Source organism: Pseudomonas sp. LFM046, from assembly GCF_000949385.2.
Lineage (GTDB): Bacteria > Pseudomonadota > Gammaproteobacteria > Pseudomonadales > Pseudomonadaceae > Metapseudomonas.
In genome coordinates, this window is sequence record NZ_JYKO02000001.1 from 220,663 (window position 1) to 334,583 (window position 113,921).

Genomic DNA, 113,921 nt, shown 5'->3' on the forward strand with positions numbered 1-113,921 from the left:
CGGCAGGGCTTAGAGGCCAGCGGCGATGCGCAGGGCTTCGGCCTTGTCGGTCTTTTCCCAGGTGAACGCGGTGAAGGTGTCGTCACCGTAGGACATTTCATAGGGAGTGCGGCCGAAGTGGCCGTAGGCCGCGGTCGGCTGGTACATCGGGTGCAGCAGGTCGAGCATCTTGGTGATCGCGTACGGACGCAGGTCGAAGTGCTCGCGGACCAGTTGGACGATCTTGTCGTCGCTGATCTTGCCGGTGCCGAAGGTGTTGATCGAGATGGAGGTCGGCAGGGCCACGCCGATGGCGTAGGACACCTGGATCTCGCAACGCTCGGCCAGGCCAGCGGCAACGATGTTCTTGGCAACGTAGCGGCCAGCGTAGGCAGCGGAACGGTCAACCTTGGACGGGTCCTTGCCGGAGAAGGCGCCGCCGCCGTGACGGGCCATGCCGCCGTAGGAGTCGACGATGATCTTGCGTCCGGTCAGGCCGCAGTCGCCCACCGGGCCGCCGATCACGAAGTTACCGGTCGGGTTGATGTGGAACTGGGTGTCCTTGTGCAGCAGTTCGGCCGGCAGCACATGCTTGACGATCAGCTCCATCACGCCTTCGCGCAGGTCGGAGTACTTCACGTCGGGGTTGTGCTGGGTGGACAGCACGATGGCGTCGATGCCGACCACTTTGCCGTTCTCGTAGCGGCAGGTGACCTGGCTCTTGGCGTCCGGACGCAGCCACGGCAGCAGGCCGGACTTGCGGGCCTCGGCCTGGCGCTCCACCAGACGGTGGGAGAAGCAGATCGGGGCGGGCATCAGCACGTCGGTTTCGTTGCTGGCGTAGCCGAACATCAGGCCCTGGTCGCCAGCGCCCTGGTCTTCCGGCTTGGAGCGGTCCACACCCTGGTTGATGTCGGGGGACTGCTTGCCAATGATGTTCAGGATGCCGCAGGTAGCGCCGTCGAAGCCGACATCGGAGCTGTTGTAGCCGATGTCGATGATGACCTTGCGCACCAGCTCTTCCAGGTCGACCCAGGCAGAGGTGGTCACTTCACCGGCGATGATGGCGACACCGGTCTTGACCAGGGTTTCGCAGGCGACGCGGGCGTGCTTGTCCTGGGCGATGATGGCGTCGAGGACGGCATCGGAAATCTGGTCGGCGATCTTGTCCGGATGGCCTTCGGACACGGATTCGGAGGTAAACAGGGAGTATTCGCTCATCTATCGGTTTTCCTATTAGTTACCGGTGGGTGAGTTCGCTTCGTGAGTCCGGTTTGGCGAAGTGCCTCACCTGAATCTGAAAGCCGTTTCGCAAGCCAATGTAGAGGCTCTCGCCGGGCGTGAGCCCCGCGGCATTGGCCCAACGGGCCAGGTCGTCCTGTTCGAAGCCCAACCATAGATCGCCGCAGGCCTCCCTGGCCCAACTCTGGTTGTGGCTGCACAACTCGGTCACCAGCAGGCTGCCTCCCGGCTGCACCCGATGGGCCAATTGTTTCATCGCATCGGCCGGCGCGGCGAAATGGTGCAGGACCATGTTCAGTACCACGCAGTCGGCGACCGCCTGCTCGTCATTCAGGGCATCGGCGAGTCGAAGATCGACATTGCCGAGGCCTTCCGCGTGACAGCGCATCCGCGCCAGCTCCAGCATGGCCGGGCTGTTATCCAGCGCGGTGACGCGAGCGAAGCGCCGGGCCAGGTCGGGCAGGAAACCGCCGTCACCGGGGCCGACTTCCAGTGCCGTGGCACCCGCCTCGAAGCCCAGGGCGTCGAGCACTGCCAACACGCTGTCACGGTATTGCGGCAATCCTGCGATCAGGTCTTGCTGCGCCTGGAATTTTTCCGCCGCGCGGGTGAAGAAGTCGCGGCTGACCGCTTCGCGCTGGGCATGCACTTCGGCGATGCGGGCGCTGATCTCGGTCGGCAGTTCCAGTTCGTCCACCTCGGCCAGCAGGGCCGTGTGCAACATGCCGCCGACCCGCTCATTCTGCGCCAGGGCGCGCCGGTAGAAGATCGCGTTGCCTTCGCGTCGGGTGGCCACCAGGCCCGCCTGGGCCAGCACTTTCAGGTGATGGCTGATGCCCGACTGGCCGGTGGCGAAGATCTGCGCCAGTTCCAGCACGCCGAAGGAATCGTTGGCCAACGCCCGCAGCACGTTCAGGCGTAGCGGGTCGCCGCCGGCCTTGCACAGGGCGGCCAGCTCGTCGCTGTCGTCATGACGGATCTGGGGTACGCGCAGGCTCATAAGGCGCGCAGTCTAGCCCCCGGCCCCTGGTGTCGCAATGCCAATATCAAAAAGTTTTGATATTGGCGGATCGGCGGTCAGCCGGGAGTCCGCGCCAGATCGAGGAAGGCAGCCGGCGCCGGACTCAGGCTCTGGCCCGGACGCCAGATCGCGTGGAGCTCGCGCTCGATGCGCAGGTCGTGCACATCCAGGCGCACCAGACGGCCGCTGGCCAGCTCCTCGCGGACCATATGCGGCGACAGCCAGGCGATGCCACGGCCGTCCCGGACCAGCCGTTTCAGCGCCTCGGTGCTGCCGATGGACATGCGTGCCCGCAGTTCGATGCCCTGCTCGCGGTAGGTCTGCTCGACGCTGGCGCGGGTCGCCGAGCCTTCTTCGCGCAGGTAATGGTCCTGGCCGCCGAGGTCGCGGGCGCTGAGGTCGTTGCGCCCGGCCAGCGGATGGGACGGGCCGGCCACCGGCAGCAACCGGTCGCGGTCCAGCAGGTGGCTGGCGAAGGCTTCGCTGTCGAAGGCGCCCTCGACGAAGCCGAGACTGATGCGGCCGTCTTCCAACTGCGCCGCCACCTCCCGGGTGTTGCTGACGGCCAGGTCCACCGCCACCGCCGGGTGCAGTTGATGGAAGCGCTCGATCAGCTCCGGCAGCAGGTAGCTGCCCAGGGTGGCGCTGGCGCCGAGGCGCAATTCGCCGTCATCCAGACTGGCGAAGCCGCGCAGGTCGCGCTCGGCTGCGGCTTCCAGGGCAAAGATGCGCTGGGCGTACTGCAGCAAGCGCTGGCCGCCTTCGGTGAGGACGACGCCGCGTGGACGGCGGTCGAACAGGGCGAGGCCAGCACTGGCTTCCAGGTCGCGGATTTCCCGGGTGACCGCCGGTTGGCTGATGAACAGGCGGCTGGCGCCGGCACTGATGCTGCCGCTCTCGGCGACGGCGAGGAAGACCTTGAGGTGGTGCAGATTCATAAATGAAAGGCATACGACTGATGCTGAATATGTATTTTTCATATAGCACAGCACTGCCTAGTCTGGCGCCGTATTTCCCGCCACGGGACCGCCCGACCGGAGCCTCACATGCCGCGCCCCTTCACACGCCTCGCCGAGCCTTTCGCCTTCGTTCGCCAGTTCACTCCCAGTTGGTTCGCCGTGACCATGGGGACCGGCGTGCTGGCCCTGGTGCTGGCGGCGCTGCCCTGGGCCGGGACGCTGGAGCACCGGTTGGCCGAAGGTCTTTGGCTGTCCAACTGCGTGCTATTTGCCGGGTTTTCCCTGCTGTTCGTTGCGCGTTTCGTACTCTTCAGCGACACCCTGCGGCCGATGCTGCTGCACCCGGTGCAGTCGATGTTCCTCGGCGCCATCCCCATGGGCCTGGCCACCCTGATCAACGGCCTGGTGCTGTTCGGCGTGCCGCGTTGGGACGAAGGCGTGCTCGTCCTGGCCCACGGCCTCTGGTGGCTGGACGTGACGCTGGCGCTGGGCGCGGCGCTGCTGGTGCCGTACCTGATGTTCACCCGCCAGGATCACGCCCTGGACAAGCTCACCGCGGTCTGGCTGCTACCCATTGTCGCGCCGGAAGTGGCGGCTGCCGCGGCTGGCACCCTGGCGCCGCACCTGGCGCCGGAGGCCGCGCGGCAGATGCTGGTGGTGGGTTACCTGCTCTGGGGCGTGTCCCTTTCCCTGGCCTTTTCCCTGATCACCCTGGTGCTGCTGCGCAAGGCCCTGCACAAGCTGCCGGGCAGCGAATTCGCCGCCACCAGCTGGTTACCGGTCGGTCCACTGGCCACCGGCTGCCTGGGGCTGCTGAGCCTGGGCAAGGCGATGCCCGTGGCTTTCGCTGGCACCACGCTGGAGGGGGCCGCAGAGCTGGCCCGGGATGTCGGCCTGCTCGGCGGCCTGTTTCTCTGGGGCGCGGCGGGCTGGTGGCTGGCGATGGCGCTGTTCTGCACCCGCCGCCACCTGCGCCAGGACATGCGCTTCAACCTCGGCTGGTGGGGGTTCACCTTCCCCCTCGGCGTTTTCACCCTGGCCACCTTCGAGCTGCAACGTCGCACCGGTCTGGCCTTCTTCGGTCCGGCGGGCGCCGCGCTGGCCCTGGGACTGGCGCTGATCTGGGTGCAGGTGATGGCACGGACCCTGGCCGGACTCTGGCATGGCGAACTGTTCCGGGCGCCCTGTCTTGCGGCTGCGGCAGGACCCTCGCGCAACTGACGGGTGAAACAGCGACCATCTGTGATTGCCCGCGACCTGCCGGCTGGGCGAAAATAGCGGCCTTTTTTCGATTAGCCGTCTATTTCAGACCTGCAGGAGATATGCGATGCCCAGCCGTCGTGAGCGTGCCAATGCCATTCGTGCCCTGAGCATGGATGCGGTGCAGAAAGCCAACAGCGGCCACCCCGGCGCCCCCATGGGCATGGCCGATATCGCCGAAGTGCTCTGGCGGGATTACCTGCAGCACAACCCGAACAACCCCGAGTGGGCCAACCGCGACCGCTTCGTGCTGTCCAATGGTCACGGCTCGATGCTGATCTACTCGCTGCTGCACCTGACCGGTTACGACCTGGGCATCGAGGACCTGAAGAATTTCCGCCAGTTGAACAGCCGCACCCCGGGCCACCCGGAATACGGCTACACCGCCGGTGTCGAGACCACCACCGGTCCGCTGGGCCAGGGCATCGCCAACGCCGTGGGCTTCGCCATCGCCGAGAAGACCCTGGCCGCCCAGTTCAACCGTGAAGGCCACAACATCGTCGACCACAACACCTACGTGTTCCTCGGCGATGGTTGCATGATGGAAGGCATTTCCCACGAAGTCTGCGCCCTGGCCGGCACCCTGGGCCTGGGCAAGCTGGTCGCCTTCTACGACGACAACGGCATCTCCATCGACGGCGAAGTCCACGGCTGGTTCACCGACGACACTCCGAAGCGCTTCGAAGCATACGGCTGGCAGGTGATCCGCAACGTCGACGGCCATGACGCCGACGAGATCAAGACCGCCATCGAGACCGCTCGCAAGTCCAGCGACCGTCCGACCCTGATCTGCTGCAAGACCGTGATCGGCTTCGGCTCCCCGAACAAGCAGGGCAAGGAAGAGTGCCACGGCGCTCCCCTGGGCAACGACGAGATCGCCCTGACCCGCGCCGCCCTGGGCTGGAACCACGCTCCGTTCGAAGTCCCGGCCGACATCTACGCCGAATGGGATGGCAAGGCCGCCGGCGCCGCGCGCGAGGCCGAGTGGAACGAGCGCTTCGCTGCCTACGCCGCTGCCCACCCGGAACTGGCCGCCGAGTTCCAGCGCCGCATCAAGGGCCAGCTGCCGGCCGACTTCTCCGCCAAGGCTGACGCCTACATCGCCGAAGTCGCCGCCAAGGGCGAAACCATCGCCAGCCGCAAGGCCAGCCAGAACGCCCTGAACGCCTTCGGCCCGCTGCTGCCGGAATTCCTCGGCGGCTCCGCTGACCTCGCCGGCTCCAACCTGACCCTGTGGAAGGGCTGCAAGGGTGTGTCCGCCGAGGACGCATCCGGCAACTACATGTACTACGGCGTTCGTGAGTTCGGCATGAGCGCCATCATGAACGGCATCGCCCTGCACGGCGGCTTCATTCCCTACGGCGCCACCTTCCTGGTGTTCATGGAATACGCCTGCAACGCCGTGCGCATGGCCGCGCTGATGAAGAAGCGCGTGCTGTTCGTCTACACCCACGACTCCATCGGTCTGGGCGAAGACGGCCCGACCCACCAGCCGGTTGAGCAGCTGGCCAGCCTGCGCTGCACCCCCAACCTGAATACCTGGCGTCCGGCCGACGCGGTGGAATCCGCCGTGGCCTGGAAGTCCTCCATCGAGCGTAACGACGGCCCGAGCGCGCTGATCTTCTCCCGCCAGAACCTGCCCCACCAGGCTCGTGACGCCGACCAGGTGGCGAACATCGCCCGTGGTGGCTACGTGCTGAAGGACAGCGAAGGTGAGCCGGAACTGATCCTGATCGCCACCGGCTCCGAAGTCGGCCTGGCCGTCCAGGCCTACGACGTGCTGGCTTCGGCCGGCCGCAAGGTGCGCGTGGTGTCCATGCCGTCCACCAGCCTGTTCGACCAGCAGGACGCCGCCTACAAGCAGGCCGTGCTGCCGGTGCAGGTTGGCGCGCGTATCGCCATCGAGGCCGCCCACACCGACTTCTGGTACAAGTACGTCGGCCTGGAAGGTCGCGTGATCGGCATGACCAGCTTCGGTGAGTCCGCCCCGGCTCCCGCGCTGTTCGAGCACTTCGGCTTCACTGTCGACAACATCGTCGCCACTGCCGAAGAACTGCTCGACGTCTGACCCCGACCGTAGGAGTGAGCTCTGCTCGCGAAGCTTCATGCGTCGCGCAGGGTTCGCGAGCAAGCTCGCTCCTACAGGGTTTCCTTACCCCAGCCCTGCGAGTGCCCATGCCCAGCAATCGCCCCTTCAAAGTCGCCCTCAACGGCTACGGCCGCATCGGTCGCTGCGTACTGCGCGCGCTCCATGAGCGCAGTGGTGGAGCAAGCTTCGAGATCGTCGCGCTGAACGATCTGGCCGACCAGGCCAGCATCGAGTACCTGACCCGTTTCGACTCCACCCACGGCCGCTTCCCCGGCGAGGTGCGAGTGGATGGCGATTGCCTGCACATCAACGGCGACTGCGTGAAGGTGCTGCGCCATGCCGAGCCGGAAGGCATCGACTGGGCGGCCCTGGGCGTGGACCTGGTGCTGGAGTGCTCCGGCCAGTACACCCACCGCCAGCAGGCCGAGCGCTTCCTGGCTGCCGGGGCGCCCCGCGTGCTGCTCTCCCAGCCCATGTCCACCGAGTCGGACATCGACGCCACCATCGTCTACGGCGTCAACCAGGACAGCCTCACCGGTGCCGAGAAACTGGTGTCCAACGCCTCCTGTACCACCAACTGCGGCGTGCCGCTGCTGAAACTTCTCAACGAGTCCGTGGGTCTGGAATACGTCTCCATTACCACCATCCACTCGGCGATGAACGACCAGCCCGTGATCGACGCCTACCACCACGAAGACCTGCGCCGCACCCGCTCGGCCTTCCAGTCGGTGATCCCGGTTTCCACCGGCCTCGCCCGTGGTATCGAGCGCCTTCTGCCGGAACTGGTCGGGCGCATTCAGGCCAAGGCGATCCGCGTGCCCACGGTGAACGTGTCCTGCCTGGACATCACCTTGCAGACCGCTCGCGACACCTCGGCCGCCGAGATCAACCGCGTGCTCCGCGAGGCCGCCGAAAGCGGTCCGCTGAAAGGGCTGCTGGCGTACACCGAGCTGCCCCACGCCAGCTGCGATTTCAATCATGACCCCCATTCCGCCATCGTCGACGGCAGCCAGACCCGCGTGTCCGGCCCGCGCCTGGTGAACCTGCTCGCCTGGTTCGACAACGAATGGGGCTTCGCCAACCGCATGCTCGACACCGCAGATCACTATCTGCGGGTTTCCGCTGCTTCTCGTTAATTACCAGCCCCCGTGAAGGACTGACCCCATGACCGTGTTGAAAATGACCGACCTCGACCTCCAGGGTAAGCGCGTGCTGATCCGCGAGGATCTCAACGTGCCGGTGAAGGACGGCGTCGTGAAGAGTGATGCGCGCATCCTCGCCTCCCTGCCGACCATCAAGCTGGCACTGGAGAAAGGCGCGGCGGTAATGGTCTGCTCCCACCTGGGTCGTCCCACCGAGGGCGAGTTCTCCGAAGAGAACAGCCTGAAGCCGGTCGCTGACTACCTGTCCAAGGCCCTGGGCCGCGAAGTGCCGCTGGTGGCGGATTACCTGGATGGCGTGGACGTTGCTCCCGGCCAGGTGGTGCTGTTCGAGAACGTGCGCTTCAACAAGGGCGAGAAGAAGAGCGCCGACGAGCTGGCGCAGCGTTACGCCGCCCTGTGCGACGTCTTCGTGATGGACGCCTTCGGCACCGCCCACCGTGCCGAGGGTTCCACCCACGGCGTGGCCAAGTTCGCCAAGGTGGCCGCTGCCGGCCCGCTGCTGGCCGCCGAGCTGGACGCCCTGGGCAAGGCCCTTGGCAACCCGGCCCGCCCGATGGCCGCCATCGTCGCCGGTTCCAAGGTCTCCACCAAGCTGGACGTGCTGAACTCGCTGTCGCAGATCTGCGACCAGCTGATCGTCGGCGGCGGCATCGCCAACACCTTCCTCGCCGCAGCCGGCTACAAGGTGGGCAAGTCCCTGTACGAGGCTGACCTGGTGGACACCGCCAAGGCCATCGCCGCCAAGGTCAGCGTGCCGCTGCCGGTTGACGTGGTGGTTGCCAAGGAATTCGCCGAAAGCGCCGAAGCGACTGTCAAGGCCATCGCCGACGTTGCTGACGACGACATGATCCTCGACATCGGCCCGCAGACCGCCGCCCAGTTTGCCGAGTTGCTGAAGTCCTCCAAGACCATCCTCTGGAACGGTCCGGTGGGCGTGTTCGAATTCGACCAGTTCGGCAATGGCACCAAGGCCCTGGCCCTGGCCATCGCCGAGAGCCCGGCCTTCTCCATCGCCGGTGGTGGCGACACCCTGGCGGCGATCGACAAGTACGGTGTGAGCGAGCAGATCTCCTACATCTCCACCGGTGGCGGCGCTTTCCTCGAGTTCGTCGAGGGCAAGGTGTTGCCGGCGGTAGAAATCCTGGAGCAGCGCGCCAAGTAAGCCGACTAAACCATGGCAGCGCTCCGTGGTCCCTTTAACAGGGCCTGCAAAATGGAGTGCCTGCCATGCGCTACGCCGCGATTCTGCGGTGAGCCGCCGAGCGACGGTAACGAAGGGGAGTGACATTGCCCCTGACGATGGAAATGCGGCGGAGCCGCATCAAGGAGTAGGGATGAAAGGCCCGTTCGCCCTGGCGACGCTGGCCCTGCTGGCCCTGCTGGCAGGTTGCACCAGCGAGCAGGCCGTTGAGGATCACTGGACCCGCTGGGTCTGTGACAGCCAGGTGGAAGTGCTCTGGCGTTTCGCCGATGCAGACAAGGAAAGCGTCGACCTGCGACTGGGTGGCGGCGATATCGTCCACCGCCTGAAGCAGGAGCCATCGGGCTCCGGAGCCCTGTACAGCGACGGCAACCTGGCCTTCCACACCCAGGGTAACGAAGGCCTGGTCTACTGGGCTGCCACCGACGACCTGATCGGTCGCGCTTGTTCGGCGCCCTGAGCAGATTTTGATTTTCCCCGGGGCGGGCGGATGACCGCTCCTCCTCGGGAACTTGAACCCGGCCTGCCCCTGCGGCAGGCTTTGCAATTTGACAGCCCACCCAATCGGGAGACTGAAACACCATGGCACTCATCAGCATGCGCCAGATGCTGGATCACGCCGCCGAATTCGGCTACGGCGTACCGGCTTTCAACGTCAACAACCTGGAACAGATGCGCGCCATCATGGAAGCGGCCGACAAGACCGACTCCCCGGTGATCGTGCAGGCCTCCGCCGGTGCCCGCAAATACGCCGGCGCCCCCTTCCTGCGCCACCTGATCCTGGCTGCCATCGAAGAATTCCCGCACATCCCGGTGTGCATGCACCAGGACCACGGCACCAGCCCCGACGTCTGCCAGCGTTCCATCCAGCTGGGCTTCAGCTCGGTCATGATGGACGGCTCCCTGCGTGAAGACGGCAAGACCCCGTCCGACTACGAATACAACGTGCGCGTCACCCAGCAGACCGTTGCCTTTGCCCACGCCTGTGGCGTGTCCGTGGAAGGCGAGCTGGGCTGCCTGGGCTCCCTGGAAACCGGCCAGGCCGGTGAAGAAGACGGCGTTGGCGCCGAAGGCACCCTGGACCACAGCCAGATGCTGACCGACCCGGAAGAGGCCGCCGACTTCGTCAAGAAGACCCAGGTGGACGCCCTGGCCATCGCCATCGGCACCAGCCACGGCGCCTACAAGTTCACCAAGCCGCCGACCGGCGACATCCTCGCCATCGACCGCATCAAGGAAATCCACAAGCGCATCCCCAACACCCACCTGGTGATGCACGGTTCTTCCTCGGTTCCGCAGGACTGGCTGGCGATCATCAACGAGTTCGGCGGCGACATTAAGGAAACCTACGGTGTGCCGGTCGAAGAGATCGTTGAAGGCATCAAGCACGGCGTGCGCAAGGTGAACATCGACACCGACCTGCGTCTGGCCTCCACCGGCGCCATCCGTCGCTTCCTGGCCCAGAACCCGGCCGAGTTCGATCCGCGCAAATACTTCGCCAAGACCGTCGAAGCCATGCGCGACATCTGCATCGCCCGCTACGAAGCCTTCGGCACCGCCGGCAATGCCTCCAAGATCAAACCGATCTCCCTGGATGGCATGTTCGCGCGCTACGCCAAGGGCGAGCTGGCCGCCAAGGTCAACTGAGTCCAAGGCAACGCCAACAAAAAGCCCGCTTGATGCGGGCTTTTTGTTGGGCGAATCCTTTTGCGGCTTTTCTGCAGCCTGGCCCGCTTTCCGTCGCGCCCACTTATCGTCGCTCCAGTAGGCCGCTAATATCGCCGCCATCGTCACCCGACTGAGCCAGGAGAAATGCCGAGTGCGCAGGCAGATTGCGGTCATGTTGTTCATGTCGTTGCTTGCAGGCTGTGCCGCCAGGCCTCCTGTGGTGGACGTTCCCGCCCCGCCGCCCGAACCGGTATCCAGCGACCCTCAGCAATGCCAGGGGCGGACCGACTGCACCACCAAGACCTCGCGCACCCTGATGTTCGTCTTCGACTACGCCGAGGCGGGCGGCGCCCTGGTGCAACGCAAGGGCGTGTGGCTGTTCACCCCAACGGCCGCCAAGCCCTCCGGCTGGCCCTCCCTGAAGATCCGCCTGGCCGATCCGCCGACTGGCCGTTTCGAGTTCGCCAGCCAGTGCCCGGCGGGGGATTGCCGGATCAGCGAGGGGGATCTGCTGCGCGTGTACCGGAGCTATCTGGGTGGGGAGCCGTGTTCGTTGCTCGATCCGAAGGCATTGGCGCGTTGTTCTGAGCCGGCGGCCCTGTCCCCCAGCCCCCGCTCCGCGCCCCAGCCTTAGCGCTTCGCGCTAAGGCGCTCATCGGCACCGGAAGCGGTGCTTCCAAAGACGTGCCTCTTCGCCCCTGACGGCGAGGGGCGGGGGGAGGGAGATCAGGGCGCCCGATGCTCAATCTTCAGGCTATAGAAGGTCGCCGCCCCCGCCTCTGTCTCATACCCGGTGTTGTCCTGCGCATACACCCCTGCCTTGAAGTACAGCGACTTGGGCGCCCACGCCGTGGAGAGCTGCTGGCTCCACAGGGTGCCGTTGACCAATACGCTGAGCAGACCCTGGGGCGACACCTCGATCAGGTAGCTGAAGCGCTGGTTCAGGCGAATGCCGCTCAAGAGCGGGATCACGACGCTGGTCTCGACGTCGGGGGAGTTGCGTACCTTGGCCACGATGTTCCCGGTGCTGGTCGTGGTCTTGAACTGATACTCCAGCTTGATCAGCGGGTTCGTGCTGTTGAGGGCGTGGACCTGGCCGATCACCACCTTGCCGGTGGAGGGCACCTGGCTGACGGCGAGGTTGGCGCTGAGCAGGTTGTCGGCGCTGGGGTAGAGCCAGTTGCGCAGCTTGCCGTCGGCGTAGGTTTCGCGCAGTTCGCTGCGGGGGTAGACGGCGTTGGCGGTGGTGGTGCCGTTCACCGGTACCCAGAACGAGATGCCGGTGGTGGTGCTCTGGAAATAGTGGTCCTGATAGCCGCCCACCAGCAGCGGAGTGTCGATGGTGACCGCGGGCACGCCGACGGGGAGGGTGAGGTTCCAGGTGGAGAGGTCGATCATGACGGAGTCCTCGAAAGGAGCTTCCAGTCGGGCGCTGCGCATCCACGTCGCACTTCTGCAGGGACGGCGTTCCGGCCAATCGCGCACGAACTAAAAGTGAAGGTTGCTTGGTGGCAGTTGGCTGCCGTTTCGTCCGAAGGCGTTTTGGCCGTCTCGCGAGCGCTTTATACGAAGGCCTCAGCGGTCTTGTCAGTCACCGATCGTCGGCATGTTGACGTCAAAAATGTGTCGCAAATCGCATTGGCCAGCACTGCGCTATCGCTTTTGCCGAGGAGCTGGAAGTCGGCCGGATATGACCGGCCTTGATCGACAAGGAAATTTTTCCGGAGGCCGCGCCGGTTTTTTGGAGGCCTCTGACCCGGTGCCACTGCCGGGACCCTCCGTCAGCCGACGAAAGGATTTCACGAGAATCTGAACTGGGTCTCAAAGGCCCGTCCTAGAGGCGTTGCGCCAGCATGGTGGGTGGGTCAGGCCGGTGCTCGAAAAATCCCGGGCTCAGGTAGACTGTCGCCCCTTTCGAGTCCCGACTGCCTCGCCATGACCAGCCTCAAATACCTCCGCGGATACCCGGCCAGCCTTCAGGAACAGGTGGCGCGGATGATTGAGGCCGGCCGCCTGGGGGACTACCTGGAGCGCCGCTACCCGGGCCGCCACGAGGTGCAGAGCGACAAGGCCCTGTACAGCTACGCCATGGCCCTGAAGCAGGACCACCTGCGCAATGCCCCGGCGCCGGACAAGGTGCTCTACGACAACAAGCTCGATGTGGTGCACAAGGCCCTCGGCCTGAACACGGCGATCTCGCGGGTGCAGGGCGGCAAGCTCAAGGCGAAGAAGGAAATCCGCGTTGCCTCGTTGTTCAAGGACGCAGCGCCGGAGTTCCTGCAGATGATCCTGGTGCATGAGCTGGCGCACCTGAAGGAACGCGACCACACCAAGGCCTTTTATCAGCTCTGTGAGCACATGCTGCCCGGTTATCACCAGCTGGAGTTCGACCTGCGGGTGTACCTCACCTGGCGCGAGCTCTGAGCGAAGCACCGCTGGCGACGGCTGCCACCTGGGGCCTGCCCGCCGGCAATTCGGCGTGGTGGCCGGCTGCTAGGCTGAAGGAAGCAGTCGACTGAGGTCCGCGGGCATGGGTCCGATCTTCCGCACCCTCTGCGTCATGTTCTGGGTGCTGGGCGTCGTCCCCTTCGCCGGCGCCCGCGACTTGCTCGCCGTCGGCACCGAGTTTCCCGGCATCTATGTCCTGAATCCGAATGGTGAACCCAGCGGTCTGGGTGTTGACGTGATGCGCGCGATCGCCACCGAACTGGGCGATCAGGTGCGCTTCGAGAGCTACCCGTGGGCCCGGGCGCAGAAGCTGGTGGAAGAGGGGCGGGCCGATGTGCTGATCGGGCCGTACCGCACCGCCGCGCGGGAGCGCCGGTTCCAGTTCGCCGAGCCGGGTTTTTATCTCGATCGGGTGGTCTTCTATGCTCGCAGCGATTCCACGGTCAATTGGGATGGCAGCGTGGCCAGCCTGATGGGGCAACGCATTGCGATCATTCATGGCTGGATCTACGGCGAGCGTTTCGAGGCCATTCGCGACCAGCTCGACCTGCATGTCTCCCCCTCGGTGGAACTGGCTTTCAAGCTGCTGATGGCGGGGCGCGCCGACCTGGCGGCGAGCAACGAGCGGGATTCTCGCCCACGGATCGAAGAGCTGGGCCTCAACGGGAAGGTGCGCCTCCTCAAGCCGGATATCGATGCCCAGCCCGGCTATTTCGCGTTGCCCAAGGGTGAGTCCCACCGTCAGCTGCGGGACGATATCGGGCGGGTGCTGCGACAGATGCGTACCGATGGTCGGCTGGCGAAGCTCGCGAAGCCTTATGGTGTGGCCCTGCCCTGACAGCCCGTCCGAAGCTGCAACGGCGCTGGTGGCGGACGCGCAGGCCGTGGCTACAATGCCGGCACAAGCACTTTGGGGGAAAGCCGGATTGAGCGCAGTAGAGTCGGATTACTCGATTTACCGGAGGGTGGTCACCCAGCTTCTGAACGGCGAAGAGCAGTTGCCCAGCTTGCCGATGATTACCCTGGATATCCGCCGCGCCCTGGCCGATCCGAACGTCACTGTTGCGCGGCTGAAGCAGCTCATCAGCAAGGACCCCGCCCTCAGCGCCCTGCTGATGAAACACGCCTCCAGCATCATGTTCCGCTCTACCCAACCCCCCAAGACACTGGACGACGTGATCCGCGTCCTCGGTCTGGATGAGGTGGACCGCATCACCCTGGTGCACAGCCTGAAAAGCCTGTTCACCCTCCACAGCGCCGCCCACAAGCAGCTGTTCGTCGGCGTCTGGGGGCGCATGACCCGCCAGGCCGCCATCAGCGCCGTTCTGGCGCGGCCACTCGGAATCACGTCGCCGGACCATGCGCTGCTGGCCAGCCTGCTCTGCGATGTGGGCGAACTGGCCGTGCTCTCGGCCTTCAAGGACGCCAGCGAGGTGCCGACACCCGACGTCTTCGGACGGCTCTGCCGGGAGTACGGGCAGTCCCTGGGGGTGATCGTGTTGAAGAAGTGGGCGGTGGATGAGGTCTACATCGGCGTAGTGCGCAGCGCCAGGCTGTGGGACGCCGACAGCGATAGCCGGCTTGGGCTGATCGATCTGGTCAATCTCGGCCTCTACCACGCCTTGCGCCAGGACGGCCGTTTCGTTCAGTTACCCGCCATCGAAGGGCTGAGCGCCTACCGCAAGCTGACGCCGCCGCTCGATGCGCTGGACGCCAGCGGCGGCCTGGTCCTGGTATCCACCCACCAGGACGCCATTCAGCGCACCGCCAGCCTGTTGCACTAGCTTCAGGGTCAGACTTTCCAGAAAGGCTTGAGGGCCTCGTCCAGGGCCTGTTCGCGGGTCAGCCCGACGTCGCGAAGGGCGTGTGCATCCAGTTCCAGCAGGGCCCGGCGGGTGGTCAGGCGCAGCCAGAAGCGGTCCCAGCGGTTGCCTGGCAGCTTCGGTGCCAGGGATACAGGCGTGCGTTGATCCTGTTCCAGTTCCGTTGCGAGGAGAGTCAGGCGTACATCGCTCAGGCTGTTCATGGTTGCGTTCCTCAGGCCCTGTGGTGAGTCGGGGTGGAACCATGATGTCTGTCGGCTGAATCCCAATACAGATTCACGATCTGTATATTTTTTTCATACAGATTGCGTGATTTCCTATCTGAATCCTCCGTTTGGGAACCATCTGTACTGGTCCTGATAGGGAGCTGTTCCGATTCGGGAGACTGTCATGAAGCTCTACATCAAGCTGGCCGAGACCCTTGGCGAACGCATCGAGCAGGGCTACTACCGCCCGGGCGACCGCCTGCCCTCGGTGCGAGCCCTGAGCCTGGAGCACGGGGTGAGCCTGAGCACGGTGCAGCAGGCCTACCGCATCCTCGAAGACAACGGCATGGCCGAGCCCAGGCCGAAATCGGGCTACTTCGTCCCGCAGAAGCGCAAGACTCCGGCACTGCCAGCCGTGAGCCAGGCCCCGCAGCGGCCAGTGGATGTCTCCCAGTGGAACGACGTGCTCGACCTGGTCAAGCGCAGCGCCAAGGACAAGGTGGTGGAGCTCGGTCGAGGTGTGCCCGACATCACCAGCCCGAGCCTGAAACCGCTGTTGCGCAGCCTTGGTCGGATCAGTCGGCGTCTGGATGCCAGTTGCCTCAACTACGACAGCATCTACGGCACCGAGGCGCTGCGTGAGCAGATAGCGCGCTTGGCGTTGGATTCCGGCTGCCAGATTCCGGCCAGCGACATCGTCATCACCACCGGCTGCCACGAGGCACTGTCGGTGGCGATCCGCTCCACATGCGAGCCGGGGGATATCGTCGCGGTGGATTCGCCGAGCTTCCACGGCACCATGCAGCGGCTCAAGGGTTTCGGCATGAAGGCGCTGGAGTTGCCGACGGACCCGCTCAACGGCATCAGCCTGGAAGCGCTGGAAATGGCCTTGGAGCAGTGGCCCATCAAGCTGATCCAGATCACCCCCAGCTGCAACAACCCGCTCGGCTACATCATGCCGGAGGCTCGCAAGCGCGCCCTGCTGACCCTGGCCCAGCGCTACGACATACCGATCCTCGAAGACGACGTGTATGGCGATCTCGCCTACCAGTACCCGCGCCCGCGCACCATCAAGTCGTTCGACGAGGATGGCCGCGTCCTGCTCTGCAGCTCCTTCTCCAAGACCGTGGCGCCAGGCATCCGCGTCGGCTGGATCGCCCCGGGCCGCTACCTCGACCGGGTGTTGCACATGAAGTACATCTCCACCGGCGCCACCGCCACCCAGCCCCAGATCGCGCTGGCCGAGTTCATCGGCAATGGCCACTACGAACCGCACCTGCGGCGCATGCGCAGCCAGTACCAGCACAGCCGCGACCGGATGACCGACTGGGTGATGCGCTATTTCCCCGAAGGCACCCGCGTCAGCCGGCCGCAGGGCAGTTTCATGCTCTGGGTGGAACTGCCGGAGGATTTCGACACCCTGCGCCTGAACCGCGCCCTGCTGCCCAAGGGCGTACAGATCGCCGCCGGCAGCATCTTCTCCGCCTCTGGCAAGTACCGGAATTGCCTGCGGATGAACTATTCGTCCCAGCCCACCCCGGCCATCGAGGCAGCGGTGCGGACGGTGGGGGAGACGGTGAGGGAGTTGATGGGGGAGGCGAGCAACCTGTAGGGGCGAACTCATTCGCCATGGGCAGAATCGCTGCCCCCTCGGTCTTGCAGGGCAGACCTTCGGCCTGCTTGGCGAATGAATTCGCCCCTACAGCCGGATCAGCCGTTTCATCGCATTATCCAGCCCTGCATGTGCACGTCGCCCCTCTAGAGTCGTGGCCATCTACATCAAGAGGGCAATGGACATGCCGAGGGATGATCTCTTCAAGGGGCGGATTTCACGGGAAGGGCAGATCTATCACATCACCATGACTACTGATGAGCGGCGGCCCCTGTTCCGGGAATTCGAATGCGCCCGTATAGCCGTTGCCGAGCTTCGTCGATTGCATGAGCAGAACGTGGTCAATTCGCTGGCTTGGGTTTTGATGCCGGATCACTTGCATTGGCTGTTTCAGCTCAATGGGCCGATTGGATTGTCCACAGTGGTCAAGGTGTTCAAGGGGCGTTCGGCCCGACAGCTGGGTTTATGGATGGATACCGGGGGCGCCGTCTGGCAGCAGGGTTTCCGCGACCATGCGCTGCGCAGTGAGGAGGACATCCGCAAGGTCGCTCGTTACATCGTGGCTAATCCGTTGCGGGCGGGCTTGGTGGAGCGAATCGGTGATTACCCGTTCTGGGATGCGCAGTGGCTCTGATTTCTCTGTGGGGGCGAATGAATTCGCCCCCACAAGAGCCGGCCAGGTTCTGGCCGTCTGCTACGCCACCTTCCCCTCATTCAACAAGTGCGCCGCCAACGTCCTGAGCGGCCCCAACTGCCGGCAGATCAGGCCGAGCTCGGTCTGTACCAGTCGCGGGCGGTCGTCCATGTCTTCCGGCAGGTGCGCCAGGTCCCGGGCCAGGGCTTCTTCCTGGTCGCTGTGGATGCTCACGGCCTGCTTCTCGGTCAGGCCCCGGGCGATGTCGTCGAGGCTGCCGGCGATGCGCTCGGCGGCGTTCTCGATGGTCGCGGTCAGGGCTTCTCCCGGCGTCTCGCTGCGGTGGGCGCCGAGGGCGGAGAGGTAGCTCAGCAAGGTGTGGGAGAGCACCAGGAAGCGGAAGCCGATATCCGCCTCCTTACGGAAGTGGCCGGGCTCCATCAGCATGTTGGACAGGGTGGTGGACAGCGCCGCGTCAGCGTTGTGGGCGTTGCGCCGGGCCAGGCGGTAGGCCAGGTCGTCGCGCTTGCCGGCGGCGTACTGCTGCATGATCTGGCGCAGGTAGCGGCTGTTGCACGCCAGGGTGTTGGCCACCACTTGGTTGAGCCGGCGGCCCTGCCAGTCCGGGAGGATGAAGATCACCGCGAGGCCGGCGATCAGTGCGCCCAGCAGGGTGTCCACCAGGCGTGGCAGGAACAGGCCGTAGCTGTTGCCGATCTGGTTGAAGCAGAACAGCACCATCAGGGTGATGGCGGCAGTGGCGAGGGTGTAGCGGGTGGTGCGGGTGGCGAAGAACACCACGCCCGCCACCACGGCGAACACCGACTGCACCAGGGCGCTGGGGAACAGGTCGAACAATGCCCAGCCGAGCGCCAGGCCCAGCAGTGTGCCGGCGATCCGCTGTACCAGCTTGCGCCGGGTGGCGCCGAAGTTGGGCTGGCAGACGAATACCGTGGTGAGCAGGATCCAGTAGCCCTGCTGCGGGTGGATCAGGTGCAGCATCCCGTAGCCGGCGGCCAGCGCCAGGCCCATGCGCAGGGCGTGGCGGAATACCAGGGAGGTGGGCGTGAGGTTCTGCTTGAGGCGCTCCCAGACGTCCTTCAGGCCCTGGGGCGAACGGTCCAGCAGGCTGGCGTCCTGGGCTTCGGCAAGGGCGTCTGGGTTGCTGGAGTCGGTGAGCAGGCGGTCCAGGGTGGCGAGGTTGCGGGCCAGGGCGTTGAGGGAACGCAACAGGCCGCGCCAGGCCGGATTGCTCTGGATGCGCAGGTGCTCCAATGACTTGTTCAGGTCTTCCAGGGCCTGGGTGCCGTCCAGGTAGTCGAACGGCTGGCGCAGACGGATGGCGCGGCCCAGGGCCTGGCAGGCGCCGCCCTGCTGGCGCAGCAGGCGCTGGCAGCGGAACAGCACGTCGCTGTGGAAGAAGGCCTCCGACAGCTCGTTGTAGGGATGGTGCGAGGAGCTGGCGCGCTCGTGGATGTCCTGGGCCAGGAAGTAGAGCTTGAGGTAGCGGTTCACCTTGGGCCCCGGCCGGCCGTTGCCAACCCGGTGCAGGATGATCTCCTTGGCCGCGTTCAGTGCCGCCACCACCTGGCCGTTCTGCCGCGCCAGCTCCAGGCGACGGGCCTCCAGGTCGAGGTGGCGCACCGGTTCCAGCAGCGCGGATTTCAGCTTCAGGTACTTCCCCAGCTCGTTGAACAGCTTGGCCAGGCTCTGCTGCACGGGCTGGTGGGTGAACATCGCCTGCCAGAGCACCGACAGCAGCCCATACCAGGCGGCGCCAGCCACCAGCAGGGCGGGTTCCTGCCAGAGGTTGGTGAGCGCACCGTTGCGCTGGTCGACGCCGATCATGGTGTAGATGGAGAGGATCAGCGTCGCCGAGGCGATGCTGGCGTAACGCTCGCCGAGGGCGCCGAGCATGGTCAGGCCGAAGCTGGCGAGCGCCAGGGCACTGACGAATATCCAGGGATAGGGGAACAGCAGTTCCACCGAAAGCGAGGCGACGCTGAAGCAGCCGAGGGTCACCAGCAAGGCGGTGAGGCGACCCTGCCAACTGTCATCGGTTTCCGCCAGGGCGCTGGCGATGATGCCGAGGAAGAGCGGGATCAACAGGTCCATGCGGTCCTGCTGCCAGCACAGCGCCATGCTCCCGGTCAGGGCGACGAAGACGCGCAGGCTGTAGCTGAACTTGTCCAGCGCCCAGAGGCGGCGCAGCGTTTGAACGAATGGGGTCGAGGGCATAGGGGCCTTGTGGGCGAATGTCCGGGTACGGCTGTGCTGCCGGCTACAGCCTAAGTGTTGCGACGGGCCCTGTCAGCCGCCTTGTCGCATTCGATTCCTTGGTCTGTCGTGGAGCGGTGGGAGTCACATCGGTACAGGGAAAAATCGGTACGAGTGTGCTGATTTCCTGCTGGTGGCTGTCGGGGATTTCGTGCAGGCTTGCGCAAATGCTGGCCAGACCAATTCTCGGATGCCCCCGGATGAGAAGACGCTGTGGTTTTGCCCTGTTCGCCCTTCTGCTCGCGTTGTCGAGCGCCAATGCCGAAACACTGCGCATGGCCGCCGATGTCTGGCCACCCTTCACCGATGCCAGGTTGCCGGGCAATGGCCTGGCCTCTGAACTGGTGAGCGCTGCCCTGAAGCGTGCCGGGCATCGCGCCGAGTACGTCGAGGTGCCCTGGGCTCGCGCGTTGCGTGGCCTTCAGATGGGGGATTACGACCTGATCGTCAACGCCTGGTACAGCGATGAGCGCGCCGGGTACGGCCTGTTTTCCAAACCCTATCTGACCAACCGCATCCTCTTCCTCAAGCGCAAGGGCAGTGCCGTCGATTTCCAGTCCCCGGATGATCTCAAGCGCTACAGCATTGCCGTGGTCCGGGGCTACAGCTATCAGCCGAGCTTCGACAACGACACCCGCCTGCACAAAGTCCCGGTGATGGGCTTCCAGATGGGCGCGCGGATGCTCGCCGCCGGGCGTGTCGAGCTGACTCTGGAAGACGAGCTGGTGGCGCGTTTTTATCTGGGACGCGAGCTGTCAGGCATTCGCGACCAGCTGGAATTCCTGCCCCGACCGCTTTCCGAGAATGGCCTGCACATCCTGGTACGCCGCAGCCATCCACGGCATCAGCAGCTGGTGGAGGACTTCGACCGTGCCATGCAGTCCATGCGTGAGGACGGCACCTATCAGGCCATCTTTGCCCGTCACGGGCTGCCCGCGCCCTGACGTCCGGTCAGCAGCGCGGGCCTGACCAGGCTTCGGGTCAGAGGACGCGAACCTTGTAGGCCCGCCCTTTGATCCGGCCTTCGCTGAGGCGCTTGAGCGCCTGCTTGGCGATGCCGCGTTCCACGGCGACGAAGGCCTGGAAGTCGAAGATGGCGATCTTGCCCACCTGGCTACCGGGAATCCCGGCTTCGCCGGTGAGGGCGCCGAGGATGTCGCCGGGGCGCAGTTTCTCCTTGCGCCCGCCGTTGATGCACAACGTGGCCATCGGGGGCAGCAGCGGTTCGCGATTCTTCACGACCAGTTCGTCCAGGCGCTGCCAGTTCAGCGGGGCCTGCTGCAGGTCCTCGATGGCCTGGGCGCGGTTGGCTTCCGCCGGCGCCACCAGGCTCAGGGCCAGGCCCTTCTCGCCGGCACGGCCGCTGCGTCCGACGCGATGGATATGCACTTCGGGGTCGCGGGACAGCTCGACGTTGATCACCGCTTCCAGCCCGGCAATGTCCAGGCCGCGCGCCGCCACGTCGGTGGCCACCAGCACGCTGCAGCTCTGGTTGGCGAAGAGGGTCAGCACCTGGTCGCGTTCGCGCTGCTCCAGGTCGCCGTGCAGGGACTGCGCGGAAATGCCGTTGCCACGCAGGTGTTCTTCCAGTTCCTGGCACTGCTGGCGGGTGTGGCAGAAGGCGACGCAGGATTGCGGGCGGTTGCTTTGCAACAGGCGCAGTACGGCATCCATGCGCTGGCGCGGGTCGATCTCGTAGAAGCGCTGTTCGATCTGGCTGTCGTCATGCAGCGCTTCCACCTTCACCTGCTGCGGCTCGCGCATGAAGGTCTTGGCCAGTTGGGCGATGCCCGCCGGGTAGGTGGCGGAGAACAGCAGCGTCTGCCGGCGCGACGGGAGCTGGCCGATGATGTCGGCGATGCTGTCGTAGAAGCCCATGTCGAGCATGCGGTCGGCTTCGTCCAGCACCAGGGTGTTGAGGCCGTCCAGCACCAGCGTGCCCTTGCGCAGGTGTTCCTGCACGCGGCCCGGGGTGCCGACGATGACATGGGCGCCGTGCTCCAGGGAGCCCACCTGGGGCCCGAACGGCACGCCACCGCAAAGGGTCAGCACCTTGATGTTGCCGTGACCACGGGCCAGGCGGCGGATTTCCTTGGCTACCTGGTCGGCCAGCTCGCGGGTGGGGCAGAGCACCAGGGCCTGGCAACCAAAGAAGCGCGGGTTCAGCGGCTCCAGCAGGCCGATGCCGAAGGCGGCGGTCTTGCCGCTGCCGGTCTTGGCCTGGGCGATCAGGTCCCGGCCCTTGAGGATCAGCGGCAGGGCCTGGGCCTGGATCGGGGTCATGTCGCGGTAGCCCAGGGTCTCCAGATTGGTCAGGGTGGCCTCGGAGAGGGGCAGCGAAGAAAAGGCGGTGGTGGTCACGGGACAGGCCTGAAAGTCGAAATGGCGCGCAGTTTAGCAGGCCGGCGCGTGCCACCCCGGTCACTCGTCGATATCGCGGCTCACCCGGCGTGCGGCACGGCCGCTGTCGCGCGGCAGCTGGAAGAAGATCGTCGCGGCCAGCAGCGTCAGCACGCCGACACACAGGTAGGTGCCCTGGAAGGCCGCCAGCGTGCTCGACGTGTCCGGTTTGCCGAACCCGCCGAGCAGCGCTGCCGCCACTGCCACGCCGAGGCTCATGGAAAGCTGCATCACCACCGACAGCAGGCTGTTGCCGCTGCTGGCCTGGTGATCGTCCAGGTCCAGCAGGGTGACGGTGTTCATCGCCGTGAACTGCATGGAGTTCACCGCGCCCAGCGCGCCCAGGTGCAGGAGCAGCAGTGGGTAGGGGGTGTCGGCGTCGATCAGCGACAGGCTGGCGATCATCCCGCCCAACAGCATCGTGTTGCCCAGCAACAGACGACGGTAGCCAAGGCGGTCCAGCAGGGGCTTGGCCAGCGGCTTGGCGAGCATGGCGGCGAGCGCCAGGGGGATCAGGGTCATGCCCGCCTGCGCTGGCGGAAAACCGAGGGCGACCTGCAGCAGCAGGGGCGTGAGGAAGGGCAGGGCACTGCTGCCCAGGCGCGAGAACAGGTTGCCGAGAATGCCTGCGGCGAAGGTGCGGGTGCGGAACAGCGAGGGGGCGAACAGCGGCTTTTCCACCTGCACCGCGTGCAGCCAGTAGGCGGCGAGGCAGGCCAGGCCGCCAAGCAACAGCAGCATCACGCGTACATGGGGCAGGTGCAGTTCGCCGAGACCTTCCAGGGCGATGGTGATCAGCACCATTGCCGTGCCGAACAGCAGGAATCCGACGACGTCCAGGCGCACCGACCCGCTGCCGCGCAGGTCCGGCATGAAGCGCCACGCGGCCAGTCCGCCCAGCACGCCCACCGGCAGGTTGATCAGGAAGATCCAGTGCCAGCTGACGTATTCCACCAGCCAGCCGCCCAGGGTCGGGCCGATCAACGGACCGAGCAGGCCGGGCAGGGTGATGAAACTCATGATCCGCACCAGCTCCGAGCGCGGGTAGGCGCGCAGTACCACCAGGCGCCCCACCGGCATCATCAGCGCGCCGCCAAGGCCTTGCAGCACCCGCGCGCCCACCAGTTGCGGCAGTGTCGAAGACAGGGCGCAGACCAGTGAACCGAGGCTGAACAGCAGCACTGCGCCGAAGAACACCCGGCGGGTGCCGAAACGGTCGGAAAGCCAGCCGGAGGCGGGGATGAGCAGGGCCACGGTGAGCAGGTAGGCGATGACCACCGATTGCATGCGCAGCGGGTCTTCCGCCAGGTCGTGGGCCATGGCCGGCAGGGCGGTGTTGAGGATGGTGGCGTCGAGGGCCTGCATGAAGAACGCCACCGCCACCAACCAGGGCAGCAGGCGCGCGGTGCGGGCATCGAGCTGGGCGGGTTCGGCCATGGGAATCCTTGCGTGGGCGACCTCGCGCACTTTAGGCGGGCGCCGGCTGCCTCGCCAGCGCAATCGATCGTCCAGAGCGCGCTGGTGTTCGGCTGCTAGCCTTGCCACTATCCCACTCTCACCTACGGCTGCCATGGACAGGACTGTACCCATGCGGACGCTTTGCGCCCTTTTGTCGAGCTGGCTGATCGCCTTCCCCTGCCTGGCGGCGGAGTGGTTTCCGCTGCAGGTGGAGATGGATGGCCGCAAGGCCGATTACCAGCCCCTCGACCGCGCCAGCAAGCCCTGGCGCATCTGCGCGCTGTTGCCCCATGGCATGGACCGCTACTGGTGGGGTGTGGCCTGGGGGCTGTATGAGGAGGCGCAGCGCCAGGGCGTGCAGCTCGGGATATACGAAGCCGGCGGCTACCAATACCCGGACATGCAGCGGGCGCAATTGACCCGCTGCGGACAGCTCGCCGCGGACGCCTATGTGATCGCCGCCATCAAAGCCAAGGGGCTGTGCGACGAGATCGCCCTGCTCAAGCGCGACAAAGTGCCGGTGATCGATCTGGTCAACGGCATCGACTGCCCCGGCGTCACCGCACGCTCACGGGTGGATTTCGCCGGCATGGTGCGAGCGGCCATTGGTTATATCCGCACCCACAGCAAAGGCCGTCCTGTGCGCGTGGGCTGGCTGCCAGGCCCCAAGGACGCCGGATGGGTGCAGGCTGCCGAACGCAGTATGGCCGAGGTGACCGCTGGCACTAATGTGACCCTGAGATCGGCGGGCTATGGCCCTGTGGACCGCTCTACCCAGGCGGTGCTGGTGCGCCAGTTGCTGGCCCGCGAGCCGCAGCTCGACTACATCCTCGGCAATGCCGAAGCGGCCGCCTTCGCCGCCCAGCTGGTGCGTGCCCGTGGCAGCCACTACAAGGCCCAGGTGGTGTCGTTCTACGCCACCGAGCGGGTGCTGGAGGCCATTGGCGACGGCACCATCCTGGCCGCGCCCACCGATTCTCCGGTGATTCAGGCGCGGGTCGCGGTGGATCTGGCGGTGCGAGCTCTGGAAGGCAAGCCGATCGCGACGCTGGTCAGCCCGGAGATCGAGGTGATCGACCAGTCAAATCTCAAGGGTTTCGACATCAGCCGTCTGATGCCGCCCAGCGGGCACTGGATGATCCGGCAGGAGTTGCCGGAGTGACTGGACGGGGGCGAATTCATTCGCCCCTACAGGCCCAGCACCGAACCTCTCCGCAAAACAAAACGGCCCCTGGCGCGTCACGCCAGGGGCCGTTTCATTCAGCAGGTCAGCCTTACACTTTGCGTACCGGCGTGCCACGCACCGGCTTCTCTCCGGCCACGTAGTAGCTGGCGGTGCTGCGCGGCAGGGGCTTACGGTTGCGGATCTTATCGGCGATCTTCTCGGCGATCATGATGGTGGTCGCGTTGAGGTTGCCGGTGATGATCTCCGGCATGATCGACGCGTCCACCACCCGCAGGCCTTCCATGCCGTGCACGCGGCCCTGGCCGTCGACCACGGCCATGTCGTCGGTGCCCATCTTGCAGGAGCAGGACGGGTGGAAGGCGGTTTCGGCGTGATTGCGGATGAAATCATCCAGCTCGGCGTCGCTCTGGCGGTTCGCGCCCGGGCTCAGCTCACGGCCACGGTACGGGTCCAGCGCCGGCTGGGCCATGATCTCGCGGGTGAGGCGGATGCCGTCGCGGAATTCCTGCCAGTCCTGTTCGTGGGACATGTAGTTGAACAGGATGCTCGGGTGCTGGCGCGGGTCCTTCGACTTCAGGTGGATGCGGCCGCGGCTCGGCGAGCGCATGGAACCCATGTGGGCCTGGAAGCCATGCTCCTGCACGCCCTTGCTGCCGTTGTAGTTGATCGCCACGGGCAGGAAGTGGAACTGGATGTTCGGCCAGGCGAATTCCGGCCGGGTACGGATGAAGCCGCCGGCCTCGAACTGGTTGCTGGCGCCCAGGCCCGTGCCGAGGAACATCCATTCGGCGCCGATGGCCGGCTGGTTCCACCATTTGGTGGCCGGGTAGATGGAAACCGGTTCCTTGCAGGCGTACTGCAGGTAGAGCTCCAGGTGGTCCTGCAGGTTGGCGCCGACGCCCGGCAGGTCGTGTACGACCGGCACGTCGAGGTCGCGCAGCAGGGACGCCGGGCCCACGCCAGAGCGCTGCAGCAGCTGCGGCGAGGCGATGGCGCCGCTGCACACCAGCACTTCGCGACGGGCATGGGCGGTGATCAGGTTGTCGCTGTTGCCCTTGAGGTAGGCGACGCCGATGGCGCGCTTGCCGCTGAACAGGATGCGGTCGCTCAGGGCGTGGGTGACGATGGTCAGGTTCGGGCGGTTGCGCGCCTGGTCCAGGTAACCGCGGCCGGTGGCGGCACGGCGGCCTTCCGGGGTCACGGTGCGGTCCATGGGACCGAAGCCTTCCTGCTGGTAGCCGTTGAGGTCTTCGGTGCGCGGGTAACCGGCCTGCACGCCGGCCTCGACCATGGCGTGGAACAGCGGGTTGTTGCCGGCCTTGGGCGTGGTCACGCTCACCGGGCCATCGCCGCCGTGGAAATCGTTCGGGCCGATGTCGCGGGTTTCAGCCTTGCGGAAGTAAGGCAGGCAGTCCAGGTAGGTCCAGTCTTCCAGGCCCGGGAGCTTGGCCCAGTGGTCGAAGTCCAGGGCGTTGCCGCGGATGTAGCACATGCCGTTGATCAGCGAGGAGCCGCCCAGGCCCTTGCCACGGCCGCACTCCATGCGGCGGTTGTTCATGTAGGGCTCCGGATCGGTCTCGTAGGCCCAGTTGTAGCGGCGGCCCTGCAGCGGGAAGGCGAGGGCGGCGGGCATCTGGGTACGGAAGTCCAGGCGATAGTCCGGGCCGCCGGCTTCCAGCAGCAGGACGCTGACATCGGCGTCTTCGGTCAGGCGGGTGGCCAGCACGTTACCGGCGGAGCCGGCGCCGACGATGATGTAATCGAATTCTTGGGACATTTGACTTACCTGCTAGATAACCCGGAGCAGCCTCCGGGGCACGGCATCTTTTTCTCGGGTGCGGCCCGGGATGTCCCGGGCCGCCGGGGTGCTTTCGCCGATCAGAACACCGAGTAGTAGTCGCCCATCTCGACCTGGACGGACTTGATGCGGGTGTAGTGGGCCAGGGTGGTCAGGCCGTTCTCGCGGCCGACGCCGGACTGCTTGTAGCCACCCACCGGCATTTCGGCGGGGGACTCGCCCCAGGTGTTGATCCAGCAGATGCCGGCTTCCAGCTTGTGGATCACGCGGTGGGCGCGGGCCAGGTCTCGGGTGACCACGCCGGCGGCCAGGCCGTACTCGGTGTCGTTGGCGCGGCGAATCACTTCTTCCTCGGTGTCGTAGACCAGGATGCTCATCACCGGGCCGAAGATTTCCTCGCGGACGATGGTCATGTCATCGGTGCAGTCGCTGAACACGGTGGCGGCCACATAAGCGCCCTTGGCGAATTCGCCGTCGGTGACGCGCTCGCCGCCGATCAGCAGGCGCGCGCCTTCCTTGCGGCCGGCCTCGATGTAGCCCAGCACGCTTTCCATGTGGGCGAAGCTGGTCAGCGGGCCGAAGTTGGTGTTGGCGTCTTCCGGGTTGCCCAGGCGGATGCGCTTGACGCGCTCGATCACCTTGGCCTCGAAGCGGGCCTGCAGGGCGCGCGGCACGAATACGCGGGTGCCGTTGGTGCAGACCTGGCCGGAGCTGAAGAAGTTGGCCATCACGGCGATGTCGGCAGCGCGGTCGAGGTCGGCGTCTTCGAAGATGATCAGCGGCGACTTGCCGCCCAGTTCCATGGTCACTTCCTTCAGCGAGGAGCTGGAGGCGCTGGCCATCACCTTCTTGCCGGTGGAGGTGCCGCCGGTGAAGGAAATCTTCTCGATCAGCGGGTGCTCGGTCAGCCACTGGCCGACTTCACGGCCGCTGCCGGTGAGAACGTTGAACACGCCGTCCGGCACGCCGGCTTCGGTGTAGATCTCGGCCAGTTTCAGGGCGGTCAGCGGGGTGACTTCGCTGGGCTTGAAGATCATGGCGTTGCCGGCGGCCAGGGCCGGGGCGGACTTCCACATGGCGATCTGCACCGGGTAGTTCCAGGCGCCGATGCCGGCGACCACGCCCAGCGGCTCGCGGCGGGTGTAGACGAAGCTGGTTTCGCGCAGCGGGATCTGCTCGCCTTCGATGGCGGGGATCAGGCCGGCGTAGTACTCGATCACGTCGGCGCCGGTGACGATGTCCACAGCCTTGGTTTCGGCCAGCGGCTTGCCGGTGTCCAGGGTTTCCAGCTCGGCCAGTTCGTCGTTGCGCTCGCGCAGGATGTCCACGGCGCGACGCAGGATGCGCGAGCGCTGCATGGCGGTCATGGCGGCCCAGACTTTCTGGCCTTCGACGGCGCTGGCGACGGCGCGCTCGACGTCATCCTTGCTGGCGCGCTGGACCTTGGCCAGGACTTCACCATTGGCCGGGTTGACGGTCTCGAAGCTGGCGCCGCTGGTGGAGTCGACGTAGCGGCCGCCAATGTAGAGCTTCTGTTCTTCGAATCGGGCCATGGTGGCTGTCCTCTCTAGGTCTTGTGTTCGCAAGGCTGCCGGGCGGTTCACGCCGCCTGCTTGGCCAGTTGTTGATCAAGGAATTCGTAGGCAAGCCGGCGGGCCTGCTCGGTGTCGAAGGCTTCGCCGGACAGGGCGCCGCGCAGCCAGAGGCCGTCGATCAGGGCGGCCAGGCCACGGGCGGCGGCACGGGCGCTTCGTGCATCGAGCTCGCGGCGGAATTGCCAGCAGAGGTTCGAGTAGAGGCGCAGGTCGTTGATGCGCTGCAAACGGCGCAGGGACGGCTGATGCATGCTGCTGGCCCAGAACGCCAGCCAGGTCTTCATGGCCGGGCCATTGACCTGGGTCTCGTCGAAGTTGCCGTCGATGATGGAGCGGATGTAGCCCCGCGCGCTGTCGTCGCGCATGGTCTCGCGGCGCTTGCGCACCGCGTCCTGCAGATCGTTCATGAGGAAGCGCATGGTGGCTTCCAGCAGGCCGTTCTTGTCCTGGAAGTAGTGGCTGATGATGCCGTTGGAAACCCCGGCGAGCCGCGCAATGTAGGAAATGCTGGCGTCGCCCATGCCGACCTGGTCCACCGCCTCGAGGGTGGCGTGGATCAGTTGGGTGCGGCGCAGGGGCTGCATTCCGACTTTGGGCATGGGGTTTCCTCCTTCTCCGGGACCATTCCCGACGAGTTGAAATCCAGCCTACTTTATTTTGATTGATCGTTCAAACAACAAAGAATACGATGCGCACCATGGAACGGGATGCGGCAGTTCGCCGCACCTGATTTCAGGCCTTCGGCCAGCGATTGCCACCCGTCGCCGGCTGCGGGCGCGGGTCTGTCGTTGCGCCCATGAGGCGCCTGCTTTCACTGCCCTGGATAGTCCAAATGAGTAAAGCTCCAACAACAAACCACGGGAAGGTGCGCCTGAATCCGATCGTGTTCTTCGGATCCACCGCACTCATCATGCTTCTCACGGTTGCCTTGATTGCGTTCCCGGAAGAAGCCGGCAGCGTGCTCGGCTCGGCCCAGGCCTGGCTGTCGCGCAGTTTCGGCTGGTACTACATGCTGGCCATCGGCGCGTACCTGTTCTTCGTCCTCTACGTCGCCTTCTCCCGCTACGGCCACCTGCGCCTCGGTGCCGACGACAGCAAACCGGATTTCAGCTACGGCGCGTGGGCCGGCATGCTGTTCTCCTCGGGCATCGGTATTTCGCTGCTGTACTTCGCGGCGTCCGAACCCATCGACCACCTCTACAACCCGCCGGAAGGCGAGCCCGGTAGCCAGTTCGCCGCGCGTCAGGCGCTGCAACTGACCTTCCTCCACTGGGGCGTCCATGGCTGGGCCATCTATGCGCTGGTGGGGCTGGCGGTCGGCTATTTCGCCTATCGCCACAACAAGCCGCTGGCGCTGCGTTCGGCGCTCTATCCGCTGTTCGGCGAGCGCCTGATGAAAGGCTCGGTGGGCAACGCGGTGGACTGCTTCGGCATCTTCGTGACCCTGCTGGGCCTGGTGACCAACCTCGGTATCGGCTCGCTGCAGGTGTCTTCCGGCCTGGAGTACCTGTTCGGCCTGCCCCACAGCCAGGGCGCGCTGCTGGCGGTGATCCTGGTGATGAGCGCCGTGGCCACCCTGGCTGCGGTGTCCGGTATCGAGAAGGGCATCCGCCGCCTGTCCAACCTGAACATCATCCTGTTCAGCGGCCTGCTGGTATTCGTGCTGCTGGCCGGCCAGACGCTGCACCTGCTCAACGGCTTTGTGCAGAACCTGGGCGATTACCTCAACGGCCTGGTGCTGAAGACCTTCGACCTCTACGTCTACACCGGCGAGTCCGGCAAGAGCGAAGAGTGGATGGGCCTGTGGACCCTGTTCTACTGGGCTTGGTGGATCTCCTGGGCGCCCTTCGTCGGCATGTTCGTCGCGCGTATCTCCCGTGGCCGTACCGTGCGCGAACTGGTCAGCGGCGTGCTGCTGATCCCGCTGGGCTTCACCCTGGCCTGGCTGTCGGTGTTCGGTAACAGCGCCATCGACCTGGTGATGAACCAGAACGCGGCGGACCTGGGCAAGGCGGCGCTGGAGCAGCCGGCCATGTCCATCTACCTGCTGCTGGAGCACTACCCCTGGGCCAAGGCAGTGATCGGCCTTTCCATCTGCGTGGGCTTCGTGCTGTTCCTCACCCCGGCGGACTCCGGTTCGGTGATGCTGGCCAACCTGTCCCGCGAAGAAGGCGACCTGGACGAAGACGCGCCCAACTGGCTGCGCATCTTCTGGTCCGTGGTGGTGACCCTGGCCACCATCGGGCTGCTGTTTGCCGGCAACTTCACCGCCATGCAGACTGTGGTGGTGCTGGCGGGCCTGCCGTTCTCGGTGGTGCTGCTGCTCTACATGTTCGCCCTGCTCAAGCAGATGAAGGCGGATGTGGCGGCAATGGAGCATGCGCCGAAGCACCCGAACGTCGTCCAGTTGCAAGGCGAAGCGGCCTGATCGGCCAATCGCCAGGAATGAAAAAGCCCGGTCTCAGGACCGGGCTTTTTTATGGGTGGCGGCTTCGCATTTTCCTGTAGGGGCGAATGAATTTGCCCCTACACCAGCGCCTCTCCGACCTCGGCTTTTGCGAGCTGCTGATCCAGGTAGTCGTAGGCAATCTGCAGCGCCTGTTCGATGTTGAAGGCATCACCCGACAGGGCGCCACGCAGCCAGAGGCCATCGATCAGCGCGGCCAGGCCGCGGGCGGCGGAGCGAGCCTGGTCCAGGGGCAGGGCGCGGCGCAGTTCGCAGCAGAGGTTGGAATACAGTCGGTGGTCGTTGATCCGCTGCAGCCGGCGCAGGGAAGGCTGATGCATGCTGGCCGCCCAGAACGCCAGCCAGGTCTTCATGGCAGGGCCGCTGACTTGGCTGTCGTCGAAGTTGCCGGCGACGATGGCCCGCAGGTGGGCGCGCGGGGTGTCCTCGCGCAGGGCGGAGCGGCGCTGGCGCACGGCGGAGCTGAGTGCGCCCATCAGGTGACGCATGGTGGCTTCCAGCAGGCCGTTCTTGTCCTGGAAGTAATGGCTGATGATGCCGTTGGAGACGCCGGCGATGCGGGCGATGTAGGCAATGCTGGCATCGCCGAGGCCCACCTGGTCGACGGCTTCGAGGGTGGCCTGGATCAACTGCGAGCGGCGGATCGGCTGCATTCCGACCTTGGGCATCAGATATTTCCACCATCTTGTGTGGGATTCGGGAGCGCGCAGTCTAGGGGGTATTTGATTGATCGATCAATCGAGGGGATTGATCGAGGCGGGATTCAGGCACTGCATAAAAGCAAAACCCCCACGGGCCTTGCGGCCGGTGGGGGCTTGTTGATGCGAAGTGAAGGCTTACTTCAGCCACTCATCCACACGTTGCGGGTTCTTGGCGATCCAGTCCTTGGCGGCCGCTTCCGGCTTGGCGCCTTCGCGGATGGCCAGCATCACGGCACCCACTTCTTCGCCGCTCCAGGAGAACTTCTTCAGGAACGCGGTGGCTTCGGCGGCCTTGGCTTCCAGGCCAGGGTTGACCACGGTGTCGACGTGCTCGTCATCGCCATAGACCTTTTTCGGGTCTTCCAGGAAGCGCAGCTTCCACTTGGCAAACATCCAGTGCGGAATCCAGCCGGTCACCACGATCGGCTTCTGGGCCTTCTCGGCGCGGGTCAGGGCGGTGGCCATGGCCGGGCCGGAGCTGGGCATCAGTTTGATGTCGAGGTTGTATTGCTTGATGGCGTCCTCGGTGCGGCGCATCACGCCGGCGCCGGCGTCGATGCCGGTGATCTTGCCGTCGAAGTCCTTGCTGTACTTGCCCAGGTCTTCGATGGATTTGGCCTGCACGTAGTCAGGAACGATAAGGCCGATCTTCGCGCCTTTGTAGTTCGAGCCCAGCACCACCACCTTGTCCTTCAGCTTGGCGTAGTACTCGCCGTGGGTGGCCGGCAGCCAGGCGGAGAGGGTGGCGTCCAGGTCACCGCGGGCCACGCCCTGCCACATGATGGCCGGCTCGACGGGCTGGAGCTCTACGCCGTAGCCGAGCTTCTCCTTGAGGATCTCGCCCGCTACGTAGGTGGCGGCGACGCTGTCGTCCCAGCCGTTCACATAGCCGATTTTCAGGGTGGGTTTGTCAGCGGCGCTGGCCGTGCCCATGCCCATACCGAGGGCCAGGGCGGCGACGCCGAGGGATTGCAGACACAGGGATTTCAACTTGCGCATACGTATTGCTCCATCAGGTGGGATTGGCAGCCAACTACGTGGTCGATGGCCCGTTCTCAGGCGGGGTTCGCGACAGTGCCCCTCGCGGCCCGTTACCGGGCCACGATTGGCGAATTGCAAGGAACGGGGCTCCGCTGGAGCCCGGGGTGTTACAGGCCGATGTGTTTCTTCACGGCAGCGGCGCCGTCCTGGCCGTCATAGGTGGTAACGCCGGCCAGCCACTTGTCCAGGGCTGCCGGATTGGCCTTCAGCCAGCTCTTGGCGACCGTGACCGGGTCTTCCTTCTTGAGCACCTTCTCCATCAGCTGGCTTTCCATCTCGACATTGAACTGCAGGTTGTTCAGCAGTTTGCCGACGTTGGTGCAGCGCTGTTCGTAGTCCGGCGGCACCACGGTGTAGACCTTGGCGGCGCCGTAGTCCGGACCGAACACGTCGTCGCCACCGGCCAGGTAGGTGATGTCGAACTGAGTGTTCATCGGGTGCGGTGCCCAGCCCAGGAACACTACGGGCTCTTTCTTCTTCACCGCGCGCTGTACCTGCACCAGCATGCCGGCTTCGGACGATTCGACCATGCGGAATTCGCCCAGGCCGAACTGGTTGCCCTTGATCATCTTGTCGATCAGGAGGTTGCCGTCGTTGCCCGGCTCGATGCCGTAGATCTTGCCGCCCAGCTGGTCCTTGAACTTGGAGATGTCCTGGAAGCTCTTCAGGCCAGCGTCAGCCGCGTAGGTCGGCACCGCCAGGGTGTACTTGGCGCCTTCCAGGTTCGGCGTCGGCAGCACCTTCACGCCGTTGTCCTTGGTGAAGGGCTCGATCACCGCGTCCATGGAGGGCGCCCAGTAACCGAGGAAGACGTCGATCTGCTTGTTCTTCACGCCGGTGAAGGCGATGGGCACAGACGCCATGATCTTGCGTGGGGTGTAGCCCAGTCCCTCGGTCAGTACCATGGCCACGCCGGTGGTGGCGGCAATGTCGGCCCAGCCGATTTCGGCGAAGCGGACCTGTTTGCAGCTCTGCGGCTCCTGGGCCCAGGCACCCTGGGCCAGTGCGCAGGCCAGCAGGCCCAGTGCAGCGACTTTTTTCATTCTTTTCATTAGCGACTCCCTGACATTGAAAGATGAAGCGTTCTTTATTGCGCTTGCTGCCGCTGCAGTCGGGCACCGAGTCGGCCAAAGACGCGACCACGGGTGGCAGTCTGGCGAGTACCGAAACTTTCCGTGATTCGGTCGAGGATGATCGCCAGCAGGACCACCGCCATGCCGCTTTCGAAGCCCAGGCCGATGTCCAGGCGCTGGATACTGGCGAGCACGTCGTTACCCAGACCGCCGGCGCCGACCATCGACGCGATGATCACCATGGACAACGCCATCATGATGGTCTGGTTGACGCCCGCCATGATCGACGGCATGGCATTGGGCAGCTGCACCTTGTATAGCAGCTGCCAGCTGGTGCAGCCGAAGGATTGACCAGCTTCGACGATTTCCTTGTTCACCTGGCGGATGCCGAGGGCGGTCAGACGCACCGCCGGGGGCATGGCGAAGATCACTGTGGCGATGATGCCGGGCACGCGGCCGAGGCCGAAGAGCATGGCGGCCGGGATCAGGTAGACGAACGCCGGCATGGTCTGCATGAAGTCCAGTACCGGACGGATCACGTAGGCCACGCGCTCGCTCTTGGCCGCCCAGATGCCCAGCGGAACGCCGAGGACCAGGCTGATCAGGGTCGAGGAGAAGGTCAGGCCGAGGGTGACCACGGTCTGTTCCCAGAAGCCGGTCATCACGATGAGGATCAGTGAGACCGCGGTGAAGGCGGCGAACTTGGCGCCGATGCGCCAGAAGCCAAGCCCCACGAAGACGGCAATGATCACCCAGGCCGGCGGCCAGAGCAGGAAGCGCTCGATCAGCTCGGAGAAGCCGCTGACGACATTCCCGATGCTTTCGAAGGCGCCGCTGTAGTTTTCCAGAAGGTGCTGGACGACATCGTTGACCCAGCTACCCAGATCCAGTTTCTCGCTCATCGTCATTCTCCCCGCAGGCGGCTCAGCAGGCGGCCTTTGCTGATCGCGCCGCTATAGCGGCCACTCTGGTCGACCACCGGGATCGGCCCCTCGTTGATCACCAGGCGCTGGATGACGCTGTCCAGCGGCAGGTCCTCCGGTACCGGGTCGATGTGCTTGAGCAGGTTGTGCTCCAGGTCCACGGTGCGGCCGCCCTCTACCAGCAGAGCGATCTTCTCCAGGCTGATGGAGCCGCGGAAGGTGTTCTTCTCATCGACGATGAAGGCGTAGTGCTTGTCCATGGCCTGCAGCTTCTGGCAGACCATCTGGGCGTCAGGCGCCTTGCCGTTGTGCACGAACAGCGGAACGCTGTCGGACTTGAGCTGGCCGGCGGTGAGGTAGCGGCTGGTGTCGACCGTGTTGAAGAAGTTGCGCACGTAGTCGTTGGCCGGGTTCTCGATGATCTCCTGGGGCGTGCCCACCTGGATCAGCTTGCCGCCCTCCATGATGCCGATGCGCGAACCGATGCGCATGGCTTCCTCAATGTCGTGGGACACGAAGATGATGGTGCGGCTGTGCTTCTTCTGCAGGTCCAGCAGCACGTCCTGCATCTCGCGGCGCTTGAGCGGGTCGAGGGCCGAGAAGGCCTCGTCCATGATGATCATCGACGGGTCGACGGCCAGGGCGCGGGCCAGGCCGACGCGCTGCTGCATGCCGCCCGACAGCTCATGGGGATACTTGTGGGCGAAGCTGGCCAGGCCAACCTGCTCCAGCACTTCCATGGCGCGCTTTTCGCGTTCCTTCTTGCCCTTGCCGGCCACTTCCAGGCCGAAGGCGGCGTTGTCCAGCACGCTGCGCGACGGCATCAGGGCGAAGGACTGGAACACCATGCTCATGTCGCGGCGGCGCAAGTCGATCAGTTGCGACTTGGGCAGCTTGGCGACGTTCTGGCCGTCGATGAAGACATCGCCGGCGGTGGGTTCGATCAGACGGTTGATCAGGCGAATCAGGGTGGACTTGCCCGAACCCGACAGGCCCATCAGCACGAAGATTTCACCTTCGTTGACGCTGAAGGACACGTCGCTGACGCCAATCACGGCGCCGCGTTCAGCCAGGATCTTTTCCTTGCTCCAGCCTTGCTTGAGTAAATCGATTGCTTCTTGCGGTTGTTGCCCGAAAACCTTGTAAAGGTTTTGAACCACGATCTTTCCAGACTGCATGGGATATTTCCCCTTCAGTAGACATCCAGGTCAGCTACACGGAGCCAGAACGGACGCTCGATGACGCCCAGCCTGGTGATGCCGACTGTCTTGCCTGTGTGGATAACAATGTTTCGAGAACCTGACAGCCCTCTGGCAGTGTTACGAAACCCATTCCCTGGGCGGGTTCAGCACCTCGAACCGAGGTGCGCGTACTTCCGAAATTTCTTATTAGGCCGGCCTCTACTCGGGGGGAGACCGCCGCTTGTGTTCTTCGGTCCGGAGCGGAGTGCTCGCGGTCTGTCGGTCCACGGGAACCGACAGCGACGAAATCGGGTGACTCAACGATAAAGCCTTGAGGCCTTGGCAATTGTCGGTTTGCGACGTTCATATGTTGGGCGGCGACATGGCCTGTGGTTATCGCTGGACGCGCGGTGTCACGGCGCTTTGGTCGGGGCGAGGGTCGCTGGCAGCGGGCCGCCGTCACGTGCGGTAACACCCTGCAGCCAGGCCGCGAGGGTGTCGGGATTGGCATTCAGCCAGGCCTTGGCCTCGCGCCGGCGGTTGGTGCTCTGGTTAAGTATGGCCTCCATCAGGTGGTTCTCCATGGCCAGGCTGAATTTCAGGTTCTTCAGCAGCCGGCCAAGGTTAGGGCATTCTTGTGTCAGGCCTTTTCGCGTATTGGTGTAGACCGTGGCGCCGCCGTAGTTCGGGCCGAACCAGTCATCCCCGCCCGACAGGTAGTGCATCTGCAGCTGGTTGTTCATGGGGTGCGGTTCCCAGCCGAGGAACACCGCCCACTGGTTGAGGTGTTCGGCGCGCTTGACCTGGGACAGCATGCCGTTTTCGCTCGACTCGACGAGTTTGAAATCGCCGAGGCTGAACGCATTCCCCTTGATCATCTTCTGGATCAGCGCGTTGCCGTCGTTGCCCGGCTCGATACCGTAGATCCTGCCGCCAAGCTGCTCCTTGAACTTGGCCAGGTCGGCGAAGCTCTTCACGCCACCATCCCAGGCTGCCTGGTTCACTGCCAGGGTGTACTTGGCGCCGGTAAGGTTGGCGCCAAGGCTCTCCACCGTCCCATTGTCCAGGTAAGGGCGTATGTCGTGCTCACTGCTTGGCATCCAGTTGCCGAGAAAGACATCGACCTTGCCTTCGCTCAAGGCTTTATAGGTGTCGGTCGCCGACAGTCGTTTCACCTTGGTGATGTAGCCGAGCTCGTTCAGCACATAACGGGTGACAGCGGTGGTGACGGTGATGTCAGTCCAGCCGACATCGGAGAAGTGCACGGTGGAGCAGCGTTCGGGGTCGGGGGCGGCCAGGGCCGATTGGGTGGTGCAAACGGAGGTCGCCAGCAGCATCGCCGCCAGCAGGGGAGTAGTAGGTCGAGTCATGGAAAGGGTCCGTCCACAGCAGGTTTTATTGTCGTTCTCCGGACTCGCGTGGCTGTCGGACTGCTGCAGACCGCGCCCGCCGGGCGCCCGAATGATGCGGACCAGACACGTCGCCTGACTACCGACTGGGTCGCAGGTAGAAATGATCTGTCGCGGCTGGCATAGGGAAGCCGGTGCTCTGTCACGACGATGCTCTGTAGGGGCGAAATCATTCGCCAAGCAGGCCGAAGGTCTGCCCCTTGGAATCCAATCGGGGTCGCTTCGCAACCCTTGGCGAATGAATTCGCCCCTACAAGGACAGATCGAACCCTCCCCGACCACGACGTGTTTGGATACGAGCAAGTCGGTTCGGGAAGTCGCCGCCTCGGCGAAATGCCGATCATGTTCGCCAGTGAGATTTCTACCGGAGTTGCCCCGTGGCTATCAGCGTGTTCGACCTGTTCAAGATCGGTATCGGCCCCTCCAGCTCCCACACCGTGGGCCCAATGCGGGCGGCGGCGCTGTTCGCCACGGCGCTGCGCGAGCGTGGGCTGCTGGCACAGGTGACGCGGGTCGAGGTGCGCCTGTACGGCTCGCTGTCGGCCACCGGCGTCGGCCACGGCACCGACCGTGCCACCCTGGTGGGTCTGATGGGCGAATGGCCGGATCAGGTCGACCCGAAGCAGATCGGCCCGCGCATCGAGGCGCTCAAGGCCTCCGGCGAACTGCTGCTGGACGGCACGCACCCGGTGGCTTTCGACTGGCCGCGCGACCTGCTGCTGTTGGACGAGAACCTCCCCTACCACCCCAACGCCATGACCCTGATCGTGTTTGGCGCAGCGGGTGAACTGCACCGCGACACCTACTACTCCATCGGCGGCGGCTTCGTGGTCGACGAGGCCCAGGCCCGGGCCGGCCAGCTGGACCAGGACACCACCGTGCTGCCCTACGATTTCTCCAGCGGCGAAGAGCTGCTGCAGCTCTGTCAGCGCCACGGCCTGCGGGTCTCCGAGCTGATGCTGGCGAACGAGAAGGCCTGGCGCAGCGAGGCGGAAATCCGTGCCGGGCTGCTGAAACTGTGGGACGCCATGCAGGAGTGCGTGAGCAACGGCCTCGGCCAGGAAGGCATCCTGCCCGGCGGGCTGAATGTGCGGCGGCGCGCCGCCAAGTTGCACCGCAGCCTGCAGGAGCTGGGCAAGCCGAATGTCATCGGCAGCACCATGAGCGCGATGGAATGGGTGAACCTCTACGCCCTGGCGGTGAACGAGGAAAACGCCGCCGGCGGGCGCATGGTCACCGCGCCCACCAACGGCGCGGCGGGGATCATCCCGGCGGTGCTGCACTACTACATGCGCTTCAACCCCGAGGCCACCGACGACGACGTGGTCCACTACTTCCTCGGGGCCGCCGCCGTCGGCATCCTGTGCAAGAAGAACGCCTCGATCTCCGGCGCCGAAGTGGGCTGCCAGGGCGAGGTGGGCTCGGCCTGCGCGATGGCCGCCGCCGGCCTGGCGGAAGTGCTGGGGGCGACCCCGGCGCAGCTGGAGAACGCCGCCGAGATCGGCCTGGAGCACAACCTCGGGCTGACCTGCGACCCGGTGGGCGGGCTGGTGCAGGTGCCGTGCATCGAGCGCAACGCGATCGCCGCGGTGAAGGCGATCAACGCAGCGCAGATGGCCCTGCGCGGCGACGGCGAGCACTTCATCTCGCTGGACCGGGTGATCCGCACCATGCGCGACACCGGCGCCGACATGCACGACAAGTACAAGGAAACCTCCCGCGGAGGTCTCGCGGTCAGCGCGATCGAGTGCTGACCCGCTATTGCCCAGGATACCCGCCGCCGCACCTTCATGGTGCGGCGGCGGGCAGGGAAGGTGACCTGGCAGTCATTGTTCGAACCTTCCGTCTGTTACTGAAGGTATTGTCCGACAGAACAGGGTGACATCGGCCTATGCTGATAGTGCTACCCAGGGCCCCAGGGCGTGGTAGGTGCGCGTTCTGGCGGTCGCAATCAGAACGATTCTGTCGCTCACGCCTAGGCCAGATGGCACGGGCCTTGGATGAAATCGTACATATTTGATTGATCATACAAACAAGTTAGGCACGACCTTTGCCTAGTCTTGGTATTCCCTGGTTTTGCAGTACCAGGCCATAACAAAAAGCCTCCAAACGAGGCCTCGCTCCGTGCCTAGCCTGAGGGTTTCGCTGATGTCACAGTTCAACCAAGGGGCTCAAGCCCAGAACCGTGTTCCCCAGTCCATTGGTTTCCTGCTGTTGGACAACTTCACCCTGATCTCCCTGGCGTCTGCGGTCGAGCCGCTGCGCATGGCCAACCACCTCTCCGGCCGCGAACTCTACCGTTGGTTCACCCTCAGCCAGGATGGCCGCCCCGTCAGCGCCAGTGATGGCCTGCAGATCACCCCCGACAGCGGCCTGGATAGCGCCCCGGCGCTGGACGCCGTGATCGTCTGCGGCGGCGTTGACATCCAGCACAGCGTCAGCCGCGAGCACGTGCAGTGGCTGCAGTCACAATCCCGCCAGGGCCGTCAACTGGGCGCCGTGTGCACCGGCAGTTGGGCGCTGGCCAAGGCCGGTCTGCTCGATGGCTTCGAGTGCAGCGTGCACTGGGAGTGTCTGGCGGCCATGCAGGAAGCCTTCCCCCGCGCCAATATCAGCACCCGGCTGTTCTCCATCGACCGCAACCGCTACACCTCGTCCGGCGGCACCGCGCCGATGGACATGATGCTGCACCTGATCGCCCGCGAGCATGGCCGCGAACTGGCCGCCGCGATCTCCGAGATGTTCATCTACGAACGCATCCGCAACGAGCAGGACCACCAGCGCGTGCCGCTCAAGCACATGCTGGGCACCAACCAGCCGAAGCTGCAGGAAATCGTGGCGCTGATGGAGGCCAACCTGGAGGAGCCCATCGACCTCGACGAGCTGGCCTGCTACGTCGACGTCTCCCGTCGCCAGCTGGAGCGGCTGTTCCAGAAGTACCTGCACTGCTCGCCGTCGCGCTATTACCTCAAGCTGCGCCTGATTCGCGCCCGCCAGCTGCTGAAGCAGACTGCGATGTCGATCATCGAGGTGGCGTCGGTGTGCGGCTTCGTCTCCACCCCGCACTTCTCCAAGTGCTACCGCGAATACTTCGGCATTCCGCCGCGCGACGAGCGCGCTGGCCAGAACGCCAATGTGGTGGCCTTGATGCCGGTGCCGGATGAGTTGGTGCGTAACGCGCCTTCCACCGCTGGCGTGGCCTTGAGCCTCGCCCAGGGTGAGTCGACCTTTGCCAGTGTGAGGGTGGTGTAAGGGGCGCGCCGCGCGCGCCTTGGCGAATGAATTCGCTCCTACACCTGAAACAAAAAGGGCGCCAATGGCGCCCTTTTTCATTTCCGGGTTTCGGCGATCAGCGCGGTACCAGCGCCGGCAGCAGTGTGCGCGAAATCGCCTCACGCACATTCGGCAGCAGGGTAGCGCTGCCCCCCAGCAACTCTTCCACCAGGCGGCGCAGTGCTAGCGCGCGTTCCGGGCTGAGGCCGCTCACGGCCTGTTCGCAGGCCTGCTCGGCCGTGACACCGGGCGGGATGCTGAGCCCCAGCGCCACCAGACGCTCGCGAAAGTCTTCCTGGTCGATCAGATCGGCATGCATCATCGCGCTTTCCTCCAAATGGATGCTGCGCGGTCAGCGCAGCACTCCCTCTTCCAGCAACAGTTTGAAGATAGCTTCGGCGCCTGCCTGGGGCGAGACGTCCTTGAGCACCTGGCCGCCGCCGCCCGAGGCTTTCGCGGTGGCCGCCTTCATCCGTTCGGCGCCGGTCTTGGCCTTGATCACCTTGAGGCGCTTGGGCCGTGGCCGTGCCGGTTGAAGCTGGGCCTCGGTGAACAGTACATCCTCCACCAGCTCCACGTCTTCCGCCTCGATGCGGCCACGGCGAGCAGGGCCGAATGCGCTCTGGCGCGCCGTGGGTGCGGCATTGTCGACGCTGGCGAGGAAGGGCAGGCGCACCTTCAGCCGGCGGCGCTGGCCGCGCGGCAGCGCCTGCAGGACCTGGGCCACGCCATTGTCCACCTTCTCCACCTCAGCCAGGCCCACCACCAGCGGCCAGCCCAGGCGTTCTGCCAGCAGGTACGGCAGCATGCCGGAGCCTTCGCCGGTTTCCGCCTGGCTGCCGGTAAGCACCAGTTGGGCGCCGCATTCGCGGAGGAAGTCGCCGAGCGGAGGCAACGCATCGTCCTGCGGGCCCTGGTCGAGGACGATCAGCTCATCCAACCCCATGCCCAGGTAGGCGCGCAGGGCTTCTTCGTGCGGGTTTCCAGCATGCACCACGCGCAGACGCGAGCCGGCCAGGCGCAGGCCCAGTTCCACGGCGCGGGCGTCCTGGTCGGCGCGGCGCGCGCGGCCCGAGGTGGGGTGCGCGCCGATGGAGACCAGGCTGACGATCTTCAGTGCGTCATGCGGCATCGCGTGCCCCTCCCTGACGGTATTCGGTGGCCAGCTGGATCAGCGCGGTGAGAACGGCGGCGGAGTCTCCGATCACCGAGAGATCGGCGCGTTTGATCATGTCGCAGCCCGGGTCCATGTTCACCGCCACGACCTTGTCGCAGGCGCCGATGCCCTGCAGGTGCTGGATGGCGCCGGAGATGCCCACGGCGAGGTAGACCCGCGCGGTAACCCAGGTGCCAGTGGCGCCAACCTGACGGTTGCGCGGCATGAAGCCGTCGTCCACCGCCACGCGGGAAGCGCCTTCGGTGGCGCCGAGAGCAGCGGCGGCCTGGTGGAACAGGTCCCAGTCCTTCACGCCGTTGCCGCCGGAGAGGATGAATTCCGCCTCGGCCATGGGGATCTGCGCCGGGTCCACGGCCACCGGGCCGAGGTCCTCGATGCGCGGCAGGCTGTGGGCGATGTTCGCGGACAGCTCCAGGGCGCGGGCTTCATGACGGGTTTCGCTGACCGGCTCGGCGCATTCGGCGGCGGCCAGGATCAGGCGCGGCACGGCGCGCACCAGGTCCTCACGGCCAGCACCGGCACGGCCGGTGGCTTGTTCATTGGCCACCTGCCAGACGCGGGTGGCCGGGCGTTCGCCCAGCTTGGCGGCCAGGCGGCGGCCCAGTTCGCCACCACCGGTGCGGCTGTCGGGGAGCAGCCAGTGGCGCGGCGCCAGTTGGCTTTCCACAGCACTCAGCGCCAGTACGCGGGCTTCCGGCGAGTAACCGTCGAATTCACCGCCATCGATACGCACGATGCGGTCCACACCGGCGGTATCGAAGGCGGATTCCTTGTCTTCGCCGAACAGCACGACGACCACCGCACCGTCGTTGCCGGCCAGCTTGTTGGCCAGGCCGAGCAGGTCCTTGTCGTGGCTGGAAAGACGGCCGCCGACCATGTCCGGCACCACGCAGATGTGGAAGGCCGGCTGCTCGACAACATGCAGCGGCAGCTGCACCACTTCGGTCGCGGTGCTGCGCTTGCCGGCAGTGCCCTGTTGGGCGCCACTACGGTCGATTCGTTTGAGGCCATTGGGGCCGATGAAACCGGCCGCAGCGGCATGGGGGTTCTTGCGGATGAGCCCGTTGGGGCCCATCCAGCTCGTCTGCCCCTGGGTCTGCATGGCGGCATGCAGCGGGTGCAGGCGGTTGCGGGCGATCCACTCGGCGCGCGGGTCGCGGCGGATGATGTCGCTCATAGGGCTATCTCCAGGGCTGCACGGATAGCTCCCTCTCCCTCTGGGAGAGGGTTGGGGTGAGGGAGGGTGGGCGTTCTGCGGAGGCCTGAGGCTTCCCTCACCCCCGGCCCCTCTCCCGGAGGGAGAGGGGAGAAAAGCAAGCGGAGAGCGGCGTTCATCACGCCACCTCCACGGCAGCTTTAGCCGCCGACGGCTTTTTTACTTCCACGGGCACCTCGATCAGCACATCCGCCACCAGTTCGGCGATGTCCTTGATCTCGGGGCGCGGGGCCACCACGCCTTCCAGCATTGCGGTGCACTGCGGGCAACCCACGGCCACCAGCTCGGCGCCGGTTTCCTTGATGTCCACCATGCGCATATCAGGAATTCGCTGCTTGCCGGGGATGTCGGTGATCGGCGCGCCGCCGCCACCGCCGCAGCAACGGGAGCGGAAGCCCGAGCGCTGCATTTCCTTCACCTCGATACCGATGGCCTTGAGCACGGCGCGCGGGGCTTCGTACTCGCCGTTGTAGCGGCCCAGGTAGCAGGGATCGTGGTAGGTCACGCTGCCGCCCTTGTGCTGGCCGAGGCTGAGGCTGCCACGCTGTACCAGTTCATTGATGAAGGTGCTGTGGTGCAGGACCTCGTAGTGGCCGCCCAGGGCGCCGTATTCGTTCTTCAGCACGTGGAAGCTGTGGGGGTCGCAGCTGACGATGCGCTTGAACTGGTACTGCTTCAGGGTGGCGATGTTGCGCTTGGCCAGTTGCTGGAAGGTGGCCTCGTCACCCAGGCGACGGGCCACGTCACCGCTGTCGCGTTCTTCCAGGCCGAGCACGGCGAAGTCGACGTTGGCGGCCTTCAGCACCTTCACGAAAGCGCGCAGGGTGCGCTGGTTACGCATGTCGAAGGCACCATCACCGACCCAGAACAGCACGTCGGCCTGCTTCTTCTCGCTCATCAGCGGCAGGTTCAGGTCCGCCGCCCAGTTCAGACGCCCGCCGGGGGCGAAGCCGCCAGGGTTGTCCGTGGCGATCAGGTTTTCCAGCACCTCGGCACCCTTGTTCGGGGTAGCACCCTTTTCCAGGGTGAGGTGGCGGCGCATGTCGACGATCGCGTCGACGTGCTCGATCATCATCGGGCACTCCTCGACGCAGGCCCGGCAGGTGGTGCAGGACCAGAGGGTGTCCGCTTCCACCAGGCCCTTGCCGCCCTGGACCACGATGGGTTGGTGCGGGCCGCCGCCGTGTTCACCCAGCGGGATGCCCGGGTAGGGACTGCCGGCGAACTTGGCGTCGTCGCCACCGGCCAGGCCGATGACCATGTCCTGGATCAGCTTCTTCGGGTTCAGCGGCTGGCCGGCGGCGAAGGCCGGGCACACCGCCTCGCACTTGCCGCACTGCACGCAGGCGTCGAAGCCGAGCAACTGGTTCCAGGTGAAATCGGTGGGCTTTTCCACGCCCAGCGGGGCGTTCGGATCAGCCAGGTCCAGCGCTTTGAGGCCGGTGGAGCGGCCGCCGCCGAAGCGCTCGGCGCGGCGGTGCCAGGCCAGGTGCAGGGCACCGGCGAAGGCGTGCTTCATCGGGCCGCCCCAGGTCATGCCGAGGAACAGCTCGGACACGCCCCAGGCCACGCCAATGGCCAGAAGGCCGGCGACGAACCAGCCGCCGAAGCCTTCCGGCAGGACGCCGGCCACCGGCAGGGTGGCGATGAAGAAGCTCACCGAGAACATCAGCAGGCTCTTCGGCAGGCGCATCCACGGACCCTTCGACAGGCGCGACGGCGGATCGAGGCGGCGCTTGGCGACGAACAGGGCGCCGACGAACATCAGCACCGTGGCCGCCAGCAGGGCGAAGCCGAGGATTCGGCTTTGCAGGCCGAAGCCGTGCACGACGATCGCCAGCACTGCGGAGAGGACGAAGCCACCGGCGGTGGCCACGTGGGTCTTGGACATGTACTTGTCGCGTTCGACCACGTGGTGGAGGTCCACCAGGTAGCGACGCGGCATCTTCATGAGGCCGCCGATCCAGTCGACTTTCGACGGACGGCCCCGGCGCCACATGAAGAAGCGCTTCGCAGCGCCCAGCACGGCCAGTGCCAGGGCGGCGAAGAGCAGGATCGGGAGAAGGGTGTTCAGCATTCTAGTTGGTCTCCTTGCAGGGACCGAAAGGGGTGCTCCGAACCAGTCCCCTCGCCCCCTTGGGGGAGAGGGTTAGGGAGAGGGGGATGCCTGGAGCATAGAAGCTGTCGGCTTGCCCTCTCCCCCCGCCCTCTCCCGCAAGCGGGAGAGGGGGCCTTCCGTGCGGGCTTGGGTTAGAAGTCCTTGCACAGACGCAGCGCGTCGTAGATCGCCGCGTGGGTGTTGCGCTGGGCCACGCAGTCGCCGATGCGGAACAGCAGGTAGCCGCTACCGGACTCGCTGAGGCAGGGCTGCGGCTTGATCGCGAACAGCGCCTCCACATCGATCTGACCCTTGTTGCGCGAACCATCCTTGAGTGCGTAGTACAGACCTTCGTCCGGGCGTACGCCGTTCTCGATGACGATCTGGTCGACCACACGCTCTTCCTTGGCGCCGGTGTATTCGTTCTCCAGCACCGCCACCACCTTGTCACCCTCGCGGTAGACCTTTTCCAGCATCAGGTCGCCGGTCATGATCACTTCTTTCGGGTAGATGCTGCGGTAGTAGGTCGGGAAGGTCGTGCCGCCCATGGCGATGCCCGGCTTGATGTCGTCAGTGACGATTTCCACCTGGGCGCCTTTCTCGGCGAGGTAGTCCGCCGCCGACATGCCGCCGAACTCGCAGATGGTGTCGTACACCAGGACGTTCTTGCCCGGCGCCACGGTGCCGTTGAGGATGTCCCAGCTGCTCACCACCAGGCCTTCTGCCGCGCCCCAGTGCTCGTTCTGCTCCAGGTAGGGATGACCACCGTTGGCCAGCACGACGATGTCCGGCTTGAGGTCGAGGATGGTGTCCACGTCCGCCCCGGTGCCCAGGCGCAGGTCGATGCCCAGGCGCGCCAGCTCCAGTTGATACCAGCGAGTGATACCGGCGATCTGGTCACGCTGCGGTGCCTTGGAGGCAATGGTGATCTGGCCGCCGAGCTGGTCCTTCTTCTCGAACAGGGTCACGTCGTGGCCGCGCTCGGCTGCCACGCGGGCTGCTTCCATACCGGCCGGGCCACCGCCGACGACGACGACCTTGCGCTTCACGCCGGTGGTCTTCTCGATGATGTGCGGCACGCCCATGTATTCACGGGAGGTCGCGGCGTTCTGGATGCAGAGTACGTCCAGGCCCTGGTACTGGCGGTCGATGCAGTAGTTGGCGCCGACGCACTGCTTGATCTGGTCGACCTGGCCCATCTTGATCTTGGCGATCAGGTGCGGGTCGGCGATGTGGGCGCGGGTCATGCCCACCATGTCCACGTAGCCGCCTTCCAGGATACGGGTGGCCTGGTTCGGGTCCTTGATGTTCTGCGCGTGCAGAACCGGCACGTTGACCACTTCCTTGATGCCGGCCGCCAGGTGCAGGAAGGGCTCCGGCGGGTAGCTCATGTTGGGGATCACGTTGGCCAGGGTGTTGTGGGTGTCGCAACCCGAGCCGACGACGCCGATGAAGTCGATCATGCCGGTGTCGCTGTAATACTTGGCGATCTGCTTCATGTCCTCGTGGGACAGGCCGTCCGGGTGGAATTCGTCACCGCAGATACGCATGCCGACGCAGAAATCGTCGCCGACCTCCTTGCGCACGGCCTTGAGCACTTCCAGGCCGAACTTCATGCGGCCTTCGAAGGTGCCGCCCCACTCGTCGGTACGCTTGTTGACGCGCGGGCTCCAGAACTGGTCGATCATGTGCTGGTGCACGGCGGACAGCTCGACGCCGTCCAGGCCGCCTTCCTTCGCCCGGCGCGCGGCCTGGGCGTAGTTGCCGATCACACGCCAGATCTCTTCCACCTCGATGGTCTTGCAGGTGGCGCGGTGCACGGGCTCGCGGATGCCCGACGGCGACATCAGGGTCGGCCAGTTGAAGCCGTCCCAACGGGAGCGACGGCCCATGTGGGTAATCTGGATCATGATCTTGGCGCCGTGCTTGTGCATGGCGTCGGCCAGGTTCTGGAAGTGCGGGATGATGCGGTCGGTGGACAGGTTCACCGAGCTCCACCACTCCTGCGGGCTGTCGATGGCGACCACCGACGAACCACCGCAGATGGCCAGGCCGATGCCGCCCTTGGCCTTCTCTTCGTAGTACTTCACGTAGCGATCGGTGGTCATGCCGCCGTCGGTCGCATAGACCTCGGCGTGGGCAGTGGACAGCACACGGTTGCGGATAGTGAGTTTGCCGATCTGGATCGGCTGGAACATAGCTTCGAATGCCATTTCCCGGGCCTCGCCTTAAAGGGGTTTGACGATGAACAGGCCGTCGTCGTGGCCTTCTTCCGAACCGCTGTACACCTGTTCGGCGACGGTGCGGATGCTGCTGCCACGGGCCTGGAGAATCTGGTCCATGGCGCCGGCGAACCAGCCGGTGAACATGTAGTCGACCTTGCGACCCACCTTGCCGTACACGTAGACGAAGGCGGAGTGCTTCAGGCGGACTTCAGCGGTGCCCTTGTCCAGGTCGATGGATTCGATCTGGAACAGGCCCCAGCCGCGCTGGGACAGACGCTTCATGTAGTGCTCGAACACCGCCACACCTTCCAGGCCGTGGCATTCGGCTTCCTTCTCGCACCAGTGCCAGGCGGACTTGTAGCCGGCCTTGTAGAGGATCTCGGCGTAGCGCTCCGGGCCCAGTTCGGCTTCGATGCCCATGTGGTTGTTCACGAAGAAGTGACGGGGCACGTAGAGCATCGGCAGGGCGTCGGTGGTCCAGACACCGGTTTCGCTGTCGACTTCGATGGGCAGTTCGGGGGCGTGTTTGGCCATGTTGATTTAGCTCCGGAATTCGATATGCAAGGTGCGCTGGGCTTGCGTAGGTCGGTGCTGAGCTTGCGAAGCCCAACATCCGGCTCGCAGAGCCGGCCAGCGGTGTTATGGGTTACTTCGTGGGGAGCGCTGCGCACTCCTCGTTGGGCCTCATTCCTCGGCGCCAACCTACGTGGCGCCAAGTGGCGGGATCACTCGCCCCAGACGTCTTTCAGTACGCGGACCCAGTTCTCGCCCATGACCTTGCGCACCACGCGCTCGGGCATGCCGCGCTTGAGCAGGGTCTCGGTGAGGTTGGGGAACTCGCCCACGGTGCGGATGCCCAGCGGGTTCACGATCTTCCCGAAGTTGGTCAGGCGGCGGGCGTACCCCTTGTCGTGGGTCAGCCACTCGAAGAATTCCTTGCCATGGCCCTGGGTGAAGTCGGTACCGATGCCGATGGCGTCCTCGCCAACGATGTTCATCACGTACTCGATGGCTTCGGCGTAGTCGTCGATGGTGGAATCGATGCCCTTGGCCAGGAACGGGGCGAACATGGTCACGCCGACGAAACCGCCGTGATCGGCGATGAACTTCAGTTCTTCGTCGGACTTGTTGCGCGGGTGTTCTTTCAGGCCGGACGGCAGGCAGTGGGAGTAGCAGACCGGCTTTTTGGATTCGAGGATGACTTCCTCGGAGGTCTTGGAGCCGACGTGGGACAGGTCGCACATGACGCCGACGCGGTTCATCTCGGCGACGATCTCACGACCGAAGCCGGACAGGCCGCCGTCGCGCTCGTAGCAGCCGGTGCCCACCAGGTTCTGGGTGTTGTAGCACATCTGCACGATGCCCACGCCCAGCTGCTTGAAGACCTCGACATAGCCAATCTGGTCCTCGAACGCATGGGCGTTCTGGAAGCCATAGAGGATGCCGGTCTTGCCCAGTTCCTTGGCCTTGCGGATGTCGGCGGTGGTACGCACCGGGATCACCAGGTCACTGTTTTCGCGGATCAGCTTGTTACTGGCGGTGATGTTGTTGACCGTCGCCTGGAAGCCCTCCCAGACGGACACGGTGCAGTTGGCTGCGGTCAGGCCGCCTTTGCGCATGTCCTCGAAGAGTTCGCGGTTCCATTTGGCGATGATCAGACCGTCGATGACGATGCTGTCGGCGTGCAGTTCGGCTGGGCTCATCAGGCTGTCCCCTGTTATGCATGCGCCGAATCTTCTGCCGGCGCTTTGGGGGGAGCATATCCCTGGGGAATTCGGCGCTATCGCGCAAAAGCGACCGGGGTATTGCCGAAAGCGTCAAGCCGGTCGCGAATGGGCAAGACGGGTTCGGAACTGCCGTTTTCGTGGAGCGTACGAGCCCTTGCGGGGGCGATTTCAATCGCCAAGCGGGCCGCAGGTCCGCCCTGCGGGCCCGAGTGGGTCAGCTGCGCTGACCTTGGCGAATGAATTCGTCCCCACAGGGTTCCCCGCGCCGTCTGAGCGAACCGCAGGTCCGTCGCTTGCCAGCTCCTTGGACGAACCGCCTATAAAGAAGGAACCAGAGCCCGAATCCCCGTCTGGTCGGCCAAGGTCGGTTTCAGGATGCGAATGGTCGCTGGGGTGAAATTCCCGAACGGCGGGGATGGCAAGCTCCCCGAATGCCCCGGATACGCGCGCGAAGACGCCCCGCCGGGGCGCAAGGACGGCCGCCCGAAGGACCACGCTTCCGTGACGTGGCAGGTGAGCCGCAGCCGACGACTTCCGGATGACCCGCACAGGCTTGTTGTCCGTGATGCTGAGGAACGCTGTATGTCTGATGAGACGCTTTACCTGCCTCTGATTCACAGCGTGCTGGAAAGAGAGAAGGGCACCCCCGGTGCCCTGCTGCCGATCCTCCACGCCATCCAGGAGGATGCCGGGTACATTCCCGACATCGCCATCCCCGAGATCGCCCATGCCCTCAACCTCAGCCTGGCCGAGGTACGCGGGGTGATCAGCTTCTACCACGACTTCCGCACCACGCCGCCGGCACGCCATACCCTGCGCCTGTGCCGCGCCGAGTCCTGCCAGAGCATGGGCGCCGAGCGCCTGGCCGCGCAGCTGCGTGAACAGCTGGAGCTGGACGACCACGGCACCAGTGCCGACGGGCAGATCAGCCTGCGGCCGGTCTATTGCCTGGGCGCCTGCGCCTGCTCGCCGGCCTTGGAACTGGATGGCCGCCTGCACGCGCGACTGACCCCTGAGCGCCTGAGCGCGCTGGTGAAGGGCTGCCTGGAGGACGGTTCATGCTGAAGCTGTGCATCCCCTGCGACTCCGTCGCCCGCGCTGTCGGCGCCGACGACCTGGCCCTGGCGCTTGCCCGTGAGGCCGATCGGCGGAGCCTGCCGCTGGAAATCAAACGCACCAGCTCCCGAGGCCTTTACTGGCTGGAGCCGCTGGTGGAACTGGACAGCGCTGAAGGCCGCCTTGGCTTCGGTCCGCTGGGCGTTGAAGACGTCCCTTCTCTGCTGGACGCCCTCGCCGGCGATGCCGGCAGCCACCCCCTGGCCCTGGGGCCGGTGGAGGACATTCCTTACCTGAAGAGCCAGCAGCGCCTGCTCTTCGCCCGCGCCGGCATTACCCGGCCGCTGTCGCTGGACGACTATCGCGCCCACGGCGGTTTCGAAGGGCTGACCCGCGCCATCGGCCTGAGCGGTGATGACATCGCCACCGCGGTGCTGGATTCCGGCCTGCGTGGCCGGGGTGGCGCCGCCTTCCCGGCCGGCATCAAGTGGCGCACCGTGCGGGGAGCCGTCGCCGAGCAGAAGTACGTGGTCTGCAACGCCGACGAAGGCGACTCCGGCACCTTCGCCGACCGCATGCTGATGGAAGGAGACCCCTTCCTGCTGATCGAGGGCATGGCCATCGCCGGCCTCGCCGTCGGCGCGACCATGGGCTACATCTACGTGCGTTCCGAATACCCGCAATCGGTGGAGGCCCTGCGTGCCGCCATCGAGATCGCCCGTGAGGCCGGCTATCTCGGCGCCAACGTCGGCGGCAGCGGTCGGGCTTTCAACCTCGAAGTCCGCGTCGGTGCCGGCGCCTATATCTGCGGCGAGGAAACCGCGCTGCTGGATTCCCTCGAAGGCAAGCGCGGCGTGGTTCGCGCCAAGCCGCCGCTGCCGGCGCTGCAAGGTCTGTTCGGCCAGCCGACGCTGGTGCACAACGTGCTCACCCTGGCCTCGGTGCCGGTCATCCTGGCCCGTGGCGCGCAGTTCTACCGTGATTTCGGCATGGGCCGTTCGCTGGGCACCATGCCCTTCCAGCTCGCCGGCAACATCCGCCATGGCGGGCTGGTGGAGCGCGCCTTCGGCCTGACCCTGCGGGAATTGGTGGAAGGCTATGGCGGCGGCACCGCCAGTGGCCGGCCGCTCAAGGCCGCCCAGGTAGGTGGGCCGCTGGGTGCCTGGGTGCCCCCTGCGCAGTTCGATACGCCGCTGGATTACGAGGCCTTCGCCGCCATGGGCGCGATGCTCGGCCACGGTGGTGTGGTGGTGGCTGACGATACCCTCGACATGGCCCACATGGCGCGCTTCGCGCTGCAATTCTGCGCCGAGGAATCCTGCGGCAAGTGCACGCCGTGCCGCATCGGCTCCACCCGTGGCGTGGAAGTGGTTGACCGCCTGCTGGCGGCCCCTGACGCCAAGGCGCGGGACGAGCAGGTGATTCTGCTCAAGGACCTCTGCGACACCCTGACCTACGGCTCGCTCTGCGCCCTGGGCGGCATGACCGCCTACCCAGTGACCAGCGCGCTCAAGCATTTCCCCGCCGACTTCGGTCTGGAGACCTCGGAGGCTGACCAATGATCAACATCTTCGACCCCGCCAGCGACATCGATCTCGGCACGCCGGCTCGCGAGAGCGAGGTGCAGGTCAGCCTGACCATCGACGGCCGCGAGATCACCGTGCCGGCGGGTACGTCCGTCATGCGCGCCGCCGCACTGCTCGGCACCACCATTCCCAAGCTCTGCGCCACCGACAGCCTGGAGGCCTTCGGCTCCTGCCGCATGTGCCTGGTGGAGATCGATGGCATGCGCGGCTACCCGGCATCCTGCACCACGCCGGTGGCCGAGGGCATGACGGTCCACACCCAGACGCCCAAGCTGGCCACCCTGCGGCGCAACGTCATGGAGCTGTACATCTCCGACCACCCGCTGGACTGCCTGACCTGCTCGGCCAACGGCAATTGCGAGCTGCAGACCGTCGCCGGCCAGGTGGGCCTGCGCGAAGTGCGCTACGGCTACGACGGCGCCAACCACCTGGATGAGCAGAAGGACGTCTCCAACCCTTATTTCGACTACGACCCGAGCAAGTGCATCGTCTGCAACCGCTGCGTACGTGCCTGCGAGGAAACCCAGGGCACCTTCGCCCTGACCATCAGCGGTCGCGGCTTCGAGTCCCGCGTGGCAGCGGCTGGTGGCGAGAATTTCCTCGACTCGGAATGCGTTTCCTGCGGCGCCTGCGTGCAGGCCTGCCCCACCGCCACCCTGATGGAAAAGAGCGTGGTGGAGATGGGCCAGCCGGAGCGCAGCGTAATCACCACCTGCGCCTATTGCGGCGTGGGCTGCTCCTTCCGCGCGGAAATGAAGGGCGACCAGCTGGTGCGCATGGTCCCGGACAAGAACGGCCAGGCCAACCACGGCCACTCCTGCGTGAAGGGCCGTTTCGCCTGGGGCTACGCCACGCACCCGGACCGCATCACCAAGCCGATGATCCGCAAACACATCGACGATCCCTGGCAGGAAGTCAGTTGGGATGAGGCGGTGACCTACGCGGCCAGCGAATTCCGCCGCATCCAGCTCAAGTACGGGCGTGACTCCATCGGCGGCATCACCTCCAGCCGCTGCACCAACGAAGAAACCTACCTGGTGCAGAAGCTGGTGCGTGCGGGCTTCGGCAACAACAACGTCGACACCTGTGCGCGGGTCTGCCATTCGCCGACCGGCTACGGCCTCAAGCAAACCCTGGGCGAGTCCGCGGGCACCCAGAGCTTCGACTCGGTGATGCAGGCCGACGTGGTGCTGGTGATCGGCGCCAACCCCACCGACGCGCACCCGGTGTTCGGCTCCCAGCTCAAGCGCCGCCTGCGCGAGGGCGCGCGGCTGATCGTCATCGACCCGCGCCGCATCGACCTGGTGGATTCGCCCCACGCCCGCGCCGAGCTGCACCTGGCGCTGCGTCCGGGGACCAACGTGGCGATGCTCAACGCACTGGCCCACGTCATCGTCACCGAAGGCCTGGTCAACCAGCCGTTCGTCGATGCCCGCTGCGAAGCGGCGGACTTCGCCCGCTGGCGCGACTTTGTCAGCCTGCCGGAAAACTCCCCCGAGGCCATGGGGCCGATCTGCGGCGTGTCGCCCGACGACATCCGCGCCGCCGCACGGCTCTATGCCACCGGCGGCAACGCGGCCATCTATTACGGCCTGGGCGTTACCGAACACAGTCAGGGCAGCACCTCGGTCATGGGCATCGCCAACCTCGCCATGGCCACCGGCAACATCGGCCGCGAGGGTGTTGGCGTGAACCCGCTGCGTGGGCAGAACAACGTGCAGGGCTCCTGCGACATGGGCTCCTTCCCCCACGAGCTGCCGGGCTACCGCCACGTCTCCAACGACGCGGTGCGCCACCAGTTCGAACAGGCCTGGGGCGTGACCCTGCAGCCTGATCCGGGCCTGCGCATCCCCAACATGTTCGAGGCGGCGCTCGGCGGCACCTTCAAGGCGCTCTACTGTCAGGGAGAGGACATCGCTCAGAGCGACCCGAATACCCAGCACGTCACCGCGGCCCTGTCGGCCATGGAGTGCGTGGTGGTGCAGGACATCTTCCTCAACGAGACTGCCAAGTTCGCCCACGTTTTCCTGCCGGGCAGCTCCTTCCTGGAGAAGGACGGCACCTTCACCAACGCCGAGCGGCGCATCTCCCGCGTGCGCAAGGTGATGGACCCGCTGGGCGGCAAGGCCGACTGGGAGGCAACCCAGCTGCTGGCCAACGCCCTGGGCTACAAGATGGACTACCGGCACCCGTCCGAGATCATGGACGAGATCGCCAGCCTGACTCCGACCTTCACCCGCGTCAGCTACGCCGAGCTGGACCGCCACGGCAGCCTGCAGTGGCCTTGCAACGACGCGTCGCCGGATGGCACACCGACCATGCACATCGAGGAATTCGTGCGCGGCAAGGGGCGCTTCATGCTCACCGGCTATGTGCCCACCGATGAGAAGGTCAACAGCCGCTATCCGCTGCTGCTGACCACCGGGCGCATCCTCAGCCAGTACAACGTCGGTGCCCAGACTCGGCGTACCGACAACGTCGCCTGGCACGAGGAGGACCGCCTGGAAATCCACCCGACCGACGCGGAAAGCCGTGGCATCTCCGAAGGCGACTGGGTGGGCGTGGGCAGCCGCGCCGGGCAGACGGTGCTGCGGGCCAAGGTCAGCGAGCGGGTGGCGCCGGGTGTGGTGTACACCACCTTCCACTTCCCCGAATCGGGCGCCAACGTGATCACCACCGACAACTCCGACTGGGCCACCAACTGCCCGGAATACAAGGTCACGGCGGTGGAGGTCTCGCGGGTTTACCACCCCTCCGAATGGCAGAAACGTTATCAGCAGTTCAGTGACGAACAGCGGCGCTTGCTCAAGGAACGCCGCAGAACGGAAAAAGCCGAGGTACGTCGATGAGCACCGAAAACCTGATCAAGATGGCCAACCAGATCGCCCAGTTCTTCTCCACGGAACCGGACAAGGACCAGGCCGTGCGCGGCGTGCGCCAGCACCTGCAAAGCTTCTGGACCCCCGCCATGCGCATTGAGCTCATGGCCTGGCAAGTGGAACAACACGGCGCCGCCCTGCACCCGCTGGTGCAGGAGGCGCTGGCGGAACAGGGGAGGGTGGTTTAGCCGCCCTTGCCGGACGGAATACTTGTAGGGGCGAATGAATTCGCCCCTACAACGGATCTCGCCTCCTTTCAGCCGGTGCTGCGGTGGGGTTCCTGATCCGGATGCTCATGCCGGTCCTGACTCGGGCAGGTGCTGAAGCGTGTGCGGTAGGCGCGGGAGAAGTAGGACGAGGACTCGAACCCGCAGGCCAGGCCCACTTCCAGCACGCTCATGTCGGTCTGGCGCAACAGCTGGCGGGCTTTGTCCAGGCGCAGGCCGAGGTAGAAGTTCGACGGCGTTTCCTTCAGGTGCAGGCGGAACAGCCGCTCCAGCTGGCGCGGAGTGACGCTGACCAGCTCGGCCAGCTCCTGTGAGCTCAGCGGTGTTTCGCTGTGCCGCTCCATCTCTCCAATCACCTGCACCAGCTTCTTGTTGTGCACATTGAAGCGGCTGGCGATCTGCATGCGCTGGTGGTCCTGGCGGGTGCGGATGCGCCCCACCACGAACTGCTCCGACACCTGCAGCGCCAGGGCTTCGCCATGGCTCTGGCCGATCAGGGTGAGCATCAGGTCGAGGCTGGCGGTGCCGCCGGCGCTGGTGATGCGCCGGCCGTCGATCTCGAAGAGTTCCTGGGTGACGCTGAGCCCCGGAAAACGTTCCTGGAAGGCCTCGATGGCTTCCCAGTGCAGGGTCAGGCGCTGGCGGGAAAAGAGTTCCGCTTCGGCCAGCACGAAGCTGCCGGTGTCGATGCCGCCCAGCAGCAGCCCGTCGCGTTCGGCGCGGTTGAGCCAGTGGGACAGGCGCGGGCCGAATTCGGCCAGGGGATCGAAGCCGGCCACCACGAACAGGCAATCTCCCTCGGGCGGCGCATCCAGTCCGCCATCCACGTTCAGCGACATGCCGTTGCTACCCTGTACCGAGCCACCATCCAGGCTCAGCAGCCGCCAGCGGTAGAGCTCGCCGCGAAACCGGTTGGCCACCCGCAGGGGTTCCACCGCCGACATCAGTCCGATCATGGAAAAGCCCGGCAGCAGGAGGAAGCTGAAGGTCTGGGACATGGCCGCGTTCCGCGAGAGGGATAAGGCACTAAAAAGCAGTGCGCCCGCGAGTGCAAGAAAGTGGTCGTTCCTGTTCAACAGGTGGTCGTTTTAGTTCGAATCGACGGATTCTGCGCTGCGTAATTTGTGTCCATCGGGTTGTAGTGGCGCCCGAAAACGGAAGGAGCCCCGGCTCCTGAAAACAAGTACAAACCGTTTGGCCGCAAGGGGAGCATCAATGAAAGGTCTCACCGCATTCGCTGGTTGCTGTGTGTTCGCTCTGTCCAGTACCGCCGCACTCGCCGCCGAAGACGCCAGTTGCCAGAAGATCCGCGTAGGCGTGGTCGGCTGGACCGACGTCGTCGCCACCACCGCCGTCGCCAACGAACTGCTCGGCAGCCTGGGCTACCAGACCACCCAGACCCAGGCATCGCAGCAGATCATTTTCGCCGGCATCCAGAAGAAACAGATCGACGTCTTCCTCGGCTACTGGAAGCCGATCATGGACGACAACATCAAACCCTTCCTCGAATCCAAGTCGGTGAAGGTGGCCGCCGAACCGTCGCTGAATGACGCCATCGCCGTGCTCGCCGTACCCACCTACGCCGCCGATCAGGGCCTGCGCACCTTCGCCGATATCGCGAAGTTCAAGGACCAGTTGGACGGCAAGATCTACGGCATCGAATCCGGTTCCGGCGCCAACACCGCGATCCAGAAGATGATCGACACCAACCAGTTCGGCCTGGCCGGCTTCAAGCTGATCGAGTCCAGCGAGGCGGCCATGCTCACTGCGGTCAAGCGCGCGGTGAAGAACAACAAGCCGGTGGTGTTCTTCGGCTGGAAGCCGCACCCGATGAACATCCAGATGCCCATCACCTACCTCACCGGCAGTGACGACGTGTTCGGCCCCAACGACGGTGCCGCCACGGTTTCCACCGTCACCGCGCCGGATTTCGCCCAGCGCTGCCCCAACGCCGATCGCCTGCTGACCAACCTGCGCTTTACCAGCGACCAGGAGGCCCAGCTGATGCAGCCGATCATGGACCGCAAGGACCCGGCCAAGGTCGCCCGCGAATGGCTCAAGGCCAACCCGGAAGTGGTCAAGGGCTGGCTCGCCGGGGTCACCACATTCGACGGCAAGAACGGCGTCGACAGCGCTTTCGCCTCGCTCAAGTGATTCAAAGCAACGTCCGGTGCGCGGGGTTGCCCGCGCACGGTTTCCGATCGCCTCGCAGAAGGATGAAACAACCGTGAACTACGAAGTCATCGTCACCTGTGCCGTCACCGGCGCCGGCGATACCGTCGGCAAGCACCCGGCCATTCCCGTCACCCCGAAGGAAATCGCCGCCGCGGCCATCGAAGCGGCCAAGGCGGGCGCCACCGTCGCCCACTGCCATGTCCGCGACCCGAAGACCGGCAAGCCCAGCCGCGATGTGGCGCTGTACCGCGAAGTGGTGGAGCGCATCCGCGAGAGCGACACCGACGTCATCATCAACCTGACTGCCGGCATGGGCGGTGACCTGGAGATCGGCAAGGGCGAGCAGCCCCTGGAGTTCGGCACCGGCACCGACCTGGTCGGGCCGCTGGAGCGCCTGGCCCATGTGGAGGAACTGCTGCCGGAAATCTGCACGCTGGACTGCGGCACCCTGAACTTCGGCGACGGTGATTTCATCTACGTCTCCACCCCGGCCCAACTGCGTGCCGGCGCCAAGCGCATCACCGAACTGGGCGTGAAGGCCGAGCTGGAAATCTTCGACACCGGTCACCTCTGGTTCGCCAAGCAGTTGCTCAAGGAGGGGCTGCTGGAGGACCCGCTGATCCAGCTCTGCCTGGGCATCCCGTGGGGCGCCCCGGCCGACACCACCACCATGAAGGCCATGGCGGACAACCTGCCGCCGGGCGTGACCTGGGCGGGCTTCGGCATCGGCCGCATGCAGATGCCCATGGTGGCCCAGGCGATGCTGCTGGGTGGCAACGTGCGGGTAGGCCTGGAGGACAACATCTGGCTGGACCGCGGCGTGCACGCCAGCAACGGCCAGTTGGTGGAGCGGGCCATCGAGATCATCGAGCGCCTCGGCGGCCGCGCCCTGACCCCGGCCGAGGGCCGGGAAAAGATGAAGCTCAAGCGCCGCTGATTTCCTCCCCTCTCCCACCGGGAGAGGGGCCAGGGGTGAGGGAGGCCGGATTGCACGCGGACTTCCCTTGCTCGCCACTCATTCGCCCATCAGGAGCCACCATGACTTTCGTCACCCAGATCAAAACCTTTGCCGCCCTCGGCAGCGGCGTCATCGGCAGCGGCTGGATCGCCCGCGCCCTGGCCCATGGCCTCGATGTGATCGCCTGGGACCCGGCGCCCGGCGCCGAGGCCGCCCTTCGCGCCCGCATCGCCAATGCCTGGCCGGCGCTGCGGAAGCAGGGCCTGGCGCCCGGCGCCGCGCAGGACCGCCTGCGCTTCGTCGACACCATCGAAGAATGCGTTCGCGATGCCGATTTCATCCAGGAAAGCGCGCCGGAGCGCCTGGACCTCAAGCTCGACCTGCACGCGAAAATCAGTGCAGCGGCGCGTCCGAATGTGATCATCGGCTCCAGCACATCGGGTCTGCTGCCCAGCGAGTTCTATGCCGATGCCACGCACCCTGAGCGCTGCGTGGTGGGGCATCCGTTCAACCCGGTGTATCTGCTTCCGCTGGTGGAGGTGGTGGGAGGAGAGAAGACGGCGCCGGAAGCCGTGCAGGCCGCCATCGACATCTACACCGCGCTGGGCATGCGCCCGCTGCACGTGCGCAAGGAGGTCCCGGGTTTCATTGCCGACCGCCTGCTGGAAGCGCTCTGGCGCGAGGCGCTGCACCTGGTCAACGACGGCGTCGCCAGCACGGGCGAGATCGACGACGCCATCCGTTTCGGCGCCGGCCTGCGCTGGTCCTTCATGGGCACCTTCCTCACCTACACGCTGGCGGGGGGCAATGCCGGCATGCGCCACTTCATGGCGCAGTTCGGCCCGGCGTTGCAGCTGCCCTGGACCTACCTGCCAGCCCCGGAACTGACCGAGACGCTGATCGACCGGGTGGTAGAGGGGACGTCCGAGCAGCAAGGCTCGCGCAGCATTGCCGAGCTGGAGCGCTATCGCGATGACTGTCTGCTGGCGGTGCTTGGCGCCATCAAGGACACCAAGGCCCAACATGGGTTTGCCTTCGCCGAATGAAGCGGTGGGCTGAAGCCCACTTTTCGGAGCCTGGGCGGCGTGCCTGAAACGGCCGCCGCTCCAACATTCAACTCGCCGCTCCTATCGGCCGCCTCGCACTTCAGGGAGCGGGCCGGGGAGCGGGCGTGACGGGAGCCCCCATGCCCACAGCCCTGACCACCTACCGCGTCACCATCCCCGCCGAGTGGGTGGACTACAACGGCCACCTGCGGGATGCCTTCTACCTGCTGATCTTCAGTTATGCCACGGACGCGCTGATGGACGAGATTGGCCTGGACGAAGCGGGGCGGGCCGAGACCGGCCACACCCTCTACACCCTGGAGTGCCACTTGAACTACCTGGCGGAAGTGAAGCTGGGGGCGGAAGTGGAAGTGCGGACCCAGATCCTGGGCTTCGACGCGAAGCGGCTGCACATCCACCACAGCCTGCACTACCCGGGCGATACCGCGGAGCTTGCCGCCAGCGAGCAGATGCTGATGAACATCGACAGCGGTGCCGGACGCTCGGCGCCTTTCGTCGAGGCAGTGGCTGAGCGTATCCGGGGCATTTCTGCGGAACAGGCCGGACTGTCGCGTCCGGTCCATGTCGGGCGGGTGATCGCCCTGCCACAGCGCTGAAGGACGACCGCCGATCAGGCGGTCGGCAGCACGTAGCGGCGGGCGAAGTCGATCAGGTCGACCTGGTTGCGAGTCTTCAGTTTGTCCATCAGACGGGATTTATAGGTACTCACCGTCTTGTGGCTGATGAACAGCTGCTTGGCGATTTCCTGGTTGTTCTTGCCATTGGCCAGGTTCTGCAGGACCGCCAGTTCGCGATCAGACAGGCTGTCGAGCAGGTGGCTGTCTCCGCACTCCCCCGGCTGCGGCGCGGCAAGGTGCACGCTGCTGGGGAATAGGCTGTAGCCCGAGAGGACCGAGCGCACTGCGGAAATCAGGCTGACCGCCTGTTCCTGCTTGGACAGATAGCCACAGGCGCCCGCCTGGAGGCAGCGGTTGGCATACAGCGACGCTGGCAGACCGGTGAGGACCAGGCGCTTGATGCCGTGGCTCATGGCGCCCAGGCGGCTCAGCACTTCCAGGCCATCGAGCTTGGGGACGGAAATGTCCAGGATCACCAGATCCGGTTGCAGTGCGCGTGCCAGGCTCAGGCCCTCCACGCCGTTCTCCGTTTCGCCAACGATCTCGTACCCTTCGCGCTCCAGCAGGACGCGGGTGGCGAAGCGAGTTATCGACTGATTGTCAATCAGCAGGATCTTGCTCATCTTTCGTTCTCCGTATTCGCGGTTTCCTTGGCCAAGCGGAACAGGACGTTCCCTCGAACATGCCTTCGGATGGTTCGAGTCGCTTGAAACTGACATCCAATGGGACTTTTCCGAATCACTCGCCGGTGTTGCCTTAGGAGTCGCCCAACGTTAATTGCGTGATCTCCGTCAGAACCGGCTGTTCTGCAATTAGGAAAGGTTCAGAAACCTGAATTGAAACGTCCATGCCCTGCCGTATCGAGTGCCTTGCGCATGTCTACAATGCACCTCGGCAGTCAGCATGAATGCAGGGCTGCGAGTATATTCGCGGTCTTGCTTTCAAGATCTCGTTTGGGAATTTTCCTACATGATTTGTGGGCGCCGAATTTGCCTACGAACCGTGGTCCAGCGCGCTTAGAGTTTTCGCCCCATGCATCTCTCCAAATCGGCCCCGAAGCGCCCCCGCATGACCTCGCAACGGCTGCTTTCCCGCCACGGGTTCAACGCCTGGCTCGCGGTCATTCTGCTGCTGCTCGCCGCCGGCCTGCGGGCCGAAGGGCAGGCGCCGGCGCGTACCTTGTCCAGCCCGCTGGAGGTGGATCACCAAGCGCTCGCCATCAGCGATGAAGACTGGCGCTGGCTACGCGACAAGCGCGAGTTGGTGATGGGCGTTCCGGCACAGGGTGTCGAGCCGCTGGAGATCAACCAGCGCGACGGCAGCTACGAAGGCATCGTCGCCGACGCCACCAAGTTGGTCGGGCAACTGCTGGGCCTGCAGGTCAGATTGCGTCAGTACCCGGACCGACCAGCCTTGCTCGATGCCCTCCTCCGGCGCGAGGTGGATGTCGTGGTCGGGCCTGCGGGAGAAGGCGAGGAGGGTGTCGTTGCCCACAGTCGAGCCATGGTTCGCGATCGCCTGGCGCTGTTTCGCCGCTACAAGGGAGCCAATCCCCTTCCCGCCGACCTGGCCGGGGTGAGGGTTGCCGCACCGGCGGAGTTCACGTCCTTGCTAGCCGAGCGTTACCCGCAGGCCCGCCGGCTGGAGGCGGCATCCATCGACGAGGCGATGGCGATGGTTGCGTTCGGCCAGGCCGACTTGCTCCTGGGGGATTTCCTTGCCGTGTCCTTCCGGATGAATCGCAACTTCAACGGGTTGATCGAGTTCGACCATTTCCCCGAGGCGACGGACACCAGCCTGGGCTTCATCGTGCGGGCCGACGACCAGCGACTGCTGCGTGGGCTCGACGATGCCCTGCGGGCCTCCGGCCAGACCTGGCTGGACGATATCGTGCGGAACTGGGTGGGCAGCGGCCTGATGCCGCTCAGCCAGCCGCTCTCGCTTTCGCCGGAGCAGGCGCAATGGGTGAAGCAGCATCCACAGGTGCGCCTGGTGATCGACGACGATATGGCGCCGGGGGCCTATTTCGACGAAGAGGGTCGCTTCCGTGGCTACTTCGCCGACCTGCTGGACGCGGTGACGGTGCAGACGGGCCTGCGCTTCACGGTCTTCAGCCGCTCGGGCGGTGCCTCCCAGCAGGTCGCGAACCTGCTGCAGGGCGACGCCGACCTGGCGATCCTCAGCCCCGGCCAGGTGCCTGAAGGTCAGCTGCGCTTCTCCCGCGCCATCGCCAACGTTCCCTTCGTGCTGATTGGCGACGCCGGCGTCAGCGCTCCGGCGGACAATGCACAGGCGCTGAGGCTCGCCCTGGCCCGGGAGCATGTGCCCCACGATCAATTGCTTGCGGCCTATCCGGGAAGTCGACTGATCGAGGTGGCGACCTCGCTCGATGCCATGAACCTGGTGAGCAAGGGCGGGGCGGACTATGCGGTCGTCGCCCTGCCCGTGGCCCGCTATTACATCGCCCACCTGTTCGCCGACCGCTTGACGATCTCCGCCCCGGCGAAGGTCGGCAAGGCCACGGTCAATTTTGCCGTGCGCCGTGCCGACGGCGAGCTCCAGTCGATCATCGACCGGGTGCTGGCCAGCCTCCCGCCGGGCGAGCTCAACGCCATCACCAGCCGCTGGCGAGGTACGCCAGGCATGAGCCCGCAGACCTGGCGCGATTACGACAGCCTTATCCAGCGCATCGTCCTTGGCGCCGTCCTGGCGCTGCTGCTGGTGCTGGCCTGGGTGCTCTACCAGCGACGCGAGATTCGTCGGCGGCGGGCGGCGGAGCGCCAGCTCAGCGACGAGCTGCGCTTCATCGAGACCCTCACCGACGGCATGCCGCCACCGCTCTATGTGCGAGATACCGAGGGGCGCCTGCTGTCGTGCAATCGCAGCTACCTGGACAGCGTCGGATTGCCGCTGGACGCGGTGTGCGGGCGCACCGCACTGGAGCTGCCGGCCGGGGTCTTCGAGGCAGCGCCGGATATTCATCGGCTCTACCTCCAGGCCATGACCGAGGGCCGCCTGATCCAGGGCGTGCATGCTGTGCGCCTGGCCAACGGCGAAAGGTGGATCGACCATTGGGTGCAGCCGTTCAAGGATTCCGCCGGCGTGTTGAAGGGCGTGATCTGTGGCTGGCTGGACATCACCGAGCACCGTCGCCTGGTGGAGGAGCTGGAGGCAGCGAAGAACCTCGCGGACGAAGCCAGCCGCGCCAAGACCACCTTCCTGGCGACCATGAGCCACGAAATTCGCACCCCGATGAATGCGGTGATCGGCATCCTCGAACTGGCGCTCAAGCGCACCGGCGAACAGCCCATCGATCGCGCCAGCATCGAAGTTGCGTATGGCTCGGCGCGCAGCTTGCTGGTGCTGATCGGCGACATCCTCGACATCGCCCGTATCGAGTCCGGCCGCCTGAGCCTGGCGCCGCACCGGGCCAACCTGCGGGAGCTGGTGGAGTCGGTGGCGCGGGTGTTCGACGGGCTGGCGCGGCAGAAGCGCCTGAACCTCGAACTGGAGATCGACTCCAGCATCCAGGGCGACGTGCTGGTGGATGGCATGCGCTTCAAGCAGATCCTTTCCAACCTGGTGAGCAATGCGATCAAGTTCACCAGCGCCGGCCGCGTGCGTCTCAGCATTCAGGGCGAGGACTCGGAGCCTGGTGTGCTGCAGGTGAACCTCAGCGTCGAGGACACCGGCGTCGGCATTTCCGCAACGGATCAGGAACGCCTGTTCCGTCCGTTCGCCCAGGTCGAACGTGGTCATCACCAGACCGAGGGCGCGGGCCTGGGGCTGGTGATCAGCCGCTCGCTCTGCGAAATGATGGGCGGGCGCCTGACCCTCGCCAGTACGCCGGGCGAGGGCACGCGGGTTGACGTTGAACTGCGCCTGCAGCGCCTCGATCCGGTGGCCGTAGCGGCCGCTGCGCCGGCGATTTCCGAACGGCCGAAGCGCCGCTTGCGTGTGCTCGTGGTGGATGACCACCCGGTGAACCGGCAGATTCTCGCCCAGCAACTGGGCTTCCTCGGGCATGAGGTGATGAAAGCGGAGAACGGCCTGGATGCGTTGGCCTTGTGGCGGACGCGCCCATTCGATGTGGTCGCCACCGACTGCCACATGCCGCGTATGAGCGGTGCCGAACTCACCCGCGCGATCCGCGACGAGGAGCGAGGCGGGCAGCGTGCGCCGATCCTCATCCTCGGCCTGACCGCCGATGCCCAGCCGGAGGAAGTGGCGCGCGGTCTCCAGTCCGGCATGGACGACTGCCTGATCAAACCCATCGGCCTCGACCTGCTGGAGGAAAAGCTTCGCGGCGCCTCGGGCGGGGAGCTGCCTGTCGAGGTCGATGCGTCACCCGAGGCGATTGCGGTGGGCGCCCAGGCGCTGTTCGATCTCGCACCGCTGGCGCCCCTCACCGGCGGTGACCCCGGCCTGGTCCGCAACCTGGTCAACGAACTGCTGGCGACCAACCGCCGTGACCTGGTCCCCCTTGCCGAGCTGACCGAGCGTGGCGATGCGCAGGGTCTGGCGGAACTCGCCCACCGGCTCAAAGGGGCTGCGCGGGTGATCCGGGCAGAGCCCCTGATCGACGCCTGTGTGCATCTGGAAGAGGTCTGCAAGGCGCCGGAGCCGGACGCGCTGCAGACAGCGGCCGAGGCGCTGCGCAGCGCGATGCTGAGGTTGGAACGGGAACTGACGGCGCAGCTGGCCAGCGATCTTCAGTGAAGGCCGGCGCTCTTGTGCGCCAGCAAGGCACGGAACGCGTTGCGATCCAGCGGGCGGGAGAAGAGGAAACCTTGGGCCACACGGCAGCCGAGCGACAGCAGTCGTTCGCGTTGCTCGGCGGTTTCCACGCCTTCCACGACCAGCGTCATGCCGAGGTCCTCGGCCAGGCTCACGGCGTTGCCGATGATGGCGGCGCTGCGTGGCTGGCTCGTCAGCTTGCGGACGAAGCTGGCATCCAGCTTCACCTGGCTGAAGGGCAATTCGCACAGGCGGTCGAGGGAGGAATAGCCGGCGCCGAAGTCGTCCATCGCCAGTTCGCAGCCCATCAGACGCAGGCGCACCAAGCTCTCCAGGCTGACCGCCGGGGCCTCCAGCACACCCGTTTCGGTGAGCTCGAACGTCAGCCCGGAACCCGGTAGACCGGCCTCTTCAAGGATCTGCCCGATTGCCAGCGCGAGGTCGCCATCGACCAACTGACGGGGCTGGAGGTTGAAGGCCAGGTTCACCTGGCGTCCGCTGCGGGCCAGCTCCTGTTGCAAGGCCAGTCCCTGTCCGAACAGTCGCCAGAACAGGCGATTCAGAAGGCCGTGGGACTCCATGGTTGGCAGGAACCTGGCGGGCGACAGTACACCGAGGCGTGGATGGCGCCAGCGGGCCAGAACCTCGGCGCCCAGCAGGGTTTCGCTTTGGAGGTGGAACTTGGGCTGGAACCAGGCTTCGAACTCGCCCTGTTCCAGGCCGCGCAGGCACTCTTCCGGCGCCTGCGGTGGCGGCGGGATCGGAGGTCTCGGCGCTTCTTCGGGCAGGCTCTTGTGTCGGGCGATCAGCGCGGCCGCGCGCGTCATGTCGAAGGGCTTGCCGAGGTCGCCGAGAAACGCCAGGCCCAGGTAGCGGGTCATGGCGATGGTGGTCTGGCGAAGGTCCTTGTCCACTGCGCTGCTGAGGATCACAGAGCGGACCACGCCGGTCTGGCTGGCGTGGCGGAGGAAGGTCAGGCCATCCATGCCGGCCATCCGCAGGTCGCAGAGCACGATGTCCACACCGCCAGTGGCTTCGAGCAGGTCCAGGGCCTCGGCGCCGTCCACTGCCGCATGGATGCGTTCCAGGCCCAGTTCGCGCAACGCCGTGACGGCGACCAGGCGTTGGAAGGGTTCGTCTTCCAGTACCAGAATGCTGATGTTCTTCATCGGGCAACGCTCGGCAGCGGGTGGTGGGGCGGCCACGTTACTGGGGGTGGGAAGTGCCAGCTAGGCGACACTTCCTGATAGCCTGTAGGAAATTTCACCAGCAATGGCTACGGTCCACAGGCCGTCGCCCTGCACAGGGAAGAGCGGGCCGATAGCCCAGAGGTGGCAATGAAAAGTGCGCTGATAGTCGACGATCATCCGGTCATCCGCATGGCCGTCCGCATGTTGCTGGAACGCAATGGCATGGACGTCGTGGGCGAAGCCGACAACGGCGTGGACGCCCTGCAGCTGGTGCGCCAGTACGAGCCGGATATCGTCATCCTGGATATAGGCATTCCCCGCCTCGACGGTCTCAACGTCATCACGCGCATCCGCTCCCTGGGGCTGGACAGCGACGTGCTGGTCCTCACTTCCCAGTCGGCGGACAGCTTTTCCCAGCGCTGTTTCCAGGCCGGCGCCAAGGGCTTCGTCAGCAAGGAAGAGGACTTGCAGAACCTGGTGACCGCGATCAACGCGATCAAGGCTGGCTTCACCGTCTTCCCCACCAATGTCCTCAATGTCGGCCGCGCTCCGGCGCTTAGCGAGGCGGAGATGGTCGGCCGGTTGTCCAACCAGGAGCTGATGGTGCTGCAGTACCTGGCTTCGGGGCTGTCCAACAAGGAAATCGGCGAAAAGATGCTGCTCAGCAACAAGACCGTGAGCACCTACAAGAGCCGTATCCAGCAGAAGCTCAACCTGGCGTCGTTGCTGGAGCTGGCGGAGTTCGCCCGGCGCAACAACCTGGGCATGGGCCAGGCCGGCGAGGCGCCGCCTTCGGAGCCGGCCTGAGACCGGCTCCGAAGGCTTCGCACTAGTTGTATTCGACGGTGACGATGCCGGCCTTCACCGATCCGTTCTGTGCGTAGGACACCGGCGTGAAGCTGACCGAGCGGGTATCGGCGATACCCGCACAAGTGCCATTGCGCGAAGGGACGGCGCCGGCCCGGAGCGGACTTTGGCCCCGCTCGCGCCCCGCATGCTGATACCACTGCGCGTTGGGCACGTTGCAGGCGCCGACGACGATCTCGCCGGTAAAGCGGATGACGGCGCTGAAGGTGTTCGACTCACTGGCTCGAACACCCGATGAAGCGAGAACCAGACCAATCACAGCTGCAATCTTCTTGATTTTCATCTTCCGCACTCCTTGGTGGCCTACGTCGAATCGATGACATCCGTCCCTGCAGTCGGCACGACATTCCCGGGCTCGCCCCTCGTGCATTCGGCTGGGATATGCGTCCCCGATCCGTTGGTTGCTGGGATTTCAAGGTTGATATCACTTTGATGTCCATAGGCTATCACTACAAAAATGCATGCCATTAAAGTGATGGCACTTTGGTGTGATATCAGAGAGACGCCTCGTTCATTCGCAGGGGTAAAGAAGAGAATTCCTCGACCTTTTCCGAGAATCGTCTTCGCCAGTAGGAAATTTCTTCTATGTCTGAGGACAAAGACCGGACTCACCTGTAAGTGAAGAAGGAATTTTCTCGGGAGATTGGGTGCGCTTTCTGAAAGCAATGTAGGACTTATCCTTCCTTTTTTTGCGGAGCGAAATGAGCTGATCGGGGGTGCGCAAGGGTTGGGCTACGTCTGAATCGAACGTGGCCTGGCGCGCGCTGCAACCTGGGCGTGGATGCGCGGGTGAAGACGGAAAGCCCGGCGGTTCACTGCCCGCGCCGGGCATTTCGAGGGCAAAAAAAAGCTCCCGTCAGGGCCGACATCCTGACGGGAGCGAGGGTGGTCCGAAGGGACCTCAGTGTGAGCGTTGGTACCAGGCGCCGAGCAGGCTCGACGCCAGGCCGTAGATCGTCAGCAGGATTGCGAAGCCCAGGCACAGGGACATGGCTTCGACTTCCCGCCTTACTCGGCGCCGACCTGGCGCAGCTTGGTGGCCGGGGTGTCGCCGAGGTTGTTCAGCACGCGCTCGCTGTACCAGTCGAGGAAGTTGATCACGCCGAACTCGTAGGTCTTGGAGTACGGGCCGGGCTGGTAGGCGGTGGAGTTGATGCCGCGCTGGTTCTCTTCGGCCAGGCGACGGTCCTGATCGTTGGTGGCATCCCAGACCTCGCGCAGACGGGCGACGTCGTAGTCCTCGCCTTCCACGGCATCCTTGTGCACCAGCCACTTGGTGGTGACCATGGTTTCCTGGGCGCTGATGGGCCACACGGTGAAGACGATCATGTGATCGCCCATGCAGTGGTTCCAGGCGTGGGGCAGGTGAAGGATGCGCATGGAGCCCAGGTCAGGGTTCTTGATGCGACCCATGAGTTTCTTGCAGCCTTGCTTGCCGTCCATGGTCATGGACACGGTGCCGTCGAGCAGCGGCATGCGCACGATGCGGTTGCGCAGGCCGAAGCTGGCGTGGGCGTAGGGGATCTTCTCCTCGTCCCAGGCCTTGGTGCAGGCGGCGACCTGGTCCTTGAACGCCTGGCTGGCGCGCGGGTCGGTGACGTCGTCCCATTCCAGCAGGGTCTTCAGCAGTTCCGGGTGCGAACCGTTGCAGTGGTAGCACTCGCGGTTGTTCTCGATCACCAACTTCCAGTTGGCCTTTTCCATCAAGGTGGTCTGCACGGCCACCTTGGTGTTCTCCATGTCGTACGGCTCCATGTAATGGGCCAGGGTGGAGAGGAAGTCGTCGATAGCTGGCGGGTTTTCCGACAGGTTGATGAAGATGTAGCCGCCGGCGCTCTTCACGTGCACGGGCTTGAGGTTGTAGTCCTTGAGGTCGAAGTCGGCGCCCATCTCGGTGCCGGCGAACAGCAGGCGGCCGTCCAGTTCGTAGGTCCACTGGTGGTAGGGGCAGACCAGCTTGGCGACCTTGCCCTTGTCGCTGACGCACAGGCGCGAGCCACGGTGGCGGCAGACGTTGTGGAAGGCGTGGATCTGACCTTCGGCGCCACGAATGACGATGATCGGGTTATCGCCGATCTGCAGGGTCAGGTAGTTGCCCTTGGCGGGGATCTCGCAGGTCATGCCGGCGATCAGCCACTCCTTGTGGAAGATCTCCTGCATGTCGATCTGGAACAGGCGCTCGTCGCTGTAGAACGGCTGCGGCAGGGAGAAGGTATGGTCGCGTTCGCGAAGCATTTCGGCCGTGGCCTTGCGTGCGGGTTCAAGCGGATCGCCCAGGCTCAGGGTGGAAGTGACGTCCATCGGTAACTCCTCAATGGCTGGTCGCGATGGCGACCGCCGCAATTAAGTGGCTGGTTCGGTTGTCACGCAAGGCGGCGTGACCTGCCCTCGTTGCTCGCCTGCCGACTGGCTGCCCTGCTGCGGGGTCGAGGGTTGTTCGCTCGGAAGCCTTGTGGTTCGGCTGGAATTCAGTGTGCTGGCGCTGGCAGGTACGACCTTGCCTATGGGCGACATGGGAACATCCGTTTCCGACGCGGGAGCCCCTGTGGTTGCTGGCAGGTCGCGATGAGCATGTGAATGTCGCAGACAGGTAAGTGGGCCGTTTTTGCGTTATTCACAATCCGTTTCACTAGGCCGATATCCGGCCATGCGCGGAGCAGCGTCATGACCAATAACTTCCTCAATCCCATCACGACCCAGACCTGGACCAACGGCCGTCATATGGTTCGCTGCGTCAAGGCGATCCAGGAAACCTGGGACGTGCGCACCTTCTGTTTCATGGCTGACCAGCCCATGGTGTTCTTCTTCAAGCCCGGGCAGTTCGTGACCCTGGAGCTGGAGATCGACGGCCAGCCGATCATGCGTTCCTACACCATCTCCAGCTCGCCTTCGGTGCCCTACAGCTTCTCGCTGACCATCAAGCGCGTGCCGGGCGGCAAGGTGTCCAACTGGCTGCACGACAACCTGAAAGAAGGCGATGTGATTCCGGTGCACGGCCCGGTGGGCCTGTTCAATGCCATCGACTTCCCGGCGGACAAGGTGCTGTTCCTGTCCGGCGGCGTCGGCATTACCCCGGTGATGTCCATGGCGCGCTGGTTCTTCGATACCAATGGCGCGGTGGACATGATCTTCGTTCACAGCGCGCGCACGCCGAAGGACATCATCTATCACCGCGAACTGCGCCACATGGCCTCGCGCATCGAGAACTTCAAGCTGCACCTGATCTGCGAGAAGTATGAGATCGGCGAGACCTGGTCCGGCTACCGGGGCTACCTGAGCCGCGCGATGCTCGACCTGATCGCCTCCGACTTCATGGACCGGGAAATCTTCTGCTGTGGTCCCACCCCGTACATGTCGGCGGTCAAGCGCCTGCTGGAAGCCGCCGGCTTCGACATGAAGCGTTACCACGAAGAAGCCTTCGGGCCGACCCCGCCGGAAATCCGCGAAGAGGTGAAGGAACACGCCGCCGAGGCCGCAGCCGAAGTGCCGGCTGGCGCCATGAACCTGGTGGAGTTCACCGGGACCGGCAAGAGCATCCGCGTTGCCCCCGGCGAGACCGTGCACTCGGCTGCCGCCAAGCTCGGGCTGCATATTCCCAAGGCCTGCGGCATGGGCATCTGCGGCACCTGCAAGGTGATGAAGACTGCCGGTGATGTGGACATGGAACACAACGGCGGCATCACCGACGAAGACGTCGCCGAAGGCTACATCCTCTCCTGCTGCAGCATTCCCAAGGGCGACGTGGCCATCGATTACTGATGGTTTTCTGAGCATCTCCCGCGAGCCCGCGCCCTGCGCGGGCTCGCGCCATCTGTCCACAGCTTGTGGGCACAGCGGTGCACAGTTGCTGTGTGCAAGTCGCTGAAATCGCTGGAAAAACCACCAATCCTCGGCGTCCCTTGCCGTTTGCGGGCGGGCGTCAGGCATGAACAGCTTTTCCACAGGCTGGTCCACTGTTCGTGGGGGCAACCCCCACTATGCTTGTTCAGATGATTCTTCCGCCGGCGCAACGCCTGCGTCGGTTATCTGCGAACAGCCAGAGGACCCAGCGCGATGAAACTCTTCTATTCCCCCGGAGCCTGTTCCCTCGCCGTGCATATCGTGCTGCGCGAGATCGGCAAACCCTTCAGTCTGGAAAAAGTCGATCTGGCCGCACACAAGACGGCGGGCGGCGAGGACTATTACCGCAACAATCCGAAGGGCTACGTGCCCCTGCTGCAACTGGACAATGGACAATCGCTGACCGAAGGGCCGGTGATCTGCCAGTACCTGTGCGACCAGGCGGGCCGCACCGACCTGATGCCCGCCGCCGGTTCGCTGCTGCGTTACCGGGTGATGGAGTGGCAGGCGTTCATCAACAGCGAGCTGCACAAGAGCTTCGGTGCGCTGTTCAACCCGACGCTGGACGACAAGGCCAAGGCGACCTATTCCGGCATGGCCCACCGGCGCCTGCAGTGGATATCCGAGCAATTGCGCGGGCGCCAGTACCTGACCGGTGACGACTTCACGGCTGCCGATGCCTACCTCTTCACCGTGGCCAACTGGGCGGGCTTTGTGAACATGGATATTTCCGACTGTCCGGAAGTCCAGGCCTTCCAGGGCCGCGTGGCCACTCGTCCGGCCGTGCAGGAGGCGTTGAAGGCGGAGGGGTTGGTCTGATCGAGCAGAGGAATCACCTCGATCCCGCGCGGGCGATCCCCCTGCGGACTCAATCCTCCTCCTGCACCGCCTTGTAGGCCCCGGCAAGCTTCTGCTGAACATCCTGGGGCGCGGCGCTGTAGTGGCTGAGGACCATGTTGAAGGCCCCGTGGCCGGCGGTGATCGCCTTGAGCCGGCCGGCATAGCCGTCCAGCTCGGCCAGGGGCACCTGGCCGTGGATCAGCGCCAGGCCCTGGGACAGGGACTCGGTGCCGGTGACCTGGCCACGGCGGCCGATGAGGTCGGTGGTGATGTCCCCCAGGTTCGCTTCCGGCGTACTGACTTCGATTTCGACCACGGGCTCCAGCACCACCTCGCCGGCTGCGCGCAGGGCGTCGAGCATGGCCTTGCGCCCGGCGGCCTGGAAGGCGATGTCCTTGGAGTCCACCGGGTGGTGCTTGCCGTCGTAGACGGTGACCTTCACGTCCTCCACCGGCAGCCCGGCCAGGGGCCCGCAGGCGAGCACCGAGCGGACGCCCTTTTCCACCGAGGGGATGAACTGAGAGGGGATCACGCCGCCCTTCACCTCATCGGCGAAGGCGAAGCCAGAGCCCCTGGGCAGCGGTTCGATGCGCAGGAACACCTCGCCGAACTGGCCGGCGCCCCCGGTCTGTTTCTTGTGCCGGCTGTGGCCTTCGGACGGACGGGTGATGGCTTCGCGATAGGGCACCCTGGGCGGGCGGGTTTCCACTTCCAGCTTGTAGGTGCCGGTGATGCGATCCAGCAGGTAGCGCAGGTGCAGCTCGCCCATGCCGCGCAGCACGGTTTCCTGGGTGGAGGCCTGGTAATCCAGCTTCACGCAGGGGTCTTCGGCCTGGAGCCGGTTCAGCACTTCGGCGATGCGCTGCTCGTCGCCCCGGCGCTTGGCCTCGATCGCCAGGCCCTGCATGGGGGCGGGGAAATCCAGGGGTTTGAGGTGGATCTCGTCCTCGTCATGGGAGTCGTGCAACACCGAGTCGAACTCCACTTCGTCCACCTTGGTCAGTGCGCCGAAGTCGCCTGGAATCAGCCGTGTCACCTCTTCATGACGCTTGCCCTGCAGGCGTAGCAGGTGGCCGATCTTGAAGGGCTTGCGGCCTTCGCCGACGAACAACTGCATGTCCCGCACCAGGGTGCCCTGGTGTACGCGGAAGATGCTGAGTTTGCCCACGAAGGGGTCGATCACCACCTTGAATACGTGGGCCAGGACGTGTTGCTGCGGGTCAGGCCGGGAGCGGAAGGTCTTCGCGTCCGCTCCCTCGCCCTTGAGAAAGAGGGGCGGATTCCCCTCGGTGGGATTGGGAGCCAGGCGTGCCAGGATATCCAGCAGCTCTGCCACGCCGGCGCCGGTGCGCGCGGAGGTGAAGCACAGCGGGATCAGGTGCCCCTCACGCAGGGCCCGCTCGAAGGGCTCGTGCAGCTCGGCGGGGGCGATCTCGCCCTGTTCCAGGTAGCGCGCCATCAGTTCCTCATCGACTTCCACCACCTGGTCCACCAGGGCCTGGTGGGCCTCGGCCACCGAGGAGAAGTCAGCCGCGCCGTCGGGTTCGAAGAAGCAGTCCACCACGCGGCTGGCGTTGTCCGCTGGCAGGTTGAGCGGCAGCACTTCCTTGCCGAAGGCTTCCCGCAGGCTGGCGAGCAGGGCAGGGAGGTCCACCCGCTCGGCGTCGATCTTGTTCACCACCAGCATGCGGCACAGCCCGCGTTCGGCCGCCAGCGCCATCATCCGTCGGGTGTTGAGCTCGATGCCGTTCTGGGCGTTGACCACCACCAGCGCGGTCTCCACCGCCGCCAGTGCAGCAATGGATTGGCCGATGAAGTCCGGGTAGCCGGGGGTGTCGATCAGGTTCAGCTCGGCACCGGCGTAGCTGCAGTGGGCCAGGGCCGAGGCCAGCGAGTGGCGGTACTCACGCTCCAGTGGGTCGAAGTCGCAGACCGTGTCGCCGCGCTCCAGGCTGCCGGCGTTGGGAATCGCGCCGCTGCGATGCAGCAGGGCTTCGGTCAGGCTGGTCTTGCCGCTGTCGCCTTGGCCGACCAGGGCGACCGTTCGAATGGCTTCCACCGAGTAGTTCGCCATGAGCACCTCCGCAGGCTGGGTGTTTCCAGTATAGGCAGGCGCCCCGCGCCTGCCCCGGATGCCCGGTTCCTGCTGCAACCTGTTGATACTGCTCGAAAAATGAACGCATTCCGGCAGCCCGCGCCAAATGGGGCCTGGGAAGGAGTCTGTACAGCTTGTCCACAGAAGACTCCACCGGCTTTGTGGGTAAAGGCGCGGTTTTCCACTGTCTGATCCCGGGTTCAGGCGGGGTAACGGGGCTTAAACGGCACTAGAACGGCAATTGATCATCAGGCTATACAGCCCGTGTCTAGTGGCGTTGACCTGTTTTTCAACGGCTTTTCCACAGGGATGTGCACGGATTTTGTGCGCAAATTTTTGGCGAGAGACTTCTCTTGTGCGTGAAATTGGCTGCAGGCCAGGAATTACGGGGCTTGAGCTATACAGGCGCGTCAACAGGTTTTGCACAGGGTTATCCACACTTTCTGGGGGTAAGCCTGAGGTGTGCTTGGGGTGGTCAATAAGTGATCAGATGCCTGTATCGCGCGTGGTACAAGGCGTGCAGGAGGTTTTCCACAGCTTGTGTACCTTTCGCTACACAGAATTTGTGTGAAGAATTGGCAAGTTGTTGAAATAGATCAGGAAATATCCAGCAGGCGGAAGGCCACGGCTGACGCGGGGTGCAGCCATGGCTCTACAGATTGTCCACAGCTTGATCCACGGAAAACGGGGGTAAGGCGGGGAATTGGGGAAGAAATGCCAGTGCGTAGGGTGGATGTCGCTTTTCACATCCACCATCGTCACCCGGCCTACCGCCGATGGTGGGTCGGTGAAGCGTGACCCACCCTACAGGGGATTGCGCTTGTATCAGGCCCCCATCGCCGCGCGGATATCCACCGCCAGCTCGCGAACGCGGTCCATCTCGGTATCCCAGGAGCACATGAAGCGGGCGCCGCCGGCACCGATGAAGGTGTAGAAGCGCCAGCCCTTGGCGCGCAGGTATTCCAGCGCCGCCTCGGACATTTGCAGGAACACGCCGTTGGCTTCCACCGGGAACATCAGGCTGACGCCCGGCACATCGGCCACCAGCTCCGCCAGCAGGCGTGCGCACGCGTTGGCGTGGTTGCCGTAGTGCAGCCAGGCGTCGTCTTGCAGCAGGCCCACCCAGGGGGCGGCGAGGAAGCGCATCTTCGAGGCCAGCTGGCCGGCCTGCTTGCAGCGGTAGTCGAAGTCTTCGGCCAGGTCGCGGTTGAAGAAGAGGATCGCTTCGCCCACGGCCATGCCGTTCTTGGTACCGCCGAAGCAGAGCACGTCCACGCCGGCTTTCCAGGTCAGTTCCGCGGGCGAGCAGCCGAGGAACGCGCAGGCGTTGGAAAAGCGCGCGCCGTCCATGTGCAGGTTCAGGCCCAGCTCCTTGCACACCTGGCTGATGGCGCGGACTTCATCCGGACGGTAGACGGTGCCCACTTCGGTGGCCTGGGTGAGGGTGACGACCCGCGGCTTGGGGTAGTGAATGTCCTGGCGCTTCAGGGCGATCTCGCGGATCGCCTCGGGCGTCAGCTTGCCATCGGCGGTCTTGGCCAGCAGCAGCTTGGAGCCGTTGGAGAAGAACTCGGGCGCGCCGCATTCGTCGGTCTCGACGTGGGCGGTCTCGGAGCAGATCACGCTGTGGTAGCTCTGGCACAGGGAGGCCAGGGCCAGGGAGTTGGCGGCGGTGCCGTTGAAGGCGAAGAAGACTTCGCAGTCGGTCTCGAACAACTGGCGGAAGTGGTCGGAGGCGCGGGCCGTCCACTGGTCCTCGCCGTAGGCGCGCTCATGGCCGCGATTGGCCTCGGCCATTGCGGCCCAGGCTTCCGGGCAGATGCCGGAATAGTTGTCGCTGGCGAATTGCTGGGTCTGATCGGTCATGTACTGGTCCTTCTGTCCATTCACCTGCAGTCACAGGCGTATCGGGCCTAACTTTACGCCAGGTTTGGGTCGCAGGTTTCGTTCCTGGCGACATCCTTTTCTGCCAGCGGCGCCTGGTCATCCCGATTGAACTCCGGACACTGGCGGCGTCTCACATTCATGGAGCGCGCTCTGCCGCGTGTTCCGCTCCGAAGGGAGGTACCGACATGCGTTGCAAGACCCTGATCGCCCTTTTCGTCTCCATGCTGATCGGCCTGCCGGCCATCGGCGCCGACTGGCCCGCTGGTGAGCGCGAGAAGTTCATGCAGGATTGCCAATCCAGCGGCCAGGCCACCGTTGCCCCCGACAAGCTGCAGCGTTATTGCGGCTGCGCGGCGGACAAGATCAGTAATGAGTTCAGCCGGGAAGAGCTGGACCGGCTGAAGGGCCAGAAGACGCCGCTGCCCGAAGAGACCCAGGCGCGTCTGGTGAAAGTGTCCCAGTCCTGCCTGAGCCAGCTGAACGGCTGATCCTCTCCGCGTCGCTCCGGAAGCTACGGGGCCTGCCAGGCGGCGGCGCGCTCGCGGATATCGACGGGAAAGGCGCGGGCCCGGCGGGCCAGGGTGTCCAGGTGCACGCCCACCAGGGTGGTGACGGCGGCGATTTCGCCGGTCTCGTCATTGCGCATCTCATGACGGAAGCGAATGGACTTGTCCTTGATTTCCAGCACCTGGGAATGGATGGACACCACGTCACCTGCGTGCAACTCGCGGCGGTATTCGATCTGCTGCTCCACCGCCGCCATGCCGGCGTTCTCGTCGCGCAGACGCGATGGCGCAAGGCCCAGCAGAGTGAAGAGCTGCCAGGTGGCCTCGTCGAACTTGCCGACGTACCACATCACGTTCATGTGGCCCATGTGATCGCAATGCCAGGGGTAGACAGCGCCACGGTAGGTCAGGGTTTCGCTCATGTCAGGTTGCCTCGTATCGGCTGCGATCCACCGGCGCCTGGGATGACGAAGGGGCAGGGCGCGCTTCGCGTCCATGACCGCTCGACAGTGCCGGGTTCCAGATTGGTCAATATTTGAACGGGGCTTTTATATCAGCGATGAAACCCAGGTGCGGCGCGGGTTACAAAATTTAATCGTGCGTTTAATTTTCAGCGCTGCTCCGCCGATTTGTATGTTTTTTGATCGGTTCCTGCAGGCCCCGAGTCACCGGCGCCCCAGGCGAGCGCCCACACCTTATCCACAGTCCATTGCACAGATTCTGGGGGCAGCTTCGTCGGCAACGCCCTGAATTGGCTCAGAAAATGAGCGATCGAAGGGAGGCGGTGGCCGGCGCGGGGTAGGGGGCATTGGCTCATGCGCGGCGAAGACCTGGTCGCTTTTCTGTAGGGGGAATTCATTCGCCAGGCACGACCGCACTCAGTCATCGCGATTGAAGTCGCACCCACGGATGGCGCCGATGCGACAGAGCGACTGTCGTTTTTGGGTGGCGGCAAGTGAGGCGGCGGTTGAAAACCGGTTCTGTCGTTTTATCGATTTCGCGGCGTGGCGGCGGGTCTGCACCGCTGGCCTGCTCGCACCTGTCCCAACCCCCTTGGCCTGCGTCGTCCAGGCCTCTTTCCCGGCGCGGTGCCGGATGCAGTGGTGAGGGCACAGAAAAGAAGAGGTGCCTCCGTTCACCCATGGGTCAGTTTGGGCATTTACACGTCGCAAACAGGCAAACGGGGCGTCGGGCTATTTCGCACAATCGGCTCCAACAGGCAGGTACCGGCAGTCTTCCAGCGGTCGGTGCGGGGCCCCCAAAACAACAGATACGACAGCGGGTTGTCGCAGGAGATCATCGATGTTCAGCAAGCAAGACCAGATCCAGGGTTATGACGACGAACTGTTCAGTGCGATGCAGGAAGAAGAGCGCCGTCAGGAAGACCACATCGAGCTGATCGCCTCGGAAAACTACACCAGCAAGCGCGTGATGGAAGCCCAGGGCAGCGGCCTGACCAACAAGTACGCCGAAGGCTATCCGGGCAAGCGCTACTACGGTGGCTGCGAGTTCGTCGACAAGGTCGAGCAACTGGCCATCGACCGCGCCAAGCAGCTGTTCGGCGCCGACTACGCCAACGTCCAGCCGCACTCCGGCTCCCAGGCCAACAGCGCCGTCTACCTGGCCCTGCTGCAGGCCGGCGACACCATCCTCGGCATGAGCCTGGCCCACGGCGGCCACCTGACCCACGGTGCCAAGGTCTCCTCCTCCGGCAAGCTGTACAACGCCGTGCAGTACGGCCTGGACACCGCCACCGGCCTGATCGATTACGACGAGGTCGAGCGCCTGGCCGTCGAGCACAAGCCGAAGATGATCGTTGCCGGCTTCTCCGCCTACTCCAAGACCCTCGACTTCCCGCGCTTCCGCGCCATCGCTGACAAAGTGGGTGCGCTGCTGTTCGTCGACATGGCCCACGTCGCCGGCCTGGTGGCCGCTGGCCTGTACCCGAACCCGCTGCCCTACGCCGACGTGGTCACCACCACCACCCACAAGACCCTGCGCGGTCCGCGTGGCGGCCTGATCCTGGCCAAGTCCAACGAAGAGATCGAGAAGAAGCTGAACGCCGCGGTCTTCCCCGGCGCCCAGGGCGGCCCGCTGATGCACGTGATCGCCGCCAAGGCGGTGTGCTTCAAGGAAGCGCTGGAACCCGGCTTCAAGGACTACCAGGCCCAGGTGATCAAGAACGCCCAGGCCATGGCCGGCGTGTTCATCAAGCGCGGCTACGACGTGGTTTCCGGCGGCACCGACAACCACCTGTTCCTGGTCAGCCTGATCAAGCAGGGCAAGACCGGTAAAGAGGCGGACGCCGCCCTCGGCCGCGCCGGCATCACCGTGAACAAGAACGCCGTACCGAACGACCCGCAGTCGCCCTTCGTGACCTCCGGCGTGCGCATCGGCACCCCGGCCATCACCAGCCGTGGCTTCAAGGAAGAACAGTCCACCGAACTCGCCGGCTGGATCTGCGACATCCTCGACCACCTCGGCGATGCCGACGTCGAAGCCCAGGTGGCCAAACAGGTCGCCGGCCTCTGCGCCGACTTCCCCGTCTACCGCTAATCCAGGAGTCTCGGCATGCAACGTTATTCCGGCTTCGGTCTGTTCAAGCACTCCCTGAGCCACCACGAAAACTGGCAACGCATGTGGCGCAACCCGACGCCGAAGCCGGTCTATGACGTGATCATCGTCGGCGGTGGCGGCCACGGTCTGGCCACCGCCTACTACCTGGCCAAGGAGTTCGGCGTGAAGAACGTCGCGGTGGTGGAGAAGGGCTGGCTGGGCGGCGGTAACACCGCGCGCAACACCACCATCGTCCGCTCCAACTACCTGTGGGACGAAGCGGCGCAGCTGTACGAGCACGCCATGAAGCTGTGGGAAGGCCTGTCCCAGGACCTGAACTACAACGTCATGTTCTCCCAGCGCGGCGTCTACAACCTGTGCCACACCCTGCAAGACATGCGTGACTCGGCTCGCCGGGTCAATGCCAACCGCCTGAACGGCGTCGACGGCGAACTGCTGGACGCCCGCCAGGTGGCCGAGGAGATTCCGTTCCTCGACTGCAGCAAGAACACCCGCTACCCGATCATGGGTTCCACCGTGCAGCGTCGTGGGGGCGTGGCCCGCCACGATGCCGTAGCCTGGGGCTACGCCCGTGCCGCCGACGCCCTTGGCGTCGACCTGCTGCAGAACACCGAAGTCATCGGTTTCCGCAAGCAGGATGGCGCGGTGATCGGTGTCGAAACCAACCGTGGTTTCATCGGCGCCAAGCGCGTCGGCGTGGTCACCGCCGGTAACTCCGGGCACATGGCCAAGCAGGCCGGCTTCCGCCTGCCGCTGGAATCCCACCCGCTGCAGGCGCTGGTTTCCGAGCCGATCAAGCCGATCATCCACAGCGTGATCATGTCCAACGCCGTGCATGGCTACATCAGCCAGTCCGACAAGGGCGACCTGGTCATCGGCGCCGGCATCGACGGCTACAACGGCTACGGCCAGCGCGGTTCCTACGGGACCATCGAGCACACCCTGCAGGCGATCGTGGAGATGTTCCCGATCCTTTCCCGCGTGCGCATGAACCGTCAGTGGGGCGGCATCGTGGATACCACCCCGGACGCCTGCCCGATCATCTCCAAGACCCCGGTGAAGAACCTGTTCTTCAACTGCGGCTGGGGTACCGGTGGCTTCAAGGCCACTCCGGGCTCGGGCCACGTCTTCGCGGCGAGCCTGGCGCGCGGCGAGATGCATCCGCTGGCCAAGCCTTTCTCCATCGACCGTTTCCATACCGGCGCGCTGATCGACGAGCACGGCGCCGCTGCCGTGGCTCACTAAGGAGACCCGCCATGCTGCACATTTTCTGTCCTTACTGTGGCGAACTGCGCTCCGAAGAGGAATTCCACGCCAAGGGCCAGGCGCACATCCCGCGCCCCCTGGACCCGAACGCCTGCACCGACGAGGAGTGGGGCGACTACATCTTCTTCCGCGACAACCCGCGCGGCATCCACCACGAGCTGTGGGTGCACTCCGCCGGCTGCCGCAAGTACTTCAACGCCACGCGCCACACCGTGAGCTACGAAATCCTCGAAACCTACAAGATCGGTGAGAAACCCACTGTCACCGAGGCCAACGTCGGCGAGAAGAAAGCCGCGACCGCAGGAGTAACGGCATGAGCCAGGTCAACCGTCTTCCCAAGGGTGGCCGCGTCGATCGCAGCCAACCGCTGACCTTCACCTTCAATGGCCAGAACTACCAGGGCTTTAACGGCGACACCCTGGCCGCCGCCCTGCTGGCCAACGGCGTCGATATCGTCGGCCGCAGCTTCAAGTACTCCCGTCCGCGCGGCATCGTCGCCGCCGGTGCGGAAGAACCCAACGCGGTGCTGCAGATCGGTTCCACCGAAGCCTCCCAGGTGCCCAACGTGCGCGCTACTCAGCAGGCCCTGTACGCCGGGCTGGTGGCCAACAGCACCAACGGCTGGCCGAACGTGAACAACGACGTCATGGGCATCCTCGGCAAGGTCGGCGGCGGCATGATGCCGCCCGGGTTCTACTACAAGACCTTCATGTATCCGCAGAACCTGTGGCTGACCTACGAGAAGTACATCCGCAAGGCTGCCGGCCTCGGCCGCGCGCCCCTGGAAGTCGACCCGGACATCTACGACCACATGAACCAGTACTGCGACGTGCTGGTGGTCGGTGCCGGCCCCGCGGGTCTCGCCGCCGCACTGGCCGCTGGCCGCAGCGGTGCCCGCGTGATCCTGGCTGACGAGCAGGAAGAGTTCGGCGGCAGCCTGCTGGATACCCGTGAAACCCTGGACGGCAAGCCTGCTTCCGAGTGGGCGGCCAAGGTCATCGCCGAGCTGGAAAAACTGCCGGAAGTGACCCTGCTGTCGCGCTCCACGGTGAACGGCTATCACGACCACAACTTCCTCACCATCCACCAGCGCCTGACCGACCACCTGGGCGAAGTCGCGCCCCATGGCCAGGCTCGTCACCGCGTCCACCGCGTCCGCGCCAAGCGCGTGGTGCTGGCCGCTGGCGCCCACGAGCGTCCGCTGGTGTATTCGAACAACGACGTGCCGGGCAACATGCTGGCCGGCGCCGTCTCCACCTACGTGAACCGCTACGGCGTGGCCCCGGGCCGCCAGCTGGTGCTGTCCACCAACAACGACTACGCCTACCGCGTGGTGCTGGACTGGCTCGATGCCGGCCAGCAGGTGGTGGCCGTGGCCGATGCCCGCAGCAACCCTCGCGGCACCTGGGTTGAAGAAGCCCGCGCCCGTGGCGTGCGCATCCTCACCGGCAGCGCCGTGGTCGAAGCCCGTGGCAGCAAGCGCGTCACCGGTGCCCGCATCTGCGCCGTCGACCTGAAGAACCACAAAGTCACCAGCCCCGGCGAAGTGGTCGATTGCGACCTGATCGTCAGCTCCGGCGGCTACAGCCCGGTGGTACACCTGGCGTCGCACCTGGGCGGCAAGCCGATCTGGCGTGAGGACATCCTCGCGTTCGTTCCCGGCGAAGGCTTCCAGAAGCGTTACTGCGCCGGTGCCGTGAATGGCGTGTTCGGCCTGGGCGATGCCCTGGCCGATGGTTTCGAAGCGGGCGCCAAGGCGGCTGCCGAAGCCGGCTTCAAGGCGGTCGAAGGCAGCCTGCCGAAGACCGAGAAGCGCAAGGACGAAGCGACCGTGGCCCTGTTCCAGGTGCCTCACGACAAGTCCACTTCCCGTGCGCCGAAGCAGTTCGTCGACCTGCAGAACGACGTCACCTCCGCTGGCATCGAGCTGGCCACCCGTGAGGGCTTCGAGTCGGTCGAGCACGTCAAGCGCTACACCGCACTGGGCTTCGGTACCGACCAGGGCAAGCTGGGCAACATCAACGGCCTGGCCATCGCCGCCAAGTCGATGGGCATCAGCATCGCCGAGATGGGCACCACCATGTTCCGCCCGAACTACACCCCGGTGACCTTCGGCGCCGTGGCCGGCCGTCACTGCGGCCACCTGTTCGAGCCCAAGCGCTACACCGCCATGCACCGCTGGCATCTGGAGCAGGGCGCGGAGTTCGAAGACGTCGGCCAGTGGAAGCGTCCGTGGTTCTTCCCCAAGCGTGGCGAAGACATGCACGCCGCCGTGGCTCGCGAATGCAAGGCCGTGCGTGACAGCGTGGGCATCCTCGATGCCTCCACCCTGGGCAAGATCGATATCCAGGGCCCGGATGCACGCGAGTTCCTCAACCGCGTCTACTCCAACGCCTGGACCAAGCTGGATGTGGGCAAGGCCCGCTACGGCCTGATGTGCAAGGAAGACGGCATGGTCTTCGACGACGGTGTGACCGCCTGCGTCGGCGAGAACCACTTCATCATGACCACCACCACCGGCGGTGCCGCCCGGGTGATGGAATGGCTGGAGATCTACCACCAGACCGAATGGCCGGAACTGAAGGTGTATTTCACCTCGGTCACCGACCACTGGGCCACCATGACCCTGTCCGGCCCCAACAGCCGCAAGCTGCTGGCCGAAGTCACCGACATCGACCTGGACAAGGACGCCTTCCCCTTCATGACCTGGAAGGAAGGCCTGGTCGGCGGCGTCCCGGCGCGGGTGTTCCGGATCTCCTTCACCGGTGAGCTGAGCTACGAAGTGAACGTGCAGGCCGACTACGCCCTGGGCGTGTGGGAACAGATCGTCGAGGCGGGCAAGAAGTACAACCTGACCCCGTACGGCACCGAAACCATGCACGTACTGCGGGCCGAGAAGGGCTTCATCATCGTCGGTCAGGACACCGACGGCTCGGTGACCCCGGACGACCTGAACATGGGCTGGTGCGTCGGTCGCAACAAGGCCTTCTCCTGGATCGGCTGGCGCGGCATGAACCGCGAGGACTGCCTGCGCGAAGACCGCAAGCAACTGGTCGGCCTGAAACCCATCGACCCGAACAAGGTGCTGCCGGAAGGCGCCCAGCTGGTGTTCGACCCGAAGCAGTCCATCCCGATGAAGATGGTCGGCCACGTCACCTCCAGCTACATGAGCGCGACCATGGGGTATTCCTTCGCCATGGCCGTGGTCAAGGGCGGCCTGAAGCGCATGGGCGAGCGCGTGTTCGCGCCGCTGGCCGATGGCAGCGTGATCGAAGCCGAAATCTGCAGCTCCGTGTTCTATGACCCGAAAGGGGATCGCCAGAATGTCTAACGTGAACGTCTACAAGCAGCGTCCCGAGAAAGCCCGTGCCGAATCGCCGCTGTTCCACGCCGGCCTCGACGAGCTGGCGCGCAAAGGCAAGAGCAGCGCAGGCGTGGTCCTGCGCGAGAAGAAGCTCCTCGGTCACCTGGTGATCCGTGGCGATGCCAAGGACCCGGCCTTCGCCGGTGGCGTCCACAGCGCCCTGGGCCTGGAGCTTCCGGTGGCCCTGACCCTGGTGGCCAACGGCGACACCTCGCTGCAGTGGCTGGGCCCGGACGAGTGGCTGCTGATCGTGCCGAGCGGTCAGGAGTTCGAGACCGAGCAGCGCCTGCGCAAGGCCCTGGACGGTCAGCACATCTCCGTGGTCAACGTCAGCGGCGGCCAGACCATCATCGAGCTCTCCGGGCCCCACGCCCGGGAGCTGCTGATGAAGTCCACCACCTACGACGTGCATCCGAGCAACTTCCCGGTCGGCAAAGCCGTGGGCAGCACCTTCGCCAAGGCCGGCGCGGTGATCCGCCACACCGGCGAAGACACTTGGGAACTGCTGATCCGCCGCAGCTTCTCCGACTACATCTGGCTCTGGCTGCAGGATGCCAGCGCGGAGTACGGGCTGGCAGTCAAAGCTTGACCGGCGCGGGGCTCCGGTAGGTTGGCGCCAAGCGCAGCGAGGCCCAACGACCGAAGCCCCTGGAGGACCTCAGGGAGCGCTGCGCGCTCCTTGTTGGGCTTCTCAAGCTCAGCGCCAACCCACCTGGCGCACCCAAGGAGATAGAGATGAGCCGCACCCCCGATACCTGGATTCTCACCGCCCAATGCCCGAGTGTGCTCGGTACCGTGGATGCGGTGACGCGCTTTCTCTTCGAGCAGCGCTGCTACGTCACCGAGCACCATTCGTTCGATGACCGGCTGTCCTCGCGCTTCTTCATCCGCGTCGAATTCCGCCAGCCGGACGACTTCGACGAGCAGGCTTTCCGCAGTGGTCTCGCCGAGCGCCTGGCGCCCTTCGACATGGAGGTCGAGCTGACGCCGCCCGGCTACCGCGCCAAGGTGGTGCTGATGGTGTCCAAGGCCGACCACTGCCTGAACGACCTGCTGTATCGCCAGCGTATCGGTCAACTGGACATGGATGTGGTGGCGGTGGTTTCCAACCACCCGGACCTGGAGCCGCTGGCCCGCTGGCATGGCATCCCCTATCACCATTTCCCCCTCGATCCCAACGACAAGCCGGCGCAAGAGCGCAAGGTGCTGAAGGTGATCGAGGAAACCGGCGCCGAACTGGTGGTGCTCGCCCGCTACATGCAGGTGCTCTCGCCCGAACTGTGCAAGAAGCTCGACGGCTGGGCGATCAACATCCACCACTCGCTGTTGCCCGGTTTCAAGGGCGCCAAGCCTTACCACCAGGCCTACCAGAAGGGGGTGAAGCTGGTGGGGGCCACGGCCCACTACATCAACAACGACCTGGACGAGGGCCCGATCATCGCCCAGGGCGTCGAGGCGGTAGACCACGCCCACTACCCCGAAGACCTGATTGCCAAGGGCCGCGACATCGAGTGCCTGACCCTGGCCAAGGCCGTCGGCTATCACATCGAGCGGCGCGTGTTCCTCAACGCCAACCGCACGGTGGTGCTCAACGCATGAACCCGTAGGGTGCGCCGTGCGCACCTTCGGGACCCATTGGTGCGCACGGCGCACCCTACTTTCACGGAAGCCGCCCCTGCCAGGTTCCACCGGCGGCTCCCGGCAACAGATGCAAGCTCCAGTGCAAGGCCGCGTGGCCGTGGGCCACGCCTTTGTGTTCACAACAACAACGGAGAATTACGCATGTCTGGTAATCGTGGTGTCGTTTATCTCGGTGCGGGCAAAGTCGAAGTGCAGAAGATCGACTACCCGAAGATGCAGGACCCTCGCGGCAAGAAGATCGAGCACGGGGTGATCCTGAAGGTGGTCTCCACCAACATCTGCGGCTCGGACCAGCACATGGTGCGTGGCCGTACCACCGCACAGGTCGGCCTGGTGCTCGGCCACGAGATCACCGGTGAGGTGATCGAGAAAGGCCGTGACGTGGAAAACCTGCAGATCGGCGACCTGGTATCCGTACCGTTCAACGTCGCCTGCGGCCGCTGCCGCTCCTGCAAGGAAATGCACACCGGCGTCTGCCTGACCGTCAACCCGGCTCGTGCCGGCGGTGCCTACGGCTACGTCGACATGGGCGACTGGACCGGCGGCCAGGCCGAGTACGTGCTCGTCCCTTACGCTGACTTCAACCTGCTCAAGCTGCCCGAGCGCGACAAGGCCATGGAGAAGATCCGTGACCTGACCTGCCTCTCCGACATCCTGCCCACCGGCTACCACGGCGCCGTTACCGCCGGCGTCGGCCCGGGCAGCACCGTGTACGTTGCCGGCGCCGGTCCGGTTGGCCTCGCCGCCGCCGCCTCCGCCCGCCTGCTGGGCGCCGCCGTGGTCATCGTCGGCGACCTCAACCCCGCCCGTCTGGCCCACGCCAAGGCGCAAGGCTTCGAGATCGCCGACCTGTCGCTGGACACCCCGCTGCACGAGCAGATCGCTGCGCTGCTGGGCGAGCCGGAAGTGGACTGCGCGGTGGATGCGGTGGGTTTCGAAGCGCGCGGCCACGGCCATGAAGGCGCCAAGCACGAGGCTCCGGCCACCGTGCTGAACTCGCTGATGCAGGTCACCCGCGTGGCCGGCAAGATCGGTATCCCCGGCCTCTACGTCACCGAAGATCCGGGCGCGGTGGATGCCGCCGCCAAGATCGGCAGCCTGAGCATCCGCTTCGGCCTCGGCTGGGCGAAATCCCACAGCTTCCACACCGGCCAGACCCCGGTGATGAAGTACAACCGCGCGCTGATGCAAGCGATCATGTGGGACCGCATCAACATCGCCGACGTGGTGGGCGTGCAGGTCATCAGCCTGGACGACGCACCGCGTGGCTACGGCGAATTCGATGCCGGCGTACCGAAGAAATTCGTCATCGATCCGCACAAGACCTTCAGCGCGGCCTGATCGACTGCTGTACCCCGACGCCGTGGGTGTGACAGCCGCGGCGTCCGTCCCTCAAGGGGCCCTTCGGGGCCCCTTTTTTTTGCTTGGGCCCGGCTGGTAGATGGGGCCAGTTGTTGTAGGGGCGAATGAATTCGCCCCTACAGTTGATCCCGCCCAGCTCATTCTTCTTCCAGCTCCACAAACCTTTCCAGATCCACCACCTCCAGCTTGATCCGCCCGACGAAGGCGGAGAAGGCCAGGGCGGCGGCCAGGCGGCGCAGGTCCGAGGCCCAGGGCGGTACGTAGCGCGGCTGTTCCAGCCAGCCGGACTCGAACAGCGGTGCCAGGCGCACCACATCGCCGGACGTCATGCGGCCGGCGAACAGCTGCCGCAACAGCTCCGGCCGGTTGTCCCGCACCGCCACCCGCAGCAGGGTGTGCACTCCGAGCATGCCGATCACGTAGCAGGCGTCCTTGGTGAAGGCGCCGCCGCCGCGCACATCGGCGCCCCTGAACACCCGCTGGGCGGAACGGAAGGATTCCTCCTCCGTCTGGCCGGCTTCCAAGAAACCCTGGAACACTTCGATGAAGTCGGAGCCATCCAGTGCCTGTTGCACCGCCACCACCCGCAGGGCGATTCGGCGCAAGCGCTGGATATCGATGCTGCCGGTGATCAGCTCGGCGAGCATGGCGATGCCTTCCTGGGTCAGCGTGGTGCGCGGCGCGCCCAGGGCCAGGCTGGTCAGGCGCGGCTGGGCGCGGCCATTGAGCGCGGTGCCGACATGCACGAAGGCCTCGTGTTGCAGCAGCTGGGCCTTGTCCAGTTCGGAAAAGCGCGCCGAGGCCCGCAGGCGGATGCGGGTGGCGCCGGCGATGGCCTTGGAGGCGAGGTCCGGGTCCAGCACCACCTTGACCTGGCCGGGTCCGAAGAAGGCATCTACCTCGGCACGCATCCAGTCGGCGAACGCCTCGGCCGGGATGTTCGCTTCCGTGGCGGGAATGCTTCGGCTGTCCAGCAGCGCGTCGGTGGTGTCGAGGAAGAAGCGTGCGGCGTCCAGAGGCGTCATCTTCTGCCGCTCGTAATAGTGGTCCGGGCGCTGATAGAGGCTGGCGGAGTAGTCGGTGAAGGCGGGCGTGCCGATGGCGCCGAGCATGCGGCCGGCGCAGGCATAGCTGCGGGCGGTGGCGGCAAGGAAGGCGCCCGCCGGGTGGCCGGTATCGCACTGACCGGCGAGGTCCTCCAGCGCGGCTACGTCAGCGCTGTGGTCGCGGGGTTGGAGTTGGACTTCCGGCAGCTTCGGCCGGCCGGCCCGCCAGTCAGCGAGAAAGCGTTCCTCGATGCCGTCCGGCCAGGCGATGGCGTCGAGTACGCGGATCTTGCGGGCCAGGCCGGGGAGGGCGGCGTCGAGTTCGGCAAGGCGGGTTTCGCTCATGGTGACAGACCGGAGAGGGTGGTCATTGAAGGCTAGTTCAGCGTAGGCGTCTGCAGGTCGGGTAGGGTGCGCCGTGCGCACCCTACGAGGATGTCCGTGGAGCGACGCCAACCAACCGACAAAATGCCGGGAACGCCCACCCCATCCCAGCAGTCATATTGCCGAGCTTCCGCTCACCGGCCGGTACGCAGTGTCCCGGCACGGATTCTTCCTCGAGGTCGACCTATGCACACCCCCCGAAGCCTGACCCTGGCCGTCCTGCTCAGCCTGGCCGCCAGTCCGGTGTTCGCCGTTACCCTGGGCGATGTCGTCGCCGCCGCTGCCGCGAGCGGTTCGGAAAGCACCAAGGCACAGGGGCCGGGCATTGCGCCGGCGGAGTCGGCGGCCATGGTGGAGCAGTTGGGCAGCCAGTTGCAGATCACCCCGGAGCAGGCCCTGGGCGGTGCGGTCGCGTTGTTCGGCCTGGCGCGCAATAACCTCCCGGCCGACCAGTTCGCCCAATTGAACCAGGCCGTGCCGGGCGTTGGCATGCTGACCGACCCCAATACCCAGGGCCTGCTCAGCAGCCTCGGCGGCTTGCTTGGCCAGCAATCGGGTAATGCCTTGGGCGGCCAGCCGGGCGTGCTCGCTGGCCAGCAGATGAACAGCATGGCGGATGTCAGCCAGGCCTTTGGCTCGCTGGGGATGGGCAATGACCTGATCAGCCGGTTCACGCCGCTGATCCTTTCCTTCCTGGGCCAGCAGGGCCTGGCCAACGACCTGATCGCGAGCCTGAGCAACCTGTGGAAGTGGACCACGCCGCCGGTGGTGCCGGGGCTGCAGCAGACGCCGGTTCAACAGACACCGAACCAGCAGGCTCCGAGTCAGCAAGCGCCGGTGCATCAGGCCCCGGTGAACGGCCTGTCGACCTGAGTCGCGATGGGGTAGGCCGTGCGCCTACCCCTTCAGTTCCGCGCGCAACTGGCTGATGCGCGCATCCTTCTCCTGCCAGAGCTGGCTGACCCAGGCCTGCACGTACTGGCGGAATTCCCCGTCGTTCTCGTAGTCGCCCTGCCACAGGGCCGGGTCCAGCTCGCGGGTGCGGATCTCCATGACGACCCTCGGCACCTGGCCTGACAGCAGCGCCCAGAAACCCGGCACGCCCTTGCCCGGATAGACCAGGGTGACGTCGAGGATGGCATCCAGCTGCTCACCCAGGGCCGCCAGCACGAACGCGATGCCGCCCGCCTTGGGCTTCAGCAGGTGCTGGTAGGGCGAGCCCTGGTTGGCGTGTTTGACGGGGGTGAAGCGGGTGCCTTCCAGGTAGTTCACCACGGTCACCGGCATGCGCTTGAACTTCTCGCAGGCGGCCTTGGTGATCTCCAGGTCCTTGCCTTTCATGTCCGGGTGCTGGTCGAGGAAGGCCTTGCTGTACCGCTTCATGAAGGGGTAATCCAGCGCCCAGAAAGCCAGCCCGAGGAAGGGCACCCAGATCAGCTCCTTCTTCAGGAAGAACTTGAAATAGGGCGCCTTGCGGTTGAACGCCTGGACCAGCGCCGGGATATCCACCCAGCTCTGGTGGTTGCTGATGACCAGGTAGGAGGTGTCGTTGCGCAGCCCCTCGCCGCCTCGGATATCCCAGTGGGTGGGGGTGAGGAGGGCGAACACCCGCTTGCAGTTTTCCGCCCAGGCCTCTGCGACCCACATCACGCCACGGGAACAGGCATCGCGCAGGGCCTGGCCGGGCAGGACGAATTTGAGCAGGGCGATGGCCAGCATCGGGCCGATCAGGATCAGGGTGTTGAGCAAGAGCAGCAGGGTGGTGGCAATTCCGGTCAGCAGTGCCTGCATGGGTCGTCGCTCCTTGTCCGCTGGGGTGCGGGTGATGATACGCAGTCACCAGCGACGCGACGAGCGGTCTCCCCCGGGTCGGGGTCTTGCTCGTCGACCGGGGGCGAGTATGCTGCTGCGCACCCGTCGTCTCGTCGCTGACGAACCATTTGCGCTTTCGGCCAGTCCCACAACCGTACCCCTCAACGAGGAGATGTTGCGTTGAAATCCCTGTTTGCCTTGCTTGCCCTGGTGGCACTGCCCGCCGTCGCCGCCCAGGAACCCACCCTCTATGGGCGTTACGAATACGTGCGATTGCCGGAGATCGGTCAGACCCTCAAGGCCAAGATGGACACCGGCGCCCTGACCGCTTCCCTGTCGGCCAAGGACATCGAACTCTTCAAGCGCGATGGCGAGGAATGGGTGCGCTTCCGCCTGGCCACCAAGGACGCGGACGGCACCGTTTACGAACACCGCCTGTCGCGCATCAGCAAGATCAAGAACCGCGCCGACGAACTGGGCGAGGAAGACGAGGCGCCCTCTGCGGAAATCTCCAAGCGTCCGGTGGTGGACATGGAAATGTGCCTGGGCGGCATCAAGCGCACCGTCGAGGTCAACCTTACCGACCGCTCCAGCTTCAACTACCCGCTGCTGATCGGTTCCAAGGCCCTGCGCGAATTCAAGGCCGCCGTGTACCCTGGCCGCAAGTTCACCGCCGGCAAGCCCCAATGCTGATCGGCCGGTAGCCGCCTTTCCATCACCTCCATGAGCCGGGACGCCCATGCCGCACATCCTCATCGTCGAAGATGAAGCCGCCATCGCCGACACGCTGGTCTATGCCCTGGAGGCCGACGGCAACGTCACCACCTGGCTGAGCCTGGGTGGTCCCGCCCTGGAGCTGCTGCGCCGGGAGCCGGTGGACCTGGTGATCCTCGATGTGGGGTTGCCGGACACCAGCGGCTTCGAGCTGTGCAAGGCGTTGCGGCGCTTCTCCGAGGTGCCGGTGCTCTTCCTCACCGCGCGCAATGCCGAGATCGACCGGGTCGTGGGACTGGAAATCGGCGCCGACGACTATGTGGTGAAACCCTTCAGCCCGCGGGAAGTGGCGGCGCGGGTAAGGGCCATCCTCAAGCGCACCGCTCCCCGCGAGCCGGCCCCGGCGGCTGCCGCCAACGGCCCGTTCCAGGTGGACGGGGAGCGCGTGCGCATCCACTACCACGGCCAGCCCCTGGGCTTGACCCGCCACGAGTTCCGCCTGCTGCAGACGCTGCTGGCGCAGCCGGAGCGGGTGTTCAGCCGCGAACAGTTGCTGGATGCCCTGGGGGTGGCCGCCGACGCGGGCTACGAGCGCAATATCGACAGCCACATCAAGAGCCTGCGGGCCAAGCTGCGCCAGGTCGCGCCCGCCGCCGAAGCCATCCAGACCCACCGGGGCCTGGGTTACAGCTACTCGCCGGGCCACGCCTGATGCCACTGGGCATACGCATCTTCCTGGTCTACTTCCTCTTCGTCGGGCTGGCCGGCTGGTTCGTGCTCAGCACCGTGATGGACGAGATTCGTCCCGGCGTGCGCCAGTCCACCGAGGAGACCCTGGTGGACACCGCCAACCTGCTCGCGGAAATCCTGCGCGACGAGGTGCGCAACGGCACCCTCGACCAGGGCCGCCTGCCCGAGCTGCTCAAGGCCTACGGCCAGCGCCAGCCGGGGGCGGAGATCTGGGGCGTGCGCAAGACCCAGGTCAACCACCGCATCTACGTCACCGATGACAAAGGCGTGGTGTTGCTGGATTCCAGCGGCGCGGCGGTGGGCCAGGACTACTCCCGCTGGAACGACGTCTACCGCACCCTGCGCGGCCAGTATGGCGCCCGCTCCTCCCGCGAGAACCCGGACGACCCGGACTCCTCGGTCATGTACGTGGCCGCGCCGATCAAGGATGGCGCGCGGATCATCGGCGTCGTGTCCGTCTCCAAACCCAATGCTTCGCTGCAGCCCTACATCGAGCGCTCCCAGGCGCGCCTGGCCTGGCTCGGCGCCGGCTTGATCGGCCTCGGCCTGCTGGTCGGGGGCGCGCTGTCCTGGTGGCTCAGCCGCTCCCTGCGGCGCCTGCGGAACTACGCCCAGGCGGTGAGCGAGGGCCAGCGCGCAGAGCTGCCGGACATGAGCGGTGGTGAATTGCGCCAGTTGGCCGCCGCCGTCGAGCGCATGCGTACCCAGCTGGAGGGCAAGGCCTACGTCGAGCGCTATGTGCACACCCTGACCCACGAACTGAAGAGCCCCCTGGCCGCCATCCGGGGTGCCGCCGAACTGCTGGAGGGGGAGATGCCCGCGGAGCAGCGCCAGCGCTTCGTGGCCAATATCGGCAACGAGGGCGCACGGTTGCAGCAGCTGATCGAACGCCTGCTCAACCTGGCCCAGGTGGAACAGCGCCAGGGGCTGGAAGAACGGGTGCCGGTACCGCTGCGGGAGCTGGTCGAGGAATTGTTGCAGGCCCAGGCGGCGCGGATCGAGGCGGCCGGGCTCGACGTGGATAACCGGATCGCACCGGCGTTGTGCGCCTTCGGCGAGCGTTTCCTGCTCCGCCAAGCGCTGGCCAACCTGCTGGACAACGCCCTGGACTTCACGCCGTCGGGCGGCCTGCTGCGGCTGGAGGCGGAGCGCCAGGGCACCTGGCTGGAACTGCGTCTGTTCAACCAGGGCGAGCTGATTCCCGAGTTCGCCCTGCCGCGCCTCACCGAGCGTTTCTACTCCCTGCCGCGCCCCGCAACGGGGCGCAAGAGCACCGGGCTCGGCCTCAATTTCGTGCAGGAAGTGGCCGGGCTCCACGGCGGCGAGTTGCAGGTGGCAAATCGCGAGGGCGGGGTGGAAGCCTGCCTGCGACTTCCCTTCGTCGCGGATTGATATGCGGCCGCCGCCCGGCGACGCTGGCGCGATCCCCCATCGGCTATAAATTGACCAGGACGGCGCTCGGACTTTCGAGGGGCGTCGCCCGCTTGTAACCCGATTCTGGCTTGATTCTTGATGCGGCTCTGATGCAAAGCGCCGAGCTTCGACTACAAGAAACACAGGCCCCTCAGGAGCTGCCGGATGAAAACAGTCGCCGAGATTCTCAGAGCCAAGTCCCATACCCACCTGTTCAGCGTCGAACCCACCACCACGGTGCTGGAAGCCGCGCACCTGATGGCCGAGAAGGACATCGGCGCGCTGGTGGTACTGAAGGCGGGCGAACTGGTGGGCATCGTCACCGAGCGCGACTTCGTGCGCCGCGTCGCCGCGATGGAGCGCTCCGCCTATGCCACCACGATCGAAGAAGTGATGACCTCCAACCTCTTCGTCGTGACCCCGCGGGACAGCAACCAGTACTGCATGCAGCTGATGACCGAAAAGAACCTGCGCCACCTGCCGGTGCTGGAAAACGGCAAGCTGGTGGGCCTGCTCTCCATCCGCGACCTGGTGCGGGACATCACCGCCGAGCAGGAGAGCCTGATCCATCATCTGGAGCAGTACATTCGCGGGGCGTAGTTCTCCACAGGCGACCAAAAACGTGTACGGGCGAATTCATTCGCCAAGGGCGGCGCAGCCGCCCCGACAAGACCGCTAGGCAGACCTTCGGTCTGCTTGGCGAATGAATTCGCCCCTACAGAAGCACGGCGAATCCGACCTGGACCGCCACCCAATCCCCACACAGTCTCCACACTTCCCCCATATGCCCACCCCACGGGCCGCCGAGACTCTCCCCACCCCACACAAGGAGAGTCGCCATGACCCGTACCCTCGGCTTCAAACTGGGCATCATCGCCTTGCTGATGCTGCTTCTGATGATCCCCCTGACACTGATCAACGGCCTGATCGGCGAGCGCCAGGCGGCGCGCGACGGTGTGCTGGCCAACATTGCCCGGAGCTCCAGCTACAGCCAGCGGATCACCGGGCCCATTCTGGTGGTGCCGTACAAGCGCACGGTGCGCGAGTGGAAAACCTACGAGCAGACCGGCCAGCGCCACCTGGAAGAACGCGAGGTGAGCGGGCGCCTGTATTTCCTGCCCGAGCGCTTCAGCCTGGTGGGCAAGGTGGAGACCGAACTGCGTGCCCGGGGCATCTACAAGGCGCGGCTGTACAAGAGCGACAGCCAGGTCAGCGGGCAGATCCTGGTGCCAGCCAACTACGGCATCAGTGAAGACCTGGCGGACTACCGCTTCGAAGCGCCCTTCCTGGCAGTGGGCATCAGCGATATCCGTGGCATCGGCAATGCCCTGAAGCTGCGCCTGAACGGCCAGTCCTTCGACTTCCAGCCGGGCAGCGGCGACCGCTTGCTGGAGGGTGGCGTACACGTGCGGCTGGCACCGCTGCAGGCCGGCGCGCCCCAGAGTCTGGACTTCGGCTTCGACCTCAAGCTGCAGGGCACCTCCAGCCTGAGCGTGACGCCGGTCGGCCGCGACTCACGTGTGGAGATGACCTCGCCCTGGCCGCATCCGAGCTTCATCGGCGAGTTCCTGCCCAGCGAACGGGAGATCAGCGCCCAGGGCTTCAAGGCGATCTGGCAGACCAGCTTCTTCGCCACCAACCTGCAGGAAGCGCTGTCCGACTGCGTCGGGGCGGGTGAGTGCAATAGCTTCAATTCCCGGGACTTCGGGGTGAGCTTCGTCGACCCGGTGGACCAGTACCTGAAGACCGACCGCGCCATCAAATACGCCCTGCTGTTCGTTGCCCTGACCTTCGCCGGCTTCTTCCTCGTTGAAGTGCTCAAGCGTCTGGTGGTGCACCCGGTGCAGTACGGCCTGGTGGGCCTGGCCCTGGCGTTCTTCTACCTGCTGCTGCTGTCGCTTTCCGAGCACCTGGAGTTTGCCCTGGCCTACGCCCTGTCGGCCTCGGCCTGCGTGGCCCTGGTGGGGTTCTACGTCAGCCATGTGCTGCACAGCTGGGTTCGTGGCGGTGGCTTCACCCTGGCGTTGGCCGCCCTCTACGGGATGCTCTACGGCCTGCTCAGCGCGGAGGACTACGCGTTACTGATGGGCTCGCTGCTGGTGTTCGGCCTGCTGGCCTGCGTCATGGTGCTGACCCGCAAGCTGGACTGGTACGGCGTTGGCCGCGCCCAGCCGGCCACTGGTAACTGAGGAGGAACGACCATGCGCGTACTGATGCAATTCGGCTGCTGTTTCCTGCTCGGAATGGTGATCTCGGTGGTGGTGCTCGGGGGCCTGATGTTCGCCGGCGCCTTCGGCTTCATCGACCTCTGGATGTTCACCGGCAAGCCCTTGGCGGGCCTGGCCCTGTGGTTGCTGCCGGGCGGCTTCTGGCAGGGGCTGACGGGGGTCGTGGACGCCGCCCACAACCCGTCGGTGCGGTCCTTCCTCGAACTCTGTGCGGCCCTGGGGCAGGGCGCGCTGTTGCTGGCGACGGGCTTCTTCCGCCTCTGGTACCGGCGCGCGGGAGGTGTGGAATGAGGCTGGTGGGGTTGCGGGAGGATCAGGCGTGGGGCGGGAAGCTGGCGGCGGAGCTGGACAGGCTGTTCAGCGCCTGTCTGCCCCGCCCCCGGACGGGCCCGGGCTCAGTGCACCGGGGCCGTGGCCTGCAGCGAGGGCCGCTGGCAGGCGGTTGAGTACCAGGCCGCCAGCTTCGGGCAGTCGCGGCGCCAGTTGAGGTCGGGCATGCGGAAGTCCAGGTAGCCCAGGGCGCAGGCGGCGCTGATGGCGGCCACGTCGAAGCGGTCGCCCAGCTCGTCGGCGGATTGCTCGAAGGCTTCCAGGGCGCGGTCGATCTTGCTGCACTGGCCCAGCACCCAGTCGTCCCAGCGCTTGTCCTCGGGACGCAGGAAGGTCTCGTAGCGCACCAGGATGGCGGCATCCAGCACCGCGTCGGCCAGGGAGGCCAGGGTCAGGCGCCGCCAGCGTGTCGCGCCGTCGCGGGGGATCAGCGGCTCGCCGCTGTGCTGGTGGTCGAAGAAATCGAGAATCACCCGGCTGTCGTGCAGCACGCTGCCGTCGGCCAGGAGCAGCGCCGGGATCTTGCCGGCGGGGTTGTGCTCGTTGACCTCGGCGCTGGGGTTCAGCGGGGTCAGGGTGACGCCGTGGAGCGCCACCGAATTCAGCTGCCCGGTTTCGTGGAGCAGCACCATGACCTTGCGGACGTAGGGTGAGGTGGGGGAGTGGTAGAGGGTCAGGCTGGCGCTCATGCGAAGTCCTCGGCGTCTGCAGCGGTGTTAATGAGAAAGTTATACCGCATTGGATTGCCGACGGGCATGCAGGAGCGATTTCAATCGCCAGGCAGGGCGAACGGCGCCCTTGGCAAATTGACTCGCCTCCACAGAGTCGGAGGCGTCGCTGCAGGAGCGAGCTCGCTCCTGCACCACAGGTGGGTTCGTGACGTTCAGTACCTGATCATCACCAGCCGATCCTGGGCCGACTCGGCACCCCAGACTTCGCCGGTGCGGCCCGACAGTTGGGTGACGCGGGCGTTGGGGCGGTCGCTGGGGAAGCTGGCGAACAAGTGGCTGAACGGGTTGAAGCGCAGGATGGCGTTGGCGCGGAAGTCGCTCAGCCAGACCCTCTCCTGCTCGTCCACGTAGAGCGCCTGGGCGTCCGCATTGCCACCGGGGATGCTCCAGCTGCTCCAGGTTTCCCCCAGCGGGTCGAAGCGGCCCAGGCGGCCGCTGCCGGCTTCGCTGACCCAGAGGGTGCCGCGGGAATCGCTCCAGATCAGGCGCGGACCGGTGCTGGCGGCTGGCATGTCTACCACCGTGGCGCGGCCGTTGGCCGGGTCGACACGGGCGATATGGCGGGCCTTCTGGTTGGCGTACCAGACCTCGCCGCTGGGCGTCACCGTGATGCCCTCAGGGCCGGCGCCACCCGGTGCGGGCCAGACCTCCAGGCTGCCGCTGGCCGGCTTGAAGCGGCCGATGAAGCCCTGCTGGCCGGTAAACCAGAGGTCGCCATTGCGGTCCAGGGCCAGGCCGTGCAGGCCGGTATCGGGCGCCGTGCCCTTGAGGGGGAAGGTGCGCACCGCGAGGTCCACCGGGTCGACCCGGACCAGGGCGTCCAGGCCGGGATCGGTGATCCAGGCGACGCCCTCCTGGTCCACCACCAGGGCACGTGGGGAGGAGCCCACGCCGAGAGGGATCAGCTGGGACTGGCCACTCATGGGGTCGAGCAGGCCCACGGCGCCCGGGCGCGGGGCGGTGAACCACACACGTCCGTCGGTGGCCGGCGCCACGTCGCGCGGGCCGGCGCCGGTCGGTACCGGGTAATAGGTGACATCGGCTGCTGTGGCCGTCCCGCAGAGCAGGGCGGCGCACAGGGCGAGGGCGATTGGACGGACCATGGGAAAACCTCCGCGTCCCTGGGGTGTTCCTCAATCGACGCGGCAGAGGGGGAGGGGTTCGACGGAGCCGCCGAGTGGTGTGGGTTCAGAGGGCGGGGGCGTGCTGCCGGCGCTGCCAGCGTGCCAGCGCCGAGGCCAGGGCTGCGGGGCTTTCCAGGCCCTGGCGGCGGGCGCGGCTGAACAGGATCAAGGCGATTTCGGCGGTGACCAGGGCGTCGGCACTGGCGTTGTGGCGCTGCAGGACCTGCAGGCCGAAGTACTCGACCCACTCGTCCAGGCCGCCATTGCGGATGCCGGCCTCGGGGCAGAGCATCGGCGCCAGTTCGGCGACGTCGAGGAAGCAATGGCGCAGGCGATGGTCGAGGTCCTGCTTGAGGGCGCGGCTCAGCATGCGCTGGTCGAAGGTGGCGTGGAAGGCCAGCAGCGGACTGTCGCCGAGGAACTCCATGAAGCCCTGCAGGGCTTCCGCCGGTTCCACCCCCGCGGCGAGCTCGCTGGGGGCGATGCCGTGGATCAGCACGCTGGCGTTGAGTTTGCCGGTGTCGCGCTGGAGGGTGCATTCGAACTGACTGCCGAGGTCGATGGCACCGTCGTGGATGCTCACCGCGCCGATGGACAGCACCAGGTCACGGCTCATGTTCAGGCCACTGGTTTCCAGGTCCAGCACGACGAAGCGCTGCTCGCGCAGGGGGCGATCGTCCAGCGGCCGGGGATCGGGCAGGCGCTCGCGTCGGGCGGCGAGGTCCGGGTCGAGAGGTATGCGGCGGGTGAACCAGGGGAAACCGTTCATAGCTGATAGCGTAGCGCCAGGCTGGATTGCAGGCGCTGGGCCTGGCGGAAGGACTCGCGCAGGATGCGCCGGTCCAGGTGGTTGAGGGTGTCGGGGTCGAGCCGGTTGGAATAGGGCAGCCCCTGGCGCGCCTGCTGCTGGTGCTGCTGCATGCGGGTCAGTTGGATGAAGTGGTAGGCCTCTTCGTAGGCGGCGCCGTCCTGGGCATCCACCACTTCCCGCTCCACCAGCTGGCGCAGGCGCTCCAGGGTGTTGCAGGCGCTGATGCCGTGGGCCAGGGCGAGCAGTCGGGCGCCATCGACGAAGGGGGTGAGCCCCTGCACCTTGAGGTCGAAGGTGTCCTTCTCGGCGCCCTTGCGGGCCACCACGAAATCGCGGAAGCGGCCCACCGGCGGGCGCTGGCGCAGGGCGTTGTCGGCCATCATGCGCTGGAACAGGCTGTTGTCGGCCACCAGCACCAGCAGTTCCCGCTGCAGGGCTTCGCAGCCCTCGGTGGGGCCCCAGACGGCGCGCAGGTCGAAGTAGATGCTCGAACCCAGCAGGTTTTCTGGCGTGGCTTCGCGGACGAAGCTGGCGAAGCGCCGGCTCCATTCAGTACGGGACAGGCACAGCTGCGGGTTCCCGGCCATGATGCCGCCCTTGCACAGCTCGAAACCGCATTGGGCCAGATGCTGGTTGATGCGTTCGGCCAGCGGCAGCAGGCGTCCACGGATGGCCGCGGCCTGGGCGGCGTCTGTTGCCTCGAAGAGGATGCCGTTGTCCTGGTCGGTGTGCAGGGTCTGCTCGCAACGCCCCTCGCTGCCGAAGCAGAGCCAGGTGAAGGGGATGCCCGGATCGCCCATTTCCTCGATGCTCAGCTCGATCACCCGGCACACGGTGTGGTCGTTGAGCAGGGTAATGATGCGGGTGATCTGGGTGGAGCTGGCGCCGTGGGCGAGCATGTTGTCCACCAGGCGCTGGATTTCGCCGCGCAGGGCGGCCAGGGTTTCCACCCGGCCGGCATGGCGGATGGTGCGCGCCAGGTGTACCAGGTCCACGCGCTGCAGGGAGAACAGGTCGCGCTCCGACACCACGCCCAGCAAGCGCTCCCCGCTGACCACACAGACGTGGGCGATATGCCGTTCGGTCATGGCCAGGGCCGCGTCGAAGGCGCTCGCTTCTGGCGGCAGGTGGAAGGGCGCCTGGGTCATGACGTCGGCGATGGGCTGGACCAGGTCGGCGCTGGCGTCGGCGATCACCCGGCGCAGGTCGCGCAGGGTGAAGATGCCCAGGGGCCGCTGCCCGGCATCGACGATCACGATGCTGCCGACCTGCTGCTCGTGCATCAGCCGCACGGCATCGCGCAGGGGCAGCTCCGGCGGGCAGGCGATGGGCTGGCGCACGGCCAGTTCGCCGAGGCGGGTGTCCAGGGAGTACTGGGCACCGAGGGTCTCCACGGCGCGTAGCTGCACCTGCTGATTGACTTGGTCCAGCAGGCTGCTGACGCCGCGCAGGGCGAAGTCACGGAAGGGGTTGGACAGGGCGAACAGCTTGACGAAGGCGGCCTTGCCCAGCAGCAGGCAGAAGGTGTCCTCGCCTGCCAGGTGTTCGGTGCGGGTGGCCCGCTCGCCGAGCAGGGCGGCTAGGGGGAAGCACTCGCCGCTGGCGATCTCGAAGGTGGTCTCGGTGCCGCGCCGGGCCGAATGGGGCCGTTCGCCCACCACCCGGCCCTGCTTGACGATGTAGAAGTGCTCTACCGGGCCGTCCTGGGGCTTGATGATGGATTCGCCGGCGGCATAGAAGCGCAGCAGGCAATGCTCGACGAGGAAGGCGAGGTGGGCGCTTTCCATCTGGTTGAAGGGTGGGTACTTCTGCAGGAACTCCATGGTGCCGTGGATGTTCTGCATGACCGCCTGCTTGCCGGCCTGGGCAAAGGCATCTGCCTTGTTCATGGACCTGCCTGCTGTTCTTGTTAGAGGAACCATGCTGCGCGCGGCAGCCGGCGACACAAATTGGACGTAAGTCTAACGAGTGGCAATGTGCGGGAAGTCAGGAGCAGAAAGCGACCGTTCGGCGGATGCCGCGTTTTGCACGGGAACTTGCGTGCATTTTGCGTATCCGACCTCCGAACCCCGTGCTAAAGCTTATTGATACGGGGAGTTGGGCCTGCCAGGGAGGCCCCATTAGAGGACTGCCCCATGAGTTACGGTGATCTGCTGAGCGAAGCCGAGCTGCAAGCGCTCGAAGAAGTCATGCGCGTGCCCAGCGCGCCGCCCAGTGTGTTGCTGGTGGATGACGACGAAGTCGGGCGCGATGCGCTGGCCGACGAACTGGTGGCTCAGGGTATCCCCTGCATCACCGCCGAAAGCGGCGAACAGGCGCTGGCGCTGCTGGTCACCCGCCCCACCATCGGCTTGATGATTACCGAGCTCCACATGCAGTGCGGCAGTGGCCTGGAAGTGGTGCGCCAGGTGCGCCAGTCGGCGCGGGCGACCCTGCCGGTCATCATCGTTTCCGGCGACGCCGATGTGCAGGACGCCATCGAGGCCATGCACATGAAGGTGGTGGATTTCCTCCTCAAGCCGGTGGACACCAGTCGCCTGGTCAACCTGGTGCGCAACGAGCTGGGCGCGCCACCCCAACCCAAGGCGCCGCCGCCCGAGGTGAGGCCCAGGCCGGCGAAGCCGAAAGCCAAAGCGAAGGTCATCGCGCTGAAGAGCGCATGAAGGGACCGCCAGGGAAAGGCGGTTTTTTTATGCCTGACGTAATCCAGGAAAGAAAAAACCGCCCCGAAGGGCGGTTTTTTTGTGAGCGGGCCTTAGAGACCGTTCTTCGCCTTGAACTCGCGGCGACGACGGTGCAGGACCGGCTCGGTGTAGCCGTTGGGCTGCTTGGTGCCTTCCACCACCAGTTCCAGCGCGGCCTGGAAGGCCACGTTGCCGGCGAAGTTCGGCGCCATCGGGCGGTACAGCGGATCGCTGGCGTTCTGGCGGTCCACCACGGCGGCCATGCGCTCCAGGCTCTCAACAATCTGTGCCTGGCTGACTACACCATGGCGCAGCCAATTGGCCAGCAGCTGGCTGGAGATGCGCAGGGTGGCGCGGTCTTCCATCAGGCCGACGTCATTGATGTCCGGCACCTTGGAGCAGCCGACGCCCTGGTCGATCCAGCGCACGACATAGCCGAGGATGCCCTGGGCGTTGTTGTCCAGTTCGTTCTGGATTTCTTCCGCGCTCCAGTTGGTGTTCGGCGCCATCGGGATGGTCAGGATGTCGTCCACGGAAGCCGGGGCGCGCTTGGCTAGCTCGGCCTGACGGGCGAACACATCCACCTTGTGGTAGTGCAGCGCGTGCAGGGTGGCGGCGGTAGGCGAGGGGACCCAGGCGGTGTTGGCACCGGCCAGCGGGTGGGCGATCTTCTGCTCGAGCATGGCGGCCATCAGGTCCGGCATGGCCCACATGCCCTTGCCGATCTGCGCCTTGCCCTGCAGGCCGGTGGCCAGGCCGATGTCCACGTTGCTGTTCTCGTAGGCACCGATCCACTTCTCGTTCTTCATGGCGCCCTTGCGCACCACGGCGCCGGCTTCCATGGAGGTGTGGATCTCGTCACCGGTGCGGTCGAGGAAGCCGGTGTTGATGAACACCACGCGCTCGGCGGCAGCCTTGATGCAGGCCTTCAGGTTGATGGTGGTGCGGCGCTCCTCGTCCATGATGCCGACCTTCATGGTGTTGCGCGGCATGCCCAGGACGTCTTCGACGCGGCTGAAGATCTCGGTGGCGAAGGCCACTTCTTCCGGGCCGTGCATCTTCGGCTTCACGATGTACATGGAGCCGGTGCGGGAGTTCTTGCGGCTGGTGTTGCCCTTGAGGTTGTGCAGGGCGATCAGGCCGGTGAACAGACCGTCCTGAATGCCTTCCGGCACTTCGTTGCCGGCGGCGTCGAGGATGGCCGGGTTGGTCATCAGGTGACCGACGTTGCGCACGAAGAGCAGGGAACGGCCGTGGAGGGTCAGCTCGGAACCGTCGGCCTTGGTGTAGACGCGGTCCGGGTTCATGGTGCGGGTGAAGGTCTGGCCGCCCTTGCTGACGGATTCAGCCAGGTCGCCTTTCATCAGGCCCAGCCAGTTGCGGTAGACCACGACTTTGTCGTCGGCGTCGACGGCGGCGACGGAGTCTTCGCAGTCCATGATGGTGGTCAGGGCGGACTCCATCAGCACGTCCTTCACGCCGGCGGCGTCGGTCTGGCCGATGGGGCTGGACGGGTCGATCTGGATTTCGAAGTGCAGGCCGTTGTGCTTCAGCAGCACGGCGGCAGGCTTGGCAGCGTCACCCTGGAAGGCGAGGAACTGGGCGGCGTTCTTCAGGCCGACTTCGCTGCCGTTCTTCAGGGCCACGGCCAGTTGGCCGTTCTTCACGGTGTAGGCGGCGGCGTCGACGTGCGACGCGCCTTCCAGCGGTGCGGCTTCGTCGAGGAAGGCGCGGGCGAAGGCGATCACCTTGTCACCACGGACCTTGTTGTAGCCCTTGCCCTTCTCGGCACCACCTTCTTCGCTGATGGCGTCGGTGCCGTACAGCGCGTCGTACAGGGAGCCCCAGCGAGCGTTGGCGGCGTTCAGGGCGAAGCGCGCGTTCATCACCGGCACGACCAGCTGCGGGCCGGCCATGGTGGCGATTTCGTCGTCGACATTCTGGGTAGTGGCCTGGAAGTCGGCCGGTTCCGGCAGCAGGTAGCCGATTTCCTGGAGGAACGCCTTGTAGGCCACGGCGTCGTGGGGCTGGCCGGCACGGGCCTGGTGCCAGCCATCGATCTTGGCCTGCAGTTCATCGCGTTTGGCGAGGAGGGCTTTGTTCTTCGGAGCCAGGTCGTTGATGACGGCTTCCACACCGGCCCAGAACTTCTCGGCCGCAATGCCGGTTCCGGGGATGGCTTCGTTGTTCACGAAGTCGAACAGGACTCTGGCGACCTGAAGGCCACCGACTTGAACGCGCTCAGTCATTGCTTGCCTCACTCTGCTCAATATCCGCTCGGACCGGGTGTTTCCCATTTTTGTAGTCCGAGGCGCGGCATACTACATGAAGCCGTTGTGAAAATCAGTGGGCTCGCGTCGCTATGCGACTAAAAGCTGGTTTACGGTCACAACGGCATACAGAATGTTCGCAAAAAACTGGCGAGTTGTTCCAGCTAAATCTGAAAAATGTACACGATTTATTTTTCAGTTTAACTGCGACAGGCCGTCGCACGGCGTTTTACAGCGGTTTCCCGGAGCTTTCCTATACTCCTGCGAATTCGCCTTGGAGCCCTTCAATGCCTGTGCATGCCGCCACGTTCAACGATCTTGACGACCTGTCCCGCCTTTTCGCCGGGTATCTGGCGTTCTACGAGGTGCCCCGTCCCCTGCCGGAAGTCCGTGCGTTCCTGGCGTCGCGCCTGGAGCGAGGCGACTCGGTGCTCTTGATTGCCCGCGACGAGGCCGGTGCGGCCCTGGGCTTCACTCAGCTCTATCCCTTTCTCTCGTCGTTGGCGCTGGCACCGGCCTGGTTGTTGAGCGATCTTTATGTAGTGCCCGCCGCCCGGCGAAAGGGCGTCGGCGAAGACCTGATGAACGCCGCCCGCGCCCATGCCGAACGCACAGGCGCCTGCGGCATCCAGCTGGAAACCGCGAAGACCAACCTTGCGGGCCAGGCGCTCTACCAGCGGCTCGGCTACGTGCGGGACGAGGTCTTCTTCACCTACTGGCTCAGCCTGGCCTGAGGGCCGGCGCCGGTTGCCAACATGAGGAGTCGAGCGTGGATCATCTGGTACTTACCGTAATAGCGCCGGACCAGCCGGGACTGGTGGAACGCGTCGCCCAGTGCATCGCCGCCCACGGCGGCAACTGGCTGGAGAGCCGCATGTCGCGCATGGCCGGGCAGTTCGCCGGGATCTTGCGGGTAGCGGTGCCCGCCGAGGGCTACGACGAGCTGGTGGAGGGGCTGCAAAGCCTGAACGCCCAGGGCATCCGCGTGATGCTGGCGCAAAGCGGCATCGAGCCGGCCTGCACCTGGAAACCCATCCTGCTGGACCTGGTAGGCAATGACCGCCCGGGCATCGTTCGCGATATCACCCGGCTGCTGACGGAACTGGGGGTCAACCTGGAAAGCCTGATCACTGAAGTGATGCCAGCCCCCATGAGCAGTGAGCCGCTGTTCCATGCCGAGGCGGTGCTGGCGGTTCCGCTGACCCTGCCGCTGGACGTTTTGCAGGCCAAGCTGGAATCCCTGGCCGACGAGCTGATGGTGGAGCTGAACCTGCACCAGGAGAAGTGAGTGCTCACGTAGGTTGGTGTTGAGCGTAGCGAAACCCAACGGGGGATCGTTGGGCTTCGCAGGCTCAGGCGGAGCGCCGCCCGCTTCAGCTATTGCGGCGCAGGGTGAGCCAGGCGTCGACGCTGTAGACGGCGAGGCCCGCCCAGATGAAGGAGAAGGCCAGCAGCTTGCTCGGGTCGAAGTGCTCGCCGAAGAGGAAGATCGCCTGCAGCATCACCAGGGTCGGCGCGATGTACTGGAGGAAGCCCAGGGTGGTGTAGGGCAGGTGGCGCGCCGCGGCGTTGAAGCTCACCAGAGGGACCAGGGTGATCGGGCCGGCGGCGACCAGCCAGAGGGCTTCGGGGCTCGACCAGAAGCTCGCCTGGGCGGAGCTGGCGCTTGGGGTCAGCAGCAGCCAGCCGATGGCCAGCGGTAGCAGCAACCAGGTTTCCACCACCAGGCCGGGCAGGGCCTTCACCGGGGCCTGCTTGCGGATCAGCCCGTAGAAACCGAAGGTCAGCGCCAGGGCCAGGGATACCCAGGGCAGCGCACCCACCTGCCAGATCTGCTGGGCCACGCCGATGGCCGCCAGCAGTACGGCGATCCACTGCAGGCGGCGCAGGCGCTCGCCGAGGATCAACATCCCCAGCAGCACGTTCACCAGCGGATTGATGTAGTAGCCGAGGCTCGCCTCCAGCATCCGTCCGTTATTCACCGCCCAGACGTAGATCAGCCAGTTGGCGGCGATCAGCATGCCGCTGGCGGCGAGAACGCCAAAGCGCTTGGGGTTTTCCCGCAGCTCGCGCAGCCAGCCGGGGTGCTTCCACACCAGCAGCAGGGCCGCGCCGAAGAGGGCGGACCAGAGCGCGCGGTGGACGATGATTTCCAGCGCCGGAACGCTCTGGATGGCTTTGAAGTAGAGCGGAAAGAGTCCCCAGATGATGTAGGCGGTGAGCCCCAGGATGTACCCGCGGCGCGGGTCGGCGGTGGCCATGAAATGTCCTTGCTTAGGCAGCTAACGAGTGGTGCGACATTCTAGTTGGCGCCGCAGGGGGTTGTCTGTGCGCTCAGGTTTTTTCCGCAAGGACGTGCAAGCGAAAGGCGTAAGGGGTTCTTTACGGTGCCGTTTGTCATGACGGGGCAGGATGGTTCCGCTCGTTGTAGGGGCGATTTCAATCGCCAAGCAGTCCGAAGGACTGCCCAGCGAGGCTTCCCGGGGCAACTGCGCTGCCCTTGGCGAATGAATTCGCCCCTACAAGATTTTCCGCAGGCGGGTTGTTCGGAGATTGAGTGGAGCGTCGGCTTCTCTGTGGGCGCGATTTCAATCGCCAAGCGGGCCGCAGGTCCGCCTTGCGGGGGGGCCGGGGGCCGCGACGTAGGATGGGTGGAGCTTGCGATACCCATCAGCCCCTCCGCATGGGTATCGCTCCGCATGGGTATCGCTCCGCTCGCGGAGCGCCGCCCGACTCATCCTACGAATTACAAGGTGCGGAGTGCGCCAGGCGGGCTCAGAACAACCGCAACGGCTCCTCGTCCAGCGCCGCCAGCTGCTCGCGCAGGGTGAGGATCTGGTCGCCCCAGTAGCGTTCGCTGCCGAACCAGGAGAAGTGCATGGGAAAGGCCGGGTCGTCCCAGCGGCGGGCGATCCAGGCGCTGTGGTGCATCAGGCGCAGGGAGCGCAAGCCTTCGATCAGGGGCAGTTCGCGCGGGTCGAAGTCGTGAAATTCCTGGTAGCCGTCCATCAGCTCCGAGAGCTGGCCCAGGCGCTCCTGGCGGTCGCCGGCGAGCATCATCCACAGGTCCTGAACTGCCGGGCCCATGCGGCAGTCGTCCAGGTCCACCACATGGAAAATGTCGTCGCGGCACAGCAGGTTGCCCGGATGGCAATCGCCGTGGAGGCGGATGGGCTGGACGCGCACGTCGGCGAACAGCCGGTCCAGGCGCTTGAGCAGGTCGCGCGCGACGGATTCGTAGGCGGGCAGCAGGCTGCGGGGGACGAAGTCACCTTCCAGCAGGGTGGCCAGGGATTGGTGGCCGAAGTTCTCCACCGCCAGGGTTTCGCGGTGCTCGAAGGGGCGGGCGGAACCCACGGCGTGGAGGCGGCCCAGCAATTGGCCGAGTCGATAGAGCTGGTCCAGGTTGCCCGGCTCCGGAGCGCGGCCGCCACGGCGGGGGAAGAGGGCGAAGCGGAAGCCGGCATGCTCGAACAGGCTTTCGCCGTCGCGCAGCAGCGGCGCCACCACCGGCACTTCGCAGTCGGCGAGTTCGGCGCTGAAGCTGTGTTCCTCGCGGATGGCCGCGTCGCTCCAGCGCTGGGGCCGATAGAACTTGGCAATCAGCGGCTCGGCGTCCTCGATGCCCACCTGATAGACGCGGTTCTCGTAGCTGTTCAGCGCAAGGATGCGTGCGTCGCTGAGGAAGCCAAGGCTTTCCAGGGCATCCAGCACGAGGTCGGGGGTGAGGTCGTCAAACGGGTGGGACATGGGGAGCTCCGGCAGTAAGGCGCCCAGTCTATCCCCAGGGGCGATTTGCTGCGCGTCGGAATAACTGCGTTGCAAATGGCTTCGGCCTGCTCATTTACAAATCGTAAACTCCGCGGCCTCAGCCATTTGCGCCTTGTTCTTCTCTAGCTCGCGAAATCGCCCACGTACTCTTCAGAGCGCGGTACCGAGCAGCACCTGGCCGGGGGCGAACTGGGCGCGGACCTTGTCGTCGGCCTTGAGGTGGAGTTGGGCCAGGCGCTCGGGTTCGACCAGGGCGCAGAGGGTCTGGCCGCTGGCGAGGGCGATGCGCACTTCGCTGGGGCCATCGTCGGCGTCGAGGATTTCTTCGATCCGCCCCTGCAACTGGTTCAGGGATTGGTCCGCCGGTTCTGACAGGGGGGCGAGGCGCAGCCAGCCGGCCTTGATCAGCGCCACCACCCCGTGGCCCGGGGCCAGTTCCAGCTTCTCGGTGCTGTCGTGGGTGATCTGCGCTACGAGTTGTGCACCGCCGGCCAGCTCGATGTTCACCAGGTCGTTGCGGCCCCTGGATTCAATGGCGAGCACCCGGCCGCTCAACTGGTTGCGGGCGCTGGTGCGCAGCATGAGACGGCCCAGCAACTCCAGGTCCTGCTCGCTTTCGGCACTTTCCAGCAGGCGCGCCTGCAGGCTTTCCAGGCGCTTGTAGAGGGCCAGCAGGCGTTCGCCCTCGGCAGACAGCCGCGCACCTCCGCCGCCCTTGCCGCCCACGGTGCGTTCCACCAGGGGCTTTTCGGACAGGTTGTTCAGCTCGTCGATGGCATCCCACGCGGACTTGTAGCTCAGGCCCGCCGCCTTGGCGGCGCGCGTGATGGAGCCTTGCACGGCGATCTGTTCCAACAGCGCCAGGCGCTGGGGGCGGCGGGTGAGTTGCTGGGTGAGGGCGCTGGACAGGCTCATGGGGCGGGTTCGTCTGGGGGCTCTGGCGCGCAGGCTGCGCCCGCCTGTCCATCGCGTCAAGCCTTCAAGGCTCGCCGGGCCGCGGCGTGCGCGCCAGGCAGTAGACGTCCACTCGCTCCGCGCCGGCGCGTACCAGCAGGCGGGCGAGAGCGGCGGCGGTGGTGCCGGTGGTCAGCACATCGTCCACCAGGGCCAGGTGTTGGCCGCGCACGTCAACGCCTGGGGCGAGGGCGAAGGCCCGGCGCAGGTTGCGTCGTCGGGCGGCGGCATCCAGGCCCTGCTGCGGCGGACCGTCCTCGATGCGCTTCAGCCAATCGCTTCGCAACGGGATGTCCAGTTCATCCCCCAGCCAGCGGGCCAGCATCAGCGCCTGGTTGAACCCGCGCTGGCGCAATCGCGGCGCCGCCAGGGGCACCGGCAGCAGGGCAGCGGGGCGCGGCAGGCCTTCGCTGAATCCGTGCTCCAGGTGTCGGGTCAGCAGCTCCCCCAGCAGCCGGCCGAGGGGCCAGTGGCTTTGGTGCTTGAAGCGCGTGATCAGGCTGTCCACGGGGAAGGCATAGCGCCAGGGGGCTTCGACCCGCTGGAAGGGTGGCGGGCGTTTCAGGCAATCGCCGCAAGGCAGGCCGTGGGTGACAAGGGGCAGGGCGCAGATGCTGCAGTGCCCGCCAAGCCAGGGCAGCTCGGCCTCGCAGCTGGCGCAGATAGACAAATCGCCGCCGGGGGCGCGGCAGAGCAGGCAGGTGGGTACGTGGCAGAGCCAGGCCGGCCGCAACCGGGTGAGCAATGAATGCATGGTCCCCTCCGTGGGACGCGATTCGGCATGGTCGGTCAGGCGATCAGCCAGCTCATCACTACCAGGCCGAGGAAGGTCAGCACCAGGCCGCTGATGATGGACTTGCGCATGAAGGCGCGGATACCGGCGTAGAGCAGCACCAGGCCGATGATCAGGAAGAACAGGCTGAAGAAGGAGACATCCATGCCGATGGCCCGCGCGAGGCCGTTGAGAAAGTCGTTGATGGCTTGTCCGATGCCGTCGAGTACACCGGACAGCAGGTCAACGACGAAACGAATGACGGTGCCGACGATCCGGCCGATCCACTCGAAGAATCCTTCTGTACGCATTGCGGAATGTTGCTCCTTCAGTCGCGACGCTGCCTGGATTGGAGCATCGCCTGGGATTCTGGTTCAGTGAGTAAATTGATTAATTAATGATCAGATGTTGACCTGTGTCGAAATCCAGGTTGACAGCGTCATAGCCCAAATTATGATGCCCTAAGCCTGAATTCCCGGATTTTGCGTCCGGGTATCCCTGACAAGAGGCGCCGTCCAAGCGTCGAAGGAAACCTCCATGAGTGCAACCGCATCCATCGCTACCCGTCATGACTGGTCCCTCGCCGAGGTGAAGGCGCTTTTCGAGCTGCCGTTCAACGACCTGATGTTCCAGGCCCAGACCGTTCACCGCGCGAACTTCGACCCGAACCGGGTACAGGTTTCCACCCTGCTGTCGATCAAGACCGGCGCCTGCCCGGAAGACTGCAAGTACTGCCCGCAATCCGGCCACTACAACACCGGCCTGGACAAGGAAAAGCTGATGGAAGTGCAGAAGGTTCTCGAGGCCGCTGCCGAAGCCAAGGCCATCGGCTCCACCCGCTTCTGCATGGGCGCCGCCTGGAAGCACCCGTCCGCCAAGGACATGCCCTACGTGCTGGAAATGGTGAAGGGCGTGAAGAAGCTCGGCCTGGAAACCTGCATGACCCTGGGCCGCCTGGACCAGGAGCAGACCCAGGCGCTGGCCGAAGCCGGCCTGGATTACTACAACCACAACCTCGATACCTCGCCGGAGTTCTACGGCAACATCATCACCACCCGCACCTACAGCGAGCGTCTGCAGACCCTGGCGTATGTGCGTGAGGCGGGGATGAAGATCTGCTCCGGCGGCATCCTCGGCATGGGCGAGTCGGTGGACGACCGCGCCGGCCTGCTGATCCAGCTGGCCAACCTGCCCGAGCATCCGGAATCCGTACCGATCAACATGCTGGTGAAGGTGAAGGGCACCCCGCTGGCCGAGGAGAAGGACGTCGATCCGTTCGACTTCATCCGCACCCTGGCCGTCGCCCGCATCATGATGCCGAAGTCCCACGTGCGCCTGTCCGCGGGCCGTGAGCAGATGAACGAGCAGATGCAGTCCCTGGCCTTCATGGCGGGTGCCAACTCGATCTTCTACGGCGAGAAGCTGCTGACCACCAAGAACCCGCAGGCGGAGAAGGACATGCAGCTGTTCGCCCGTCTCGGCATCAAGCCGGAAGAGCGCGAAGAGCACGCCGACGAGGTGCATCAGGCTGCCATCGAGCAGGCCCTGGTGGAGCAGCGCGACTCGCAACTGTTCTACAACGCCGCATCCGCCTGATGCTCCGTCTGGTGGATGGAAAAAGCGCCATCCACCCTACGCAGAATCCGACCTCTTCGTAGGGTGGATAACCCGTTTGCGGTTATCCACCAGCTACCGGTGATCCGTTCCGATGTCCTTCGATCTCGCCTCTCGCCTCGCCGCCCGCCATGCGGAAAACCTCTATCGCCAGCGTCCGCTGCTGGAGCGCCCTCAGGGGCCTGAGGTGATGGTGGACGGCCGGCCCATGTTGGCCTTCTGTTCCAACGACTACCTGGGCCTGGCCAACCATCCCGAAGTGGTGCGTGCGTTGCGCGATGGCGCGGAAAAATGGGGCGCCGGTGGCGGTGCCTCGCACCTGGTCATCGGCCATAGCGGCCCGCACCATGACCTGGAACTGGCCCTGGCCGAATTCACCGGCCGGCCCCGGGCGCTGCTGTTCTCCACCGGCTACATGGCCAACCTGGGCGCGGTGACCGCGTTGCTGGACAAGGGCGATACCGTGCTGGAAGACCGCCTCAACCACGCTTCCCTGCTGGACGCCGGCCTGCTCTCCGGGGCGCGCTTCTCCCGCTACCTGCACAACGATGTCGAGAGCCTCGCCGGCCGCCTGGACAAGGCCGAAGGCAATACCCTGGTGGTCACCGATGGCGTGTTCAGCATGGATGGCGACCTGGCCGAGCTGCCGGCGATCTGTGCGGCCGCCAAGGCTCGGGGCGCCTGGGTCATGGTGGACGACGCCCACGGCTTCGGCCCTCTGGGCGCCAATGGCGGCGGCATCGTCGAGCATTTCGGATTGGGCATCGAGGACGTGCCGGTGCTGGTCGGCACTCTGGGCAAGGCGTTCGGCACGGCTGGCGCCTTCGTCGCTGGCAGCGAGGAGCTGATCGAGACGCTGATCCAGTTCGCCCGTCCCTACATCTACACCACCAGTCAGCCCCCGGCCGTGGCCTGCGCCACCCTGAAGAGCCTGGAACTGCTGCAGCGCGAACGCTGGCGCCGTGAGCATCTGGACAAGCTGATCCGGCGCTTCCGCGAAGGCGCGGCCGAAATCGGCCTGACCCTGATGGACAGCCCGACGCCGATCCAACCCATCCTGGTGGGCGACAGCGCCCGCGCCCTGAAGCTTTCCGCCCTGCTGCGCGAGCGCGGCATTCTGGTCGGCGCCATCCGCCCGCCCACCGTGCCCGTCGGCAGTGCACGCCTGCGCGTCACTTTCTCCGCCGCTCACAGCGAAGAGCAGCTTGAATCCTTGCTGAACGCCCTTGCCGAATGCTGGGCGATGCTGGCGAAGGAGGAAGCCGCCGATGCGTGAACGCCTGATTCTCCTGCCTGGCTGGGCCATCGGTCCGGCCGCCCTCGAGCCACTGCGTGAAGCCCTGCTGGAGCGTGCGCCGCACCTTTCGGTGCAAATCGAACCGCTGCCCGCCCTGGACCAGGCCGGGGCCTGGCTCGACGAGCTGGACGCGCGTCTGCCCCAGGACTGCTGGCTGGCCGGGTGGTCCCTCGGCGGCATGCTGGCCGCACAGCTGGCCGTCCGCAGGGGCGACGCCTGTCGTGGTCTGATCGGCCTGTGCAGCAACATGAGTTTCCGCGATCGCGACGACTGGCCCTGCGCCATGTCCCAGGAAATCTTCGCGGCCTTCTATGAAGCCTGCCGCCTCGATCCCGCGCAGACCCTCAAGCGTTTCACCATGCTGGTGGCCCAGGGCGCGCGGGATGCCCGCACCCTGGCGCGGCAACTGCAGGTCACCCAGGTGCCCACCGAGCCCAAGGTGCTGGATGCCGGCCTGCGCCTGCTGGATGTCCTCGACATCCGGGCGGCGATTCAGGGCTTCAGCGGGCCGCAGCTGCACCTGTTCGCCGGGCGCGATGCGCTGGTGCCGGTCACCGCCGCCCAGGCGCTGCTGGACTGGCTGCCGGATGTGGAAGTGCAGGTCGTCGCCGACGCCAGTCACGGTCTGCCCCTGGAGCAGCCGGAACAGGTTGCGCACACCATCCTCGATTTCATGCACGAGGGTGACGATGTCTGATCCACGCTTCAGCGAGGGCACGCTGCCTGACAAGCGCCAGGTGGCCGCTTCGTTCTCCCGCGCGGCGGAAAGCTATGACAGCGTTGCCGCCCTGCAGCGTGCGGTGGGCTACGAACTGCTGCAACGTCTGCCTGAAGGCTTTGCACCGCAGCACTGGCTCGACCTTGGCTGTGGCACCGGGCATTTCTCCCGCGCCCTGGCCGAGCGCTTTCCTGACAGCGAAGGCCTGGCTGTGGATATCGCCGAAGGCATGCTGCGCCATGCCCGTCCGTTGGGCGGCGCCCGGCGTTTCATCGCCGGTGACGCCGAGCATCTGCCGCTGGCCGGCGGTACCCAGCAGTTGATCTTCTCCAGCCTCGCCGTGCAGTGGTGCGCGGATTTCGCCGCCGTCCTCGGCGAGGCCCGCCGCGTGCTGCAGCCGGGTGGCGTGTTCGCCTTCAGCAGCCTCTGCGTCGGTACCCTGCAGGAGCTGCGCGACAGCTGGCAGGCAGTGGATGGCTTCGTGCACGTCAACCGCTTCCGTCGCATGGAGGACTATCAGGACCTCTGCGCCGCCAGCGGCCTGCTGCCCCTCGACCTGAGCAGCCAGCCCCATGTGCTGCACTACGCCGACCTGCGCACCCTGACCCACGAACTCAAGGCCCTTGGCGCCCACAACCTCAACCCCGGGCGGCCCGGCGGCTTGACCGGGCGGGCGCGCATCCTTGCGCTGGTGGACGCCTACGAGCGATTCCGCCAGCCCCAGGGCCTGCCGGCCACCTACCAGGTGGTCTACGGCGTACTCAAGAAGGAAGACTGAAATGGCGGCGTCCTACTTCGTGACCGGCACCGACACCGAAATCGGCAAGACCACCATCGCTGCCGGCCTGCTGCATGCCGCGCGCATGGCGGGCCTGTCGACCGCAGCGGCGAAGCCGGTGGCTTCCGGCTGCGAAGAGACCGCCGACGGCCTGCGCAACAGCGACGCCCTGGCGCTGCTGGGGGAGTGCTCGCTGCCGCTGACTTATGAAGAGGTCAATCCGCTGGCCTTCGCGCCGGCCATCGCCCCGCACCTGGCGGCGAAGGAAGCAGGCGTGGTGCTGGACGTCGACGCGCTGGCGGGACCGGTTCGCCGGGTTCTGGCCAAGGGGGCGGACTTCGGCCTGGTGGAAGGCGCCGGCGGCTGGCGCGTACCCCTGGCGGGCGCGGCAACGCTCTCCGACCTGCCCATCGCCCTCGGCCTGCCGGTGATCCTGGTGGTCGGCGTGCGCCTGGGCTGCATCAACCACGCGGTGCTCACCGCCGAGGCGATCCTGCGGGATGGTCTGACCCTCGCCGGCTGGGTGGCCAATGTCGTCGACCCGCAAACCTCGCGCCTGGACGAGAACCTCGCCACCCTGGCCGAGCGGCTTCCGGCGCCTTGCCTGGGCCGTGTGCCGCGTCTGGGTGAGGCGACCCCGGCGGCGGTGGCGCGTCACCTTGACCTTGCACCGTTGGGCGCATTCGTCCGGGGCTGATTGCGCAGTTCAGGGGCGGCTGCTTCAATTGCCGGCATCGTCCCTTCAGCTTCGGTAGCCGCCATGGAAATCCAGGGTAGTGCCTTCAGCGCCGGTCTTGGCGCCATCCAGTCCGGCCAGCGCCGCATCGATCAGGCCGCCGGGGATATTGCCGGCAGCACGGTGCGTCGCGTTGACCAGCCCCAGGCCGAAGCCGCCGATCTCGCCACCAGCCTGGTTGCCCTGGAAGTCGGCAAGGTCGAAGCCCAGGCCGGCGCCAAGGTGGTCGAAACCGCTGACGATGTGCTGGGCACCCTGATCGACACCCACGCCTGATCCCCGGGCCGCCGTTCGTCGCGGCCCTCTCCGATTTCCTCCCGAGTCCCCAGCGTCTGCCCGGGCGCTGTCCCGTTGTTTCTTGATCTTTACTGTCTGCAGACAGGGTCTTCGGCTGCCTGCAAGGACGTGACCGACCGGTCGGGCGGAGCGCTTGACAGGGTGTTGGCATAAACGTATGTTTCAAACGCCTGTTTGATTGCTCCGGCGATCACCACCCAATGCCGCAGCTGCCGATGCCCCGGTCAGCTGAACTAGGAACCCACCGCAGAGGTTTACCGCTATGCCTGATTACAAGGCCCCCTTGCGTGATATCCGCTTCGTACGTGACGAACTGCTTGGCTACGAAGCGCACTATCAGAGCCTGCCTGGCTGCCAGGACGCCACTCCGGACATGGTCAACGCCATCCTCGAAGAGGGCGCCAAGTTCTGCGAGCAGGTGATCGCTCCGCTGAACCGTGTGGGTGACACCGAGGGCTGCACCTGGAGCGAGGCCGGCGTGAAGACCCCGACCGGCTTCAAGGAAGCCTACAAGCAGTTCGTCGAAGGCGGCTGGCCAAGCCTGGCCCACGACGTCGACCACGGCGGCCAGGGTCTGCCGGAATCCCTTGGTCTGGCCATCAGCGAAATGGTCGGCGAGGCCAACTGGGCCTGGGGCATGTACCCCGGCCTGTCCCATGGCGCGATGAACACCCTGTCCGCCCATGGCACCGACGAGCAGAAGCACACCTACCTGACCAAGCTGGTATCCGGCGAGTGGACTGGCACCATGTGCCTGACCGAGCCGCACTGCGGTACCGACCTGGGCATGCTGCGCACCAAGGCCGAGCCCCAGGCCGATGGTTCCTACAAGGTCTCCGGCACCAAGATATTCATCTCCGCCGGTGAACACGACATGGCCGACAACATCGTCCATATCGTCCTGGCCCGCCTGCCCGACGCTCCGGCTGGCACCAAGGGCATCTCCCTGTTCATCGTTCCGAAATTCATGCCCACCGCCGAAGGCGGCGTAGGCGAGCGCAACGCCGTTACCTGCGGCTCCATCGAGCACAAGATGGGTATCCACGGTAACGCCACCTGCGTGATGAACTTCGACGGCGCCACCGGCTTCCTGATCGGCCCGGCGAACAAGGGCCTGAACTGCATGTTCACCTTCATGAACACCGCTCGCCTGGGTACCGCGCTGCAAGGCCTGGCCCACGCCGAGATCGGTTTCCAGGGTGGCATCAAGTACGCCCGTGAGCGTCTGCAGATGCGCTCCCTCACCGGCCCGAAGGCTCCGGACAAGGCGGCCGACCCGATCATCGTCCACCCGGACGTGCGTCGCATGCTGCTGACCATGAAGGCCTTCGCCGAAGGCAACCGCGCCATGGTGTACTTCACCGCCAAGCAGGTGGACATCGTCCAGTACAGCCAGGACGAAGAGCAGAAGAAAGCTGCT

General features: G+C 65.5%; 97 protein-coding genes and 1 pseudogene (1 of these 98 running past the window's edge). 54 read left to right on the top strand and 44 right to left on the bottom strand.

All coding sequences use genetic code 11. From position 1 onward, the window contains the following. Nucleotides 1-9 precede the first annotated feature (9 nt). The 3 genes from metK to TQ98_RS01070 form a co-directional block, all read right to left on the bottom strand. Nucleotides 10-1,200 carry a methionine adenosyltransferase gene (gene metK / locus TQ98_RS01060; RefSeq protein ID WP_044871102.1) on the bottom strand — a complete coding sequence of 397 codons (1,191 nt, stop codon included), beginning with the start codon at nt 1,198-1,200 and terminating at the stop codon, nt 10-12. Nucleotides 1,201-1,219: 19 nt separating this feature from the next. Beyond that, complete coding sequence (locus TQ98_RS01065; protein WP_044871103.1) at nt 1,220-2,221, bottom strand: metalloregulator ArsR/SmtB family transcription factor; 1,002 nt, start codon at nt 2,219-2,221, stop codon at nt 1,220-1,222. Nucleotides 2,222-2,298: 77 nt separating this feature from the next. Next, complete coding sequence (locus tag TQ98_RS01070) at nt 2,299-3,180, bottom strand: LysR family transcriptional regulator (protein ID WP_044871104.1); 882 nt, start codon at nt 3,178-3,180, stop codon at nt 2,299-2,301. Nucleotides 3,181-3,288: 108 nt separating this feature from the next. Between TQ98_RS01070 and TQ98_RS01075 the strand changes: the two genes are divergently transcribed. The 7 genes from TQ98_RS01075 to TQ98_RS01105 all read left to right on the top strand — a co-directional run bounded on the left by TQ98_RS01075 (nt 3,289) and on the right by TQ98_RS01105 (nt 11,216). Beyond that, nucleotides 3,289-4,422, top strand: a complete 1,134-nt coding sequence (locus TQ98_RS01075) for a TDT family transporter (RefSeq protein WP_044871105.1) — start codon at nt 3,289-3,291, stop codon at nt 4,420-4,422. A gap of 106 nt (nt 4,423-4,528) precedes the next feature. Continuing rightward, nucleotides 4,529-6,529, top strand: coding sequence for a transketolase (gene tkt / locus TQ98_RS01080; protein WP_044871106.1), 2,001 nt, complete (start codon nt 4,529-4,531; stop codon nt 6,527-6,529). A 107-nt stretch (nt 6,530-6,636) separates the two neighbouring features. Then, nucleotides 6,637-7,686, top strand: coding sequence for an erythrose-4-phosphate dehydrogenase (gene epd, locus TQ98_RS01085; RefSeq protein WP_044871107.1), 1,050 nt, complete (start codon nt 6,637-6,639; stop codon nt 7,684-7,686). Between the two features lie 28 nt (nt 7,687-7,714). Beyond that, on the top strand, nt 7,715-8,875 hold the full coding sequence (locus TQ98_RS01090) for a phosphoglycerate kinase (RefSeq protein ID WP_044871108.1): 1,161 nt from the start codon (nt 7,715-7,717) through the stop codon (nt 8,873-8,875). A 172-nt stretch (nt 8,876-9,047) separates the two neighbouring features. Then, a complete protein-coding gene (locus TQ98_RS01095) occupies nt 9,048-9,374 on the top strand; it encodes an MliC family protein (RefSeq protein WP_044871109.1) in 327 nt (108 codons plus the stop codon). A gap of 122 nt (nt 9,375-9,496) precedes the next feature. Continuing rightward, nucleotides 9,497-10,561 carry a class II fructose-bisphosphate aldolase gene (gene fba, locus TQ98_RS01100; RefSeq protein ID WP_044871110.1) on the top strand — a complete coding sequence of 355 codons (1,065 nt, stop codon included), beginning with the start codon at nt 9,497-9,499 and terminating at the stop codon, nt 10,559-10,561. A 172-nt stretch (nt 10,562-10,733) separates the two neighbouring features. Next, nucleotides 10,734-11,216: a hypothetical protein gene (locus tag TQ98_RS01105; protein WP_044871111.1), complete on the top strand. Its 483-nt coding sequence runs from the start codon at nt 10,734-10,736 to the stop codon at nt 11,214-11,216. Nucleotides 11,217-11,308: 92 nt separating this feature from the next. Here TQ98_RS01105 and TQ98_RS01110 read toward each other — a convergent pair whose 3' ends face one another. Then, a complete protein-coding gene (locus tag TQ98_RS01110; protein WP_044871314.1) occupies nt 11,309-11,980 on the bottom strand; it encodes a polysaccharide lyase family 7 protein in 672 nt (223 codons plus the stop codon). Nucleotides 11,981-12,517: 537 nt separating this feature from the next. Here TQ98_RS01110 and TQ98_RS01115 point away from each other — a divergent pair. From TQ98_RS01115 to TQ98_RS01125, 3 genes are all read left to right on the top strand, one after another. Further along, entirely contained in the window at nt 12,518-13,006 is a 489-nt protein-coding gene (locus tag TQ98_RS01115) for a M48 family metallopeptidase (RefSeq protein WP_044871112.1), read from the top strand. Between the two features lie 106 nt (nt 13,007-13,112). Continuing rightward, a complete protein-coding gene (locus tag TQ98_RS01120; RefSeq protein ID WP_044871113.1) occupies nt 13,113-13,868 on the top strand; it encodes a transporter substrate-binding domain-containing protein in 756 nt (251 codons plus the stop codon). A gap of 88 nt (nt 13,869-13,956) precedes the next feature. Then, nucleotides 13,957-14,814, top strand: a complete 858-nt coding sequence (locus TQ98_RS01125; RefSeq protein WP_044871114.1) for an HDOD domain-containing protein — start codon at nt 13,957-13,959, stop codon at nt 14,812-14,814. 8 nt (nt 14,815-14,822) lie between these two features. Here the strand turns inward: TQ98_RS01125 and TQ98_RS01130 are convergent, their stop codons facing one another. Continuing rightward, nucleotides 14,823-15,056: a DUF1127 domain-containing protein gene (locus tag TQ98_RS01130; RefSeq protein WP_044871115.1), complete on the bottom strand. Its 234-nt coding sequence runs from the start codon at nt 15,054-15,056 to the stop codon at nt 14,823-14,825. 187 nt (nt 15,057-15,243) lie between these two features. Here TQ98_RS01130 and TQ98_RS01135 point away from each other — a divergent pair, with 187 nt between their 5' ends. Together TQ98_RS01135 and TQ98_RS01140 are read left to right on the top strand one after the other, a co-directional pair. Next, nucleotides 15,244-16,671, top strand: a complete 1,428-nt coding sequence (locus TQ98_RS01135; RefSeq protein WP_103102838.1) for a PLP-dependent aminotransferase family protein — start codon at nt 15,244-15,246, stop codon at nt 16,669-16,671. A 154-nt stretch (nt 16,672-16,825) separates the two neighbouring features. Then, nucleotides 16,826-17,305: a transposase gene (locus TQ98_RS01140; protein WP_347337818.1), complete on the top strand. Its 480-nt coding sequence runs from the start codon at nt 16,826-16,828 to the stop codon at nt 17,303-17,305. 60 nt (nt 17,306-17,365) lie between these two features. Here TQ98_RS01140 and yccS read toward each other — a convergent pair whose 3' ends face one another. Further along, nucleotides 17,366-19,543, bottom strand: a complete 2,178-nt coding sequence (gene yccS, locus TQ98_RS01145; protein WP_044871118.1) for a YccS family putative transporter — start codon at nt 19,541-19,543, stop codon at nt 17,366-17,368. Between the two features lie 239 nt (nt 19,544-19,782). Between yccS and TQ98_RS01150 the strand changes: the two genes are divergently transcribed. Next, nucleotides 19,783-20,526 (top strand): transporter substrate-binding domain-containing protein, encoded by a 744-nt coding sequence (locus TQ98_RS01150; RefSeq protein WP_044871119.1) that lies wholly within the window; start codon nt 19,783-19,785, stop codon nt 20,524-20,526. Nucleotides 20,527-20,563: 37 nt separating this feature from the next. Here TQ98_RS01150 and dbpA read toward each other — a convergent pair whose 3' ends face one another. Both dbpA and mdtD read right to left on the bottom strand, forming a co-directional pair. Next, nucleotides 20,564-21,943: an ATP-dependent RNA helicase DbpA gene (gene dbpA, locus TQ98_RS01155; protein WP_044871120.1), complete on the bottom strand. Its 1,380-nt coding sequence runs from the start codon at nt 21,941-21,943 to the stop codon at nt 20,564-20,566. A 60-nt stretch (nt 21,944-22,003) separates the two neighbouring features. After that, nucleotides 22,004-23,419 carry a multidrug transporter subunit MdtD gene (mdtD, locus tag TQ98_RS01160; protein WP_044871121.1) on the bottom strand — a complete coding sequence of 472 codons (1,416 nt, stop codon included), beginning with the start codon at nt 23,417-23,419 and terminating at the stop codon, nt 22,004-22,006. 151 nt (nt 23,420-23,570) lie between these two features. Here mdtD and torT point away from each other — a divergent pair, with 151 nt between their 5' ends. Beyond that, nucleotides 23,571-24,602 (top strand): TMAO reductase system periplasmic protein TorT, encoded by a 1,032-nt coding sequence (gene torT, locus TQ98_RS01165; protein WP_044871122.1) that lies wholly within the window; start codon nt 23,571-23,573, stop codon nt 24,600-24,602. A gap of 112 nt (nt 24,603-24,714) precedes the next feature. Here the strand turns inward: torT and betA are convergent, their stop codons facing one another. The 3 genes from betA to betI (TQ98_RS01180) form a co-directional block, all read right to left on the bottom strand. Beyond that, nucleotides 24,715-26,403 (bottom strand): choline dehydrogenase, encoded by a 1,689-nt coding sequence (gene betA, locus TQ98_RS01170; protein WP_044871123.1) that lies wholly within the window; start codon nt 26,401-26,403, stop codon nt 24,715-24,717. A 101-nt stretch (nt 26,404-26,504) separates the two neighbouring features. Beyond that, a complete protein-coding gene (gene betB / locus TQ98_RS01175) occupies nt 26,505-27,977 on the bottom strand; it encodes a betaine-aldehyde dehydrogenase (RefSeq protein ID WP_103102839.1) in 1,473 nt (490 codons plus the stop codon). A 47-nt stretch (nt 27,978-28,024) separates the two neighbouring features. Beyond that, nucleotides 28,025-28,618, bottom strand: a complete 594-nt coding sequence (gene betI / locus TQ98_RS01180) for a transcriptional regulator BetI (RefSeq protein WP_044871126.1) — start codon at nt 28,616-28,618, stop codon at nt 28,025-28,027. A 284-nt stretch (nt 28,619-28,902) separates the two neighbouring features. Here betI (TQ98_RS01180) and TQ98_RS01185 point away from each other — a divergent pair, with 284 nt between their 5' ends. Next, a complete protein-coding gene (locus TQ98_RS01185) occupies nt 28,903-30,447 on the top strand; it encodes a BCCT family transporter (RefSeq protein ID WP_044871316.1) in 1,545 nt (514 codons plus the stop codon). 98 nt (nt 30,448-30,545) lie between these two features. On the opposite strand, the gene betI (TQ98_RS01190) is transcribed toward TQ98_RS01185, so the two are convergent. The 6 genes from betI (TQ98_RS01190) to choX (TQ98_RS01215) all read right to left on the bottom strand — a co-directional run bounded on the left by betI (TQ98_RS01190) (nt 30,546) and on the right by choX (TQ98_RS01215) (nt 36,775). After that, the gene (gene betI, locus TQ98_RS01190; protein ID WP_044871127.1) at nt 30,546-31,154 is read right to left on the bottom strand and encodes a transcriptional regulator BetI; all 609 of its coding nucleotides are present in this window, start codon (nt 31,152-31,154) and stop codon (nt 30,546-30,548) included. Nucleotides 31,155-31,322: 168 nt separating this feature from the next. Then, the gene (locus tag TQ98_RS01195; protein WP_044871128.1) at nt 31,323-32,186 is read right to left on the bottom strand and encodes a glycine betaine ABC transporter substrate-binding protein; all 864 of its coding nucleotides are present in this window, start codon (nt 32,184-32,186) and stop codon (nt 31,323-31,325) included. A 149-nt stretch (nt 32,187-32,335) separates the two neighbouring features. Beyond that, complete coding sequence (locus TQ98_RS01200; RefSeq protein WP_044871129.1) at nt 32,336-33,280, bottom strand: choline ABC transporter substrate-binding protein; 945 nt, start codon at nt 33,278-33,280, stop codon at nt 32,336-32,338. A 35-nt stretch (nt 33,281-33,315) separates the two neighbouring features. Beyond that, entirely contained in the window at nt 33,316-34,203 is an 888-nt protein-coding gene (locus TQ98_RS01205) for a proline/glycine betaine ABC transporter permease (protein ID WP_044871130.1), read from the bottom strand. 2 nt (nt 34,204-34,205) lie between these two features. After that, complete coding sequence (locus TQ98_RS01210) at nt 34,206-35,402, bottom strand: glycine betaine/L-proline ABC transporter ATP-binding protein (protein ID WP_044871131.1); 1,197 nt, start codon at nt 35,400-35,402, stop codon at nt 34,206-34,208. 416 nt (nt 35,403-35,818) lie between these two features. Next, a complete protein-coding gene (gene choX, locus TQ98_RS01215) occupies nt 35,819-36,775 on the bottom strand; it encodes a choline ABC transporter substrate-binding protein (protein WP_044871132.1) in 957 nt (318 codons plus the stop codon). A gap of 416 nt (nt 36,776-37,191) precedes the next feature. Between choX (TQ98_RS01215) and TQ98_RS01220 the strand changes: the two genes are divergently transcribed. Beyond that, a complete protein-coding gene (locus TQ98_RS01220) occupies nt 37,192-38,568 on the top strand; it encodes an L-serine ammonia-lyase (protein ID WP_044871133.1) in 1,377 nt (458 codons plus the stop codon). A gap of 394 nt (nt 38,569-38,962) precedes the next feature. Next, complete coding sequence (locus tag TQ98_RS01225; protein ID WP_044871134.1) at nt 38,963-40,066, top strand: GlxA family transcriptional regulator; 1,104 nt, start codon at nt 38,963-38,965, stop codon at nt 40,064-40,066. 97 nt (nt 40,067-40,163) lie between these two features. On the opposite strand, the gene TQ98_RS01230 is transcribed toward TQ98_RS01225, so the two are convergent. The 7 genes from TQ98_RS01230 to TQ98_RS01260 all read right to left on the bottom strand — a co-directional run bounded on the left by TQ98_RS01230 (nt 40,164) and on the right by TQ98_RS01260 (nt 48,506). Beyond that, entirely contained in the window at nt 40,164-40,409 is a 246-nt protein-coding gene (locus TQ98_RS01230) for a hypothetical protein (RefSeq protein WP_044871135.1), read from the bottom strand. Nucleotides 40,410-40,439: 30 nt separating this feature from the next. Further along, on the bottom strand, nt 40,440-41,219 hold the full coding sequence (locus tag TQ98_RS01235; protein ID WP_044871136.1) for an electron transfer flavoprotein subunit beta: 780 nt from the start codon (nt 41,217-41,219) through the stop codon (nt 40,440-40,442). Then, a complete protein-coding gene (locus tag TQ98_RS01240) occupies nt 41,209-42,441 on the bottom strand; it encodes an electron transfer flavoprotein subunit alpha/FixB family protein (protein ID WP_044871137.1) in 1,233 nt (410 codons plus the stop codon). Before TQ98_RS01240 ends, TQ98_RS01235 begins: the two co-directional genes overlap by 11 nt. A 157-nt stretch (nt 42,442-42,598) precedes the next feature. Then, a complete protein-coding gene (gene dgcB, locus TQ98_RS01245) occupies nt 42,599-44,557 on the bottom strand; it encodes a dimethylglycine demethylation protein DgcB (protein WP_044871138.1) in 1,959 nt (652 codons plus the stop codon). 173 nt (nt 44,558-44,730) lie between these two features. After that, nucleotides 44,731-46,791: a dimethylglycine demethylation protein DgcA gene (dgcA, locus tag TQ98_RS01250; protein WP_044871139.1), complete on the bottom strand. Its 2,061-nt coding sequence runs from the start codon at nt 46,789-46,791 to the stop codon at nt 44,731-44,733. A 15-nt stretch (nt 46,792-46,806) separates the two neighbouring features. After that, nucleotides 46,807-47,337 carry a 4-vinyl reductase gene (locus TQ98_RS01255; RefSeq protein WP_044871140.1) on the bottom strand — a complete coding sequence of 177 codons (531 nt, stop codon included), beginning with the start codon at nt 47,335-47,337 and terminating at the stop codon, nt 46,807-46,809. Nucleotides 47,338-47,528: 191 nt separating this feature from the next. Beyond that, nucleotides 47,529-48,506: a dipeptidase gene (locus tag TQ98_RS01260; protein ID WP_044871141.1), complete on the bottom strand. Its 978-nt coding sequence runs from the start codon at nt 48,504-48,506 to the stop codon at nt 47,529-47,531. Between the two features lie 606 nt (nt 48,507-49,112). On the opposite strand from TQ98_RS01260, the gene TQ98_RS01270 reads away from it, so the two are divergent. From TQ98_RS01270 to TQ98_RS01285, 4 genes are read left to right on the top strand one after another with little or no spacing between them, the layout of a single operon-like run. After that, nucleotides 49,113-49,595 carry a formate dehydrogenase subunit gamma gene (locus TQ98_RS01270; RefSeq protein ID WP_044871142.1) on the top strand — a complete coding sequence of 161 codons (483 nt, stop codon included), beginning with the start codon at nt 49,113-49,115 and terminating at the stop codon, nt 49,593-49,595. Next, nucleotides 49,589-51,148 (top strand): NADH-quinone oxidoreductase subunit NuoF, encoded by a 1,560-nt coding sequence (locus tag TQ98_RS01275; RefSeq protein ID WP_044871143.1) that lies wholly within the window; start codon nt 49,589-49,591, stop codon nt 51,146-51,148. The genes TQ98_RS01270 and TQ98_RS01275 overlap by 7 nt, the downstream gene beginning before the upstream one ends. Beyond that, nucleotides 51,145-54,021, top strand: a complete 2,877-nt coding sequence (fdhF, locus tag TQ98_RS01280) for a formate dehydrogenase subunit alpha (protein WP_044871144.1) — start codon at nt 51,145-51,147, stop codon at nt 54,019-54,021. The genes TQ98_RS01275 and fdhF overlap by 4 nt, the downstream gene beginning before the upstream one ends. Next, complete coding sequence (locus tag TQ98_RS01285; RefSeq protein ID WP_044871145.1) at nt 54,018-54,239, top strand: formate dehydrogenase subunit delta; 222 nt, start codon at nt 54,018-54,020, stop codon at nt 54,237-54,239. The genes fdhF and TQ98_RS01285 overlap by 4 nt, the downstream gene beginning before the upstream one ends. A 68-nt stretch (nt 54,240-54,307) precedes the next feature. On the opposite strand, the gene TQ98_RS01290 is transcribed toward TQ98_RS01285, so the two are convergent. After that, a complete protein-coding gene (locus TQ98_RS01290; RefSeq protein WP_044871146.1) occupies nt 54,308-55,276 on the bottom strand; it encodes a GlxA family transcriptional regulator in 969 nt (322 codons plus the stop codon). 217 nt (nt 55,277-55,493) lie between these two features. On the opposite strand from TQ98_RS01290, the gene choX (TQ98_RS01295) reads away from it, so the two are divergent. The 4 genes from choX (TQ98_RS01295) to TQ98_RS01310 all read left to right on the top strand — a co-directional run bounded on the left by choX (TQ98_RS01295) (nt 55,494) and on the right by TQ98_RS01310 (nt 59,074). Further along, the gene (choX, locus tag TQ98_RS01295; protein WP_044871147.1) at nt 55,494-56,432 is read left to right on the top strand and encodes a choline ABC transporter substrate-binding protein; all 939 of its coding nucleotides are present in this window, start codon (nt 55,494-55,496) and stop codon (nt 56,430-56,432) included. Between the two features lie 73 nt (nt 56,433-56,505). Then, nucleotides 56,506-57,390, top strand: a complete 885-nt coding sequence (locus TQ98_RS01300) for a 3-keto-5-aminohexanoate cleavage protein (protein WP_044871148.1) — start codon at nt 56,506-56,508, stop codon at nt 57,388-57,390. A 101-nt stretch (nt 57,391-57,491) separates the two neighbouring features. Next, the gene (locus tag TQ98_RS01305; protein WP_044871149.1) at nt 57,492-58,457 is read left to right on the top strand and encodes an L-carnitine dehydrogenase; all 966 of its coding nucleotides are present in this window, start codon (nt 57,492-57,494) and stop codon (nt 58,455-58,457) included. Between the two features lie 140 nt (nt 58,458-58,597). Next, on the top strand, nt 58,598-59,074 hold the full coding sequence (locus TQ98_RS01310; protein ID WP_044871150.1) for a thioesterase family protein: 477 nt from the start codon (nt 58,598-58,600) through the stop codon (nt 59,072-59,074). Between the two features lie 14 nt (nt 59,075-59,088). On the opposite strand, the gene TQ98_RS01315 is transcribed toward TQ98_RS01310, so the two are convergent. Continuing rightward, complete coding sequence (locus TQ98_RS01315) at nt 59,089-59,718, bottom strand: response regulator transcription factor (RefSeq protein WP_044871151.1); 630 nt, start codon at nt 59,716-59,718, stop codon at nt 59,089-59,091. 445 nt (nt 59,719-60,163) lie between these two features. Between TQ98_RS01315 and TQ98_RS01320 the strand changes: the two genes are divergently transcribed. Continuing rightward, nucleotides 60,164-63,814 (top strand): transporter substrate-binding domain-containing protein, encoded by a 3,651-nt coding sequence (locus TQ98_RS01320; protein ID WP_044871317.1) that lies wholly within the window; start codon nt 60,164-60,166, stop codon nt 63,812-63,814. Here TQ98_RS01320 and TQ98_RS01325 read toward each other — a convergent pair. Then, complete coding sequence (locus tag TQ98_RS01325) at nt 63,808-65,001, bottom strand: EAL domain-containing response regulator (RefSeq protein WP_044871152.1); 1,194 nt, start codon at nt 64,999-65,001, stop codon at nt 63,808-63,810. The two genes, TQ98_RS01320 and TQ98_RS01325, sit on opposite strands and share 7 nt — an antisense overlap. Before the next feature lie 168 nt (nt 65,002-65,169). Here TQ98_RS01325 and TQ98_RS01330 point away from each other — a divergent pair, with 168 nt between their 5' ends. Continuing rightward, nucleotides 65,170-65,829, top strand: a complete 660-nt coding sequence (locus TQ98_RS01330) for a response regulator transcription factor (RefSeq protein WP_044871153.1) — start codon at nt 65,170-65,172, stop codon at nt 65,827-65,829. 22 nt (nt 65,830-65,851) lie between these two features. On the opposite strand, the gene TQ98_RS01335 is transcribed toward TQ98_RS01330, so the two are convergent. Both TQ98_RS01335 and gbcA read right to left on the bottom strand, forming a co-directional pair. Next, nucleotides 65,852-66,172 (bottom strand): hypothetical protein, encoded by a 321-nt coding sequence (locus TQ98_RS01335; protein ID WP_044871154.1) that lies wholly within the window; start codon nt 66,170-66,172, stop codon nt 65,852-65,854. Between the two features lie 725 nt (nt 66,173-66,897). Further along, a complete protein-coding gene (gene gbcA, locus TQ98_RS01340; RefSeq protein ID WP_044871155.1) occupies nt 66,898-68,190 on the bottom strand; it encodes a glycine-betaine demethylase subunit GbcA in 1,293 nt (430 codons plus the stop codon). 363 nt (nt 68,191-68,553) lie between these two features. On the opposite strand from gbcA, the gene gbcB reads away from it, so the two are divergent. Together gbcB and gstA are read left to right on the top strand one after the other, a co-directional pair. Further along, complete coding sequence (gene gbcB / locus TQ98_RS01345) at nt 68,554-69,648, top strand: glycine-betaine demethylase subunit GbcB (protein WP_044871156.1); 1,095 nt, start codon at nt 68,554-68,556, stop codon at nt 69,646-69,648. A 294-nt stretch (nt 69,649-69,942) separates the two neighbouring features. After that, the gene (gene gstA / locus TQ98_RS01350; protein ID WP_044871157.1) at nt 69,943-70,548 is read left to right on the top strand and encodes a glutathione transferase GstA; all 606 of its coding nucleotides are present in this window, start codon (nt 69,943-69,945) and stop codon (nt 70,546-70,548) included. 49 nt (nt 70,549-70,597) lie between these two features. On the opposite strand, the gene fusA is transcribed toward gstA, so the two are convergent. Both fusA and TQ98_RS01360 read right to left on the bottom strand, forming a co-directional pair. Next, nucleotides 70,598-72,643: an elongation factor G gene (gene fusA / locus TQ98_RS01355; RefSeq protein WP_044871158.1), complete on the bottom strand. Its 2,046-nt coding sequence runs from the start codon at nt 72,641-72,643 to the stop codon at nt 70,598-70,600. A gap of 846 nt (nt 72,644-73,489) precedes the next feature. After that, the gene (locus TQ98_RS01360; RefSeq protein ID WP_044871159.1) at nt 73,490-74,530 is read right to left on the bottom strand and encodes a low specificity L-threonine aldolase; all 1,041 of its coding nucleotides are present in this window, start codon (nt 74,528-74,530) and stop codon (nt 73,490-73,492) included. Nucleotides 74,531-74,736: 206 nt separating this feature from the next. Here TQ98_RS01360 and TQ98_RS01365 point away from each other — a divergent pair, with 206 nt between their 5' ends. Beyond that, nucleotides 74,737-75,039, top strand: coding sequence for a hypothetical protein (locus TQ98_RS01365; protein ID WP_044871160.1), 303 nt, complete (start codon nt 74,737-74,739; stop codon nt 75,037-75,039). A 23-nt stretch (nt 75,040-75,062) separates the two neighbouring features. Here the strand turns inward: TQ98_RS01365 and TQ98_RS01370 are convergent, their stop codons facing one another. Then, nucleotides 75,063-75,479 (bottom strand): thioesterase family protein, encoded by a 417-nt coding sequence (locus tag TQ98_RS01370; protein ID WP_044871161.1) that lies wholly within the window; start codon nt 75,477-75,479, stop codon nt 75,063-75,065. 880 nt (nt 75,480-76,359) lie between these two features. On the opposite strand from TQ98_RS01370, the gene glyA reads away from it, so the two are divergent. The 7 genes from glyA (at nt 76,360) to fdhA (ending at nt 85,246) form a co-directional block, all read left to right on the top strand. Beyond that, nucleotides 76,360-77,613, top strand: coding sequence for a serine hydroxymethyltransferase (gene glyA, locus TQ98_RS01375; protein ID WP_044871162.1), 1,254 nt, complete (start codon nt 76,360-76,362; stop codon nt 77,611-77,613). Between the two features lie 15 nt (nt 77,614-77,628). Further along, complete coding sequence (locus tag TQ98_RS01380) at nt 77,629-78,879, top strand: sarcosine oxidase subunit beta (protein ID WP_103102841.1); 1,251 nt, start codon at nt 77,629-77,631, stop codon at nt 78,877-78,879. An 11-nt stretch (nt 78,880-78,890) separates the two neighbouring features. Then, the gene (locus TQ98_RS01385; protein ID WP_044871165.1) at nt 78,891-79,217 is read left to right on the top strand and encodes a sarcosine oxidase subunit delta; all 327 of its coding nucleotides are present in this window, start codon (nt 78,891-78,893) and stop codon (nt 79,215-79,217) included. Then, nucleotides 79,214-82,231, top strand: coding sequence for a sarcosine oxidase subunit alpha (locus tag TQ98_RS01390; RefSeq protein ID WP_044871166.1), 3,018 nt, complete (start codon nt 79,214-79,216; stop codon nt 82,229-82,231). Before TQ98_RS01385 ends, TQ98_RS01390 begins: the two co-directional genes overlap by 4 nt. Further along, nucleotides 82,224-82,853 carry a sarcosine oxidase subunit gamma family protein gene (gene soxG, locus TQ98_RS01395; RefSeq protein ID WP_044871167.1) on the top strand — a complete coding sequence of 210 codons (630 nt, stop codon included), beginning with the start codon at nt 82,224-82,226 and terminating at the stop codon, nt 82,851-82,853. Before TQ98_RS01390 ends, soxG begins: the two co-directional genes overlap by 8 nt. A gap of 146 nt (nt 82,854-82,999) precedes the next feature. Then, nucleotides 83,000-83,863 (top strand): formyltetrahydrofolate deformylase, encoded by an 864-nt coding sequence (gene purU / locus TQ98_RS01400; protein WP_044871168.1) that lies wholly within the window; start codon nt 83,000-83,002, stop codon nt 83,861-83,863. 183 nt (nt 83,864-84,046) lie between these two features. After that, nucleotides 84,047-85,246, top strand: coding sequence for a formaldehyde dehydrogenase, glutathione-independent (gene fdhA, locus TQ98_RS01405; RefSeq protein ID WP_044871169.1), 1,200 nt, complete (start codon nt 84,047-84,049; stop codon nt 85,244-85,246). Between the two features lie 158 nt (nt 85,247-85,404). On the opposite strand, the gene TQ98_RS01410 is transcribed toward fdhA, so the two are convergent. After that, complete coding sequence (locus TQ98_RS01410) at nt 85,405-86,658, bottom strand: flavohemoglobin expression-modulating QEGLA motif protein (protein ID WP_044871170.1); 1,254 nt, start codon at nt 86,656-86,658, stop codon at nt 85,405-85,407. Between the two features lie 225 nt (nt 86,659-86,883). Here TQ98_RS01410 and TQ98_RS01415 point away from each other — a divergent pair, with 225 nt between their 5' ends. Then, the gene (locus tag TQ98_RS01415) at nt 86,884-87,570 is read left to right on the top strand and encodes a DUF2780 domain-containing protein (protein WP_044871171.1); all 687 of its coding nucleotides are present in this window, start codon (nt 86,884-86,886) and stop codon (nt 87,568-87,570) included. A 24-nt stretch (nt 87,571-87,594) separates the two neighbouring features. On the opposite strand, the gene TQ98_RS01420 is transcribed toward TQ98_RS01415, so the two are convergent. Next, nucleotides 87,595-88,488, bottom strand: coding sequence for an acyltransferase (locus tag TQ98_RS01420; protein ID WP_044871172.1), 894 nt, complete (start codon nt 88,486-88,488; stop codon nt 87,595-87,597). A 201-nt stretch (nt 88,489-88,689) separates the two neighbouring features. Here TQ98_RS01420 and TQ98_RS01425 point away from each other — a divergent pair, with 201 nt between their 5' ends. The 6 genes from TQ98_RS01425 to TQ98_RS01450 all read left to right on the top strand — a co-directional run bounded on the left by TQ98_RS01425 (nt 88,690) and on the right by TQ98_RS01450 (nt 93,905). Beyond that, the gene (locus TQ98_RS01425) at nt 88,690-89,202 is read left to right on the top strand and encodes an ATP-dependent zinc protease (protein WP_044871173.1); all 513 of its coding nucleotides are present in this window, start codon (nt 88,690-88,692) and stop codon (nt 89,200-89,202) included. 46 nt (nt 89,203-89,248) lie between these two features. Then, on the top strand, nt 89,249-89,935 hold the full coding sequence (creB, locus tag TQ98_RS01430; RefSeq protein WP_044871174.1) for a two-component system response regulator CreB: 687 nt from the start codon (nt 89,249-89,251) through the stop codon (nt 89,933-89,935). Next, on the top strand, nt 89,935-91,365 hold the full coding sequence (gene creC / locus TQ98_RS01435; RefSeq protein WP_044871175.1) for a two-component system sensor histidine kinase CreC: 1,431 nt from the start codon (nt 89,935-89,937) through the stop codon (nt 91,363-91,365). The genes creB and creC overlap by 1 nt, the downstream gene beginning before the upstream one ends. A 186-nt stretch (nt 91,366-91,551) precedes the next feature. After that, nucleotides 91,552-91,986, top strand: a complete 435-nt coding sequence (locus tag TQ98_RS01440) for a CBS domain-containing protein (RefSeq protein WP_044871176.1) — start codon at nt 91,552-91,554, stop codon at nt 91,984-91,986. Nucleotides 91,987-92,225: 239 nt separating this feature from the next. After that, nucleotides 92,226-93,575: a cell envelope integrity protein CreD gene (gene creD / locus TQ98_RS01445; protein WP_044871177.1), complete on the top strand. Its 1,350-nt coding sequence runs from the start codon at nt 92,226-92,228 to the stop codon at nt 93,573-93,575. A gap of 12 nt (nt 93,576-93,587) precedes the next feature. After that, on the top strand, nt 93,588-93,905 hold the full coding sequence (locus tag TQ98_RS01450) for a hypothetical protein (RefSeq protein ID WP_044871178.1): 318 nt from the start codon (nt 93,588-93,590) through the stop codon (nt 93,903-93,905). A 104-nt stretch (nt 93,906-94,009) separates the two neighbouring features. Here the strand turns inward: TQ98_RS01450 and TQ98_RS01455 are convergent, their stop codons facing one another. The 4 genes from TQ98_RS01455 to TQ98_RS01470 form a co-directional block, all read right to left on the bottom strand. Next, nucleotides 94,010-94,633, bottom strand: a complete 624-nt coding sequence (locus TQ98_RS01455) for a glutathione S-transferase family protein (protein ID WP_044871179.1) — start codon at nt 94,631-94,633, stop codon at nt 94,010-94,012. Between the two features lie 194 nt (nt 94,634-94,827). Continuing rightward, a complete protein-coding gene (locus TQ98_RS01460; RefSeq protein ID WP_044871180.1) occupies nt 94,828-95,778 on the bottom strand; it encodes a lyase in 951 nt (316 codons plus the stop codon). 85 nt (nt 95,779-95,863) lie between these two features. Further along, entirely contained in the window at nt 95,864-96,568 is a 705-nt protein-coding gene (locus TQ98_RS01465) for a 3'-5' exonuclease (RefSeq protein ID WP_044871181.1), read from the bottom strand. Next, a complete protein-coding gene (locus tag TQ98_RS01470; RefSeq protein WP_044871182.1) occupies nt 96,565-98,499 on the bottom strand; it encodes a putative nucleotidyltransferase substrate binding domain-containing protein in 1,935 nt (644 codons plus the stop codon). The genes TQ98_RS01465 and TQ98_RS01470 overlap by 4 nt, the downstream gene beginning before the upstream one ends. 246 nt (nt 98,500-98,745) lie before the next feature. Between TQ98_RS01470 and TQ98_RS01475 the strand changes: the two are divergent. Next, nucleotides 98,746-99,186 (top strand): annotated as a pseudogene (locus TQ98_RS01475) (response regulator); the annotation flags it as partial. Nucleotides 99,187-99,365: 179 nt separating this feature from the next. On the opposite strand, the gene TQ98_RS01480 reads toward TQ98_RS01475, so the two are convergent. Then, a complete protein-coding gene (locus tag TQ98_RS01480) occupies nt 99,366-101,543 on the bottom strand; it encodes a malate synthase G (RefSeq protein WP_044871184.1) in 2,178 nt (725 codons plus the stop codon). Nucleotides 101,544-101,851: 308 nt separating this feature from the next. Here TQ98_RS01480 and TQ98_RS01485 point away from each other — a divergent pair, with 308 nt between their 5' ends. Together TQ98_RS01485 and TQ98_RS01490 are read left to right on the top strand one after the other, a co-directional pair. Next, complete coding sequence (locus TQ98_RS01485; RefSeq protein WP_044871185.1) at nt 101,852-102,298, top strand: GNAT family N-acetyltransferase; 447 nt, start codon at nt 101,852-101,854, stop codon at nt 102,296-102,298. 35 nt (nt 102,299-102,333) lie between these two features. Next, on the top strand, nt 102,334-102,852 hold the full coding sequence (locus TQ98_RS01490) for a glycine cleavage system protein R (protein WP_044871186.1): 519 nt from the start codon (nt 102,334-102,336) through the stop codon (nt 102,850-102,852). A gap of 85 nt (nt 102,853-102,937) precedes the next feature. Here TQ98_RS01490 and rarD read toward each other — a convergent pair whose 3' ends face one another. From rarD to TQ98_RS01515, 5 genes are all read right to left on the bottom strand, one after another. Next, nucleotides 102,938-103,825, bottom strand: coding sequence for an EamA family transporter RarD (rarD, locus tag TQ98_RS01495; protein ID WP_044871187.1), 888 nt, complete (start codon nt 103,823-103,825; stop codon nt 102,938-102,940). Between the two features lie 514 nt (nt 103,826-104,339). Beyond that, complete coding sequence (locus TQ98_RS01500; protein WP_044871188.1) at nt 104,340-105,314, bottom strand: serine/threonine protein kinase; 975 nt, start codon at nt 105,312-105,314, stop codon at nt 104,340-104,342. Between the two features lie 171 nt (nt 105,315-105,485). Beyond that, nucleotides 105,486-106,250, bottom strand: a complete 765-nt coding sequence (locus TQ98_RS01505) for a TOBE domain-containing protein (protein WP_044871189.1) — start codon at nt 106,248-106,250, stop codon at nt 105,486-105,488. A 64-nt stretch (nt 106,251-106,314) separates the two neighbouring features. Then, entirely contained in the window at nt 106,315-107,043 is a 729-nt protein-coding gene (locus TQ98_RS01510; protein WP_044871190.1) for a ComF family protein, read from the bottom strand. Nucleotides 107,044-107,078: 35 nt separating this feature from the next. Further along, complete coding sequence (locus TQ98_RS01515; RefSeq protein WP_044871191.1) at nt 107,079-107,372, bottom strand: hypothetical protein; 294 nt, start codon at nt 107,370-107,372, stop codon at nt 107,079-107,081. Nucleotides 107,373-107,598: 226 nt separating this feature from the next. Here TQ98_RS01515 and bioB point away from each other — a divergent pair, with 226 nt between their 5' ends. The 7 genes from bioB to TQ98_RS01550 all read left to right on the top strand — a co-directional run. Continuing rightward, nucleotides 107,599-108,657: a biotin synthase BioB gene (gene bioB, locus TQ98_RS01520; RefSeq protein WP_044871192.1), complete on the top strand. Its 1,059-nt coding sequence runs from the start codon at nt 107,599-107,601 to the stop codon at nt 108,655-108,657. A 112-nt stretch (nt 108,658-108,769) separates the two neighbouring features. Continuing rightward, nucleotides 108,770-109,951, top strand: a complete 1,182-nt coding sequence (bioF, locus tag TQ98_RS01525; protein WP_044871193.1) for an 8-amino-7-oxononanoate synthase — start codon at nt 108,770-108,772, stop codon at nt 109,949-109,951. After that, complete coding sequence (locus tag TQ98_RS01530) at nt 109,944-110,669, top strand: alpha/beta fold hydrolase (RefSeq protein WP_044871194.1); 726 nt, start codon at nt 109,944-109,946, stop codon at nt 110,667-110,669. The genes bioF and TQ98_RS01530 overlap by 8 nt, the downstream gene beginning before the upstream one ends. Next, nucleotides 110,662-111,468 carry a malonyl-ACP O-methyltransferase BioC gene (bioC, locus tag TQ98_RS01535; protein WP_044871195.1) on the top strand — a complete coding sequence of 269 codons (807 nt, stop codon included), beginning with the start codon at nt 110,662-110,664 and terminating at the stop codon, nt 111,466-111,468. The genes TQ98_RS01530 and bioC overlap by 8 nt, the downstream gene beginning before the upstream one ends. Nucleotide 111,469: 1 nt before the next feature. After that, nucleotides 111,470-112,165, top strand: a complete 696-nt coding sequence (gene bioD, locus TQ98_RS01540; RefSeq protein WP_044871196.1) for a dethiobiotin synthase — start codon at nt 111,470-111,472, stop codon at nt 112,163-112,165. A gap of 63 nt (nt 112,166-112,228) precedes the next feature. Continuing rightward, nucleotides 112,229-112,480 carry a hypothetical protein gene (locus TQ98_RS01545; protein WP_044871197.1) on the top strand — a complete coding sequence of 84 codons (252 nt, stop codon included), beginning with the start codon at nt 112,229-112,231 and terminating at the stop codon, nt 112,478-112,480. Between the two features lie 283 nt (nt 112,481-112,763). Then, nucleotides 112,764-113,921 carry the 5' portion of a phenylacyl-CoA dehydrogenase gene (locus TQ98_RS01550; protein ID WP_044871198.1) on the top strand. It continues 648 nt past the right edge of the window, so the window shows 1,158 of its 1,806 coding nt (coding positions 1-1,158); it begins with the start codon at nt 112,764-112,766; its stop codon lies beyond the right edge, outside the window.

Bases quoted from the DNA above. Each gene is read 5' to 3' on its own strand.
- gbcA (WP_044871155.1), bottom strand. From the start codon at position 68,190: ATGGACGTCACTTCCACCCTGAGCCTGGGCGATCCGCTTGAACCCGCA.
- bioD (WP_044871196.1), top strand. From the start codon at position 111,470: ATGGCGGCGTCCTACTTCGTGACCGGCACCGACACCGAAATCGGCAAG.
- TQ98_RS01225 (WP_044871134.1), top strand. From the start codon at position 38,963: ATGTCACAGTTCAACCAAGGGGCTCAAGCCCAGAACCGTGTTCCCCAG.
- bioC (WP_044871195.1), top strand. From the start codon at position 110,662: ATGTCTGATCCACGCTTCAGCGAGGGCACGCTGCCTGACAAGCGCCAG.
- rarD (WP_044871187.1), bottom strand. From the start codon at position 103,825: ATGGCCACCGCCGACCCGCGCCGCGGGTACATCCTGGGGCTCACCGCC.
- TQ98_RS01275 (WP_044871143.1), top strand. From the start codon at position 49,589: ATGCTGAAGCTGTGCATCCCCTGCGACTCCGTCGCCCGCGCTGTCGGC.
- TQ98_RS01530 (WP_044871194.1), top strand. From the start codon at position 109,944: ATGCGTGAACGCCTGATTCTCCTGCCTGGCTGGGCCATCGGTCCGGCC.
- TQ98_RS01260 (WP_044871141.1), bottom strand. From the start codon at position 48,506: ATGAGCCCAGCCGAACTGCACGCCGACAGCATCGTCATCGACGGTCTG.
- TQ98_RS01450 (WP_044871178.1), top strand. From the start codon at position 93,588: ATGCGCGTACTGATGCAATTCGGCTGCTGTTTCCTGCTCGGAATGGTG.
- TQ98_RS01380 (WP_103102841.1), top strand. From the start codon at position 77,629: ATGCAACGTTATTCCGGCTTCGGTCTGTTCAAGCACTCCCTGAGCCAC.
- yccS (WP_044871118.1), bottom strand. From the start codon at position 19,543: ATGCCCTCGACCCCATTCGTTCAAACGCTGCGCCGCCTCTGGGCGCTG.
- betI (WP_044871126.1), bottom strand. From the start codon at position 28,618: ATGCCCAAAGTCGGAATGCAGCCCCTGCGCCGCACCCAACTGATCCAC.
- gstA (WP_044871157.1), top strand. From the start codon at position 69,943: ATGAAACTCTTCTATTCCCCCGGAGCCTGTTCCCTCGCCGTGCATATC.
- dgcB (WP_044871138.1), bottom strand. From the start codon at position 44,557: ATGCTGAACACCCTTCTCCCGATCCTGCTCTTCGCCGCCCTGGCACTG.
- TQ98_RS01515 (WP_044871191.1), bottom strand. From the start codon at position 107,372: ATGCGTACAGAAGGATTCTTCGAGTGGATCGGCCGGATCGTCGGCACC.
- gbcB (WP_044871156.1), top strand. From the start codon at position 68,554: ATGACCAATAACTTCCTCAATCCCATCACGACCCAGACCTGGACCAAC.
- TQ98_RS01365 (WP_044871160.1), top strand. From the start codon at position 74,737: ATGCGTTGCAAGACCCTGATCGCCCTTTTCGTCTCCATGCTGATCGGC.
- mdtD (WP_044871121.1), bottom strand. From the start codon at position 23,419: ATGGCCGAACCCGCCCAGCTCGATGCCCGCACCGCGCGCCTGCTGCCC.
- TQ98_RS01485 (WP_044871185.1), top strand. From the start codon at position 101,852: ATGCCTGTGCATGCCGCCACGTTCAACGATCTTGACGACCTGTCCCGC.
- TQ98_RS01325 (WP_044871152.1), bottom strand. From the start codon at position 65,001: ATGAAGAACATCAGCATTCTGGTACTGGAAGACGAACCCTTCCAACGC.
- TQ98_RS01390 (WP_044871166.1), top strand. From the start codon at position 79,214: ATGAGCCAGGTCAACCGTCTTCCCAAGGGTGGCCGCGTCGATCGCAGC.
- TQ98_RS01335 (WP_044871154.1), bottom strand. From the start codon at position 66,172: ATGAAAATCAAGAAGATTGCAGCTGTGATTGGTCTGGTTCTCGCTTCA.
- TQ98_RS01075 (WP_044871105.1), top strand. From the start codon at position 3,289: ATGCCGCGCCCCTTCACACGCCTCGCCGAGCCTTTCGCCTTCGTTCGC.
- TQ98_RS01150 (WP_044871119.1), top strand. From the start codon at position 19,783: ATGAGAAGACGCTGTGGTTTTGCCCTGTTCGCCCTTCTGCTCGCGTTG.
- fba (WP_044871110.1), top strand. From the start codon at position 9,497: ATGGCACTCATCAGCATGCGCCAGATGCTGGATCACGCCGCCGAATTC.
- betA (WP_044871123.1), bottom strand. From the start codon at position 26,403: ATGTCCCAAGAATTCGATTACATCATCGTCGGCGCCGGCTCCGCCGGT.
- TQ98_RS01500 (WP_044871188.1), bottom strand. From the start codon at position 105,314: ATGTCCCACCCGTTTGACGACCTCACCCCCGACCTCGTGCTGGATGCC.
- fdhF (WP_044871144.1), top strand. From the start codon at position 51,145: ATGATCAACATCTTCGACCCCGCCAGCGACATCGATCTCGGCACGCCG.
- TQ98_RS01315 (WP_044871151.1), bottom strand. From the start codon at position 59,718: ATGAGCAAGATCCTGCTGATTGACAATCAGTCGATAACTCGCTTCGCC.
- TQ98_RS01120 (WP_044871113.1), top strand. From the start codon at position 13,113: ATGGGTCCGATCTTCCGCACCCTCTGCGTCATGTTCTGGGTGCTGGGC.
- TQ98_RS01470 (WP_044871182.1), bottom strand. From the start codon at position 98,499: ATGAACAAGGCAGATGCCTTTGCCCAGGCCGGCAAGCAGGCGGTCATG.
- bioB (WP_044871192.1), top strand. From the start codon at position 107,599: ATGAGTGCAACCGCATCCATCGCTACCCGTCATGACTGGTCCCTCGCC.
- TQ98_RS01480 (WP_044871184.1), bottom strand. From the start codon at position 101,543: ATGACTGAGCGCGTTCAAGTCGGTGGCCTTCAGGTCGCCAGAGTCCTG.
- TQ98_RS01115 (WP_044871112.1), top strand. From the start codon at position 12,518: ATGACCAGCCTCAAATACCTCCGCGGATACCCGGCCAGCCTTCAGGAA.
- dgcA (WP_044871139.1), bottom strand. From the start codon at position 46,791: ATGGCATTCGAAGCTATGTTCCAGCCGATCCAGATCGGCAAACTCACT.
- TQ98_RS01310 (WP_044871150.1), top strand. From the start codon at position 58,598: ATGCCCACAGCCCTGACCACCTACCGCGTCACCATCCCCGCCGAGTGG.
- TQ98_RS01455 (WP_044871179.1), bottom strand. From the start codon at position 94,633: ATGAGCGCCAGCCTGACCCTCTACCACTCCCCCACCTCACCCTACGTC.
- creD (WP_044871177.1), top strand. From the start codon at position 92,226: ATGACCCGTACCCTCGGCTTCAAACTGGGCATCATCGCCTTGCTGATG.
- TQ98_RS01460 (WP_044871180.1), bottom strand. From the start codon at position 95,778: ATGGTCCGTCCAATCGCCCTCGCCCTGTGCGCCGCCCTGCTCTGCGGG.
- TQ98_RS01415 (WP_044871171.1), top strand. From the start codon at position 86,884: ATGCACACCCCCCGAAGCCTGACCCTGGCCGTCCTGCTCAGCCTGGCC.
- TQ98_RS01135 (WP_103102838.1), top strand. From the start codon at position 15,244: ATGAAGCTCTACATCAAGCTGGCCGAGACCCTTGGCGAACGCATCGAG.
- TQ98_RS01235 (WP_044871136.1), bottom strand. From the start codon at position 41,219: ATGCCGCATGACGCACTGAAGATCGTCAGCCTGGTCTCCATCGGCGCG.
- TQ98_RS01545 (WP_044871197.1), top strand. From the start codon at position 112,229: ATGGAAATCCAGGGTAGTGCCTTCAGCGCCGGTCTTGGCGCCATCCAG.
- betB (WP_103102839.1), bottom strand. From the start codon at position 27,977: ATGGCCCGATTCGAAGAACAGAAGCTCTACATTGGCGGCCGCTACGTC.
- TQ98_RS01270 (WP_044871142.1), top strand. From the start codon at position 49,113: ATGTCTGATGAGACGCTTTACCTGCCTCTGATTCACAGCGTGCTGGAA.
- betI (WP_044871127.1), bottom strand. From the start codon at position 31,154: ATGCCCAAGGTCGGAATGCAGCCGATCCGCCGCTCGCAGTTGATCCAG.
- purU (WP_044871168.1), top strand. From the start codon at position 83,000: ATGAGCCGCACCCCCGATACCTGGATTCTCACCGCCCAATGCCCGAGT.
- creC (WP_044871175.1), top strand. From the start codon at position 89,935: ATGCCACTGGGCATACGCATCTTCCTGGTCTACTTCCTCTTCGTCGGG.
- TQ98_RS01070 (WP_044871104.1), bottom strand. From the start codon at position 3,180: ATGAATCTGCACCACCTCAAGGTCTTCCTCGCCGTCGCCGAGAGCGGC.
- TQ98_RS01130 (WP_044871115.1), bottom strand. From the start codon at position 15,056: ATGAACAGCCTGAGCGATGTACGCCTGACTCTCCTCGCAACGGAACTG.
- TQ98_RS01230 (WP_044871135.1), bottom strand. From the start codon at position 40,409: ATGATGCATGCCGATCTGATCGACCAGGAAGACTTTCGCGAGCGTCTG.
- fdhA (WP_044871169.1), top strand. From the start codon at position 84,047: ATGTCTGGTAATCGTGGTGTCGTTTATCTCGGTGCGGGCAAAGTCGAA.
- TQ98_RS01320 (WP_044871317.1), top strand. From the start codon at position 60,164: ATGACCTCGCAACGGCTGCTTTCCCGCCACGGGTTCAACGCCTGGCTC.
- epd (WP_044871107.1), top strand. From the start codon at position 6,637: ATGCCCAGCAATCGCCCCTTCAAAGTCGCCCTCAACGGCTACGGCCGC.
- TQ98_RS01385 (WP_044871165.1), top strand. From the start codon at position 78,891: ATGCTGCACATTTTCTGTCCTTACTGTGGCGAACTGCGCTCCGAAGAG.
- choX (WP_044871147.1), top strand. From the start codon at position 55,494: ATGAAAGGTCTCACCGCATTCGCTGGTTGCTGTGTGTTCGCTCTGTCC.
- TQ98_RS01360 (WP_044871159.1), bottom strand. From the start codon at position 74,530: ATGACCGATCAGACCCAGCAATTCGCCAGCGACAACTATTCCGGCATC.
- TQ98_RS01255 (WP_044871140.1), bottom strand. From the start codon at position 47,337: ATGGCCAAACACGCCCCCGAACTGCCCATCGAAGTCGACAGCGAAACC.
- choX (WP_044871132.1), bottom strand. From the start codon at position 36,775: ATGACTCGACCTACTACTCCCCTGCTGGCGGCGATGCTGCTGGCGACC.
- TQ98_RS01240 (WP_044871137.1), bottom strand. From the start codon at position 42,441: ATGAGCGACATCATCCGCCGCGACCCGCGCGCCGAGTGGATCGCCCGC.
- TQ98_RS01410 (WP_044871170.1), bottom strand. From the start codon at position 86,658: ATGAGCGAAACCCGCCTTGCCGAACTCGACGCCGCCCTCCCCGGCCTG.
- TQ98_RS01305 (WP_044871149.1), top strand. From the start codon at position 57,492: ATGACTTTCGTCACCCAGATCAAAACCTTTGCCGCCCTCGGCAGCGGC.
- TQ98_RS01065 (WP_044871103.1), bottom strand. From the start codon at position 2,221: ATGAGCCTGCGCGTACCCCAGATCCGTCATGACGACAGCGACGAGCTG.
- TQ98_RS01330 (WP_044871153.1), top strand. From the start codon at position 65,170: ATGAAAAGTGCGCTGATAGTCGACGATCATCCGGTCATCCGCATGGCC.
- TQ98_RS01110 (WP_044871314.1), bottom strand. From the start codon at position 11,980: ATGATCGACCTCTCCACCTGGAACCTCACCCTCCCCGTCGGCGTGCCC.
- TQ98_RS01440 (WP_044871176.1), top strand. From the start codon at position 91,552: ATGAAAACAGTCGCCGAGATTCTCAGAGCCAAGTCCCATACCCACCTG.
- TQ98_RS01210 (WP_044871131.1), bottom strand. From the start codon at position 35,402: ATGCAGTCTGGAAAGATCGTGGTTCAAAACCTTTACAAGGTTTTCGGG.
- TQ98_RS01420 (WP_044871172.1), bottom strand. From the start codon at position 88,488: ATGCAGGCACTGCTGACCGGAATTGCCACCACCCTGCTGCTCTTGCTC.
- TQ98_RS01370 (WP_044871161.1), bottom strand. From the start codon at position 75,479: ATGAGCGAAACCCTGACCTACCGTGGCGCTGTCTACCCCTGGCATTGC.
- TQ98_RS01285 (WP_044871145.1), top strand. From the start codon at position 54,018: ATGAGCACCGAAAACCTGATCAAGATGGCCAACCAGATCGCCCAGTTC.
- TQ98_RS01200 (WP_044871129.1), bottom strand. From the start codon at position 33,280: ATGAAAAGAATGAAAAAAGTCGCTGCACTGGGCCTGCTGGCCTGCGCA.
- TQ98_RS01095 (WP_044871109.1), top strand. From the start codon at position 9,048: ATGAAAGGCCCGTTCGCCCTGGCGACGCTGGCCCTGCTGGCCCTGCTG.
- TQ98_RS01090 (WP_044871108.1), top strand. From the start codon at position 7,715: ATGACCGTGTTGAAAATGACCGACCTCGACCTCCAGGGTAAGCGCGTG.
- torT (WP_044871122.1), top strand. From the start codon at position 23,571: ATGCGGACGCTTTGCGCCCTTTTGTCGAGCTGGCTGATCGCCTTCCCC.
- glyA (WP_044871162.1), top strand. From the start codon at position 76,360: ATGTTCAGCAAGCAAGACCAGATCCAGGGTTATGACGACGAACTGTTC.
- TQ98_RS01195 (WP_044871128.1), bottom strand. From the start codon at position 32,186: ATGCGCAAGTTGAAATCCCTGTGTCTGCAATCCCTCGGCGTCGCCGCC.
- TQ98_RS01205 (WP_044871130.1), bottom strand. From the start codon at position 34,203: ATGAGCGAGAAACTGGATCTGGGTAGCTGGGTCAACGATGTCGTCCAG.
- TQ98_RS01465 (WP_044871181.1), bottom strand. From the start codon at position 96,568: ATGAACGGTTTCCCCTGGTTCACCCGCCGCATACCTCTCGACCCGGAC.
- tkt (WP_044871106.1), top strand. From the start codon at position 4,529: ATGCCCAGCCGTCGTGAGCGTGCCAATGCCATTCGTGCCCTGAGCATG.
- soxG (WP_044871167.1), top strand. From the start codon at position 82,224: ATGTCTAACGTGAACGTCTACAAGCAGCGTCCCGAGAAAGCCCGTGCC.
- bioF (WP_044871193.1), top strand. From the start codon at position 108,770: ATGTCCTTCGATCTCGCCTCTCGCCTCGCCGCCCGCCATGCGGAAAAC.
- TQ98_RS01505 (WP_044871189.1), bottom strand. From the start codon at position 106,250: ATGAGCCTGTCCAGCGCCCTCACCCAGCAACTCACCCGCCGCCCCCAG.
- fusA (WP_044871158.1), bottom strand. From the start codon at position 72,643: ATGGCGAACTACTCGGTGGAAGCCATTCGAACGGTCGCCCTGGTCGGC.
- creB (WP_044871174.1), top strand. From the start codon at position 89,249: ATGCCGCACATCCTCATCGTCGAAGATGAAGCCGCCATCGCCGACACG.
- TQ98_RS01510 (WP_044871190.1), bottom strand. From the start codon at position 107,043: ATGCATTCATTGCTCACCCGGTTGCGGCCGGCCTGGCTCTGCCACGTA.
- TQ98_RS01290 (WP_044871146.1), bottom strand. From the start codon at position 55,276: ATGTCCCAGACCTTCAGCTTCCTCCTGCTGCCGGGCTTTTCCATGATC.
- metK (WP_044871102.1), bottom strand. From the start codon at position 1,200: ATGAGCGAATACTCCCTGTTTACCTCCGAATCCGTGTCCGAAGGCCAT.